The sequence below is a fragment of the Microbispora sp. NPDC004025 genome, from assembly GCF_053604425.1.
Map to the genome: position 1 here is coordinate 30,471 of NZ_JBSGHN010000018.1, position 114,246 is coordinate 144,716.

Annotated in this window: 97 protein-coding genes and 1 pseudogene (1 of these 98 cut by a window edge); 59 read left to right on the top strand and 39 right to left on the bottom strand. The window is 72.3% G+C overall.

The genetic code is table 11. The features are described 5' to 3' along the window. Positions 1-4,135 (top strand): HAMP domain-containing protein (locus ACWEQG_RS33580; RefSeq protein WP_452290973.1); only part of this gene is annotated, 4,135 nt, incomplete at its 5' end. Positions 4,136-4,145: 10 nt separating this feature from the next. Here the strand turns inward: ACWEQG_RS33580 and ACWEQG_RS33585 are convergent. After that, the gene (locus tag ACWEQG_RS33585; RefSeq protein ID WP_452290975.1) at positions 4,146-5,447 is read right to left on the bottom strand and encodes an NAD(P)/FAD-dependent oxidoreductase; all 1,302 of its coding nucleotides are present in this window, start codon (positions 5,445-5,447) and stop codon (positions 4,146-4,148) included. Between the two features lie 524 nt (positions 5,448-5,971). Here ACWEQG_RS33585 and ACWEQG_RS33590 point away from each other — a divergent pair. The 3 genes from ACWEQG_RS33590 (at position 5,972) to ACWEQG_RS33600 (ending at position 11,885) form a co-directional block, all read left to right on the top strand. After that, positions 5,972-8,281, top strand: a complete 2,310-nt coding sequence (locus ACWEQG_RS33590; RefSeq protein ID WP_452290976.1) for a rhamnogalacturonan lyase family protein — start codon at positions 5,972-5,974, stop codon at positions 8,279-8,281. A 153-nt stretch (positions 8,282-8,434) separates the two neighbouring features. Further along, complete coding sequence (locus ACWEQG_RS33595) at positions 8,435-9,433, top strand: LacI family DNA-binding transcriptional regulator (protein WP_452290978.1); 999 nt, start codon at positions 8,435-8,437, stop codon at positions 9,431-9,433. Between the two features lie 208 nt (positions 9,434-9,641). Next, on the top strand, positions 9,642-11,885 hold the full coding sequence (locus ACWEQG_RS33600) for a rhamnogalacturonan lyase family protein (RefSeq protein ID WP_452290980.1): 2,244 nt from the start codon (positions 9,642-9,644) through the stop codon (positions 11,883-11,885). A gap of 109 nt (positions 11,886-11,994) precedes the next feature. Here ACWEQG_RS33600 and ACWEQG_RS33605 read toward each other — a convergent pair whose 3' ends face one another. After that, on the bottom strand, positions 11,995-12,429 hold the full coding sequence (locus ACWEQG_RS33605; RefSeq protein ID WP_452290982.1) for an ester cyclase: 435 nt from the start codon (positions 12,427-12,429) through the stop codon (positions 11,995-11,997). 246 nt (positions 12,430-12,675) lie between these two features. On the opposite strand from ACWEQG_RS33605, the gene ACWEQG_RS33610 reads away from it, so the two are divergent. After that, positions 12,676-13,953, top strand: coding sequence for a site-2 protease family protein (locus ACWEQG_RS33610; RefSeq protein WP_452290984.1), 1,278 nt, complete (start codon positions 12,676-12,678; stop codon positions 13,951-13,953). Between the two features lie 12 nt (positions 13,954-13,965). On the opposite strand, the gene ACWEQG_RS33615 is transcribed toward ACWEQG_RS33610, so the two are convergent. Then, on the bottom strand, positions 13,966-14,133 hold the full coding sequence (locus tag ACWEQG_RS33615; RefSeq protein WP_452290985.1) for a hypothetical protein: 168 nt from the start codon (positions 14,131-14,133) through the stop codon (positions 13,966-13,968). Between the two features lie 204 nt (positions 14,134-14,337). Between ACWEQG_RS33615 and ACWEQG_RS33620 the strand changes: the two genes are divergently transcribed. Next, positions 14,338-14,967, top strand: a complete 630-nt coding sequence (locus tag ACWEQG_RS33620; RefSeq protein ID WP_452290987.1) for a sigma-70 family RNA polymerase sigma factor — start codon at positions 14,338-14,340, stop codon at positions 14,965-14,967. A gap of 6 nt (positions 14,968-14,973) precedes the next feature. On the opposite strand, the gene ACWEQG_RS33625 is transcribed toward ACWEQG_RS33620, so the two are convergent. Beyond that, a complete protein-coding gene (locus tag ACWEQG_RS33625) occupies positions 14,974-15,342 on the bottom strand; it encodes a hypothetical protein (protein ID WP_452290989.1) in 369 nt (122 codons plus the stop codon). Between the two features lie 55 nt (positions 15,343-15,397). After that, positions 15,398-16,396 carry a DNA polymerase ligase N-terminal domain-containing protein gene (locus ACWEQG_RS33630; RefSeq protein ID WP_452290991.1) on the bottom strand — a complete coding sequence of 333 codons (999 nt, stop codon included), beginning with the start codon at positions 16,394-16,396 and terminating at the stop codon, positions 15,398-15,400. 121 nt (positions 16,397-16,517) lie between these two features. Here ACWEQG_RS33630 and ACWEQG_RS33635 point away from each other — a divergent pair, with 121 nt between their 5' ends. From ACWEQG_RS33635 to ACWEQG_RS33665, 7 genes are all read left to right on the top strand, one after another. Next, positions 16,518-18,284 carry a bifunctional metallophosphatase/5'-nucleotidase gene (locus ACWEQG_RS33635; protein WP_452290993.1) on the top strand — a complete coding sequence of 589 codons (1,767 nt, stop codon included), beginning with the start codon at positions 16,518-16,520 and terminating at the stop codon, positions 18,282-18,284. A 144-nt stretch (positions 18,285-18,428) separates the two neighbouring features. Beyond that, positions 18,429-19,172: a hypothetical protein gene (locus tag ACWEQG_RS33640; protein WP_452290995.1), complete on the top strand. Its 744-nt coding sequence runs from the start codon at positions 18,429-18,431 to the stop codon at positions 19,170-19,172. 57 nt (positions 19,173-19,229) lie between these two features. After that, on the top strand, positions 19,230-19,724 hold the full coding sequence (locus ACWEQG_RS33645) for an RNA polymerase sigma factor (protein ID WP_363467880.1): 495 nt from the start codon (positions 19,230-19,232) through the stop codon (positions 19,722-19,724). Beyond that, a complete protein-coding gene (locus ACWEQG_RS33650; RefSeq protein ID WP_452290997.1) occupies positions 19,721-20,719 on the top strand; it encodes a CU044_5270 family protein in 999 nt (332 codons plus the stop codon). Before ACWEQG_RS33645 ends, ACWEQG_RS33650 begins: the two co-directional genes overlap by 4 nt. Before the next feature lie 269 nt (positions 20,720-20,988). Next, positions 20,989-22,092: an endonuclease domain-containing protein gene (locus tag ACWEQG_RS33655; RefSeq protein WP_452290999.1), complete on the top strand. Its 1,104-nt coding sequence runs from the start codon at positions 20,989-20,991 to the stop codon at positions 22,090-22,092. Then, entirely contained in the window at positions 22,085-22,810 is a 726-nt protein-coding gene (locus ACWEQG_RS33660; RefSeq protein WP_452291001.1) for a hypothetical protein, read from the top strand. The genes ACWEQG_RS33655 and ACWEQG_RS33660 overlap by 8 nt, the downstream gene beginning before the upstream one ends. Further along, the gene (locus ACWEQG_RS33665) at positions 22,807-26,355 is read left to right on the top strand and encodes a helicase HerA domain-containing protein (RefSeq protein WP_452291003.1); all 3,549 of its coding nucleotides are present in this window, start codon (positions 22,807-22,809) and stop codon (positions 26,353-26,355) included. Before ACWEQG_RS33660 ends, ACWEQG_RS33665 begins: the two co-directional genes overlap by 4 nt. Before the next feature lie 19 nt (positions 26,356-26,374). Here ACWEQG_RS33665 and ACWEQG_RS33670 read toward each other — a convergent pair whose 3' ends face one another. After that, on the bottom strand, positions 26,375-27,082 hold the full coding sequence (locus ACWEQG_RS33670; RefSeq protein WP_452291004.1) for a hypothetical protein: 708 nt from the start codon (positions 27,080-27,082) through the stop codon (positions 26,375-26,377). A 1-nt stretch (position 27,083) separates the two neighbouring features. Continuing rightward, the gene (locus ACWEQG_RS33675; RefSeq protein WP_452291006.1) at positions 27,084-27,851 is read right to left on the bottom strand and encodes a bestrophin-like domain; all 768 of its coding nucleotides are present in this window, start codon (positions 27,849-27,851) and stop codon (positions 27,084-27,086) included. 148 nt (positions 27,852-27,999) lie between these two features. On the opposite strand from ACWEQG_RS33675, the gene ACWEQG_RS33680 reads away from it, so the two are divergent. The 6 genes from ACWEQG_RS33680 to ACWEQG_RS33705 all read left to right on the top strand — a co-directional run bounded on the left by ACWEQG_RS33680 (position 28,000) and on the right by ACWEQG_RS33705 (position 34,775). Then, positions 28,000-28,662 carry an SDR family oxidoreductase gene (locus ACWEQG_RS33680; protein ID WP_452291008.1) on the top strand — a complete coding sequence of 221 codons (663 nt, stop codon included), beginning with the start codon at positions 28,000-28,002 and terminating at the stop codon, positions 28,660-28,662. Between the two features lie 220 nt (positions 28,663-28,882). Beyond that, on the top strand, positions 28,883-31,618 hold the full coding sequence (locus ACWEQG_RS33685) for a M14 family metallopeptidase (protein ID WP_452291010.1): 2,736 nt from the start codon (positions 28,883-28,885) through the stop codon (positions 31,616-31,618). Between the two features lie 115 nt (positions 31,619-31,733). Continuing rightward, on the top strand, positions 31,734-32,369 hold the full coding sequence (locus ACWEQG_RS33690; protein ID WP_452291012.1) for a hypothetical protein: 636 nt from the start codon (positions 31,734-31,736) through the stop codon (positions 32,367-32,369). A gap of 204 nt (positions 32,370-32,573) precedes the next feature. Continuing rightward, positions 32,574-32,918: an SPW repeat domain-containing protein gene (locus ACWEQG_RS33695; RefSeq protein ID WP_363468534.1), complete on the top strand. Its 345-nt coding sequence runs from the start codon at positions 32,574-32,576 to the stop codon at positions 32,916-32,918. Between the two features lie 326 nt (positions 32,919-33,244). Next, entirely contained in the window at positions 33,245-33,592 is a 348-nt protein-coding gene (locus ACWEQG_RS33700) for a bifunctional 3-phenylpropionate/cinnamic acid dioxygenase ferredoxin subunit (protein ID WP_452291013.1), read from the top strand. Between the two features lie 16 nt (positions 33,593-33,608). Then, positions 33,609-34,775, top strand: coding sequence for an NAD(P)/FAD-dependent oxidoreductase (locus tag ACWEQG_RS33705; protein ID WP_452291014.1), 1,167 nt, complete (start codon positions 33,609-33,611; stop codon positions 34,773-34,775). Between the two features lie 24 nt (positions 34,776-34,799). Here the strand turns inward: ACWEQG_RS33705 and ACWEQG_RS33710 are convergent, their stop codons facing one another. Continuing rightward, positions 34,800-35,630, bottom strand: coding sequence for an IclR family transcriptional regulator (locus ACWEQG_RS33710; protein ID WP_452291016.1), 831 nt, complete (start codon positions 35,628-35,630; stop codon positions 34,800-34,802). Between the two features lie 41 nt (positions 35,631-35,671). Between ACWEQG_RS33710 and betA the strand changes: the two genes are divergently transcribed. Then, complete coding sequence (gene betA / locus ACWEQG_RS33715; protein WP_452291017.1) at positions 35,672-37,306, top strand: choline dehydrogenase; 1,635 nt, start codon at positions 35,672-35,674, stop codon at positions 37,304-37,306. A gap of 1 nt (position 37,307) precedes the next feature. Next, the gene (locus tag ACWEQG_RS33720; RefSeq protein ID WP_452291019.1) at positions 37,308-38,765 is read left to right on the top strand and encodes an aldehyde dehydrogenase family protein; all 1,458 of its coding nucleotides are present in this window, start codon (positions 37,308-37,310) and stop codon (positions 38,763-38,765) included. Position 38,766: 1 nt separating this feature from the next. Here the strand turns inward: ACWEQG_RS33720 and ACWEQG_RS33725 are convergent, their stop codons facing one another. Beyond that, on the bottom strand, positions 38,767-39,666 hold the full coding sequence (locus tag ACWEQG_RS33725) for an alpha/beta fold hydrolase (protein ID WP_452291021.1): 900 nt from the start codon (positions 39,664-39,666) through the stop codon (positions 38,767-38,769). A 62-nt stretch (positions 39,667-39,728) separates the two neighbouring features. On the opposite strand from ACWEQG_RS33725, the gene ACWEQG_RS33730 reads away from it, so the two are divergent. From ACWEQG_RS33730 to ACWEQG_RS33745, 4 genes are all read left to right on the top strand, one after another. Continuing rightward, positions 39,729-40,187 carry a MarR family transcriptional regulator gene (locus ACWEQG_RS33730; protein ID WP_452291022.1) on the top strand — a complete coding sequence of 153 codons (459 nt, stop codon included), beginning with the start codon at positions 39,729-39,731 and terminating at the stop codon, positions 40,185-40,187. Between the two features lie 27 nt (positions 40,188-40,214). Beyond that, complete coding sequence (locus tag ACWEQG_RS33735; protein WP_452291024.1) at positions 40,215-40,925, top strand: Mut7-C RNAse domain-containing protein; 711 nt, start codon at positions 40,215-40,217, stop codon at positions 40,923-40,925. A gap of 74 nt (positions 40,926-40,999) precedes the next feature. Then, entirely contained in the window at positions 41,000-41,965 is a 966-nt protein-coding gene (locus ACWEQG_RS33740) for a pirin family protein (protein ID WP_363468520.1), read from the top strand. 41 nt (positions 41,966-42,006) lie between these two features. Then, the gene (locus ACWEQG_RS33745; protein ID WP_452291026.1) at positions 42,007-42,933 is read left to right on the top strand and encodes a MerR family transcriptional regulator; all 927 of its coding nucleotides are present in this window, start codon (positions 42,007-42,009) and stop codon (positions 42,931-42,933) included. Positions 42,934-42,969: 36 nt separating this feature from the next. On the opposite strand, the gene ACWEQG_RS33750 is transcribed toward ACWEQG_RS33745, so the two are convergent. Both ACWEQG_RS33750 and ACWEQG_RS33755 read right to left on the bottom strand, forming a co-directional pair. Next, on the bottom strand, positions 42,970-44,076 hold the full coding sequence (locus tag ACWEQG_RS33750; protein WP_452291028.1) for a DUF6461 domain-containing protein: 1,107 nt from the start codon (positions 44,074-44,076) through the stop codon (positions 42,970-42,972). Positions 44,077-44,163: 87 nt separating this feature from the next. Then, positions 44,164-44,688, bottom strand: coding sequence for a hypothetical protein (locus tag ACWEQG_RS33755; RefSeq protein ID WP_452291030.1), 525 nt, complete (start codon positions 44,686-44,688; stop codon positions 44,164-44,166). A 202-nt stretch (positions 44,689-44,890) separates the two neighbouring features. On the opposite strand from ACWEQG_RS33755, the gene ACWEQG_RS33760 reads away from it, so the two are divergent. The 3 genes from ACWEQG_RS33760 to ACWEQG_RS33770 all read left to right on the top strand — a co-directional run bounded on the left by ACWEQG_RS33760 (position 44,891) and on the right by ACWEQG_RS33770 (position 46,890). Next, entirely contained in the window at positions 44,891-45,142 is a 252-nt protein-coding gene (locus ACWEQG_RS33760) for a hypothetical protein (protein WP_452291032.1), read from the top strand. Positions 45,143-45,214: 72 nt separating this feature from the next. Then, entirely contained in the window at positions 45,215-46,105 is an 891-nt protein-coding gene (locus ACWEQG_RS33765; protein ID WP_452291033.1) for a hypothetical protein, read from the top strand. A 146-nt stretch (positions 46,106-46,251) separates the two neighbouring features. Then, complete coding sequence (locus ACWEQG_RS33770; protein WP_452291035.1) at positions 46,252-46,890, top strand: DUF6461 domain-containing protein; 639 nt, start codon at positions 46,252-46,254, stop codon at positions 46,888-46,890. Positions 46,891-46,999: 109 nt separating this feature from the next. On the opposite strand, the gene ACWEQG_RS33775 is transcribed toward ACWEQG_RS33770, so the two are convergent. Next, positions 47,000-47,605, bottom strand: coding sequence for a carboxymuconolactone decarboxylase family protein (locus ACWEQG_RS33775; protein WP_452291037.1), 606 nt, complete (start codon positions 47,603-47,605; stop codon positions 47,000-47,002). Between the two features lie 144 nt (positions 47,606-47,749). Between ACWEQG_RS33775 and ACWEQG_RS33780 the strand changes: the two genes are divergently transcribed. Then, positions 47,750-50,290: an ATP-binding protein gene (locus ACWEQG_RS33780; protein ID WP_452291038.1), complete on the top strand. Its 2,541-nt coding sequence runs from the start codon at positions 47,750-47,752 to the stop codon at positions 50,288-50,290. On the opposite strand, the gene ACWEQG_RS33785 is transcribed toward ACWEQG_RS33780, so the two are convergent. Genes ACWEQG_RS33785 through ACWEQG_RS33825 form a run of 9 tightly spaced genes read right to left on the bottom strand, consistent with a single transcriptional unit; the run spans position 50,272 to position 59,726 of the window. After that, positions 50,272-51,231: a UDP-glucuronic acid decarboxylase family protein gene (locus ACWEQG_RS33785; protein WP_452291040.1), complete on the bottom strand. Its 960-nt coding sequence runs from the start codon at positions 51,229-51,231 to the stop codon at positions 50,272-50,274. The genes ACWEQG_RS33780 and ACWEQG_RS33785 overlap by 19 nt on opposite strands. Further along, positions 51,228-52,175: a glycosyltransferase family 9 protein gene (locus ACWEQG_RS33790; RefSeq protein ID WP_452291042.1), complete on the bottom strand. Its 948-nt coding sequence runs from the start codon at positions 52,173-52,175 to the stop codon at positions 51,228-51,230. The genes ACWEQG_RS33785 and ACWEQG_RS33790 overlap by 4 nt, the downstream gene beginning before the upstream one ends. Continuing rightward, complete coding sequence (locus ACWEQG_RS33795) at positions 52,166-52,846, bottom strand: SDR family oxidoreductase (RefSeq protein ID WP_452291044.1); 681 nt, start codon at positions 52,844-52,846, stop codon at positions 52,166-52,168. The genes ACWEQG_RS33790 and ACWEQG_RS33795 overlap by 10 nt, the downstream gene beginning before the upstream one ends. 32 nt (positions 52,847-52,878) lie before the next feature. Continuing rightward, the gene (gene rfaE2 / locus ACWEQG_RS33800; protein WP_452291045.1) at positions 52,879-54,261 is read right to left on the bottom strand and encodes a D-glycero-beta-D-manno-heptose 1-phosphate adenylyltransferase; all 1,383 of its coding nucleotides are present in this window, start codon (positions 54,259-54,261) and stop codon (positions 52,879-52,881) included. Beyond that, positions 54,258-54,809, bottom strand: coding sequence for a D-sedoheptulose-7-phosphate isomerase (locus tag ACWEQG_RS33805; protein WP_346228990.1), 552 nt, complete (start codon positions 54,807-54,809; stop codon positions 54,258-54,260). Before ACWEQG_RS33805 ends, rfaE2 begins: the two co-directional genes overlap by 4 nt. Positions 54,810-54,812: 3 nt before the next feature. Next, entirely contained in the window at positions 54,813-56,006 is a 1,194-nt protein-coding gene (locus tag ACWEQG_RS33810) for a glycosyltransferase (RefSeq protein ID WP_363468505.1), read from the bottom strand. Next, positions 56,003-57,055: a glycosyltransferase family 9 protein gene (locus ACWEQG_RS33815; protein WP_452291047.1), complete on the bottom strand. Its 1,053-nt coding sequence runs from the start codon at positions 57,053-57,055 to the stop codon at positions 56,003-56,005. The genes ACWEQG_RS33810 and ACWEQG_RS33815 overlap by 4 nt, the downstream gene beginning before the upstream one ends. After that, positions 57,052-58,089 carry a glycosyltransferase family 2 protein gene (locus tag ACWEQG_RS33820; protein ID WP_452291049.1) on the bottom strand — a complete coding sequence of 346 codons (1,038 nt, stop codon included), beginning with the start codon at positions 58,087-58,089 and terminating at the stop codon, positions 57,052-57,054. The genes ACWEQG_RS33815 and ACWEQG_RS33820 overlap by 4 nt, the downstream gene beginning before the upstream one ends. Then, positions 58,086-59,726 carry a carbamoyltransferase family protein gene (locus ACWEQG_RS33825; protein ID WP_363472715.1) on the bottom strand — a complete coding sequence of 547 codons (1,641 nt, stop codon included), beginning with the start codon at positions 59,724-59,726 and terminating at the stop codon, positions 58,086-58,088. Before ACWEQG_RS33825 ends, ACWEQG_RS33820 begins: the two co-directional genes overlap by 4 nt. A gap of 186 nt (positions 59,727-59,912) precedes the next feature. Here ACWEQG_RS33825 and ACWEQG_RS33830 point away from each other — a divergent pair, with 186 nt between their 5' ends. The 4 genes from ACWEQG_RS33830 to ACWEQG_RS33845 all read left to right on the top strand — a co-directional run bounded on the left by ACWEQG_RS33830 (position 59,913) and on the right by ACWEQG_RS33845 (position 62,785). After that, positions 59,913-60,491 carry a D-glycero-alpha-D-manno-heptose-1,7-bisphosphate 7-phosphatase gene (locus tag ACWEQG_RS33830; protein WP_452291051.1) on the top strand — a complete coding sequence of 193 codons (579 nt, stop codon included), beginning with the start codon at positions 59,913-59,915 and terminating at the stop codon, positions 60,489-60,491. 60 nt (positions 60,492-60,551) lie between these two features. Further along, positions 60,552-61,505 carry a glycosyltransferase gene (locus ACWEQG_RS33835; protein WP_452291053.1) on the top strand — a complete coding sequence of 318 codons (954 nt, stop codon included), beginning with the start codon at positions 60,552-60,554 and terminating at the stop codon, positions 61,503-61,505. 113 nt (positions 61,506-61,618) lie between these two features. Beyond that, positions 61,619-62,161 carry a nuclear transport factor 2 family protein gene (locus ACWEQG_RS33840; protein WP_452291055.1) on the top strand — a complete coding sequence of 181 codons (543 nt, stop codon included), beginning with the start codon at positions 61,619-61,621 and terminating at the stop codon, positions 62,159-62,161. Between the two features lie 99 nt (positions 62,162-62,260). Further along, complete coding sequence (locus tag ACWEQG_RS33845; RefSeq protein WP_363472707.1) at positions 62,261-62,785, top strand: DUF6789 family protein; 525 nt, start codon at positions 62,261-62,263, stop codon at positions 62,783-62,785. A 20-nt stretch (positions 62,786-62,805) separates the two neighbouring features. Here ACWEQG_RS33845 and ACWEQG_RS33850 read toward each other — a convergent pair whose 3' ends face one another. Next, positions 62,806-63,630 (bottom strand): alpha/beta hydrolase family protein, encoded by an 825-nt coding sequence (locus tag ACWEQG_RS33850; RefSeq protein ID WP_452291175.1) that lies wholly within the window; start codon positions 63,628-63,630, stop codon positions 62,806-62,808. Between the two features lie 390 nt (positions 63,631-64,020). Here ACWEQG_RS33850 and ACWEQG_RS33855 point away from each other — a divergent pair, with 390 nt between their 5' ends. The 3 genes from ACWEQG_RS33855 (at position 64,021) to ACWEQG_RS33865 (ending at position 66,637) form a co-directional block, all read left to right on the top strand. Continuing rightward, a complete protein-coding gene (locus ACWEQG_RS33855) occupies positions 64,021-65,142 on the top strand; it encodes a sensor histidine kinase (RefSeq protein WP_452291057.1) in 1,122 nt (373 codons plus the stop codon). After that, complete coding sequence (locus tag ACWEQG_RS33860) at positions 65,139-65,786, top strand: response regulator (protein ID WP_452291059.1); 648 nt, start codon at positions 65,139-65,141, stop codon at positions 65,784-65,786. The genes ACWEQG_RS33855 and ACWEQG_RS33860 overlap by 4 nt, the downstream gene beginning before the upstream one ends. Before the next feature lie 233 nt (positions 65,787-66,019). Next, a complete protein-coding gene (locus tag ACWEQG_RS33865) occupies positions 66,020-66,637 on the top strand; it encodes a DedA family protein (protein ID WP_363472702.1) in 618 nt (205 codons plus the stop codon). Positions 66,638-66,676: 39 nt separating this feature from the next. Here the strand turns inward: ACWEQG_RS33865 and ACWEQG_RS33870 are convergent, their stop codons facing one another. Both ACWEQG_RS33870 and ACWEQG_RS33875 read right to left on the bottom strand, forming a co-directional pair. Continuing rightward, complete coding sequence (locus tag ACWEQG_RS33870; protein WP_452291061.1) at positions 66,677-67,324, bottom strand: response regulator; 648 nt, start codon at positions 67,322-67,324, stop codon at positions 66,677-66,679. Then, on the bottom strand, positions 67,312-68,559 hold the full coding sequence (locus ACWEQG_RS33875; protein ID WP_452291063.1) for a sensor histidine kinase: 1,248 nt from the start codon (positions 68,557-68,559) through the stop codon (positions 67,312-67,314). Before ACWEQG_RS33875 ends, ACWEQG_RS33870 begins: the two co-directional genes overlap by 13 nt. A gap of 185 nt (positions 68,560-68,744) precedes the next feature. Here ACWEQG_RS33875 and ACWEQG_RS33880 point away from each other — a divergent pair, with 185 nt between their 5' ends. The 3 genes from ACWEQG_RS33880 to ACWEQG_RS33890 all read left to right on the top strand — a co-directional run bounded on the left by ACWEQG_RS33880 (position 68,745) and on the right by ACWEQG_RS33890 (position 73,478). Then, positions 68,745-69,518 (top strand): ABC transporter ATP-binding protein, encoded by a 774-nt coding sequence (locus ACWEQG_RS33880; protein ID WP_452291177.1) that lies wholly within the window; start codon positions 68,745-68,747, stop codon positions 69,516-69,518. Further along, positions 69,512-71,962 (top strand): FtsX-like permease family protein, encoded by a 2,451-nt coding sequence (locus tag ACWEQG_RS33885; RefSeq protein WP_452291065.1) that lies wholly within the window; start codon positions 69,512-69,514, stop codon positions 71,960-71,962. Before ACWEQG_RS33880 ends, ACWEQG_RS33885 begins: the two co-directional genes overlap by 7 nt. Positions 71,963-72,116: 154 nt before the next feature. Then, positions 72,117-73,478, top strand: coding sequence for a sensor histidine kinase (locus tag ACWEQG_RS33890; protein WP_452291067.1), 1,362 nt, complete (start codon positions 72,117-72,119; stop codon positions 73,476-73,478). Between the two features lie 31 nt (positions 73,479-73,509). Here the strand turns inward: ACWEQG_RS33890 and egtD are convergent, their stop codons facing one another. The 5 genes from egtD to ACWEQG_RS33915 all read right to left on the bottom strand — a co-directional run bounded on the left by egtD (position 73,510) and on the right by ACWEQG_RS33915 (position 78,398). Beyond that, positions 73,510-74,490 carry an L-histidine N(alpha)-methyltransferase gene (gene egtD, locus ACWEQG_RS33895; protein WP_452291068.1) on the bottom strand — a complete coding sequence of 327 codons (981 nt, stop codon included), beginning with the start codon at positions 74,488-74,490 and terminating at the stop codon, positions 73,510-73,512. 9 nt (positions 74,491-74,499) lie between these two features. Then, complete coding sequence (gene egtC, locus ACWEQG_RS33900; protein WP_452291070.1) at positions 74,500-75,201, bottom strand: ergothioneine biosynthesis protein EgtC; 702 nt, start codon at positions 75,199-75,201, stop codon at positions 74,500-74,502. 4 nt (positions 75,202-75,205) lie between these two features. Next, positions 75,206-76,516: an ergothioneine biosynthesis protein EgtB gene (gene egtB, locus ACWEQG_RS33905; RefSeq protein ID WP_452291072.1), complete on the bottom strand. Its 1,311-nt coding sequence runs from the start codon at positions 76,514-76,516 to the stop codon at positions 75,206-75,208. Then, the gene (egtA, locus tag ACWEQG_RS33910; RefSeq protein ID WP_452291073.1) at positions 76,513-77,637 is read right to left on the bottom strand and encodes an ergothioneine biosynthesis glutamate--cysteine ligase EgtA; all 1,125 of its coding nucleotides are present in this window, start codon (positions 77,635-77,637) and stop codon (positions 76,513-76,515) included. Before egtA ends, egtB begins: the two co-directional genes overlap by 4 nt. Positions 77,638-77,744: 107 nt before the next feature. Next, positions 77,745-78,398 (bottom strand): hypothetical protein, encoded by a 654-nt coding sequence (locus tag ACWEQG_RS33915; RefSeq protein WP_452291074.1) that lies wholly within the window; start codon positions 78,396-78,398, stop codon positions 77,745-77,747. A 118-nt stretch (positions 78,399-78,516) separates the two neighbouring features. On the opposite strand from ACWEQG_RS33915, the gene ACWEQG_RS33920 reads away from it, so the two are divergent. The 4 genes from ACWEQG_RS33920 (at position 78,517) to ACWEQG_RS33935 (ending at position 81,581) form a co-directional block, all read left to right on the top strand. Next, positions 78,517-79,665: a sensor histidine kinase gene (locus tag ACWEQG_RS33920; RefSeq protein WP_452291076.1), complete on the top strand. Its 1,149-nt coding sequence runs from the start codon at positions 78,517-78,519 to the stop codon at positions 79,663-79,665. Further along, positions 79,662-80,324, top strand: a complete 663-nt coding sequence (locus tag ACWEQG_RS33925) for a response regulator (RefSeq protein WP_452291078.1) — start codon at positions 79,662-79,664, stop codon at positions 80,322-80,324. The genes ACWEQG_RS33920 and ACWEQG_RS33925 overlap by 4 nt, the downstream gene beginning before the upstream one ends. A 19-nt stretch (positions 80,325-80,343) precedes the next feature. Beyond that, a complete protein-coding gene (gene dapD / locus ACWEQG_RS33930; RefSeq protein WP_452291080.1) occupies positions 80,344-81,312 on the top strand; it encodes a 2,3,4,5-tetrahydropyridine-2,6-dicarboxylate N-succinyltransferase in 969 nt (322 codons plus the stop codon). Positions 81,313-81,404: 92 nt separating this feature from the next. Further along, positions 81,405-81,581 carry a hypothetical protein gene (locus ACWEQG_RS33935; RefSeq protein ID WP_346229018.1) on the top strand — a complete coding sequence of 59 codons (177 nt, stop codon included), beginning with the start codon at positions 81,405-81,407 and terminating at the stop codon, positions 81,579-81,581. A gap of 78 nt (positions 81,582-81,659) precedes the next feature. Here the strand turns inward: ACWEQG_RS33935 and ACWEQG_RS33940 are convergent, their stop codons facing one another. Then, positions 81,660-83,519 carry a glycoside hydrolase family 6 protein gene (locus tag ACWEQG_RS33940; protein ID WP_452291081.1) on the bottom strand — a complete coding sequence of 620 codons (1,860 nt, stop codon included), beginning with the start codon at positions 83,517-83,519 and terminating at the stop codon, positions 81,660-81,662. A gap of 298 nt (positions 83,520-83,817) precedes the next feature. Between ACWEQG_RS33940 and ACWEQG_RS33945 the strand changes: the two genes are divergently transcribed. Both ACWEQG_RS33945 and ACWEQG_RS33950 read left to right on the top strand, forming a co-directional pair. Then, positions 83,818-84,798: a malate dehydrogenase gene (locus tag ACWEQG_RS33945; protein ID WP_363463152.1), complete on the top strand. Its 981-nt coding sequence runs from the start codon at positions 83,818-83,820 to the stop codon at positions 84,796-84,798. A gap of 94 nt (positions 84,799-84,892) precedes the next feature. Continuing rightward, positions 84,893-86,269 carry a dihydrolipoyl dehydrogenase family protein gene (locus tag ACWEQG_RS33950; protein ID WP_452291084.1) on the top strand — a complete coding sequence of 459 codons (1,377 nt, stop codon included), beginning with the start codon at positions 84,893-84,895 and terminating at the stop codon, positions 86,267-86,269. An 81-nt stretch (positions 86,270-86,350) separates the two neighbouring features. Here the strand turns inward: ACWEQG_RS33950 and ACWEQG_RS33955 are convergent. From ACWEQG_RS33955 to ACWEQG_RS33975, 5 genes and pseudogenes are all read right to left on the bottom strand, one after another. Then, positions 86,351-86,836: pseudogene (locus tag ACWEQG_RS33955) on the bottom strand (DUF998 domain-containing protein); the annotation flags it as partial. 72 nt (positions 86,837-86,908) lie between these two features. Next, complete coding sequence (locus ACWEQG_RS33960) at positions 86,909-88,591, bottom strand: alpha-amylase family protein (protein ID WP_452291086.1); 1,683 nt, start codon at positions 88,589-88,591, stop codon at positions 86,909-86,911. A 124-nt stretch (positions 88,592-88,715) separates the two neighbouring features. After that, positions 88,716-88,919 (bottom strand): cold-shock protein, encoded by a 204-nt coding sequence (locus ACWEQG_RS33965; protein ID WP_030511616.1) that lies wholly within the window; start codon positions 88,917-88,919, stop codon positions 88,716-88,718. A 211-nt stretch (positions 88,920-89,130) separates the two neighbouring features. Beyond that, positions 89,131-90,054, bottom strand: a complete 924-nt coding sequence (locus ACWEQG_RS33970; protein ID WP_452291088.1) for a phosphotransferase enzyme family protein — start codon at positions 90,052-90,054, stop codon at positions 89,131-89,133. A 7-nt stretch (positions 90,055-90,061) separates the two neighbouring features. Continuing rightward, positions 90,062-91,540: a helix-turn-helix domain-containing protein gene (locus ACWEQG_RS33975; RefSeq protein ID WP_452291090.1), complete on the bottom strand. Its 1,479-nt coding sequence runs from the start codon at positions 91,538-91,540 to the stop codon at positions 90,062-90,064. 241 nt (positions 91,541-91,781) lie between these two features. On the opposite strand from ACWEQG_RS33975, the gene ACWEQG_RS33980 reads away from it, so the two are divergent. Continuing rightward, positions 91,782-92,069, top strand: coding sequence for a hypothetical protein (locus tag ACWEQG_RS33980; RefSeq protein WP_079315904.1), 288 nt, complete (start codon positions 91,782-91,784; stop codon positions 92,067-92,069). Between the two features lie 15 nt (positions 92,070-92,084). On the opposite strand, the gene ACWEQG_RS33985 is transcribed toward ACWEQG_RS33980, so the two are convergent. Beyond that, entirely contained in the window at positions 92,085-92,828 is a 744-nt protein-coding gene (locus ACWEQG_RS33985; protein WP_452291092.1) for a DUF427 domain-containing protein, read from the bottom strand. Positions 92,829-92,954: 126 nt separating this feature from the next. On the opposite strand from ACWEQG_RS33985, the gene cysS reads away from it, so the two are divergent. Together cysS and ACWEQG_RS33995 are read left to right on the top strand one after the other, a co-directional pair. Continuing rightward, positions 92,955-94,310 carry a cysteine--tRNA ligase gene (cysS, locus tag ACWEQG_RS33990; RefSeq protein WP_452291179.1) on the top strand — a complete coding sequence of 452 codons (1,356 nt, stop codon included), beginning with the start codon at positions 92,955-92,957 and terminating at the stop codon, positions 94,308-94,310. Between the two features lie 162 nt (positions 94,311-94,472). Next, the gene (locus ACWEQG_RS33995) at positions 94,473-95,270 is read left to right on the top strand and encodes a calcium-binding protein (protein ID WP_452291094.1); all 798 of its coding nucleotides are present in this window, start codon (positions 94,473-94,475) and stop codon (positions 95,268-95,270) included. A 256-nt stretch (positions 95,271-95,526) separates the two neighbouring features. Here ACWEQG_RS33995 and ACWEQG_RS34000 read toward each other — a convergent pair whose 3' ends face one another. After that, on the bottom strand, positions 95,527-96,636 hold the full coding sequence (locus ACWEQG_RS34000) for a glycosyltransferase family 4 protein (RefSeq protein ID WP_452291096.1): 1,110 nt from the start codon (positions 96,634-96,636) through the stop codon (positions 95,527-95,529). Positions 96,637-96,810: 174 nt separating this feature from the next. On the opposite strand from ACWEQG_RS34000, the gene ACWEQG_RS34005 reads away from it, so the two are divergent. The 5 genes from ACWEQG_RS34005 to ACWEQG_RS34025 all read left to right on the top strand — a co-directional run bounded on the left by ACWEQG_RS34005 (position 96,811) and on the right by ACWEQG_RS34025 (position 103,958). Continuing rightward, positions 96,811-97,608 (top strand): PIG-L deacetylase family protein, encoded by a 798-nt coding sequence (locus tag ACWEQG_RS34005; protein ID WP_452291098.1) that lies wholly within the window; start codon positions 96,811-96,813, stop codon positions 97,606-97,608. An 88-nt stretch (positions 97,609-97,696) separates the two neighbouring features. After that, positions 97,697-98,776, top strand: a complete 1,080-nt coding sequence (locus ACWEQG_RS34010) for a lysylphosphatidylglycerol synthase domain-containing protein (RefSeq protein ID WP_452291099.1) — start codon at positions 97,697-97,699, stop codon at positions 98,774-98,776. A 190-nt stretch (positions 98,777-98,966) separates the two neighbouring features. After that, positions 98,967-102,332 carry a BTAD domain-containing putative transcriptional regulator gene (locus ACWEQG_RS34015; RefSeq protein ID WP_452291101.1) on the top strand — a complete coding sequence of 1,122 codons (3,366 nt, stop codon included), beginning with the start codon at positions 98,967-98,969 and terminating at the stop codon, positions 102,330-102,332. A 194-nt stretch (positions 102,333-102,526) separates the two neighbouring features. Next, positions 102,527-103,054: a DedA family protein gene (locus ACWEQG_RS34020; protein ID WP_452291103.1), complete on the top strand. Its 528-nt coding sequence runs from the start codon at positions 102,527-102,529 to the stop codon at positions 103,052-103,054. Positions 103,055-103,058: 4 nt separating this feature from the next. Beyond that, positions 103,059-103,958, top strand: coding sequence for a D-alanyl-D-alanine carboxypeptidase family protein (locus ACWEQG_RS34025; protein ID WP_452291105.1), 900 nt, complete (start codon positions 103,059-103,061; stop codon positions 103,956-103,958). On the opposite strand, the gene ACWEQG_RS34030 is transcribed toward ACWEQG_RS34025, so the two are convergent. Continuing rightward, complete coding sequence (locus ACWEQG_RS34030) at positions 103,945-104,754, bottom strand: TrmH family RNA methyltransferase (RefSeq protein ID WP_452291107.1); 810 nt, start codon at positions 104,752-104,754, stop codon at positions 103,945-103,947. The two genes, ACWEQG_RS34025 and ACWEQG_RS34030, sit on opposite strands and share 14 nt — an antisense overlap. 111 nt (positions 104,755-104,865) lie before the next feature. On the opposite strand from ACWEQG_RS34030, the gene ACWEQG_RS34035 reads away from it, so the two are divergent. The 3 genes from ACWEQG_RS34035 to ACWEQG_RS34045 all read left to right on the top strand — a co-directional run bounded on the left by ACWEQG_RS34035 (position 104,866) and on the right by ACWEQG_RS34045 (position 109,165). Further along, positions 104,866-106,641, top strand: a complete 1,776-nt coding sequence (locus tag ACWEQG_RS34035; protein WP_452291109.1) for a substrate-binding and VWA domain-containing protein — start codon at positions 104,866-104,868, stop codon at positions 106,639-106,641. A gap of 143 nt (positions 106,642-106,784) precedes the next feature. Further along, positions 106,785-108,428: a sigma factor-like helix-turn-helix DNA-binding protein gene (locus ACWEQG_RS34040; protein ID WP_452291111.1), complete on the top strand. Its 1,644-nt coding sequence runs from the start codon at positions 106,785-106,787 to the stop codon at positions 108,426-108,428. Positions 108,429-108,625: 197 nt separating this feature from the next. Further along, the gene (locus ACWEQG_RS34045; protein WP_363463136.1) at positions 108,626-109,165 is read left to right on the top strand and encodes a hypothetical protein; all 540 of its coding nucleotides are present in this window, start codon (positions 108,626-108,628) and stop codon (positions 109,163-109,165) included. Here the strand turns inward: ACWEQG_RS34045 and pdxR are convergent. Then, the gene (gene pdxR / locus ACWEQG_RS34050) at positions 109,143-110,528 is read right to left on the bottom strand and encodes a MocR-like pyridoxine biosynthesis transcription factor PdxR (protein WP_452291113.1); all 1,386 of its coding nucleotides are present in this window, start codon (positions 110,526-110,528) and stop codon (positions 109,143-109,145) included. The two genes, ACWEQG_RS34045 and pdxR, sit on opposite strands and share 23 nt — an antisense overlap. 67 nt (positions 110,529-110,595) lie before the next feature. Here pdxR and ACWEQG_RS34055 point away from each other — a divergent pair, with 67 nt between their 5' ends. The 3 genes from ACWEQG_RS34055 to ACWEQG_RS34065 all read left to right on the top strand — a co-directional run. Then, on the top strand, positions 110,596-111,231 hold the full coding sequence (locus ACWEQG_RS34055) for a pyridoxamine 5'-phosphate oxidase family protein (protein WP_452291114.1): 636 nt from the start codon (positions 110,596-110,598) through the stop codon (positions 111,229-111,231). 71 nt (positions 111,232-111,302) lie between these two features. After that, a complete protein-coding gene (locus ACWEQG_RS34060; RefSeq protein ID WP_452291116.1) occupies positions 111,303-113,561 on the top strand; it encodes a protein kinase domain-containing protein in 2,259 nt (752 codons plus the stop codon). Between the two features lie 122 nt (positions 113,562-113,683). Further along, positions 113,684-114,246, top strand: the 5' end (the start) of a protein-coding gene (locus tag ACWEQG_RS34065; RefSeq protein ID WP_452291118.1) for a protein kinase domain-containing protein. Its footprint extends 943 nt past the window's final position; the window shows 563 of its 1,506 coding nt (coding positions 1-563); the start codon lies at positions 113,684-113,686; its stop codon lies off the right edge, out of view.

The window sequence follows — 114,246 nt, forward strand, 5'->3', positions numbered from 1 at the left end:
CCTCGAACTCAAGAACACCGTCAACACCATGGTCGACCAGCTGTCCTCCTTCGCCGACGAGGTCACCCGCGTCGCCCGCGAAGTCGGCACCGAGGGACGGCTGGGCGGCCAGGCGCAGGTCCCCGGCGTCGCCGGAACCTGGCGCGACCTCACCGACTCCGTCAACTTCATGGCCGGCAACCTCACCAGCCAGGTCCGCTCCATCGCCCAGGTGACCACCGCCGTCGCCAAGGGCGACCTCTCCCAGAAGATCACCGTCGACGCCCGCGGCGAGATCCTCGAACTCAAGAACACCGTCAACACCATGGTCGACCAGCTGTCCTCCTTCGCCGACGAGGTCACCCGCGTCGCCCGCGAAGTCGGCACCGAGGGCCAGCTCGGCGGACAGGCCGACGTCAAGGGCGTGTCGGGCACGTGGCGCGACCTCACCGACTCTGTCAACTTCATGGCCGGCAACCTCACCAGCCAGGTGCGCAACATCTCCCAGGTCGCCACGGCGGTCGCCAAGGGCGACCTGTCGCAGAAGATCACCGTCGAGGCCAAGGGCGAGGTCGCCGCGCTCGCCCAGACCATCAACACCATGGTCGACACGCTGAGCGCGTTCGCCGACGAGGTCACCCGCGTCGCCCGCGAGGTCGGCACCGAGGGACGACTGGGCGGCCAGGCCGACGTCAAGGGCGTGTCCGGCACCTGGAAGGCGCTGACCGAGTCGGTGAACGTCATGGCCGACAACCTCACCGACCAGGTGCGCAGCATCGCCGAGGTGACCACGGCCGTCGCCCGGGGCGACCTGTCGCAGAAGATCCGCGTCGACGCCCGGGGCGAGATCCTGGAGCTGAAGGAGACCATCAACACGATGGTCGACCAGCTGTCCTCCTTCGCCGACGAGGTCACCCGCGTCGCCCGCGAGGTCGGCACCGAGGGACGGCTGGGCGGCCAGGCGACCGTACGCGGAGTGTCGGGCACGTGGAAGGACCTGACCGACTCCGTCAACGTGATGGCGTCCAACCTCACCAGCCAGGTCCGCTCGATCGCCCAGGTCGCCACGGCGGTCGCCAAGGGCGACCTGTCGCAGAAGATCACCGTCGAGGCCAAGGGCGAGGTCGCCGCGCTCGCCCAGACCATCAACACCATGGTCGACACGCTGAGCGCGTTCGCCGACGAGGTCACCCGCGTCGCCCGCGAGGTCGGCACCGAGGGCCAGCTCGGCGGCCAGGCCCGGGTGCCCAACGTGGCGGGAACCTGGAAGGACCTCACCGACAACGTCAACTCGATGGCCGACAACCTGACCAACCAGGTGCGTTCGATCGCCCAGGTCACCACGGCCGTCGCGCGAGGCGACCTGACCAGGAAGATCGACGTCGTCGCCCGCGGCGAGATCCTGGAGCTGAAGACGACCATCAACACGATGGTCGACCAGCTGTCCTCGTTCGCCGCCGAGGTCACCCGCGTCGCCCGCGAGGTCGGCACCGAGGGACGGCTGGGCGGCCAGGCCGAGGTCGAGGGCGTGTCCGGCACCTGGAAGCGGCTGACCGAGAGCGTCAACGAGCTGGCCGGCAACCTCACCCGGCAGGTCCGCGCGATCGCCGAGGTGACCAGCGCGGTGACCTCCGGCGACCTGACCCGGTCCATCACCGTGGACGCCGAGGGCGAGCTGGCCGACCTCAAGGACAACGTCAACTCCATGGTGGAGTCCCTGCGCGAGTCGACCAGGGCCAACCAGGAGCAGGACTGGCTCAAGACCAACCTCGCCCGCGTCTCCGGGCTCATGCAGGGCCACCGCGACCTGTCGGCGGTCGCCGAGCTGGTCATGAACGAGCTGGCGCCGCTGGTCAACGCCCAGCACGGCACGTTCCTGCTGGCCGAGGAGGCCCCGGCGGGCGCGGAGCTGCGGGTCGTCGGCTGCTACGGCCACCGCGAGACCTCGCGCCGGTACGCCTTCGGCGACTCGCTGGTCGGCCAGGCCGCTCAGGCCAGGCGGACGATCCTGGTGGAGGACATCCCGCCGGGCTACCTGACGGTGTCGTCCAGCCTCGGGCAGGCCGGGCCCGTCAACCTCATCGTGCTGCCGATCGTGGTCGAGGACCAGGTGCTCGGCGTGATCGAGCTGGCCAGCCTCGGACGGTTCGCCAAGATCCACCGGGACTTCCTGGAGCAGCTCGTCGAGACGATCGGCGTCAACGTCAACACGATCGTGGCCAACGCCCGCACCGACGCGCTGCTGGTCGAGTCGCAGCGGCTCGCCACCGAGCTCCAGGTGCGGCAGGAGGAGCTGCAGCGCTCGAACGCCGAGCTGGAGGAGAAGGCGGAACTGCTGGCCCAGCAGAACCGCGACATCGAGACGAAGAACAGCGAGATCGAGCAGGCCCGTCAGGAGCTGGAGGACCGGGCCCAGCAGCTCGCCCTGGCGTCCAAGTACAAGAGCGAGTTCCTCGCCAACATGAGCCACGAGCTGCGCACCCCGCTCAACTCGCTGCTCATCCTGGCGCAGTTGCTCGCCCAGAACCCCACCCGCAACCTGACGCCCAAGCAGGTGGAGTACGCCAACGTCATCCACTCGGCCGGCACCGACCTGCTCCAGCTCATCAACGACATCCTCGACCTGTCCAAGATCGAGGCCGGCAAGATGGACATCACGCCGGAGCCGGTCAGCCTGCGTCAGCTGCTCGACTACGTGGACGCCAACTTCCGCCCGCTCACCACGCAGAAGGGCCTGCGGTTCGAGGTGACGGTGGCCTCCGACGTGCCGGCCGAGCTGCTGACCGACGAGCAGCGGCTGCGGCAGGTGCTGCGCAACCTGCTGTCGAACGCGGTCAAGTTCACCGAGGCGGGCTCGGTGGAGCTGCGCATCGAACGGGCGGCCGGTGTGGCCCTGCCGGACGCCGGCGACCAGGAGATCCTGGCCATCCACGTGGCGGACACCGGCATCGGCATCGCCGCCGAGAACCTCTCGCAGATCTTCGACGCCTTCCAGCAGGCCGACGGCACCACCAGCCGCAAGTACGGCGGCACCGGCCTCGGTCTGTCGATCAGCCGGGAGATCGCGACCCTGCTCGGCGGCGAGATCCGCGCGGCCAGCACGCTGGGCGAGGGCAGCACGTTCACGCTCTACCTCCCGCTGGCCCGCGTCGACGACGCCGAGAGGGGCGAACCGGAGGCGCGGGAGGCGCGGCCGCGGCTGACCGCCCCGCAGCCGGCGCCCGCGGCGGCGCGGACCTCGGGTGGCAGGGTTCAGGACGACGGCAGGGATTACGGCAGGGACGACGGCAGCGCGCGGCGCCGCCTGCTGGTCGTCGAGGCCAGGCCCGGCGGCCTGCTGTCCATGCTGGCCCAGAGCGTCGCGGCCGACCTGCACGACACCCACGGCCCGGTCCAGGTGTCGACCGCGAGCGACGCCCAGTCCGCGCTGTCGACGCTGTGGCAGGAGAGCGTCCATTGCGTGGTGCTCGACCTCGGCATGCCGCAGGACGCCGCGGCCGACTTCCTCAAGGGCCTCGACTCCGATCCGGCGCTGCGCGCCCTCCCGGTCCTCGCGCACCACTCGCGCAAGCTGTCGCGCCCGCAGGAGGACCTGCTGCAGGTGCGCTCCCGCAACCAGCCGCTGGAGCTCCTGCCCAGCCTCGACGAGCTGCGTGAGCGGATCACGCTGCACCTGTCCGCCGACGAGCCCGGCGACGTCCTGCCGCTCGTGCAGCCGGCGTCGGAGGAGGGGGCGCAGGAGCTCGGGAAGCTCGACAGCGCGCTCGTGGGCCGCAAGGTGCTGGTCGTGGACGACGACGTGCGCAACGTCTTCGCGCTCACCACGATCCTCGAACTGCACGGCATGCAGGTGCTGTACGCGGAGAACGGCCGCAAGGGCATCGAGGTGCTGATGCGCAACGACGACGTCGACCTGGTGCTGATGGACATCATGATGCCGGAGATGGACGGTTACGCCGCCACCACCGCCATCCGGTCCATGCCGCGCTTCGCCCAGCTCCCGATCATCGCGGTCACCGCCAAGGCCATGCACGGCGACCGGGAGAAGACCCTGACGTCCGGCGCCAGCGACTACGTCACCAAGCCGGTGGACGCCGAGGAGCTCATCGTCTGCATGCAGCGCTGGCTGGACCTGCCCGGCAACGGCGACAGGTAGGCCCGGCCCATCAGGGCTGCGGGGTCGCCGCGGGGACGGAGCGGCGGCCCCGGACCCGCGCCGCCCGGTGCAGGTCCTCGAGCACCGCCCGGGCGGCCCGCCGTCCGGAGACCAGCGCCCCCTGGTGGGAGCCGGTGTCCCGGTGGTCGCCGCACACGTAGCGCCGGGCGCCGAGTCCCACCGCTTCCAAGCGGACAGGGCGGCGCAGCGGCATCGGGGGCGGCATCGCGGGCAGGGCCGCCTCGATCGCGTACGTCGCGATGTGCTCCCACGACGAGGTGTCGCCGTAGATCTCGGTGAGCCTGGCCCGCACCCGGGGCTCGTCCCGGTCACCGTGGACGCCGAGGACCGAGGTGGAGATCAGGGCCCGGCCGTCGGCGGAGTATTCGGGCGCCGCGTCGGTGATCACGATCGTGTCGGTGATCGCTCCCTTCGTGTCCACGATCAGCGTGGGCTCGCCGAGGGGCGAGGCCGGGGCGGCGTGGTAGAAGGTCGTGACCGGCCGCATCGCGGGCACCGGCAGGCCGGGCACCAGCCGCCCGGCCGTGGGCGGATCCACCGCCACCACCACGGCCGCGCCCGGGACCTCGCCCCCGCCGGCGAGGGCCACGCCGCCGGGGGTCAGCGCGCGCACCGGCGTCTCCAGCGAGATCGTGCCCTCCGGCAGGCGGGCGGCGAGCTGCGCGGGAATCCGCTCCATGCCGAGGGCCGGCACGCCGATCCTGCCGCGGGAGAACGACCGCCACAGGAGGTGGAAGATCCGGCTGGAGGTCTCCAGCTCCCGTTCGAGCACGACTCCCGCGAGGAGGGGGCGGAACAGGTTCTCGACGATCTCGGGGGACGCGCCCCAGCGCCGCAACTCGGCCAGCGTGGTGCGCTCCGCCCGGCCGCGCCGCCGTACGAGGGAGCCGGGGAGCAGCAGGTCGCGAGCGGTCACCGCGGCGAGGACCGCTTTGTCCACCGGTGTGCCGACACGCGCGAGCAGGCCGCTGAGCGCGTGCCGGGGATGCCGCCACGGCAGCGCGACCCGCTCGCGCCGGCCGTTCCGGAAGATCATCGCTCCGTTGGTGAACCGTCGCAGGTCCAGCGCGCCGATGTCGAGGACCCGGGCGGCCTCGGGATAGCTGGTGTTGAAGATCTGGAAGCCCCGGTCGAGGCGGAAGCCGTCCACCAGGTCGCTGCGGACCCTGCCGCCCACGCCGTCGGACGCCTCCAGGACCCGGACCGTCACACCCGCTTCGTGCAGGTGCCAGGCGCAGGCCAGGCCCGCGAGTCCGGCGCCGACGACGATCACCTCGGCTGGCTGTGGCATCAGCGTTCCCCCCTTCCGGCCGCCGTACGGCTCCTTCAGGGACTTCGCACCGCGCCGTGGCCACGGATGCAGCGGCGCCGCGGCGGAGGCCGGAGAGCCGGAGTGAGAGATCAGACCTGTGATCGTTCACAGGTCGGCAGGACATGCGGGGACTGAAAGTTTCAGTGATCGTCGGAGCGGACGCCCCTCGCAGGTGAGCCGCCGGTACCCGGCCCTACCAGCCGGAGATCCGCTCAGCCGGACGCATCCGATGATTGCGTTCACATCGCTGAACCGGAGCTGATTGACCACACCGCCGGTTTCGCGTTGTTATGGCGCACTCAGGCACGCCGCATGACCCTGTATGACCCTGTATGACCCCCGGCGCACGCACCCGGCACATCCTGTCGCACCGTCCGCCCCGGCTCGGCCCGCCCCCGGAGGTATCGCCTCGGACAAGCCCGACCACGCGTCCCCGCGCCGCGCGTCGCGAGCGCGGTCACGGCTCCGCCGTCGGTCCCCATCGGCACCCCCTTGGAGTTTGGATGACCACACGACGAAGATCCGCTCTGCTCACCGCCGTGGCCTCGGCCGCCGCGCTCGCGGGAGCAGCGGTCCTGCCCGCCCTGCCGGCCTCGGCGGCGGCGGGCTGCCGGGTGGACTACCAGGTGAGCAACCAGTGGCAGGACGGCTTCGGCGCCGCCGTCGTGATCACCAACCTCGGCGACGCGGTGAACGGCTGGACCCTCACCTGGTCGTACGCCGCGGGCCAGACCGTGACGCAGGCGTGGAACGCCACGGTCACCCAGAGCGGCGCGCAGGTCAGCGCGAAGGACGCCGGTTACAACGCGGCCATCCCCACCGGCGGCACGGCGTCGTTCGGCTTCAACGCCTCGTGGAACAACTCGTCCAATCCCGTGCCCGCGAGCTTCGCGCTCAACGGCACCACGTGCACGGGCGGGGTCACGAGCAGTCCCAGCGCGTCCCCCAGCACCTCTCCCAGCGCGTCCCCCAGCGCCTCTCCCAGCGCCTCTCCCAGCGCGAGCCCGACACCGTCGCCGAGCCCGTCGCCCAGCCCGTCGGCGAGCCCCACGAGCATCCCGGCGGGCGCGCGGCAGATGGAGGACCTCGACCGTGGCCTGATCAGCGTGCGGTCGGGCAGCGGCAATCTGGTCTCCTGGCGGCTGCTCGGCACCGAGAGCATCGGCACGGGGTTCAACGTCTACCGGGGGTCCACGAAGCTCAACTCCTCACCGATCACCACCTCCACGAACTACTTCGACTCCGGGGCCGCCGCCGACGCCGCGTACACCGTGCGGGCCGTGGTGAACGGCGCCGAGCAGGCGGCGTCGCAGACGTCGCTGCGTTTGGCCAACGGCTACCTGGACGTGCCGATCCAGCCGCCGTCCGGCGGCACCACGCCCGACGGGGTGGCCTACACCTACAGCGCGAACGACGCGAGCGTGGGCGACCTGGACGGCGACGGGCAGTACGAGTTCGTGCTGAAGTGGGATCCGTCCAACGCCAAGGACAACTCCCAGTCGGGCTACACGGGCAACGTGTTCGTGGACGCGTACAAGCTCAACGGCTCCCGCATGTGGCGGATCGACCTCGGCCGCAACATCCGCGCGGGCGCGCACTACACGCAGTTCCAGGTGTACGACTACGACGGCGACGGCAGGGCCGAGGTGGCGATGAAGACCGCCGACGGCACCAGGGACGGCACCGGCGTCGTCATCGGCAGTTCCTCGGCCGACTACCGCAACTCCTCCGGCTACGTCCTGTCCGGTCCCGAGTATCTGACGATGTTCAACGGCCAGACCGGCAAGGCGATGTCCACCGTGAACTACGACCCGCCGCGCGGGACGGTCTCCTCCTGGGGTGACAACTACGGCAACCGCGTGGACCGCTTCCTCGCCGCCACCGCCTACCTCGACGGCGCCCGCCCGTCGCTGATCATGTCGCGCGGCTACTACACCCGTACGGTCATCGCGGCGTGGGACTTCCGCAACGGCTCGCTGAGCAAGCGGTGGACGTTCGACTCCAACTCCGCCGGCAGCCAGTACACCGGCCAGGGCAACCACAACCTGGCCGTCGCCGACGTCGACGCGGACGGCAAGGACGAGATCGTCTTCGGTGCGATGGCGATCAACGAGAACGGCTCGGCACTGTGGAACACCCGCAACGGCCACGGCGACGCGCTGCACGTCGGCGACCTCGACCCGTCGCGCGCGGGGCTGGAGGTGTTCAAGGTCGACGAGGACACCAGCAAGCCCGCGGCGTGGATGGCCGACGCCCGCACCGGCTCGATCATCTGGAGCAACGCCTCCTGCGGCTGCGACAACGGGCGCGGCGTATCAGACGACATCTGGGCCGGCAGTCCGGGCGCCGAGTCGTGGTCGTCCGCCGTCAGCGGCGTCTACAACACGAAGGGGCAGAACGTCGGGCGCAAGCCGGGCTCGGCGAACTTCCTCGCGTGGTGGGACGCCGACCCGGTCCGGGAACTGCTCGACGGCACCCACATCGACAAGTACGGCACCGGCTCCGACACGAGGCTGCTGACGGCGAGCGGGGTGCACTCCAACAACGGCACCAAGTCCACCCCCTCGCTGTCGGCCGACCTGTTCGGCGACTGGCGCGAGGAGGTCGTCTGGCCGACCAGTGACAACACCGCCCTGCGGATCTACAGCACGACCGCGACGGCGACCCGGCAGATCTACACGCTGATGCACGACCCGGTGTACCGGCTCGCGATCGCCTGGCAGAACACCGCCTACAACCAGCCGCCCCACACCGGCTTCTTCCTCGGGGACGGCATGGCCACCCCAGCCAGGCCGAACATCTATCTGAGGTGATCCCCCGGCGGCGGCCGCGGACGTACCTGGCGAGCGTCCGCGGCCGCCGCCGCCGCGCGCATCCCCGCCGAGGTCTTGACCCGGCCTCGGGCTGGATATGGTGCTTTTGTGCATGGGGATACCCCGGAGGTCTCCGCGCCGCGCCGCCGCGGTATGCGCTCTGTCGCGCAGATAGCGGGCGTCTCGCCGTCGACGGTGAGCAACGTCCTGAACAATCCCGAACTGGTCGCCGAGGAGACCCGCCGGCGCGTCCTGTCGGCGATGGAGCAGGTCGGGTACGTGCCCAACAACGTGGCCAGACGGCTGCGCGGGGTGCCGAGCCCGCTGGTCGGCGCGGTGGTGCTCGACCTGGCCAACGCGTTCTTCACGGAGGTGTGCCGGGGTGTGGAGGACCGGCTGCTGCAGGACGGGTGCATGCTGATGACCTGCAGCACCGACGTGCAGCCGGGCCGTGAGCAGCATTACCTGGGGGAGCTGGAGAAGCAGGGGGTGCGCGGCGTGCTGATCACGCCGGTCGCGACCGGCCTGGAACCGCTGGTCGCCCTGGCCGAGCGCGGCGTCCCGGTGGTGCTGCTGGATCACCTGGGCGACGGTCGGCTGTGCTCGGTGTCGGTCGACAACGTGTCGGGCGGTGAGCAGGCCGCCGCCCACCTGATCTCCCTGGGGCACCGGCGGGTCGTCATGCTCACCGGCTCGGTGGAGGTCCAGCAGAGCACCGACCGGCACACGGGGGTGCGCAAGGCGTTCCGGGAGGCGGGGCTGGATCCCGACCGCGCGGTGCTGGAGGTGCGGATACCTCCGCCGGACGTCGCCGCGACCGCCGAGGCCGCGCTGGACCACATCCTGCGGCTGCCCGAACGGCCGACCGCGATCGTCTGCGTCAACGACCTCGCGGCGCTGGGGGTGATCGGCGGCCTGCGGGACCGGGGGATCGACGTCCCCCGGCAGATGTCGGTGGTGGGGTACGACGACGTGGTGTTCGCCTCGCAGCTCGCTCCGCCGCTCACCACCGTGTGGCAGCCCAAACGGGAGCTGGGGCGGACCGCCGCCGCGATGCTGCTGGACGAGTCTCGCCCGGGCCACCGGCACCAGAACCTGGTCTACCGGCCGCGGCTGGTCGTCCGCGCGTCCACGGCGCCCGCCGGCCGGTGACCGGCGTCGCCGCTCTCCGATTCCGAAAGTTTCAGAGCGCGGGACGCGCTCCGCTGAGGGCCCTCCCTCTGCTGACCTGAAACGAAACAATTTCGCCTTGCCGTCACTCCCACCGGGAGTCAGGGGATGTTTGACGCCTCTACGTCCGTGTTTCTAGCGTCTCGTGGCGACCACCATCGACCAAACCCCCCACCAGATTGGACGATCGATGAAACGTCTAATCCCACCCCCCGCCCGGTTGGCCGCGGCCGCCGCGACCGTCTGCGTGGCGATCACCGGCGCGGTCGCCGCGCAGACTCCCGCCTCCGCCGCGGTGGCCTGCCGAGTCAGCTACGAGATCACCAACCAGTGGCAGGGCGGCTTCGGCGCCAGCGTGACGATCGACAACCTGGGTGACGCCGTCAACGGCTGGCGGCTGACCTGGGCCTTCGGCGCCGGTCAGCGGATCGACCAGCTGTGGAACGGCGCCGTCAGTCAAAGCGGCGCGAACGTCACCGTCGCGGACGCCGGCTACAACGCCGCCATCCCCTCGGGAGGCAGCGCCGCCTTCGGGTTCAACGGCTCCTGGAACGGCTCCAACCCGGTCCCCGCGTCCTTCTCCCTCAACGGGACGGTGTGCGACGGCACCACCCACTCCTCGCCCTCGCCCAGCCCGAGCCGGCCGGCGAGCCCGAGTCCGTCGGCCAGCACCTCGCCCAGCCCTTCGGCGAGCCCGAGCAGCAGCCCTTCCCCCGTGCCCGGCGGGGCCAAGCAGGCCGAAGACCTCAACCGGGGTTTGATCAGCGTGCGGTCCGGCAGCGGCAACCTGGTGTCCTGGCGGCTGCTCGGCACCGAGTCCCGCGACACCTCCTTCAACGTCTACCGGGGCGGCACCCGCATCGCCACCGTCACCAACTCCACCAACTACCTGGACTCCGGCGCGGCGGGCGACGCCTCCTACACGGTGCGCCCGGTCAACGGCGGCACCGAGGGAGCTGCCTCGGAGACTTCGCTGGGCTTCGCCAACGGCTACCTGGACGTGCCGATCAGCCCGCCGGGAAGCTCCTACAGCGCCAACGACGCGTCCGTCGGCGACCTGGACGGCGACGGCCGGCTGGACCTTGTGCTGAAGTGGGACCCGTCCAACGCCAAGGACAACTCTCAGGCCGGGGTCACCGACCCGGTGTACGTCGACGGGATCCGGCTGGACGGCACCCGGTTGTGGCGGATCAACCTGGGCCGCAACATCCGCGCCGGCGCGCACTACACGCAGTTCCAGGTGTACGACTACGACGGCGACGGCAGGGCCGAGGTGGCGATGAAGACCGCCGACGGCACCGTCGACGGCGCCGGCAAGGTCATCGGCATCGCCTCCGCCGACTACCGCAACTCCGACGGCTACGTCCTGTCCGGCCCGGAGTATCTGACGATGTTCAACGGTCAGACCGGCGCCGCGATGTCCACGGTCAACTACGACCCGCCGCGCGGGACGGTCTCCTCCTGGGGTGACAACTACGGCAACCGGGTCGACCGCTTCCTCGCCGCCACCGCCTATCTCGACGGCGTCCGCCCGTCGCTGATCATGTCGCGCGGCTACTACACCCGTACGGTCATCGCGGCGTGGGACTTCCGCAACGGCTCGCTGACCAAGCGGTGGACGTTCGACTCCAACTCCAACACCGCCTACGCCGGCCAGGGCAACCACAACCTGTCGATCGCCGACGTCGACGCCGACGGCAAGGACGAGATCGTCTTCGGTTCCATGGCGGTCAATGACAACGGATCGCCGCTGTGGAACACCCGCAACGGCCACGGCGACGCCATGCACGTCGGCGACCTCGATCCCTCCCGGTCCGGACTGGAGGTGTTCAAGGTCGACGAGGACTCCTCCAAGCCCGGCTCCTGGTTCGCCGACGCCCGCACCGGCCAGGTGCTGTGGTCCACCGCCTCCGGCGGCGACAACGGCCGCGGCGTGTCGGCCGACATCTGGGCCGGCAGCCCCGGCGCCGAGTCCTGGTCGGCCCGGGACGGCTCCCTGCGCAGCCCCGGCGGCGCCACCCTGGGCCGCAAGCCGTCCTCCATGAACTTCCTCGCCTGGTGGGACGCCGACCCGGTCCGCGAACTGCTCGACGGCACCCACATCGACAAGTACGGCACCGGCGGCGACACACGGCTGCTGACCGCCAGTGGCGTCCACTCCAACAACGGCACCAAGTCCACCCCGTCCCTGTCGGGGGACATCCTCGGCGACTGGCGCGAAGAGGTCGTCTGGCCCACCACCGACAACCGGGCTCTGCGGATCTACTCCACCCCCACAGTCACCACCACCAAGATCCACACCCTGCTGCACGACCCGCAGTACCGGGCCGCCCTGGCCTGGCAGAACACCGCCTACAACCAGCCGCCCCACCCGAGTTTCTTCATTGGCAACGGCATGGCCACCCCGGCCCAGCCCAAGGTCTACCTGCGCTGATCCGTCTGTCCCCGTGATCAGCGGCGGCGGCCGTGGACCTGTCCGCGAGGTCCGCGGCCGCCGCGCCGAGCACCCCCGAAGTATCGGCCCCCAATCTCAGCCCGGGACCTCAGCCCGGGGCCTCCGTGAGGCACAGACCGAGCTGGGCGTACAGCTCCAGCTGGTCGAAGTACTCCCGGTGGGTCTTGATCTTGCCGTCCTCCACGAAGGACGCGCAGGTGCCGCGGAAGGTGACCGGGCGACCGGTCCCCTCCAGTTCGCGCCCGTTCGGCAGCAGGACAGGCCCGAGGTGCGTGCCCGTGGCCGTCCACTCCACCATCAAGGGCGCCTCGCAGCTGACGGCCTCGTACCACACGATCAGCTGGAAGTCGGGAAAGCTCTTGAAGACCTGCTCGTACATCCACGCGATCTGCTCATGTCCCTCCGCCACGCCGAAGGGCGAGACGAGGACGGCGTCCGGACTGAAGGTCTCGAGCACGCCCTCCAGGTCGTGTTCGTTGAGCGCGTCGGCGAGCCGGCGTTTCACAGCCCATGAATCGGACATGACGACAGTCCTTCGACGGTCGGTATGTAACGCAGGGCAACAACCTTAGCCAGTGGCCGGTCAGGCCCTGCCCACGATTACGTCGTCGGAGCACCACGAGCGGGTTCCGGTTTTACACGGTCAGGCGGTTTCCTCACGGAGGTTCCGGTGGCGGCCGTGGACCTGCCCGCGGAGTCCGCGGCCGCCGCGTGACCTGCGCCTTTGTGGGTAGGCCAGTCACTGCGGAGGGCCCGAGGGGGTGGCAGGATGCGATCGTCGATCAGTCTCGGCCGCGTGGGCGGGGTCCCGGTCGGGCTCAATATCAGCGTCCTCGTGATCGTCGTGATCCTGGTGGTCGGGCTGGCCTTCGGCCGCTTCCCCATCGCCTTCCCCGGCCTGCCGGTCGCGGCGTACGTGCTGGCCGCGCTGGTGTCGGCGCTGCTCTTCCTGGCCTCGTTGCTCGCGCACGAGCTGGCCCACGCGTTCGTGGCCAGGCGGCACGGCGTCGAGGTGTCGGGGATCACGCTCTGGCTGCTCGGCGGGGTCGCCGAACTGCGCGGGGAGCCCCGGTCCCCCGGCGCCGACCTCAAGATCGCCGGAGTGGGGCCGCTGACCAGCGTCGTGCTCGCCGGTGTCTTCGCCCTCCTGTCCTGGGCGGTGTCCGCCGTCGGGGCACCACCGCTGGTCAGCGGGATGTTCGGCTACCTGGCCGCGGTGAACGTGCTGCTGGCCGTGTTCAACCTGGTGCCCGCCGCGCCGCTGGACGGCGGCCGGGTGCTGCGCGCCTTCCTGTGGGCCCGCTGGGGCGACCGCATGCGGGCCGCCATCGCCGCCGCCCGGGCCGGCCGCGTCTTCGGGTACGCGCTGATCGCGCTGGGCTTCCTCAACCTCGTCTCCGGGCTCGGCCTCCAGGGCTTCTGGCTGGCCCTGATCGGGTTGTTCCTGGTGAACGCGGCGACCGCGGAGGAGCAGCAGACGCAGATCGACGCGGCCCTCCACGGGATCACGGTGGGCGAGGTCATGTCGCGCGACCCCGTCGTCGCCCATCCGGACGAGACGGTGGCCGGCCTGGTCGACCGGCTCGTGCTTCGCCACCACCTGTCCACCTATCCGCTGGTGGACGACGCGGGCCGGTTCACGGGGCTGGTGACGCTGGGGCGCGTCCGGCGCGTGCCACCGGACGACCGGGCGACCACCAGGCTGCGGGACATCGCCTGCCCACCGGCGGACGTGCCCGCCGCGCACCCCGGCGACCAGCTCACCGAGTTGCTGCAGCGGATGAGCGGCAGCACGGACGGCCGGGCCGTGGTGCTCGGCGACGACGGCCGCCTCGTCGGCCTGGTCACCCCGACCGACATCAGCCGGACCATCCAGACGGTGGATCTGCGGGCACGCGAGCCGTACCGGACGCCGCGCGGCGCCGACCTCGCCCCGCCGTCTCCCGGAGGCCCCGCTCCCCGAGGCCCCGCCCCCAGAGGTCCCGCTCCCGGAAGCCCCGCCCCCGGTGGCGCGCCCCCGCCGGCCGGCCGCCGCGACGCCGCCTGAACGCCCGCGGGGTCAGTCGTCGGCGGGTTCCTCGACGTCGTCGGGCGAGTCGGCGCCCGCGACGTGCCAGTCTCCGGACCCTCCTCCGGGCTCGGCCCCGGGCTCGGCGTCGGGTGACTGCGCCAGCGGGGGCAGCCGCTCCGGGATCAGGTCTTCCGGCCTCGCGTTGTCGTTCGGCATGGCGTCCTCCTCGGGCCGCGCCCATCCAAGTCGGCCTACCCCCCGGTGACGCGGGCATTCGGTCATGTCGCGGGGAGGGCCGCGGTAGCCGAAAACAAACCCGCGAGCCGTGTTGAAAGGGAGACCAGGGGTAGGCGAACCGTGCGGCCGGACCGGACAAAGCGGTCGTAACTGATAGAGGCAGGCTCTCAAGGAGGTGGGGGTATGACGATCGTCGACGACACGGCGGTCGAGCGACGGCGGCTGCGATTCGAACGGGACGCGCTGCCATACATCGACCAGATCTACGCCGGCGCCCTACGGCTCGCCCGCAACCCCACCGACGCCGAAGACCTGGTGCAGGACGTGTTCATGCGGGCCTTCAGCAACTTCCACCAGTTCCGCGAGGGCACGAACCTGCGGGCCTGGCTGTACCGCATCCTGACCAACACCTACATCAACACCTACCGCAGGCAGCAGCGGCAGCCGCAGCGGGCCGCGACCGAGGACGTGGAGGACTGGCAGCTCGCCGAGGCGGCCTCGCACACCTCGACGGGGCTCAAGTCCGCCGAGGTGGAGGCCCTGGACGGGCTGCCCGACTCCCGGGTGAAGCAGGCGCTGCAGGAGCTGCCCGAGGACTTCCGGATGGCGGTCTACCTCGCCGACGTGGAGGGATTCGCCTACAAGGAGATCGCGCAGATCATGGGCGTGCCCATCGGCACGGTCATGTCGAGGCTGCACCGGGGACGCCGGCAGCTGCGGGCCAAGCTGGAGGACTACGCCGCCGAGCTCGGCCTGCTCCGGTCGGCGAGCACGACGGCGAGCACGGCGGCGCGGGACGGCGGGACGATCTGAAGGGATTCAGGCGTCCTCGCGCTCGGGGTTCTCCAGCCGGAAGAAATTGCTCGGGCTGCCGTCCCTGCGGTGCTCCTGGTAGATGAAGTTGAGCTTGCGTTCCTCGAACGTCGTGAACCACTCGTCCCAGGAGATCTCCTTCAGGTCGTCGCCGCCGTAGCCCGGGAAGTCGAAGCGGAGGACCCCCGGACGGCCCTCGTGCTCGGTGCCGGGGACGGTGGCGGGTTTGGCGCCCCGCTCCTCGGCCCACCCCTTGATGACGTCGTGGTCGGTCGTGATCAGGCTGCGGCCCGGGCGTTCCTCGTGCTCGTCCGGGGTGCCGATCTCCTGCTCGTACTTGTGCTCGCCGGTGACCGGGTGGTGCTGCTCGGACATGTCGACACCTCCCCTCGTCCTCCCTACCCCCCGCCACCCGCCTTACCCTGCGGCCTTACCGTGCGGCCTTTGTCGGCAGACGCACCCAGGCGGGGGACTCCTCTCCCGGCGCGTACGCCGAGTCGAGGCGCTTGCCCACCACGCCGGGCAGGCCCTGCTCGTCCGCCGCCCGCCGTACGGCGTGGACCTCTCCGGGCCACGACGGCGCCGTCTGCCAGCGCGGCCCGTTCACCTCGAGGGTCTCCAGGCCCGCGCGGCGGCGTCCGAACGGCTCGTCCAGCAGCGACCGGCCGTCGTCGTAGAGCAGGTCGTAGGCGACGTAGACGGGGGTGCCCGCGAACGTGACGACCTCGCCGTCGAGGACGGCGGCCCTGCTGCCGAACGACTCGGCCATCGGGCGCAGCCAGCGGTGCTCCCCCGTGACGTCCGCGCCGCGCGCGTCGCGCAGGGTGAGCCTGCCGCCCTCCACGTACGCGAGCGCCCGCGCGCCGCCCCACCAGAACTCCCAGGCGTACGCCCCGGGATCGCGCGGCGCGCGGGCCCGTGCCACCGGCGTCATCGGTGCGAGCGGGGCGGGCGGGGGCTGCCACCGCCCGCTGGGCGGGTCCATCCGGTGGATCATCCAGTTGCGGCCGCGGGTCCGGAACAGCACGTAGCGGCCCGCGACCCGGGAGCCGCTCAGCACGATCTTGACCTCGCGGTCGCTCCACTTCTCGGTCGCGTAGTGCCCGCGGTCCCAGATGGTCATCGTGCCGCCGCCGTACTCGCCCTTGGGGATCTCGCCCTCGAACCGGGCGTACTCCATGGGGTGGTCCTCGGTGTGGACGGCGAGGTGGTTGGTCGCGGGGTCGGGTGGCAGGCCCTTGGGGATCGCCCAGGAGACCAGCACTCCGCCCCGCTCCAGGCGCAGGTCCCAGTGCAGGGACCGGGCATGGTGCTCCTGGATGACGAACGTGTCGTCCTCGCCCCGCGGGAGCGGCCCTTCGGCGGGGATCGGCTCGCTGGTGCGCGTCACGTCGCGCTTGGCCCGGTAGGTCTCGAGTTTGTCCGCCATCCCATTCGTCCTACCCAGCGCACTGCGGACTGTGAGTGACAAGCGTGTCACCTTGTAGCGACATGTCCGGTTAAGGACTTCGTGACCACCCGGTAACTACGCCTCACTATCGTCATCCACCATGAGTTCAGCGATCAGGTTGACCGCGGGCGCCGGCGTCGTGGCCCTCGGTCTCCTCCTGTCCGGCACGCCCGCCACAGCGGCCCCGAGCCACCCGGTCACGATCACCATCATGGCCAGCTCCGACATCCACGGAAACGCGCTCAACTGGGACTACTACAAGAACGCGGAGTACGACGACAGCGCGCACAACGACGTGGGCCTGGCGAAGATCTCGACGATGGTGTCGCGGATCCGGGCCGACCGCGGCGCCGGCCACACCCTGCTGTTCGACTCCGGTGACACCCTCCAGGGCACGCCGCTAGACTACTACTACGCGAAGATCGAGCCGATCACCTCGACCGGCGAGATCCACCCCATGGCGAAGGCCATGAACGCCATCGGGTACGACGCGGTGACGCTCGGCAACCACGAGTTCAACTACGGCCTGCCGCTGCTGGGCGCGTGGGTCAAGCAGATGAAGGCGCCGGTCCTCGGCGCGAACGCCGTCTCGGCCAAGACCGGCCTGCCGGCCTACCAGCCGTTCGTCCTCAAGACGATGAAGGTGAAGGGCGAAAAGCCGATCAAGGTGGGTGTCCTCGGCCTCACCAATCCCGGTGTCGCGATCTGGGACAAGGCGAACGTCGACGGCAAGCTGAAGTTCCTCGACCTCGTCGAGACCGCCAAGAAGTGGGTGCCGGTCATCCGCGGACTCGGCGCCGACGTGGTCCTGGTCACCGCCCACGCGGGAGACAACGGCCTGTCGTCGTACGGCTCGGACCTGCCGGTGGAGAACGCCGCCGCCATGGTCGCCGAGCAGGTGCCCGGCATCGACGCCGTCCTGTTCGGCCACGCTCACAACGACGTGCCGCAGCGCTTCGTCACCAACAAGGTCACCGGGCAGCAGGTGCTGCTGACCGAGCCGAGCAGGTGGGGCCAGCGCCTCAGCGTCGTCGACTTCACGCTCGACAAGCAGCGCGGCAAGTGGGCGGTCACCGGCAAGTCGTCCACCACGCTCAACACCAACACCGTGGCCGACGACCCGAAGATCGTCGCACTCATGAAGACGCAGCACGACAAGACCGTCGGCTATGTCAACAAGGTCATCGCGCAGTCCACCCAGGAGCTGTCGGCGGCCGAGTCGCCGTACAAGGACACGCCGATCCTCGACTACATCCAGAAGGTCCAGACCGACCTGGTGAGCAAGGCCATCGCCGGCACCGCCGACGCCTCGCTGCCGGTGCTGTCGATCGCCGCGCCGTTCAGCCGCACCGCCGTCTTCCCGGCCGGGCCGGTGAGCGTCCGCGACATGGCCGGACTGTACGTCTACGACAACACGCTGCTCGGCATCAAGCTGACCGGCGCCCAGATCAAGGACTTCCTGGAGTATTCGGCGAAGTACTTCGCCCAGGTCGCCCCGGGCGCGCCGATCGACCTCGCGACGCTCACCAACGCCGGCGGCACACCCGACTACAACTACGACCAGCTCTCCGGTGTCACGTACGACATCGACATCTCCAAGCCGGTCGGCCAGCGCATCTCCGGCCTGTCCTACCAGGGCACGCCGGTCACCCCCGACCAGCAGTTCGTCGTCGCCATCAACAACTACCGCCAGTCGGGCGGCGGCGGCTTCCCGCACGTCTCGACCGCTCCCGTGGTCTACAACGCCCAGGTGGAGATCCGCCAGGCGCTGATCGAGTACGCCACCGCGACCGGCACGATCGACCCGGCGACGTTCGCCGAGCCGAACTGGAAGCTCGTCCGCGACGGGACCCCCGTCTTCGACTGACCGGTGGGGGGTGGTCCGCGTCCCGGGCTACCCCCTTGTCCGTTGAGCGGTCGTACTCACCCCGATCCGGGTCATCGCACTCATGCCCGCGCCCCGATCCGGCGGCGACACTGACGTGTCACGACGCCGACGGAAAGGATGACCGTGAGCAGAAGCGGGATCGTCTTTCTCACGATCGTCACCACGATCGCGGGGATCGTCCTCGTCTACGTGGTGGACGTGCCACTGCCGGTGGTCGTCTCGCTGGGCTTCGGGGCGCTGTGCCTGCTCTGGCTGATCGTGCTCCTGACGGTGCCGTGGAACCTGTACTTCCAGGCCCACTCCCTGATCCACGAGATACACGTCAGCCGCGAGCGCGGCGTCGCGGTCTCGCCGGAACGCGAGGCGGAGGCCCGCCGCATCGCGGTGCGCATGCGCCGGGCCGCCGTCGCCGCCCACCTGGTGTCGGCCGCCCTGCTCGCACTGATCACCTACTTCTCCGGCGAGACCGTCGGCTACTACTTCGCCGTCTTCTACCTGCTCGGCACGGTCTTCCGGCCGGCCGGAGCCTGGTTCTCCCACCTGCGCAGCCGGATGACCACGATGCTGGAAGAGGTCCGTTATCCCCGCGAGGACGTCGTCACGCTGGCCGCACGCGTCGAAGCGCTGGAGACGCGGGCCGAGGAGTCCGAGGCCCGGACCACCGAGCTGGCCGAGTGCCTCGACTCCCTCACGGCGGAGACGCGCGCCGGGTTCCAGACGGCCACGGCCCGGGGGGACGCTCTCGACCGCCGGCTCGACGCCATGGGCAGGACGTTCGAGGACTCCCTCAGCCGCCTCACCGACAACCAGGAGGTCCTGTCGGGCATCAAGGCGTTCCTCCGCCTGATCAGATCCGAGACGGCGTAGTTCGCGAGATTTCGCGCGGCCCCTGTAATCGGGGACCTCGAACCGGGACTACTGGGTATGGACGACCCCGAAGAACGCTTCACCGAGCTGTACGACCGGCATTACCGGAACGTGCTCGGCTACGCGCTGCTCCGCGCCGAACGGCAGTCGGCCGAGGACATCGCGAGCGAGACGTTCCTGATCGCTTGGCGCCGGCTCGCGCAGGTGCCGGAGCACCCTCTGCCGTGGCTCCTCGCCGTCGCCCGCAACCTGCTGCGCAAGCAACGCCACCTGGACATGCGGCGGCTGCGGCTCACCGCTTCTGCCCCGGAGGGGGACGTGGCCGACCAGGTCAGCGAGCGGCAGACGGCGATCGACGCTCTCGCCCGGCTCTCCGGCGCCGACGCGGAGGCCCTGATCCTCGCGAGCTGGTACGGCCTCGGCCCGGCCGAGGCCGCGAAGGTCGTCGGATGCTCGGCGCGCACGTTCGCCGTCCGGCTCCACCGTGCCCGCCGGCGTCTGGCGGACATACTCAACGCCCCTCAGACGGTCCTTCAGGAGCAGCTGCGATGAACACCGACGAACTGATCCGTGCCCTGCGGCCCGACGACCTGCTCGACGACGCCTACCACCGCCGCCGCGAGGCCGACCTCGCGCGGATCCTCGCCGGCCCTCCCTCCCGCCGCCCCGCATCCGTACGGACCCGGCTGGTGCTCGCGGGCGCGGCGGCAGCGGTGTCCGCCGCACTGGCGGTCCCGGCCCTCATGCCCGGTGCCACGACGCCCGGCGGCGTGGGCGAACCGGCAGGCGGCGGCGTCGCGTCCGCCCCGGCGAACCGGGCGGTCGTGACGCTCGACGCGCGGTCGTTCCTCCTGGCGGGAGCCGACAACGCCGCCCGCGCGGACGTGGAGACGGGCCGGTATTGGTACAGCCGCGAGCGGCTCTACGAGCCGCAGCCGCCGGGCACGGTGCTCATCTCCTCCACCGAGAGCTGGTACGACGGCGAGACCGGCCGAGGACGGACCACGAGCGGCCTGGACGCCGAGGTCGTCACGGGCGGGGCCACCGCGAAGGCGACGCCCACGCCCCGCACGCGCGACTTCCGGATCACGCTGCTGACCGCCATCGGCGGCGAGAGCCTGTCCCAGGACGACTTCCGGCGGCTGCCCCGCGGGGTCGAAGGCCTGCGCCGCTGGCTGGAGGCCCATCGGCGGGGCGAGCCCTCAGCGGAGTTCACGTTCCGGATGGCGAGGTTGGTGCTGTCCGGCCCGACCACTCCGGCCACCCGGGCCGCGATGCTGCGGATCCTCGCCGACGAGCCGGGCCTGAGGCTGGAACGAGGGGTCACCGACCCGGTCGGCCGCTCCGGCGCCGCGGTGGTGTCCGCCGACGGCGCCATCCGGCTGATCATCGACGAGTCGGGCGCGCGCCTGCTGGCGGAGGAGTACAACGGCCCGGACAGGAAGGCTGAGCGGGTCGGGCGAAGCGTCCGCGTCGGTGCTCGCAGGGGCGAGAAGACCGTGTACGAATCCTCCGGCTGGGTCGAGAAGATCGGCGATCGGCCGTAGCCACGACGACGGGCCCGTGCCGTCCGACCGAGGGCGCGGGCCGCGTCACGCCCTTCGCCGCACGGTCCGGGGGCCGTGCGGCTCGTTCCGCCTGACGCGAGCCTCGGGACCGCCGCTCCCGCCATCCGCCGAGCCACGGACACGCGGTGTGGGCCGAGGACACAGGAGACAGAACCGGAAATTCCCGATTCTGTGGACGGTCCTGTCACTGCCCGATACCCTCTGCCGGGTCAAGATTGTCGGATCTTCAACGACAGGGCGGGGACGGCGTGGCGCGCTCGTGGCGGGAGCTTCCCACGGGCCGGGTCGTACATCTGCACGCAGGGCAGGACATGCACCTGCACGGCGACCCGGACACCGTCGCCCTGGCGATCGACCCACTGCCCGATGACGCGCCCGCGCTGGTGACATACGTCCCCCGCCCGGCGGGGACCCCCGCGGCTGTGGTCGCCGACGTGCTGAGGGAGCTGGAGTCCGCCGCGCTGGCGATGTTCCCCGCCTGGCTGCCCGAGGCGGACGGCATCACCGGAACCGGCGGGGCGGCGGTTCCGGCCGTCCGTGCCCACGCCCTGCGCGCGGGCTCCGCCACCCGGCACTTCGCGCCCTTCCTCGCCCACCTCGCCGAGCGGGCCCTGCACGAGCGGGCGAGGGGGGTCACGGCCGGCAGCGGCACGGCGGGCCGCGCCGGGAGGTTCCCGCCCGAGATCCGCGCCGCGGGGTTGGCCCGGGTGCTGTGCTCGGGCTACCGGCGGGCCGAGGCCGCGATCCTCGTACCGATGCCGCCCGATCTCGCTCCGTCCGCGGAGGAGGTGCTGGTCGCGGCGTGCGAATGGCTGGCCCACCACGGCGGGTTCGGCGTCTGGCTCATCGGACCTCCACTGCGTTCGGTCGACCGGATCGAGACCGTGACGGCCCCGATCCCCGAAGGGGTGGCGGCGCTCGTCCGCGAGGTCGAGCCCGGCGGCGGCGAGGAGTTTCCGCCGCCGCTCACCTTTCCGCCTCTCGCCGGGTCGCCGCACCCGGGCAGCGCCGCCGAGCGGCGGCTGGAGGCGGCGCTGTCGCCGTGCGCCTGGGCGGCGGGCCGCGAGTGGAACCAGCTCCACGCCTCCGGACCGCTCAGCAACCCGATCCGCGTCGACCTGATCTGGCGTGCCGAACGGTGCGTGGTCGAGATCGACGGCCCCGAGCATCTGAGCCCGCGCCGCCTCGCCGCGGACGGACAGCGCGACCTGCGCCTGCGCCGGGACGGCTACGCCGTCCGCCGCTTCACCAACGAGCAGGTGCTGGAACGTCTCGGCACCGTGCTCGCCGAGTTGGAACGCTTCCTCCACCAGTGCCGCCGTGGAACGTTCGAAGGGTCACTCCATGCCTGACACGTCGCTATCCCAGCGCGAGACCGCCATCCTCCTGCTGCTCATGGCCGAGGCCCGCGAGTTCACCAACCCCGAGCTTGATGAGCAGTTCGGCTGCAAGATCGACAAAAAGGAACGCGAGCACCTGCAGCGGCTCAAGCTGATCGAGGTCGGGAAGAAAGGCCAGGCGTTCACCTACGCGCTGAGCGACGACGGCTGGGCCAGGGCGGCCGCGATCTTCCGTACGGGCATCCCCAGGTCCAGCCGCCTCGCCGCACGGGCGCTCGAAGCGGTCGTCCGGGCCATGGTCTCCGGCCTCCAGCGGCACCTGGATCGGAGCGGCGCCCCGCTCGCCGAGATCTTCGGCCGGGAGGAGGACCTCGTCCCGGTGAGCACCGAGGCGCCGCTCGCTGAACCGCCCGTCGCCCGGGCGGCGGAACCGGTCGCGCACGCGCCGGCCGAGAACGTGCCCACGATCGAGGACATCGAGACGCTGATCCGCAAGGCGTACGCGCAGCTCGCCGACAAGGCGAACGCCTGGGTAAGCCTGACGAGCCTGCGCCCGCTGCTGGGCGACGCCCCCAGGCACGAGGTCGACGCCACCCTCCGCCAGATGATTCGCCGGCCCGACGTGCGTCTCGTGCCGTGGGAAAGCCAGAAGAGCCTGTCCCAGGAGGATCGGGACGCCGCAGTCGTCATCGGGGACCAGCCCAAGCACCGCATTCTGATCGGAGCATGATGACCGGTAAGGAACGCGACGCTCTCGCGGCGCTCAGGTTCAACTACGCGAAGGTCGCGGACGACGTGTGGCGACCGCTGCCGTTCCACGTCGGGACTCTGCACCGGGCATCCGCGCAAAGCATCCTCGACGGGTTCATCGAGGCCGAGGAGAGCGACGACGCGAGCCCCATCGGCATCGTGCTCCAAGGGCAGCGCGGCGCGGGGAAGACGCACCTCCTCGGCTGGGTCAGGCAGAAGGTGCACGAGGAGGACGGCTACTTCTTCCTGGTGAGCCTGCTCGACGCCAGGAGCTTCTGGGAGAGCGTGCTGCTCTCGATGCTGGACAGCCTCTCCCGGCCGATACCGGGATCGGGCACCCAGCTCAAGGAGCTTCTCTGGCGGCTCTGCCTGCTGGCCGAGGTGCCGGAAGACGCTCGGCAGTCCGTGACCGGTGAGACCCCTCTCTCCCGACAGGACCTGGACGTCTTGGTGCGTGCTCTTCGCCGATACGACCGGCACGTCGGTGGCGACGCCCAAGATGTGGCGAGGGCGCTCGTCCTGCGCGCGTCCAGCGACCTGTCCGCGCAGGACGTCGGAGACGCCTACCTCTCGTGCGCAGCGGAAGGAGAGCCGGGCGAACGGGCCGGCTGGGGTTTCACCACGATCGCGAAATCAGCGCAAGAGATCGTCCGGGACCTGTCCCGTCTGGTGGCGCTCACGGGGCCTTCCGTCATCGCCGTGGACCAGATGGACGTCCTGCTCGCGCAGTCGTCCATCTCCATGACGGGGGACACCAGGGATTCCTGGCAGGAAGCACTGATGCTCGACCAGATCGCGGGTGGCCTGATGGCCCTGCGTGAGGTGACCCGCCGCACGCTGACCGTGCTCTCGTGCCTTCCCACGACCTGGACCCTGATCGAAACGAAGGCCATCGACACCGTCCAGGACCGCTTCCGGGTGACCACACCGCTCGACACCATCCCTGATGCGAGAACGGCCGTCGAGCTGGTCGAGAAGCGGTTCCGTGCGCAGTACGGCGCGGCGGGGTTCACGCCGCCGTATCCGACGTGGCCGGTGAAGCCGGAGGCGTTCGAGGAGGCGCCTGAGTACACGCCTCGTCAGTTGCTCATCCGCATCGACAAGCACGTGCGGTCGTGCCTGGCGAGCGGGCAGATCACGGAGCTGGAACGGCTGACCGGCTCCACTCCGATCAAGGTCGTTCCCGACCCGCAGCCGTCCAAGAGGGAACCCGACTTCGGCGAGCTGGACAGGCGGTTCGCGGAGTTGCGGGAGCGGGCGGACGTGGCGGAGGCGCTGGACCCGATCACGGAGGACGCCGTGATGCCGCGCCTGCTGTCGGCCGGACTGTCCGCCTGGATCACCGAGCAGGGCGAGGACGGACGCCTGTTCGCCCAGGACCCGCCGCCGAGCACGAAGCCGCCCCTGCACGCCCGGCTGCGCAGAACGCTGGACGAGGCGACGGAGAACGAGGCCCACTGGTGCTTCCGCGCCATCTCGGCGTCCCATCACATCGCCGCGCTGAACCGGCTGAAGGCCGCGTCCACGGCAGCCGGTCTCGACGAGCGGATACCCGCGCGCAGACTGTTCGTGCTCAGGAACCAGAGCTGGGCGAAGGGACCGGTGACGCAGGAGGCGCTCACGGCCTTCGAGCAGGCGGGCGGCCGTGTGCTCCAGATCGAGGAGGACGACCTCCGGATCTTCGCGGCGCTCCGCGACCTGCTGGCCGAGAACCCGCCGGAGCTCCAGGCCTGGCTCGTCTCCCGTAGGCCGACGAGCGAGGTGAAGCTGTTCGCCGAGGCGCTCAGCGACGCGGCCGTTCCGCGCGTGTCCGGTGCCGAAAGCGAGAAATCCTCGCGGGCGCCCCGGTCTCTGGGCCGCACCCGTCGTATCGCCAATCCCGATCGGCAGTTGCTCCAGTGGGATGCCGTGCCACGGCTGACGTCACGACCGGCGACCGGCGCGCCATCCCCCGTCTCCGGCACCGCACCGTCACAGGGCCCCGTCCCCGCGCCGTCTCCGGCTCTTGACGATGCGCTGTCTCCGGCCCCAGACACCACGCCGTCACCGGCCTCTGGAGGGACGCCGGAGCCGGCCGGCCCGAGCGTCACGATTCCCGGAGGCACCGGCACGGCCGGTCCCGATCTGCAGGTCTGGCCGCCCCTGCCCTTCTCCGAGGCATCGCCGGTCGAGGCGCCGCCCGCAGAGGTACCGGCCGCGGAGACGCCGGTCGATGTGCCCTTCGCGGAGATGCCGATGGTGGAGGTGGTGGTCGAGCCCCGCCCGTACGCGCCGTCGCGGGCGGACGAGGCCACGACGGCTCCGTACCTGACGATCGGGGCGGCGACCTCGGACAACCGGCCGGTACGGATCCCGCTGGAGACCCTGCGCAAGCACACGGCGATCTTCGCCGGCTCGGGCTCCGGCAAGACGGTGCTGATCCGCCGTTTCGTGGAGGAGTGCGCCCTTCAGGGGGTCTCGGCGATCGTCCTCGACGCGAACAACGACCTCGCTCGGCTCGGCGACCGGTGGCCGGAGCCGCCGGCGGAGTGGGGCGAGGGCGACGCGGCCAAGGCCGACGACTACCTGGCGAACACCGACGTGGTGATCTGGACGCCGCGCAAGGAGTCGGGACGCCCGCTGAGCTTCCAGCCGCTACCCGACTTCGCGAGCGTCGCCGACGACGCGGACGAGTTCGGCGAGGCGGTGGACGCCGCGGTCGCCGCGCTGGTGCCCCGGGCGAAGCTGGAGACGAGGGCGGCCAAGGCGCACCTCGGCCGGGCGGTGCTTCGCGAGGCCGTCGCCCACTACGGACGGCGCGGCGGCACGGGGCTGGGCGGCCTGATCGCTCTGCTCGACGACCTGCCGGACGGCGTGAGCAGTCTCGAAGGCGCGGCCAGGCTCGCGACCGAGATGGCCCAGCATCTGAGGGCGGAGACGATCAGCGATCCCCTGTTCGCGGGGACCGGGACGCCCGTCGATCCCGGTGTCCTGCTGACGCCGCCGGAGGGGAAGCGGGCCCGCGTGTCGGTGATCAGCCTCACCGGCATGGCCTCCGACGCGCAGCGGCAGGGCTTCGTCAACCAGCTGCAGATGGCGCTGTTCTCCTGGATCAAACGGCATCCCGCCGGAGACCGCCCGCTCGGCGGGCTGTTCGTGATGGACGAGGCCCAGACGTTCGCCCCGTCGGGGACGGCGACCGTGTGCACGCAGAGCACGCTCGCCCTCGCCGCCCAGGCCCGCAAGTACGGCCTCGGCCTGGTGTTCGCCACCCAGGCGCCGAAGGGCCTGCACAACCGGATCACGGGCAACGCCGCCACCCAGTTCTTCGGCCTGCTCAACGCGCCGGCCCAGATCACGGCGGCGCGGGAGCTGGCCAGAGCCAAGGGCGGCGACGTCCTCGACGTGTCGCGGCTGCGGTCCGGCCAGTTCTACGCGGCGTTCGAAGGCGGGTCCTTCACGAAGGTCCGTACGCCGCTGTGCCTGAGCCACCACCCGAGCAGCCCTCTGACGAGCGAGGAGGTCGTGGCACGGGCGAACCGGTGAGGCGCCGCCACCCGTTTTCCTACCGGCGGAAGGCGGCGGCGCCGGCGGCGGCGATCGCCACCGACAGGACCACGACGACCGTGAGAGTCCCCAGAGGGTTGCGGTGCCGTACGGGAGCGATCGCGCGCATGGCCGCCGGCACGCGGGCAGCCGGTGAGCTCGACGGCGACGGGGTGGGCCGCGGCGTCGCGCGAGGGCGGGAGGACGGCACCGACGCGGGCGGCCGGGGCGCGGCCGCCACCCGATGCGGGGAGTGCCGCGGCGCCGGTGCCGGCTTCTCGGGAGCCGGCTTCGGCGGCTCCGGGGCGGGCGCGGGCGGCGGTTCCGGAACGGGCGCGGGCGGCGGCACGGGCGTCGGCGGGGTGCAGCCCGGCCCTCCGATGCCGACCTCGGCGTGCAGGTCGACGATCACGTCCACGTCGAGGCAGACCCCGACCCGCAAACCGAGTCCGTCCGGATCGTCCGCCCTGAGGGACACACCTGCGGCTGCCCGCACGATCCCCCTGGCTTCCGGCCGTTCCGGTCCCGCCATCCGGGTGACCGTACTGCCGGCCGTGCTGCCGGCCGTGCTGCCGGCCGTGCTGCCGGCCGTGCTGCCTGACGTGCCCGCCCCCTGCCGCTCGGCCCGCACCGGCGTGGGAGTCGCGGCCGTCAGCGTGGCGCAGGTCAGCGCGGCGCAGGCGGAGACGACCGCGACGGCCGCGCGCGGGCCCGCCGTCCTGCCCATGTCAGCGGCCCTCGGGGATCCGCTGGAACTCGTGCAGGGCGCTCACGAACGCGTCGGGCTTGACCGCCAGGCCACCGCTGAACGGGTGGGAGATGTTCCAGGCGAGGTAGACGCCGACGCCGAGCAGGACCGCCATCGCCGTCACCGGCACGAGCGTGAGCCCCCGGGGCCGGGCTCCGGCCAGGAACGGGAAGACGATGACGAGGACGCCCGTGAGGACCGTCAGCAGCATGACGCCGGGGGGCGGCTCGGTGCCGGCGTCGGCGGCGCGCTGCCTGCGGGCGGCGAACATGTCCGTCATCCGCTCCAGCACGGCGTCCCTGGCGTCGCGCGCCTCGTCGGTCGTGAGCGGCAGTTCGGTCACGCGGGCGCGCAGCGCCTCCAGGCGCGCCGTCCCCTCGGTGCCGAGGCGTCCGGCCGCCATCTGCGGCCACTCGTCCTCGACGACGTACCGCGCGTACTCCCGCAGCCCCTCTCGCACCTGGGCGGAGTCGGGGGCGGGTAACGGCGCGGCGGCCCAGTAGGCCTCCACGAGGGCCTGGGTCTCCGAGTAGGTGTTCTGCCGCGCCGAGTCGGCCGAGGTCCACGGAACCACGATCGCGATGGCGAACACGAGCAGGAACAACGAGGAGAGCATCGACCCGGCGTGCCCGGCGGACGCGCCGCCGGGATCGCGATCGTCGGTGCCCCGGCCCGTCGCCCGGAACAGAAGGGCCGCCACGGCCACCAGTCCGACGGCCGCCGCGACGGTCAGTACGCCTATGAGCATGGCATCTCCACAGACACTTTGCTGATTACATGTAGTGAGATGACTATCACAACAAGTAACCATTGACCAGCGAAGGCGGGAAAGCGACGGCGCGGCCTGCCCCGGTCGCCGGGGCAGGCCGTGGCAGGATCGGCGCGGAGGTGATCGCATGCGGGTGGTGATCGCGGGCGGACACGGAAAGATCGCCCTTCGGCTGGCACGTCTGCTGAGCGAGCGGGGCGACGCCCCGGTGGGGCTGATCCGCAATCCGGACCAGGTCGCGGACGTGGCGGCGACCGGCGCCGAGGCGGTGGTGTGCGACCTGGAGCGGGCCGCGCCCGAGGAGGTGGCCGAGACGCTCCTCGGCGCGGGCGCGGTGGTCTTCGCCGCGGGGGCGGGACCCGGTAGCGGCGCGGCACGCAAGTTCACGGTGGACCAGGGCGCCTCGGTGCTGCTCGCCGAAGCGGCGGAACGAGCCGGGGTGTCCCGCTTCATCCAGATCTCCACCATGGGCGCGGGAGCGCCGCCCGCCCCTGGCCGCGACGAGGTATGGGCGGCCTACATCACGGCGAAGACGGCGGCGGAGGAGGATCTGCGCGCTCGGACGCTCGACTGGACGATCCTGCGGCCGGGGCGGCTCACCGACGAGCCGGGGAGCGGTTTGGTGACGCTGGCCGACCCGCCGCTGCCTCCCGGCGCGGTGCCGCGTGACGACGTCGCCGCCGTGATCGCCGCGCTGCTCGACGCGCCGCGGACGCGGCACCGCGTCCTCGAACTCATCGGCGGAGCCGTGCCCGTCGCCGAGGCCGTACGCCTCGCGCTGATGCGGTGACGAATGGAGCGCTCCAGACCGCTACTCATGCCGTCCCGTAAGGCAAGAGGCGCTAAATACCCAATCGAGCACTAACTCATCTCATTACGGAAAAATCCCAGATTTGGGGTGTTCGTGCGCCTTGACGCCGTTTGCGCGGTGGCAAAGACTTCCCTCGACCTCGCGTGATCACTCCGGGCTGACCCCCCTCCCCGGAAGGCACGCCAGACGGAGGAACTCGATGAGTAGCTCTCCCCGGAGGGCGCGTCGCTACGTCGCCGCGCTCGCACTCCCCCTGGCGATCACTCTGAACGCCCTTCCGGCGCTCGCCGATCCCTCTCCCGATCCGGTCCCGCCCGACCGCGCCTCCAGCACCGCGCAGAACGGCGTCGCGCTGATGCGCGTCGTCGTCGCCGACCAGTCGGCCGTGGACAGGCTGGTCGCCCTGGGTGTCGACCTGGCCGAATACAGCAAGCCCGTCGACGGCGGCATCGAGGTGCACGCCGTGCTCAGCCCCGAAGAGGCGCGGAGCCTGCGCGACCAGGGCTTCGACGTCCGCGACTCCATCTCCGACCAGAGCGACTACGCCGCGAACCTGGCCGAACGCCGGCAGGCCCTCGCGGCCGCGGCGGCCGACGCGGCCGCGACCGACACTCTGACCCCGCTGCGCGCCGAGTGGTTCACCAGCCTCGACAACCAGCGTTTCCTGTCGGTGGAGGTGAAGACGAGCGCGACCGACGCCCAGACGGTGCTCACCGCCACCTGGGACAGCGGCCCCGGCACGGCTCCCGACTCCGGCGGCTCGACGACGATGTCCCGCTTCACCGACGCGGGGCAGTACATGTACCACCGGTTCAGCTCGCCGCTGCCGATCACCGAGGCCCCCACCCAGGTCACGATCACCAGCAACCGGGGCGGCTCGGTCACCGTGCCGGTGACCAAGTGGCTGGGCGCGCCGCGCAAGGCGCCGAACAAGCACTACGTGCGGGACTTCATCGACCACTACATGGACCCCACCGAGGTCACCAGCCGGATCACGTGGCTGTCCAAGCAGTTCCCGAAGATCTCGGAGATCGTCGATCTCCCGTACAAGACGAACGGCTACCGCCGCCAGGCGCAGGCGCAGTTCGGCACGGGCTCGGGGAACGCGCTGGCGAGCACGTTCTACGTGACGTCCAAGGCGTACGGCAGCGAGGGCGGCAACGACGTCAGCGTCGCGCTGGCGAACCCCGGAACCGCCTCGGCCCCGCTTTCCGTCGCCGTCAACGGCAAGGACGTCGTGGTCAACCTGGGTACGGACGCCTCCGGCGCGGTCACCAGCACGGCCGCCCAGGTCGTGAACGCCGTCAACGGCGACTCGGCGGCGTCGGCGCTGCTGACCGCCAGCCTCTACCGGAACGGCGACGGCTCCGGTGTGGTGGCCGCGGCTCCGGCGACGAAGCTGACCGACAACCTGAAGGCGCCGGCGACCGTCTCGCGTCAGCCGTTCCAGATGAAGGCGCTGCGCATCGGCAAGAGCCGGGACGGCTCGAAGACGGGGGTGTTCCTCTACTGCCAGGAGCACGCCCGCGAGTGGGTGACCCCGCTCACCTGTGTGGAGACCGCCGAGCGGCTGCTGCGCAACTACGCCCTCGACGCGGACACCAAGAAACTGGTGAACAACCTCGACATCTTCATCGTGCCGACGATCAACCCCGACGGCGCCCACTACTCGATGTACGACTTCAACATGCAGCGCAGGAACATGGTCAACCACTGCGCCGCCGACGGATCGGACCCGGGGCGGCGCAACTCCTGGGGCGTCGACCTCAACCGCAACTTCTCGGTGGGCAGCGTCTACGACGGGTTCAACGGCGGCTCGACCACCTGCACCAGCGACACCTACGCCGGGCCCGTGGAGCTGTCGGAGCCGGAGACGCGCAACGAGGTGTGGCTCACGGAGAAGTTCCCGAACATCAAGTTCGCGATGAACACCCACTCCTACGGCGGCTACTTCATGTGGCCCCCGGGGGCGTACAAGACCGCCGGACGGGAGACGCTGCCGCGCCCGGACCTGGGCACGGAGGAGTACTTCTGGAACGCCTCCACCCACATCCTGTCCGCCGTCCAGGGCTGGCGCGGCACGGCGATCTGGCCGGGGCGCACCGGCCCGGTGATCGACGTGCTCTACTCGGCGGCCGGCAACAGCGCCGACGAGTTCTGGTACAACAAGGGCATCATCGGCTGGGACTTCGAGGTCGGCGCCGACGTCTACGACCCGGCGACCAAGAGGTACACCGCGGTCGGCTTCCAGCCTCCGTTCGAGGAGGGCCACGAGGAGGCGATGGAGTTCTCCAACGGCCAGATCGGCATCCTCGAGGTCGCCCAGATGTACCAGAAGGACAAGCAGAAGCCCGAGTCGAAGCTCGTGGTGACCGACAGGGCCGACGGCTCGGCGACGTTCACCTTCACGGTGAACGAGCCGGCGAACGTCTACTACACCCTCGACGGCAGCCGGCCGACGCTCAGCTCGCCCAAGCTGACCTCTTCGGGCATGCGTGAGGGCGCGGCGAAGATCTCGATCGACAAGACCACCGAAGTGCACTGGTTCGCCATGGACCTCGCGGGCAACGTCGAGAAGAACTACAAGCCGGACGGCAACGGCAAGAACTACAACACGGAGACCGTCACGGTCGACAAGGCTCCGGTGCTCCCGCTGACCGTGACGGCCTCGTCCCGCTGCATCGGCACCTCGGCATACGTCGCGGTGACGGCCGTCAACGACTCCGACGCACCGGCCACGATCGAGCTGACCACCCCGTACGGCACCAAGACGGTGGCCGACGTGGCTCCGGGCAAGCAGGCCTACCAGTCCTTCAACACCCGGGCCGGGCAGATCGACGCCGGCAAGGTCACGGTCATCGGCACCGGGACGATCGGCGGCAAGCAGGTCACCTCGACCTACGACGCGGCCTACACCGCGGCCGGTTGCCGCTGAGCCGCTCACACCGCGGTCACCTGCCGCTGACCGCACCAGGAGCGTCAGACACGCAGCACAGCCCGGGGCCGGCCGACCAGCCGGCCGGCCCCGCCCCCCTTCACGGAGCGATCACATGAGAATCACCAGGACCACTCAGATATTCGCCGCGTCGGTGCTCGGCCTGTCCCTGGCCGGTGCCGGCCTGGCCGGTCCCGCGCTGGCCGACGACGAGCCCGGCAGCGGCATCGACGTGTCGGTGAACATCCAGCCCACCACCACCCCCGGTCAGCTGTCGATGACCGTGGCCGACAACAACGGGGTGTCCCTGCAGGAGAACGGCTCCGACGCCGCCGCCCGTCAGTTCACCGGCACCCTGCCGACGGTCACGGTGACCGACACCCGCACCCCCGAGGAGATCCCCGACGGGGAGTACTGGGCGGTCGTGGGCCAGGCCAGCCAGTTCGTCGCGGCCGACGACCCGGCCAAGACCATCGGCCCGCAGTACCTGGGCTGGAAGCCGCGCCTGCTGAGCGACTCCTCCACCGGTGCGGTCTCGGCCGGTGAGCCGGTCTCCAGTGTCATCTCCGACGGCACCGGGGCTCCCCAGGTGGGTCTGGAGGGCCAGGAGCTGCTGGTCTCGACCGCCGACTCCGCCGACGAGATCGGCACCTCGAAGGTCAACGCCGACCTCGCCCTGCGCACCCCCGTCGACGTCGCCGCCGGCGAATACCACTCCACCCTGACCCTTTCGCTGTTCAACCAGTCCTGAACCGAGGACGCCGTCGCCCGCTGTGGACGTCCGGGACGTGTGCGAGTCCGGCACACGACCCGGACGTCCGTGAAGGCCGAACCCGCCCTGTTCAGGACGAGGTGACACAGGGTTAGGAAATCCTGACGTAGCGGATTGTTGACCGGGCGGTCAATCAGGCACACCGTCGGGTGATAGGTCACCTCTCCCCGTACGGAGGCACGGATGGATCTCACGAGATCGTTGTCCGACATCGTCGCCCTCGTCGCCGGGCTGGTCGCGGTGCTCGCGCCGTTCTTCTGGGCCGACGCCCAGGCCGCCGCGCAGCCGCTACTCATCCTCGGCGCCCTGCTCGTCGTCTCCGCCCTGTGGTCCATCCTGGGCGCGGGCGGCGCCAGTTCCTGGGTCACCGCCGCGTTCGGCGCCCTGCTGTTCGTCTCCCCCTGGGCGTTCGGCTTCGACGGCGACACCGCCTCGGCGTGGACCGCCTGGATCACCGGCGCCGTCACCGTCGTCGTCGGCCTGCTCACCGTCCTGCAGGTGCGCGGCCGCACGACCGTCACCACCTGACCCGACCGGTTCCTCCCCCGGCCGGACCCCGGTCCGGCCCCGATGCCCCGCTCCCCCGTAACGGCCCCGTCGCCCGTCGCCCTCCCCGCGACCGGCGGCGGGGCCGCACGTATTCACACGGACGTCTTCACACGGACGTCTTCACACGGGACGCCATCGCACGGGCGCATTCACGCAGGTCCTCACCTGGTACGGAACAGCCGGACACCGGAGTCGCGCTTATCACCCTTCAAGGGATATGTCGCCCCTTGACTTTGGCGCGAACTCCACTCAGTCTGTTGCGCATAGCGCTTCCTGTTCCACTTTACGAAACTGGGACCTCCGCAATGATTCCTGCGTGCCCCCTCGCCGCCCTGCCCCGGGGCGAGGCCCTTCGAATCGAGACAGATCCCCCGATCGCCGTTTTCCACACCGAGGACGGTGAACTGTACGCGGTGGACGACACCTGTACGCACCAGGACGCCTCGCTCGCGGACGGGTGGCTGGAAGGGTGCGAGGTGGAGTGTCCCCTGCACGCGTCGCGCTTCGATCTGCGCACGGGCCAGGTGGACGCTCCTCCCGCGAAGCTGCCGGTGCGCACCCACCAGGTGCTGGTCCGGGACGAGACCGTCTACGTCGTCCCGTCGGACCTGCCGCCCAACCTCCCGCCCGGCGTCCGTACCGGGTCGGCCTGAGACGCGTGAGGGTGCCGTGAATTCCGTCGCTATCGTCGGCGCGTCGCTCGCGGGGCTGTCGGCCGCCCGCGCGCTGCGCGCCCAGGGCTTCGGCGGGCGCCTGACGATCGTCGGGGCCGAACCCCACCGCCCCTACGACCGGCCCCCGCTGTCCAAGGAGTTCCTCGCCGGCCAGATGACGACGACGGACCTCGCTCTGGAAGCCGACGGCGAGGAACTCGACGCCGAGTGGCGCCTGGGCGTCGCCGCCACCGGGCTGCGGCAGGGCGAGCCACTGCGGATCACGCTCGCCGACGGCTCCGCCGTCGAGGCCGACGGCGTGGTGATCGCCACCGGCGCGGTCGCCCGCACCCTCGGAGGGGACCTCGCCGGGGTGCACACGCTGCGCACGGTCGAGGACGCGGCGGCCCTGCGGGCCGATCTCGACGGCGCGCGGCGGCTCGTGGTGATCGGAGCGGGCTTCATCGGCGCCGAGGTCGCCTGCGTCGCCCGCACGCTCGGGCTCGACGTGACGATCGTCGAGGCGGCGCCCACGCCGTTCGCCCGCGCGCTCGGGCCCGAGATGGGCACCGCGCTCGCCGGGCTGCACGAGGACCATGGAGTGCGCCTGATCTGCGGCGCCGCCGTAAGGGGCCTGTCCGGCCAGGGCCGCGTCGACGGCGTGCTGCTGGAGGACGGGCGCCGCCTGGACGCCGACGTGGTGCTCGCCGGGATCGGCGCGCGGCCGGCGGTGGAGTGGCTCGACGGCAGCGGGGTGGAAGTCGGCGACGGCGTCGTCTGCGACGCGGGTGGCGCGACGAGCGTGCCGGGAGTCGTCGCGGTCGGCGACTGCGCCGCCTGGTTCGACCCCGCCCTCGGCGTCCACCTGCGCGTGGAGCACTGGACCGGCGCGGCGCGGCGTCCCGCCACGGCGGTCCAGACGCTGCTGTCCGGCGGAGCCGTCGTGCCCGACGCCCTCGCGCCGCCCTACCTGTGGTCCGACCAGTACGGCCTGCGCGTGCAGTTCGCCGGGCACACGCTGCCGGGAGACGAGGTGAGCGTGGAGGAGGGCGACCTCGCGTCCCGCCGGTTCCTGGCCGTCTACCGGCGGGAGGGCCGCACGGTCGCGGTGCTCGGCGTCGACCAGCCCCGCTCGTTCACCCGGTGGCGCCGCCGCGTGAACGAGCCCGCCGGGGCGCGATGAGCGCCGGGGCGTCCCATGCCCGCGTCACCCCGCGTGGCCGAGACGGTGACTGATGTCGCCGGCGCCCGCCACGAGCACGGGCGCGAGCTCCCGCATGCGCTCCTCGCTGAACCGGTAGGCCGGGCCCGAGGCGCTGACGGCGGCCACCACCTCGCCCTCGTGGGAGCGGATGGGCGCGGCGATGGCGTTCAGCCCGATCTCGTACTCCTCCACGGTGACCGCGTAGCCCCGCCGCACCGCCTCGTCGAGCTGCCGCCGCAACTCGGCGGCGTCGGTCACCGTGGCCGGCGTGAAGCGCTCCAGCCCGGCCGCGGCGATGAGCCGCTCGCGGTTCCGCTCGTCGAGGTGGGCGAGCAGGATCTTGCCGCTCGACGTGGCGTGCAGGGGGGTGGGCTGACCGACCCAGTTGTGCGCGGTCACGGCCGCGGACCCGCGCACCTGGTCGAGGTTGATGGCGTAGTGGGACCGCGCGACGGCGATGTTGACGGTCTCGCCGATCTCCTCGGCGAGCCGCCGGCACACCGGCCTGCTCTGCTGGACGAGATCGAGCCGTGCGGCCACCCCGGCGGCGAGCCGGACGACGCCGAAGCCGAGACGATACTTGCCGCGGTCCTCCGCCTGCTCCGCCAGGCCGCGCGCCTCCAGGGCGCCGAGCAGCCGGAACGCGGTGGACTTATGGACGCCGATCTCCGCGGCGACCTCGCTCACGCCGGCCTCGCCGCGCTGGGAGAGGATCTCCAGGATCGTCACGGCCCGGTCCACCGACTGGACGCCGCCGCTCCCCTCGGGCCGCGCGGCGGCCTCGTCGGTCCCCTCGGCTTCGGGGTCCGACCCATGACGTTGCGAATGCTGCACTCTATTGCGCATATCAATATCATCCTGCCCGGGAGGCGGACATGTATGACTTTGTCATCGTCGGTGGTGGATCAGCGGGGAGCGCGCTCGCGAACCGGCTGTCGGCCGACCCCTCCAACCGCGTCCTCGTGCTGGAGGCGGGCCGTCCCGACTACCTGTGGGACGTGTTCATCCACATGCCGGCCGCGCTGATGTTCCCCATCGGCAGCCGGTTCTACGACTGGAAGTACGAGTCCGAGCCCGAGCCGCACATGCACGGCCGGCGGATCTACCACGCCCGGGGGAAGGTGCTCGGCGGGTCGAGCAGCATCAACGGCATGATCTTCCAGCGCGGCAACCCGCTGGACTACGAGCGCTGGGGTGCCGACCCGGGCATGGAGACCTGGGACTTCGCGCACTGCCTGCCGTACTTCAAGCGGATGGAGAACTGCCTGGCGGCCGACGACGCCGACCCCATGCGCGGCCACGACGGTCCACTGGTGCTGGAGCGCGGCCCGGCCAGGAACCCGCTGTTCAAGGCGTTCTTCGACGCCGTGCAGCAGGCGGGCTACCCGCTGACCGACGACGTGAACGGCTACCGCCAGGAGGGCTTCGCGCCGTTCGACCGCAACCTGCGGCGCGGGCGCCGCCTGTCGGCCGCCCGGGCCTACCTCCACCCGGTGATGAAGCGGCCGAACCTCACGGTGAAGACCGGGGCGTTCGTCACGAAGGTCCTGTTCGAGGGCAAGCGCGCGGTCGGCGTGGAGTTCGACGGCAAGCGGGTGCGGGCCGGGGAGGTCATCCTCTGCGGCGGCGCCATCAACTCCCCGCAGCTCCTGCAGCTGTCCGGCGTGGGCGACGCCGACCACCTGAAGGCGCACGGCGTCGACGTGGTCCACGACCTGCCCGGCGTCGGCGCGAACCTCCAGGACCACCTGGAGGTCTACATCCAGTACGCCTGCAAGCAGCCGGTCTCGATGCAGCCCGCGATGAAGTGGCGCAACCGGCCGTGGGTCGGCGCGCAGTGGCTGTTCCTGCGCAAGGGCCCCGGCGCGACCAACCACTTCGAGGCCGGCGGCTTCGTCCGCGGCAACGACGACGTCGACTACCCCAACCTGATGTTCCACTTCCTGCCCGTCGCCGTGCGCTACGACGGCAGCGCGCCGGCCGGCGGGCACGGCTACCAGGTGCACATCGGGCCGATGTACTCCGACGCCCGCGGCTCGGTGAAGATCAAGAGTGCCGACCCCCGGGTGAAGCCCGCGCTGCGGTTCAACTACCTGTCCACCGAGCAGGACCGCCGCGAGTGGGTCGAGGCCGTACGGGTGGCCCGTGACATCCTGAACCAGCCCGCCATGGACGGGTTCAACGGCGGCGAGCTGTCCCCGGGCCTGGAGGTCGAGACCGACGAGCAGATCCTCGACTGGGTGGCCAGGGACGGCGAGACCGCCCTGCACCCCTCCTGCACCGCCAAGATGGGCGTGGACGAGATGTCCGTGGTCGACCCGCTGACGATGGGGGTGCACGGCCTGGAGGGCCTGCGCGTCGTGGACGCCTCGGTCATGCCGTACGTCACGAACGGCAACATCTACGCCCCCGTGATGATGGTCGCGGAGAAGGCGGCCGACCTGATCCTCGGGAACACTCCCCTGGCCCCCGAGCCGGTGGAGTTCTACCGGCACCGTAAGGACGCCTGAGATGAAGGACCTGTACATCGGCGGGCAGTGGCGCGACGCCGCCGAGGGCGGCCGGCGGGAGATCCGCTGCCCGGCCGACGAGGAGCACGTGGCCACCGTGGCGGAGGCCACCCGTGCCGACACGGAGGCGGCGATCGCGGCCGCCCGGCGGGCCTTCGACGAGGGGCCGTGGCCGCGTACGCCCGAGCGCGAGCGCGGCGCGCTGCTGCTGCGGGTGGCCGGTCTGCTGGAGCGGGACAAGGCCGAGATCGCGCGGGCGGAGTCGCTGGACACCGGCAAACGCCTGGTGGAGAGCGAGTACGACGTCGACGACGTGATCGCGTGCTTCCGCTACTTCGGCGGGATCGCGGGCACCGACGCCGGGCGGGTGATCGACACCGGCCGCGCCGACGCGGTCAGCCGGGTGGTCTACGAGCCGGTCGGCGTGTGCGGGCTGATCACGCCGTGGAACTACCCGCTGCTGCAGACCTCGTGGAAGGTGGCTCCCGCGCTGGCGGCCGGGAACACCTTCGTGCTCAAACCGAGCGAGCTGACCCCGTCCACGGCGATCCTGCTCATGCGGCGGCTGGAGGAGGCGGGGCTGCCGCCGGGCGTCGGCAACCTGGTGCTCGGGGCCGGCGCGGAGGCGGGCGCGCCGCTGGCCGAGCATCCGGACGTCGACCTGGTGTCGTTCACCGGCGGGCTGTCGACCGGGCGGTGGATCATGGCGACCGCCGCGCGGACGGTCAAGCGCGTCGCCCTGGAGCTGGGCGGCAAGAACCCCAACATCGTGTTCGCCGACGCCGACTTCGACACCGCCGTCGACTTCGCGCTGACGGCCGTCTTCCTGCACTCGGGCCAGGTCTGCTCGGCCGGCGCCCGGCTGCTGGTGGAGGACTCCATCCACGACGCGTTCGTCGACGAGGTCGTACGGCGGGCCGAGCGCATCAGGCTGGGCGGGCCGTTCGACCCCGAGGCCGAGACCGGGCCGCTCGTCTCCGCCGCACACCTGGCCAAGGTGGAGGCGTACGTCGAGGCGGGCGTCGCCGAGGGAGCGAAGCTGCGCTGCGGCGGCCGGCGGGTGGAGGGGAAGGGCTACTTCTACCGGCCGACCGTGCTGGACGAGTGCCACCGCGGCATGCGGGTGGTCCGCGAGGAGTCGTTCGGCCCGGTGCTGACGGTGGAGCGGTTCTCCGGTGAGGACGAGGCCGTCGCGCTGGGCAACGACACCGACTACGGCCTCGCCGGGGCGGTGTGGACGGCGGACGCGGGCAGGGCGCAGCGGGTGGCCGCCCGGCTGCGGCACGGCACGGTGTGGATCAACGACTACCACCCCTATGTGCCGCAGGCGGAGTGGGGCGGGTTCAAGCAGTCCGGCGTCGGGCGGGAGCTCGGCCCGACCGGCCTGAACGAGTACCGCGAGATCAAGCACATCTGGCAGAACACCGACCCCCGTCCCCAGCACTGGTTCCGTCCCTGAGTCAGTCGTCCCGCCCGTGCGCGGCGAGGAACTCCTCGATGAGCGCGTCCATCTCGGGCGGCGCCGCGAGGGGAAGGGTGTGATGGGTGGCCCCGGGCAGCACGGCCGTCTCCACGCGGGGCAGGAGCGCCGCCGCGGAGGCGGCCACCCGGCCGATGTCGTGCGCTCTGCTGTGCTCGGCCAGGAGGAGCAGCACCGGGAGCCGCAGCGCGCGCAGCGTCTCAGGGGCGGGACGCGGCCCGGTCAGGGGGCGGGCGGCGGGGAAATCGGCGGCGCGGTCGTAGAGGCGGAGCCACGTCTCGTCCAGGGCCGCGCCCCGGGTCTCCCAGTCGAGGAACGCGCGGCGCCGCCGTACGGTCGGGCGTAGCAGCATCGGCGTGGCCCGCAGCAGGTAGCGGAGGGAGAAGCCGGTGAAGCAGTTGGTCGGGTCGGCCAGCACCAGCGCACGCACCCGGCCGGGCGCGTGCGCCGCGTAGTGCAGCGCGCTCCACGCCCCGTAGGAATGGCCGCACAGGGACACCGAGGGGGACACCGAGGGGGACACCGAGGGGGACACCGCCGAGGCGGCGATCCCGTCGAGCACGGCGTCGAGCCAGGCCGTCATGTCGTCGAGCGTGCGGATGGCGTGTCCGCCCGCGACGCTGCGGCCCGCCTCGCCGACGATGTCGACCGCGTGCACCCGGTAGGCCCCGCCGAGCGCCGTCGCCGTGGCGAACCACACGGTCGAGGTGGTCCCGCCGCCGTGCAGGAGGACGACCGGCGGCGCGTCGGCGGGCCCGACGGAGTTGACGTGGGTCGTGCCGTAGGGCGTGCGGATCGCGGCCGTCTCCGTGGAGGCGGGCCAGCGCGCCGCCAGGACGGCGTCGTAGGCCGCGAGAAACCCGTCGTCGGTGCTCTCCATGACCGCCTCCAAAAATAGCTCGCTGAGCGATAATCTCGTTCAACGAGATAATAGGAGGTTCCATGACGCGCGGGCACGAGGGGCCGGAGATGGAGATCTTCCATCTGCTCCGGGCGGTCGCGGTGGAGTACGGCCTGCGCCAGGCCGACTTCGCGGCCGAACATGGCATGCACGTCACCGACGTGCGGGCGCTCATCTGCCTGCTGGACGCGGAGCGGGCCGGCACCGGCGCCACCGCCGGTTTCCTCGGCGCGGGCCTGGGCCTGAACTCGGCCGGCACCACCGCCGTGATCGACCGCCTCGAACGGCTCGGCCTGGTCAGCCGGGTCCGCGACGTCAGGGACCGGCGCCGGGTCCTGCTGAAGGTCGAGGAGCGCGCCAAGGAACTGGGATGGAGTCACTTCGGCCCGCTCATCGACGGGGCGGTCGCGGTCCTGTCCGGTTTCGACGAACGGCAGACGGCCGCCGTGCGGCTCTTCCTCCGGACGACGCTGGACGCGTTGACGGCGCGGGGCCGATGAGCCGACGCGGGGGGCATGCTGGAGGGCATGCGGGTGCCCGCGCGCTTCTCGCCCGAGCTGTGGATCTTCCTCGCGCCGCGTAACCGGCGGCCCGAGGTGCTCCTGCCGTACGACGGGACGTCCTCGCTCGGCCACCTGATCGAGTCGGCCGGCGTCCCGCTGACCGAGGTCGGCACGCTGCTGACCGGCGGCCGCCCGGTCGGCCCGTCGTACCGGCCCGGCGCGGACGAGGTGGTGGAGGTGCCGGCCGTCCGCAGGCCGCAGGCCGTGCCGGACTGCCGGTTCGTCCTCGACGTCCACCTCGGCACGCTGGCACGGCGGCTGCGCCTGGTCGGCCTGGACACGGCGTACCGCAACGACATGGACGACGACGCCCTCATCGAGCAGGCTGGCGCCGAGGACCGGGTGCTGCTCACCCAGGACCGGGGCATCCTGCGGCGGCGGTCGCTGCGGTACGGCGCGTACGTGCGGGGGGCCAGGCCGGACGACCAGTTGCTCGACGTGCTCGACCGCTTCCGGCCGCCGCTGGCCCCGTGGACCCGCTGCACGGCCTGCAACGGAGGGCTCGCGCCGGTCGGCAAGGCCGAGGTGGAGACCTCGCTGGAGCCCGGCACGCGGCGCAGCTACGACGAGTTCGCCCGCTGCGTCGCCTGCGGCCGGATCTACTGGCGCGGCGCCCACAGCGGCAGCCTGGCGGCGGTCGTCGACCGCGCCCTCCACGCCGTCTCGGGCACCTGAGCCGGACCGGGAATGTCCGGCGGCGGTGGATGGTTCCAGAGCGACAGAAGTTGAACTTTCAATTAGGAGGGGTCATGCCCGCCGTCACCGCCGACACCCTGACGCTGCCGCGCGTCGCCATACCGGACCCGGCCGTCGCCGGACCACGCCCCGTCCGGTCGGTGACGACCGCGCCCAGCGGCTTCGAGGGCGAAGGCTTCCCCGTACGGCGTGCCTTCGCCGGCGTGCCGCAGTCCCTGCTGGACCCGTTCATCCACATGGACCAGATGGGCGAGGTCGAGTACGCCCCGGGCGAGCCGAAGGGCACCCCCTGGCACCCGCACCGCGGCTTCGAGACCGTCACCTACATCATCGACGGCGTCTTCGAGCACCAGGACTCCAACGGAGGCGGCGGCACCATCACCAACGGCGACACCCAGTGGATGACCGCCGGGTCCGGCCTGCTGCACATCGAGAAGCCCCCGGAGCACCTGGTGGTCTCGGGCGGGCTCTTCCACGGCATCCAGCTGTGGGTCAACCTCCCCCGCGCGCACAAGTTCCACCTGCCGCGCTACCAGGACATCCGGGGGCGGGAGGCGGCGCTGCTCGCCTCGGCCGACGGCGGCGCGCTGCTGCGGGTGATCGCCGGTGAGCTGGACGGGCACGCCGGCCCGGGTGTCACGTTCACCCCGATCACGATGGTGCACGCCACCGTCAGCCCGGGCGCCCGGCTGGACGTGCCGTGGAACCCGGACTTCAACGCCCTCGCCTACGTCCTGGCCGGTCAGGGCACCGTGGGCGCCGAGCGGCGGCCGGTGCGGAAGGGGCAGCTCGCCCTCTTCGGCCCCGGCGGGTCGCTGACCCTCGCGGCGGACACCGCCCAGCCCCAGGCCGAGCCCGATCTGGAGGTGCTGCTGCTCGGCGGACAGCCGATCCGCGAGCCGGTCGTGCACTACGGCCCGTTCGTGATGAACACCCGCGCCGAGATCATCCAGGCCATGGAGGACTACCAGGCGGGGCGCCTCGGCGTGATCCCCGCCGAGCGGGTCCCCCACACCTGAGGGTTGAGTCTCCCGTAGGAGGAGACGCGAAGGTGGGGGGCATGGACGGCGGCACGCTCTACTCGATCGGGGAACTGGCCCGGCGGACCGGACTGACGGTCAAGGCCGTGCGGTTCTACTCCGACTGCGGGATCGTGCCGCCCACCGGCCGCAGCCCGGCCGGCTACCGCCTCTACGACACCGGCGCCGTCGCCCGCCTCGGCCTCGTACGCACGCTGCGCGACCTGGGGCTCGGCCTGCCCACGATCCGGAGGGTCGTGGACGGGGAGCTCTCCCTGGACCAGGTCGCGGCGGCGCACGCCGAGGCTCTGGCGGTGCAGATCCGGGTGCTGCGCCTGCGGCATGCGGTGGTGACGGCGGTGGCACGGCGCGGTTCGACCCCCGAGGAGATGGATCTCATGCACAGACTGGCCAGGCTTTCCGAGGACGAGCGACGGCGGCTGACCGGCGACTTCCTCGACTCCGTCTTCGGCGGACTGGACGTCGACCTGACGGGAGTCAGGCGCTCGATGACCCCAGAACTGCCGGACGACCCGGAGGACGAGCAGATCGAGGCCTGGATCGAGCTGGCCGAGCTGGTCCGCGACCCGGAGTTCGGCGCGCTCATGCGGCGGCTCGCGGAGCAGCATCTGGCCGACCACGCCCGTGCGGACCTCCCGCGCCCGCACGCCGTCGCGATCGTCCGCGACGAGGTCGCCCCCGCACTGGCCGCGGACGTCGACAGCGCCTCGCCGCGGGCCGACGCGATCGTCGCCGCCGTCACCGCGCGGTACGCCGCCCTCGTCGGTTCGCCGGACGACACCGCCCTCCGACTCCGGCTGCTCACCGTGTTGGAGACCGCCGCCGACCCGCGCCGCCAGACGTACCTCCGGCTGCTCGCCGTGGTCAACGGCTGGCCGCCCCCCGACGACCCGGCCCCCGCCCTCACCTGGTTCGCCGGCGCCCTGCGCACACGGACGCCGGACTGACGACGATCGAGGACTCAGGGCCGCAGCGAGCAGAGGTCAACCTCGGATGGCGTTTTCTCCGTTGGCCATATGGAAACTGATTATCTTCAGTACGCGGAGAAGCCGGTAGGTGTCGTCTGATCTCCGCCGGCCCGCGGTCACCGATTTGGCGTACTCCAGACTCGGCAGGAGACCGAAGTAGCCCTCTTCGTGGAGTAAGGCCATCAGGGAATTCACGGCGTAGTGTTTCATGTACAGCCGTCCCCATTGCGTGTCCGGAGTGGGGAGGAGAACGTCGGCGCCTTCTTCCAGGACGGCGTCGGCCGCGGTGCGGAACTCCGCCGCCATGACAGCGAGATCGTCTTGCAGCCCTCGCGTGCTCGATCCCCACAGGCCTTCGGCGATCGCGCCGAGAGCCCTGCCGATCAGGGGATTTTCCAGTCCGGCGGCGCGTATCACCAGCTCGGCTGTGACCGCGCTGACCTCCTCTATGCGCTCCGGAGAAGGATCGGCTGCGATGGCCGCTATGCGCGGGTGGCGGGAGATCAGTTCCCACATCTCTGGTTTCAGGATCAAGCCGGGCCGGGGCCGGTTCTCCTCGTCCTGAAATTCGTAGCAGACCCGCAGGACAAGGTGATTCCGTTCTTTCCAGCTCTGGTCGATCCGGATGCCGGAGATCCGTTCGGCCAGGGTGAACGCGGCTGCCAGCCAGTCCTGTTCCCAGTATTCGGCGGTGACGCCGTAGCCGCTCGCCCATTCCAGGGCATCCGGGTCGGCCGAACGGTCTCTCAGGCTGAAGGGGGCGAACCGGCGAGACAGGTCGCCGCCGACGGCGTAAGCGAACCTCGACACGCCGTTCCACGCCAGGCCCAGCGCCTCGCCCGGCTTCGACAATTCTTCAAGGCGTCTGATTCCCAGATACCTGGTCGCCTCCACGGTGAGCGTCCAGTCGCCCACCTGAGAGATGAGGACCACGCCCTCATCGGGCTCCATCTCGTAGGCCTCGAAGATGTCGTTGAATTCTCCCCGGCTCAGCCCTTGTTCGTTCCCGCCGAAACGCCGGACGACGGCGCCGACGTCCGCCCCCCTGATCCAGGTGACGCACGCGGGCTCATCGAACAGCGCACGAATCGCGTTGTTGTACAGGTCGAAAGCTGGCCTCATATCAACTTTTCCCGATTGGTTGGCATCTGGTCGCACGGGAGACAATCTCCCCGTGCGACCAAATCGGTCCTGTCCTACGTTGGGACGTCACTTCACATTGCGCCAGTAGGTGAGCGTGCGACTCGTGCTCTTGACTACTTTGGGGATGGACTCATTTTGTGGCCAGATCTGCAGCAGATAACGATCGATGACGGCATCCGTCGAGCAGTCCGCTTCTGTGGCCCGGTCCATGTGGACGGCGTGATACCGCAACCGGTACCAGCCCGGGCCCGACGACAAGTCGGGTAGCTTATGAAATCCCTCACCTCCCCACTCGATAAGGAAGATGCGTCCTGTTTGGGTGTGGAAGCTGATTTCCACGATGTCCTCGTACTCGTTGACGTCCGGCTCTGGATCGCGGTCCGACACGGTCACCGAGAAGCCGACCGTCCCCGTGTGCAGGCCCGTGACCAGGAGACCTTTACCGTCCATTACCCGAATGACGCCCACAGGGTGCTCGGGATGGTCATCGGGGAAGCTTTCCGGAGCCCACATGTCGTCGGCGAGGTCGGCGAGGTAGATCTGACGGTAGCTGACGTGGACATCGAACGACACGGTCCGATCGGTAGTCATGGTCGGGGATTCTACGGCTATGGATGGGAATTTCCGTCGACTGAAGGACCCGCGTCGCATCACGGAGAGCCGGTGAGAATCCGTGCCGTCGTCACCTGACGCGACACGTCAATTACGGGATCGCCCGTTGACCACCGTTTTGTCGTTGAGTAATCATGCCTGCGGGTGCGAGGGCCTGCGACGACATACGACGGGGGTACGTATGGGAAGTCTGGAATGGGACACCAGGGGTCTGTCCGCTCAGGATCGTTTCCCCTTCTGGCACGAGACGATGTCGCAGATGCTCGTGAGCACCTGGGCGACGTCGGACGACCCTGACGGCTTCCACGCCGCCGACCCGCGCCGCCAGACGTACCTCCGGCTGCTCACCGTGGTCAACGGCCGGCCTCCCCCGGACGACCCCACCCCCGCCCTCACCTGGTCAGACGACGCCCCGTGCGCTCGCTTTTCATGAGACGCGCCCCGGTTCATTCTGCGAAGATCACTCTGACCTGTCCCCGCGCGTTCCGGAGAAATCATGGTGGGCATGCGCCGTCTGCGCTGGTGGGTCGCGGCGGGGATGACCGTGCTCCTGCTCGCCCTGGCCATGCCGTGGTTGCGAGCCGCCGAGCCGCTGCCGGAGTCCGAACAGCGGCATGACTGCCCCATCGGCCTGGGCCTCAATGGACCGCCGGGAGCCGTGGCGGTCGCGCCGGAGGACAGGCAGCGGATGTACCTGTGCTTCGCGTATCAGCAGTTCGGCGACCTGCCGGACGAGGAGCTGCTCGCGCGCGGCGGCGCCCTGTGCGACTCCGACGTCCGCGACGAGGAGCTGACGCGGCTGCTCGAACTGCGCTGCCCCGGACTGTACGAGCGCAACCAGCAGATCTACCTGGCCGAACGGAAGGCCGAAGAGTCCGAGGCCAAGCGGCGGCTGGCGGCGGCGAAGGCCGGATGTCCGCGCAGGAAGCCGGTCGCCGAGCCGGTACGGCAGGTGCGGGCCGCCATGTGGGTGGACACGGGCGGCATCCAGGCGTGGGAGAGGGGCTACAGCGGCCTCGACTACACGGGCGGGTTCCTCGCCAAGGGCAAGGGCACCGTGTATCTCACGTGGGGAGGACAGGAGAGGGGGCCGGTCTGCGTCACCGGGGAGGTCTACCGGCAGCGGCCGCCGCACGCGAGGGGCTGGCAGCGGTCGGGAGAGGTGAGCTATCACAGCCCGACCGGTGTGCTGAGGTTCTTCGGCGACGACGGCGACGTGCTCGGCGACGTGACCGTCGCGGGAGCAGGCTCCTACCGGATCCGCGCCTACGTCCGCGGAGCCGGGCGCGCCCCGGACCTGGCCCGGGCGAAGGCCGTCAGGGAGGTGCTGATCGTCGTCTTCCCCGCATCAGCGCGCGCCATGCCGACGGGCCGGTGGACGAGGCGAATCGGATAGACGAGCCCGCCAGGTCCGGCCGTGCTCGCTCTGCGGACCGGGACGATGCGGAGCCGATGGTGGATGCTGTGGCTCCGTCCACGCGCCCCGGTTCCTTCTGCGAAGATCACTCCGACATGTCCCCCGCGTGCTCCGGAGTGCCCGCCATGACCGATGGCCGCCCAACCCCCGCTGAGGTGTTCGCCCACTACCGGAAGCTGCTGCGCGAAGAGCCATGGCTGGAGACCGCCGTCTGCTGGACGGTCGTCGTCCCGCACGACCGCCGGCCGTTCTCAGTCGCCGACATCGGAGCCCGGGTGAGCGGCGGGAGCCCGCACGACGTGCACGAGGCCGCCCCGCTGGAGGAGCTCCCCTACTACGACGGGGTCCACCCGATGTCGGCGGCCCCTGCGGGCCCGGCTGTGACGCTGTTCGAGAACAACGGCTTCCTGGGCAGCCGGCCCGAGGCCCTGCGCCGGCTCAGTCGTGACGGGCGGGTGTGCGGCGTCTACTGGAACGTGGAGGGGGACAACAGGCTCAGTTACGCGGCCGACGGACGGGTGCTGGTCTCCCTCGACGCGATGTTCAGCGAGGAGTGGGACGACGACGACTTCGCAGGGCTGGAGCCGGAGCTGCGCGTCATGACCGGACTGCTGTCCGAGGACGAGGGCGACTGGCAGGCGGCCGCGATGACCGTGGTCGAGTTGGTGACGGGAGTGCGGCTCACCGGCGAATGGCTCGCCGGGGCGCATCCCTACCTCACCTTCCGGTGGCCCCTGGCGACGGAGCCGCCCTCGGCTGCGTGAGCGGCTCGTGGCGCCGCCGGCAAGGCCCTGGGCGACGACTGGCCGGCGGTCCGCGGAACCGGCCGCGAGGTCCTGTCCGGCGCGGACGCCTGAACGTGCCCGTCCGTGGCTACGCCTCGTCCTCGGTGTCGTCGATCGGGCGGCCGAAGGTGACCGCGTCACGTACGGCAGCCGGCGCGGTGGAGCGAAGAGGCGCGTCGGGGCGCAGCCCGAGCGCGTCGTTGACCGTCGAGAACGCCACGCGAAGAGCCACGAACGCGGTGATCGTGAAGATCTGCGGATCGCCGAAGCCCGCGTCGCGCAACTCCTGCACGTCCGCCGCGGTGGTGCCGTTGGGGTCGCGCGCCACCTTACGGGCCCACGCGGCCATGGCCCGCTCGCTGTCGCTCAAGCCGTCGTCGACGCCCTTCAGCACGCCGGCGGCGGTCTCCTCGTCGCTCGCCCGGGCCAGCCTGCTTCCCCACATGAGCGAGCAGTAGGAGTCGCCGAAGGCCGACGCGCATGCGGTGACGAGGACGGCACGCTGACGCAGGCTGAGGTGCTCCCCGGCGTTCACCTGCCGCAGCAGATCGAACAGCCCGGCCATCGTCGCCGGCTGGTAGGCCCACAGGCGTGAGGTGCCCATCACGTAACCCAACTCGGCGATGTCCTCGTCGAAGACCTGCCGGGCCTCGTCGGTGACGTCGGGGACGCCGAGAAAACCGATCCTGTCCATGGTCTCTTCTCCACCGCTCGCCGGGCATGTCCGCGCCACCAGCGTCGCCGTTCGCCGCCGCCGGCGCATCCGTGCGATGCACGGAATCCCGTACGGACGCGGTCCGCGTACCGATGGGCGCCCCTGCCGAAGGACAATGCACGCATGAGGCACCATGAGGCCGGCCTGCCCGACCGGCTGGCTCGCGCCGGCGTCACCCGGCGCGAGGCCGAGGTTCTCTGGGCGGTCGCCGCGCGGCTGCGCAACCGCGAGATCGCCGCGCGGCTCCACGTCTCGGTCCGCACGGTGGAAAGCCACATCGCCGCCCTGCTGCGTAAGCTCGAAGCCCCGGACCGGGCGGCACTGGCCGAGGCGGCCCTACGGCTGCGACGTGCCGGTTCCGCTCTTCCCTCGCCCCTGACCAGCCTCGTCGGCCGGGACCGCGAGACGCGTGAACTCGTCGCGCTGCTCGGCTCCCACCGCCTGGTCACGCTCGTCGGCCCGGGCGGGGTGGGCAAGACCCGCCTCGCGCTGCATGTGGCCGCGGCCCTCGCCGACCGCTTCCCCGGCGGCGTGCGGCCCGCCGATCTCGCTCCGGTGGAGCCGGACTCGGTCGGCGGCACCTTCGCGCGGGCGCTGGGCGTGGTGCAGGAGCCGGGCTGGCCGTTACGCGACATCCTGCGGGAGGTCGCCGCGGAGACGGGCTGCCTGCTGCTCGCGGACAACTGTGAGCACGTCGTCGCGGAGGCCGCCGAAACCGTGGCCGATCTGCTCGGCGGCGGCGGCCCGCTGCGGGTGCTCGCCACGAGCCGCGAACCGCTCGGCGTCCCCGGCGAGGTCGCCTACGAGGTGCGGACGCTGGACCTCCCCGCCCCGCACGCGCCCGAGCGCGCCGAGAGCATCGCGCCCTACGACGCCGTACGCCTGTTCGTCGACCGGGCGACGGCAGCGTCGCCCGGCTTCACCCTCGACGACGCGGTCGCCCCGGCCGTCGCGGCGCTGTGCCGGCGCCTCGACGGGCTGCCCCTGGCCATCGAACTGGCCGCGTCCCGGCTGCGCACCTTCGGGCCGGTCGAGCTCGTGGAGCACCTCGACTGTCGCTTCGAGCTGCTGTCCGCCGGAGCCCGTACCGCCCCGCCGCGGCATCGCGCCCTGCGCAGCACCATCGACTGGAGTTACCGGCTGCTGGACGACGACGAGCGGGCCATGTTCGAGCGGCTCGGCGTGTTCCCCGCCGACTTCGACCTGACGGCCGTGGCGTCGGCATGCGCGGACCTCGGTGCCGACGCCGTGACGACGCTGCTGCCCAGACTGGTGGACAAGTCGCTCGTCTCCCCCATCGGGCGCGGCACCCGGCGTTACCGGCTGCTCGAGACGATCCGGGCCTACGCCGCTCTGCGGCTGGCGGACTCCGGCGGTGAGGCCGCCGCCAGGCACCGCCACGCCGCCCACTACCTCGCCCTCGCGGAAGAGGCGGCCGAGCGGCTGCGCACCTCCCACCAGCGCGACTGGCTCGACCGCATGACCGCGGAGCAGCCGAACCTGCGGGCCGCGCTGGCCCACAGCACCGGCACCGGCGACGTCGAGTCCGCCTGGCGGTTGATCGCCGCGCTGCGACGGTTCTGGGATGTCACCGGCCGGCGCCGCGAGGCGCACCGGTGGATCCGGCAGGCGCTGGCCGTCGCCGAGCCGCCCGCCACACCCGCCGTCGTCGCCGGGCTCACCGAGGCCGTCGCGATCCTGGATTCCCGGGACTCCCGGGCCGCGTTCGGCCTCGCCCGCGAGGCGGCGAGACTGGCGGCCGGCCTCGACGGTCTCACCCGCGCCAGGGCGGCGCGCGCGGTGGGGACGACCGCGATGTGGGTGCGGCCGGAGCTGGCCGTGCCGGCGCTGGAGGAGGCGCTGGCCGGGTTCGGCGACGAGCACCCGTGGGACAGCGCGCTGACGATGCAGGGGCTCACGACCGGCACCGGCGACCTGTCCCGGGCGCTCCGGTGGGGGCGGCAGAGCGTGGCGTCGTTCCGCGCGGCCGGCGATCACATGTACGCCGCCAACACCCTGTTCATCATGGCGCAACGGTCGATGTCCGCCGGTGTCGCCGACGACGAGGTGCACGGGTGGCTCACCGAGAGCCGCGCCCTCGCCGAGACCGCCGGCAGCGAGGCGGACCTGGCGCACGCGACCGTCGGCTTCGGGCAACTGGCGTGGCTGCGCGGCGACCACGAGCGCGCCGCCGGACTCATGGGCGAGTGCCTGCCCACCCTGCGCCGCCTGGGCGACCGCCGCTGCACCGGCCGGGCGCTGTACATCCTCGGCGAGCGGGCGTACGAGAAGCGGGAGCGGGCCCGCGCCGAGGAGCTGCTACGCGCCGGCGTCGAGGCCGTCGCGCTCGCGGGTCAGTCGTCGGTGCTCGTCTCGGCGCTGGAAGCCCTGGCGGCGGTGTACGCCGCGCAGGACCGCCCCCGGAGCGCGGCCGTGCTTCTCGGCACCGCGCACGGCGTGCGCGAGGCGGCCGGAGCGCACATGCGGCCCGTCCGGCCGCCCCGCCAGGAGTTGCGCGACGCCCTTGTACGGGCCCTGGGCGCCGAGTCCTTCGCCCGCGCTCACGACCAGGGCCGGTGCCTGACGCCCGCCGAGGCGCTGCGGCTCCTCCCGCCCGGCGAACCCGGCCCGATGGACGGCGGACGTCAGGAGGCGACGGAGTAGGAGGTCAGCTCCTTTTCGAACCAGTCGATCGTGCGGCGCAGGCCGGTGACCGGGTCGACGCGGGGACGCCAGCCGAGCCGCTCCTCGGCGAGCGAGGTGTCGGGACGACGGACGGCGGGGTCGTCGACGGGCCGTTCGACGAACCGGATCTGGGAGGACGAGCCCGCCAGGTCGCGGATCGTCTCCGCCAGCTCGGCCATCGACATCTCGGCCGGGTTGCCGATGTTCACCGGCCCGGCGAAGTCGCTCTCGGCGAGCGCGAGCACGCCGTCGACCGTGTCGTCCACGTAGCAGATCGACCGCGTCTGGCTGCCGTCGCCGGTCACGGTGATCGGCTCGCCGAGCAGCGCCTGACGGATGAACGTGGGGATCGCCCGGCCGTCGTGGGGCCGCATCCGCGGGCCGTACGTGTTGAAGATCCGCACGATCGCGGTGTCGGTCCCGCGCGAGTTGCGGTAAGCCGTGGTCAGCGACTCGGCGAAGCGCTTGGCCTCGTCGTACACGCTGCGCGGGCCGACGGGGTTGACGTTGCCCCAGTACGTCTCCTTCTGCGGGTGTTCCAGCGGGTCGCCGTACACCTCACTGGTGGAGGCGAGGACGAGCCGCGCGCCCTTCTCCGCGGCGAGGCCGAGGGCGTGCAGCGTGCCCATGCTGCCGACCTTCAGCGTCTCGATCGGGTGGCGCAGGTAGTCGGCGGGCGACGCGGCCGAGGCGAAGTGGAGCACCAGGTCGACCTGCCCCGGCACGTGGACGAACCCGGTGAGGTCGCACTCCACGAGCCGGAACGCCGGCCGCCCGATCAGGTGCTCCACGTTGCGCGGCGACCCGGTGAGGAAGTTGTCCAGGCAGACGACCGCCGCGCCGCGTTCCATCAACCGTTCGCACAGGTAGGAGCCGAGAAACCCGGCTCCGCCCGTGACCACTACACGAGACCCCTTCACCGCACTCCCACTCCCCGCAACCTCCTGACCGCGTCGAGCACCTCGGGCACTCCGATTTCGAGCAGGCCATCCGACGGCCTGTCGCCGTGCGGGTCGCCCCTGCGTCCGGCCCACAGCGCGATGTGCGGGCCTCCCGGCGGCGGCCCCCACAGCGCGGGCGGCACCGGGCCGTACAGGATGACCGAGGGCGTGCCCGCGGCGACGGCCAGGTGCGACATGCCCGTGTCGCCGCAGACGACCAGCGCGGCGTGCGCGGTCAGCGCGGCCAGCTCGGCCAGGTTCGTACGGCCCGCGAGCACCGACTCCTCCGGCAGGCCGGCGAGCTGGGCGACGTGCCGGGCGAGCGCGATCTCGGTCACGCCGCCGGTGACGACGACCCGGCGGCCCTGGCCGGCCAGTTCGGCCGCCACCTGGGCGAAGCGGTCCGGCGGCCACTGCCTGGCCCGGAACGCCGCCCCCGGATGGATGATCACCTCGCCGCCGGCGAGCGGGCTCGGCCCCGGGTCGCCCAGCGCGAGGTCCCCGGGGTCGGCCGGGATGCCGTACCACTCCAGCAGCGAGCACCACCGCTGCCTCTCGTGCGTCTCCGTCTCCCAGGGCGGCCCGTCCGAGCCCGGCACCAGGTGGTGGGTGTGCGTGAGCAGGCGGCCCGGCCGGGTGCGGCGCAGCGCCTGGATGCTCTCCGGGCCGCTGCCGTGCAGATTGACCGCGACGTCGGGCGACTCGTACGGCACCGGCCCCGGGCCGGACACGTCGAGCACCTCGTCGACGCCGCCGATCAGCGGGAGCAGCCCGCCGAGGTAGGCCGGGGTGGCCAGCACGAAGTGGTGCCCGGGATACGCCCGCCGCAGCGCGCGGAGCGCGGGCACCGAGGCCAGCAGGTCGCCGAGCCCGAGCCCGCGCAGGGCGAGCAGCACCGGTCTTCGCGGATCTCCTACGGCCATGACGTCTCCGTGGAGGCGGCGACGACCAGCTCCCTGACCTCGCAGCCCTGCGGCTGGCCGAGCGCGAACACGATCGCCGAGGCGACGTCCTCCGGCTGGTTCAGCCGGGCGTCGGGGCCGGGCTTGTACTGGTCGGGACGGTCGTTGAAGAAGTTCGTCCGCATGCCGCCGGGAATCAGCAGGGTCACCCCGACCTGCCCGGCCAGCTCGGCCGCCAGGGCCCGGGTGAAGCCCACGACGCCGAACTTGGAGGCGCAGTAGGCCGTCGCGTCGCTGAGCGCGCGCACCCCGAGCGTGGAGGCGACGGTGACGACCTTGCCGCCGGTGGTGCGCAGGTACGGCAGGGCCGTCCTGACCACCGCCGCGGTCCCGAGCAGGTTGACCGCGATCACCCGTTCCCACTGCTCGGCGGCCACGTCCTCCAGCCGGCCGCAGGCGTCGATGCCCGCGGCCGTCACGACGCCGTCGAGCCCGCCCGCCCGCTCGGCGAGCTCGTGTACGGCCCGCTCGGCCTGCTCCCGGTCGGCCAGGTCGGCGCGTACGTGGTCGAACCCGCCGTCCGGTTCGTCGATGTCGACGAGCAGCGGCCGGCCGCCGGCCTTGGCGACCGCCGTGGCGGTGGCCCGGCCCAGGCCGGACGCGCCCCCGGTGATCAGTACGTTTCCCACCATTGACGTCAATCCCTTTCGATAAGCGGCCGATGTCACGAAGCGGCCTGGGCGGCGGCGATGAGGCCGGTGGTGGAGTAGCCGGGCACGGTCGGCAGGATGACGACCTCCCCGCCGGTCCGGCGCACGGCCTCGGCCTCGGGCATCGACCGCTCGTCGTAGTCGCCGCCCTTCACCCACACGTCCGGGCACAGCCGCTCGATGACCTGCGACGGCGTCTCCTCGTCGAAGACCGTCACGGCGTCCACGCAGCCGAGCGCGCGCAGCACCTCGACCCGGTCGCGTTCGCTCACCAGCGGCCTGCTCGGGCCCTTGAGCCGCCGGATCGAGTCGTCGGAGTTCACGCAGACCACCAGGGCGTCGCCTAACGCCCGGGCCCGCCGCAACAGGCTCACATGCCCGGCGTGCAGCAGGTCGAAACACCCGCCGGTCGCGATCAGGCGCCCCCCGGCGGCGCGTACGGCGGCGGCCACCTCGAAGGCGGACGCGCCGGGCGCGAACGGCGCCGGCGACTCGGCGGCCGGGCGCGGCAGGCGCAGCGCGGCGGCCCCGCCCTCCTCCACGAACCTGGTGGCCTCGCCGACCGCGCGGGCGACGGCGTCCTCGGTGGACGCGCCGTCCGCGAGGGCGAGCGCCGCGGCCGCGGCGAAGCGATCGCCCGCGCCGCAGGCGTCCGTCCCGGCCGCGACGTGCGGCACCGGGACCGGTCCGAACCTGCCGCCGCGGCGGGCCAGCATCGCGCCGCGCTCCCCCAGGGTGATCGCGACGGCCTCGGCGTCGAGATCGCGCACCAGCCTGCGGGCGGTGCGCTCGGGCGAGACGTACGGCTCCTGGCACATGCCACGGGCCTCCGCCTCGCTGGGCGTGACCAGCGCGCATCCCGGCACGGGCAGCGACCCGCGCGGGTGGGGATCCCACACCAGCGGCACGTCGAGACCGCGCAGCGGCTCGCGCAGCAGGTCGGCCACGCCCCGCCCGTAGTCGGCGACCAGGACCGCGCTCGCCGTGGCGAGGGCGTCGGCCGCGCGGGCGAACGCGGAGGCGGAGGCCACCTGGCCGGGCCGTCCCATCGCCCGCCCGTCGCCGGTGTCGATCCTGACCAGCGTCTGCCCGCGGGCGCGGACCCGCGTCTTGCGCACGGTCGTGCCCCGCAGCGGCAGCCGCACGATCTCGACGGTGGGCGACAGCAGGCCCTCCAGGCATCGGCCGGAGGGGTCGTCGCCCATGGCGGTGATCAGCACCACTTGGGTGCCGTCACGGGCTGCCAGCAGCGCCGCGAGGCCCGCCCCGCCCGGCCGGTGGTGCTCCGCCTGCCCCTCCACGACCGGGACGGGAGCGTCGGGGCACAGCCGGTCGGCCGTCCCCTCGACGTCGACGTCGAGCAGGGAGTCTCCGACGATGACGAGTGGTCCGCTCACACGACCGCCTTCTCGATCACGTCACAGAGCATGTGGATCACCGTGAGGTGCACCTCCTGGATGGTCGCGGTGTCGTCCGCGGGCACGGTCAGGGCCTCGTCGCACAACTCGGCCAGCGGGTTCGGGCCGGGGCCGGTCAGCGCCCAGGTCGTCAGGCCGCACTGGCGTCCGGCTTCGGCCGCCTCGGTCACGTTGCGGCTCGTCCCGCTGGTCGACAGGCACATGAGCACGTCGCCGGGGCGGCCGTGCGCCCGCACCTGCCGCGCGTACAGCTCGGCCATGCCGAAGTCGTTGCCGATCGCGGTCAGCGACGAGGTGTCGGCGTGCAGCGGGATCGCGGCGTACGGCCGGCGGTCGGCGCGGTAGCGTCCCACCAGTTCCGCGGTGAGGTGCTGCGCCTCGGCGGCGGAGCCGCCGTTGCCGCACGCGAGCAGCCGCCCGCCGCCGCTGAGCACGGCCGCGAGCTTGTAACCCCACGCGTGGATCTTGGGCGTTTCCGGGTCCACCGCCGTCAGCGCGGTGCTCAGCCGGGCCAGATGAGGATGCATCGCTCAGCCTCCCGCGGCGGCGAGGGTGCGAAGGCACCCGCCGGCCAGGTTTCGGTAGACGGACTCGGTCTGCTCGGCGATCCTGGGCCAGCCGTAGCGGGCCCGGGCCCGCCGGGGCCCGGCGGCCGACAGCGCCGCCCGCAGATCGGGCCGGGCCAGCAGGTCGCCGAGCGCGCGGGACAGCGCACGCGGCCGCCGGGGCGGCACGAGCACTCCGCATCCCGCGACGGTGTCGAGGTGACCGCCGACCGCCGAGGCGATCACCGGAACCCCGCAGGCCAGGGCCTCCAGGGGCACCATGCCGAACGGCTCGTACCAGGGCACGGTGACCAGGACATCGGCCGAGCGCATGAGACCGGGCACCTCGGCCCGGCTCACGCTGCCGATCAGCCGCACCCGGTCGCCGAGGCCGAGACCGCCGGCCAGCGTGCGCAGCCGCGCGCTCTCCTCGTCGCCCGGGTCGCCGCCCGCGATGACGAGCTCGGCGTCCGGCACGTGGCGCAGGGCCCGGACGACGGTGTCCACCCCCTTGCGCGGCACCATGCGGCCGATGCTCAGCACTCTCGGCCGGTCGCCGCGCAGGAAGACGGCGCCGTCGGGGCGGAACAGGCCGAGGTCGACGCCGCACGGCACGACCGCGATCCGGTCGCGAGGCACGCCCATCGCGACGAGTTCGCGCACCTCGTCGGAGCAGGTGGCGACGACCGCGACCGCCCGGCGCCCGATGTCGCGCTCGATCGCGATCCGGCTCGGCGGGCTGGTGTCGGCCTCGCCCTGCCAGCGCCGCTTCACCGTGCCGAGCGCGTGATAGGTCTGCACGACCGGGATCCCGAGCGGCTCCGCCGCCGTCAGCGTGGCGAGGCCGCTCATCCAGAAGTGCGCGTGCGCGACGTCGGGCGGCTCGGCCTTCCACCTGCGGGCCAGGTGCGCCCCGAACTCCGGCATGTACGGCAGCAGCTCGTCCTTGGGCAGCGGCTCGGCCGGCCCGGCCGGCACGTGCTCGACGGTGACGCCGGGAGCCATGGGCACGGCGTCCGGCTGGTCGGGGGAGGTGCGCCGCGTGAGCACGACGACCTCGTTGCCCCGTTCCGCCAGGGCCAGGGCCAGCGCCGCGACGTGCACGTTCTGCCCACCGGCGTCCACGCCGCCGAGGGTCGCCAGCGGGCTCGCGTGCTCCGACACCAGGGCGATCCTCATGACACCCCCTCCTTCACCGCCTCGCCCAGCGTCACCTCCGCCGTGACCAGGCGGCGGACGGCGTCGACGACGTGCTCGCCGCAGACCGCGGTCAGGCACGGATGACCGGGCACGGGGCAGATCCGCGCCCTGCTCCCCCGGCAGGGCGCGTCCTGGTCGCCGAGGACCACCGCCGGCACGCCGTACGGTGCCCATCGGGCGGCGGGCACGACCGGCGCGAACAGGCTGACCACGGGCGTGCCGACCGCCGCCGCGAGGTGGGCGGGGCCGGTGTTGGCGGCCACCACCGCCGACGCCCCCGCCAGCACGGCGGCGAGCTCGGCGAACGTGGTCGCCCCGCCGAGGTCCAGGGCGGGGCCGGAGACCAGCGCGGTCAGCGCCCGTTCCCCCGGGCTGCCGGTGACGACGACCCGCTCTCCGGCGGCCAGCAGCGCCTCGACCGCCTCCGCCCATCGCTCGGCGGGCCAGGCCCGGGCCGGTGCGGTCGTGCCGGGATGCACGACCACGTAGCCGGGCGGGCCGGTGAGGTGCTCCACGTCCGGCAGCGGCCCGCGTACGGCGAGCCGCCCGTCGTCGCCCGGCGGCAGGTCGAAGCCGGCGGCGCGGGCGAGGCCGAGCATCCGCTCCGGCTCGGGGACGTCCACGCCCTCGTCCACGACATGACGCACGTCGAGCAGGGAGCCGGGGTAGTCCTCGCTGATCGCGGCGATCCGCGGCACCCCGGCCAGCCGCAGCAGCAGGGCCGTCGGCAGCGCCGACTGGTGGAAGGACGTGAAGATCACGGCCGCGTCCGGGCCGACGGCGCGGACCTGCTCCACCAGGCGGGCCGCGTGCTCGGAGGTCATCGGCACCCGGTCGGGGTCGATCCACGGCGCGCGCCACTCCAGGACCCGGTCGACGCCGGGCAGCAGCTCCGCCGCGGCCCGGCCGTACGGGCCGGCGAGCATGACGACCTCCCGCGCCCCGGCGGCGACGGCGCGCACGGCGGGCCCCGCGAGCAGGACGTCGCCCGCGTTGTCGGGCCGCACCACCAGAGCGGTCCCGATCACGAGCGCCTCCCCGTCCGCACCCTCACTTCACCGGTGATCCGGTGCGCGCAGGCCACCGGAGGGATGACCACGCTGGTCACGGCCATGCGCGCGACCTCCTCCGGCGTACGCGGGCCCGGGGCGATGCGGGCCCAGGCGAACTCGGCGGTGAGGCCGAGCCACGCGAGCCCGGCGGCGGCGGCGAGCCGCCTCCGGCGGCCCCCGGCGGCCGCCAGCGTGAGCGCGAGCAGGCCCATGCCGGTGGTGAGGGCGTGCCGCTTTAGCCTGCCCGGGTGGCCGCCGCTGATCACCCGCCAGTCACTGCCGTGCACGTGGCGCATGAGCGCGTCCGACGCGTTGCCTCGCTGGAAGCGCACGCTGGACCAGAAGCCGTCGTCGCGCACCGGGTGGCGGGTCAGCCGCTCCCCCTTGACCAGCGAGAACCCCGCGTTCTCGACCCGCAGCGCGAGGTCGGCGTCCTCGCGGTACGCCCCCGGGAAGCGCTCGTCGAACCCGCCGGTCGCCTCCAGGGCGGTCCTGCGATACGCCATGTCGGCGGTGATCCAGTGCGCGCCGGCCAGGCCGGCGGTGTTGCGCTCGGCGTCGGTCGGGCGGCGGTCCGCCGGCAGCGGCACCTCCAGCCGTCCCTGGCTCCCGCCGACGTTCTCGGGCAGGCGGGCGAGGTCCTCCGTCAGCGCGCGCAGCCAGCCGGGGCCGGGCACGACGTCGTCGTCGAGGAACACCACCCACGGCGTCGTCGCCGCCCGCCACCCGGCGTTGCGCGCGGTGGCCGGGCCCCGCCCGCCCGACCTGAGCACGCGTACGCGATCGGGCACGGGCAGCGGCTCCGGGCTCTCCCCCGGCCGGTCGTCCACCACGATCACCTCGGGTCCGCGACCATGAACGGGTCCGAGGGCGGCGAGTGTGGCGGCCAGGCTCGGCCGGCCGATCGTCGGGATCACGATCGTGACCGCCGGCCCCGTCTGTCCGCGCGGATCCGTGTGCGGCTCGCTCGCGGACGCCGTGTTCGTCCCCCGGGTCATCTCTGTCGTCATCCGGCGAACACCGCCCCCCTGCGCACGACGTACGGACCGAGGACGAGCACGTCCACCGGGGCGGAGCCGAAGCACTCCAGCGCGTCGCGGGGGTCGTCGACCATCGGGCGGCCGGCCGTGTTGAGGCTCGTGTTGACCACCACCGGCAGCCCGGTGCGGGCCTCGAACTCCTCCAGCAGCCGGGCCAGCAGCGGGTCGCGCCCGCGTTCGACGGTCTGGATCCGGGCCGTGCCGTCGACGTGGACGACCGCGGGGATGCGGTCGCGCCACTCCGGCCGCACGTCGTGGACGAACAGCATGTAAGGGCTCGGCATCGGGCCTCTGCCGAAGATCGTGGAGGCGCGTTCCGCCAGCACCATCGGGGCGATGGGGCGGAACTGCTCGCGGCCCTTGACGTCGTTGAGCCGCTCGGTGTTGCGGGGGTTGCCGGGGTGTGCCAGCAGGGACCGGCGGCCGAGCGCCCGGGGCCCGTACTCGGCGCGTCCCTGGAACCAGGCGATCACGCGGTCGGCGGCGAGCTCGGCGGCCACGGTCGCGGCGAGGTCGGCGGGACGCTCGTACGGCACCCGCGCCACGTCGAGCCAGGCGCCCAGTTCCTCGTCGCTCCAACCCCGGCCCAGGTCGGCGCCGGGCATCGGGGTGACCGGGTCCCCGCTCGCCTGGGCGAGGTGCAGCGCTCCTCCGAGCGCGGTGCCCGAGTCGCCCGCCGCGGGCTGCACCCACACCTCCTCGAACGGGCCCTCCGCGAACAGCCGGGTGTTGGCCACGCAGTTGAGCGCCACTCCCCCGGCCATCGTGAGACAACGGGCGCCGGTCCGCTCGTGCAGCCATTTCGCGAGGTCGAGCAGCACCTCCTCCAGGCGGATCTGGACGCTCGCCGCGAGGTCGGCGTGGTCGGCCGTCCACTTCTCGCCCTTGCCGAGCGCCTTGGCGTAGACGCTCCAGTCGATCGGCTCGACCCGGAAGCCCCCGTCGCCCGTCGGGTGGATCAGCTCGCGCATCTCGCGCAGGAAGCGCGGCTCCCCGTAGGAGGCGAGGGCCATCACCTTGTACTCGTCGCTCGACCGGAGGAAGCCGAGGTGCTCGGTGAGGTCCTCGTACATGAGCCCGAGGGAGTGCGGCAGCGCCTGGCTCGCGAGGACGGTCAGCTCGCCGTCCCGGTAGTGCCCGGCGAGGTGCGAGACGGCCTCACCCCGGCCGTCGCAGACCAGCACCGCCGACTCGCGGTACGGCGCGGCCAGCCCGGCCGACGCGGCGTGCGCGATGTGGTGGGGGACGAACCGCACCTGGGCGGCGTCGAGACCCGGCAGCGCGGTGGCCAGGAAGTTGGGCGCGCGGCGGGCGTAGGCGGTGCGCAGGTCCTCCCAGCGCTCGTCCTGTCCGGGCCCCCCGGGCACCACGAGGGCGGGGTCGTAGGAGTAGGCGACGCCGTCGAGGTCCTCGGGCCGCAGACCGGCCTGTTCGAGGCACCACGCGGCGGCCAGCTCGGGCAGCTCCCAGGCGGAGAAAGGGACCGGGCGCTTGCCGTGCTTGCGCCGGCTGAAGCGCTCTTCTTCCGCTGCGGCGATCACCTCACCATCCACGACCAGCGCGGCGGCTGGATCATGAAAGATCGCGTTTATCCCCAAGAACCGCATCGGTTTCCCTCCGTTGCGCAGTGGAGGTCTGGTTACCGAGAGAAGCGCTACTAAACACTCCTTTGTAGAGAAGTCGACGTCTGTGGGTGATGCACTCAATAACTGCTACTCTGCGTAACTATCGACCGGTGTTTGCCGCTTTGTCCCTCGGGTAGCCCGGCGGGCGATTCGCGCAGGAGGTCGCTCGTGCAAGTTCCCGCCCACCGGCCCGCCGCGGTGCTCTTCGACCGTGACGGAACGCTTATTCACGACGTCCCTTACAACTCCGACCCTGATCGCGTCGAGCCCGTCGCAGGGGCCAGGGAGGCGCTCGCCCGACTTCGCGCGGAGAGCATCCCGGTGGGGATCGTGACCAACCAGTCCGGGGTGGCCAAGGGCCTCATCGCGCCGGAGGCCCTCCGGGCCGTGAACGACCGGGTGGACACCCTGCTCGGCCCGTTCGACGTGTGGGAGATCTGCCCGCACGACGACGGCGACCGCTGCGACTGCCGCAAACCCGCGCCCGGTCTCGTGCTGCGCGCGGCCCGGCGGCTCGGCGTCCCTCCGGAGGGCTGCGTGGTGATCGGCGACATCGGCCGGGACGTGGAGGCGGCCCGCGCCGCCGGCGCGAGGGGCATCCTCGTGCCGACCCCGGTGACGCTGGCGGAGGAGGTGGCGGCCGCCCCCGAGGTGGCGCCCGACCTCGCCGCGGCGATCGATCTGGTGCTCGCGGGGATTCAGCTCACAGCTGAGGATGAGGAGGGCGGGACCAGGGCAGGTGGGTGAGGCAGCGACAGGAGGCACGGTGTTCCGTGGCCTGCAGGACGACGGACGGGGAGCGATGCGATGAAGATCATGGTCTGGCACGTCCACGGTTCGTGGACCACCTCCTTCGTGCACGGGGCGCACGAGTATCTGGTCCCGCTCACCCCCGACCGCGGTCCCGACGGGCGGGGCCGGGCCGACACCTATCCCTGGCCCGGCAGCGTGCGGGAGGTCCCGTACGACCGGTTCGCCGCCGAGGACGTCGACGTGGTCGTCTACCAGCGGCCGCACGAGATCGACCTGGCCCGCGAGTGGCTGGGTCGCGACGTGCCCGGCGTCTACGTGGAGCACAACACCCCGGCGGGGGACGTGCCCAAGAGCCGCCACCCGCTGGCCGACCGGGACGACATCCCGCTCGTCCACGTCACCCACTTCAACGACCTGTTCTGGGACTCCGGGCGTGCCCCGACCCATGTCATCGAGCACGGCGTGGTCGACCCCGGCTACCTCTACACCGGCGAGCTGGCCCGCGCCGGCGTGGTCGTCAACGAGCCGATCCGGCGCTGGCGGGTCGCGGGGACCGACCTGCTGCCCACGTTCGCCGCGACGGCCCCGCTCGACGTGTTCGGCATGAAGGTGACGAACCTGCCGTCCAAGCTCGGCCTGGACAGGGAGATGGAGGCGTTCGAGGACCTCCCGCAGGCCGCCATGCACGCCGAGCTGGCCCGGCGTCGGGTCTACCTGCACCCCTACCGCTGGACCTCGCTCGGCCTGTCGCTCATCGAGGCCATGATGATCGGCATGCCGATCGTCGCGCTCGCCACCACCGAGGCCGTGGAGGCGGTGCCGCCGGAGGCCGGGGTCGTCTCGACCAAGCTGCCCACCCTGCTGCGCGCCCTCGACCGGTTCGCCAACGAGCCCGAACTCGCCGTCCAGGCCGGCAAGGCGGCCCGCGCGGCCGCGCTGGCGCACTACAGCCTCGACCGCTTCCTCGCCGACTGGGACAGGTTGCTCACCTCGATCGTCCCGGCATGATCCGTCGATGGGCCGGCCCCATCGCCTATGGCGTTCCTGGAGAAGGCCTTACCCCCGGATGAGGCCGGCCTGTCTTCCCCCGGACGTACGCTGCAGGGTGGCAAGGGGGAGCCATGCCCGATTCCCGGGAGATCCATGACGCGTTCGCGGAGGCACTCCGCACGCACGACAACAGGCGCCTCCTGGACTGTTTCCACCCGGACGCCGTTCTCGTGACCCCCGCCGGCATGGTCGAGGGGCACGAACAGATCGAGTGGTATTTCGGCCAGTTCTTCTCCACCGTGCCCGACCTGACGACCGAGGTCACCACGACGCAGGTCCGCGGTGACACCATCGCCGTCGAATGGGTCACGTCGGGGAGCCAGGCGGGCGGGATGCTGCTCCCGGACGGCACCGAGATCCCCGGCACCGGCCACCCCGTCCGCTGGACCGGATGCGGGATGTGGACGGTGGAAGACGGCAGATTCGTCACCGGGCGCATCTACTACGACCAGCTGGCTCCTTACATGTCGTTGGGCTGCCGGCTCGTACAGACCGAGCCCGGTCCCGGTCCGGTCCACGTGGACGCCCCTGATCCGGGGACCGGACCCGCGCCCACCGCCGAGTCGCGCTCCGGCGCCATCCGCCGCCTTCTCCGCAGGCTCTCCGGCCGGTGACCATCCCTGCGGGCAGGCCACTGCGGGGATCTTGAAGGTTTACCGAAGACGGGGCACCGCGAGGGCAGGTGATCCATCCGGGGTGGGAAGAGGCTCCTCATGATGCGCAACCTGGTGAACGGCGCCGTCGGCGGCGCGCTCGCGACGGCCGTGTACAGCGCGATGCTGATGGCGGCGGACAAGGCCGGCGTGCTGGAGGAGCCGCCGCCGCGGCGGTTCGCGCGGCTGACCCTTCCCGGGCGCGACAAGCCCAAGAGGGGCGAGAACGTGCTCGGGACGATCGCGCACTTCGCGTTCGGTTCCTCCTGTGGCTCCGTGCTCGGCCTGCTGTCGGCCGGTCAGCGGGTGCCCGTCCCGATCGGCACGGCGTACGGGTTGCTGGTGTGGTATTTCGGCTACCAGGGCCTCGCGCCGAGCATCGGCGCGTACCCGCCCGTGCCCAAGGACCGCGTGGGACGCCAGGCCGCGCTGCTGGCGGGGCACCTGCTGTGGGGCACCGCGCTGGCCCTCGCGCTCAACCGGGTGCGGACCGAGAAGGCGCCGCTGACCGCCGAGATCGCTCCCCGCGTGCGCGAGCAGGTCCGGCGCGTGATGCCCACCCCCCAGCCCGTCTCCGCACGCTGATCCGGCCCGCACCCGTCCGGCTACCAGAAGCCGACTTCCGGATACTTCGCCGACGGCCCGTCCAGCAGCGGCCGCCGCTCGCCTTTCAGGTGGATGTCGAGAAAGGCGGTGACGTAGTCCCGGGTGATCCGGAGGGAACGCTCACCGTTCATCGGGGAGACCCGCATGCCGAGCTGCGGCCCGAGCACCGCGTAGTCGACGAAGCTCACGTGCTCGGCACCGGTGACGGTGAGCCAGCGCTTCCACGCGCCGGTGACATGGGGCCAGAACAGGTCCCACGACTTCGGCTCTCCGCCGGTGACCGGCTGCTGCCGAGGGTTGCCGATCATCATGAACGGCTTGGTGATCGGCTTGGCGGGGGTCGCGGGGTTGTAGGAGCCGTCCAGGTTGACCGCGGCCGTGATGCGGTCGCTCACGGCGAGCAGGTGGGCGGCGCTCTGGCCGCCGACCGAGTGCCCGACCATCGCGATCCTGCGCTCGTCGATCAGCCGGTTCCAGCGCCTCGTCCGCTCCAGCCGGTCCAGCACGAAGGTCGTGTCGGCCGCCCGCACCCGGGCGACCTTCTCCCCCAGCTCCGGGGTCTGACCACCCGCACCGGCCTCGAACGTGACGGTCCTGCCGTCGGGGAACGTGGTGGCGACCGACTCGTGGGTGTGCTCGATGCCCGCGACCACGTAACCCCGGCTCGCGAACTCCTCGGCCAGCGAGGTCAGCGTGGCCCGTGGCATGGTCATCCCGGGCGACATGACCACCAGCGGCCATCCGCCTCTCTTCGTGAGCGCGGGCGCGTCGGCTCGGGAGTGCGTCTTCGTCTTCGTGAGCGTGCCCGGCGGGAGGTCCTTCAGCTGGGGGGAATCCCCCGAGGATCAGCGCTGACTCCTGCGGGGTGACATACGGCGCGGCCGTGCCCTTCGCCCTCACGGCCGGATACCAGAGGGAGACCATCAGCTCTCGTGGCCTGCCGTCCACCCAGGGGTCGGGCCGGCGGGAGTCGACCAGGTGGACGTCGGACCGTCCGACCGCGTAGCGCCCGGTCGGAGCGGGCAGGGCGGGCTCGGGAGCGGCGGAGGCGCCGCTGGTGAGGGGCGACAGGGCGATCGTGCCGGCGATGAGGAGGTTCTTCATGCCCGTCACCCTGCAAGGTGGTGCCGCCGTACCGTCCCCGGCGAAGGTCACGCGACGTGTGCGACTTTCGTAGGGGGTCGCTCCGCCGGACGCACCAATAGCCTCTGACCGTGAACATCCTGGATCGGGCCCTGCCGTGGGCGCTCGGCGGCGTGGTGTTCCTGCTCTGCGCGGGCTCCGCGTACGGCTGGGCCGGTGTCGCGACGACGCTGCCCGCCCCGGTGGCCCTGGCGATCGCCGCTGCCGCGGCGGCGGCCGCCGTCGTCGCCAGGCGTTCGGTGTGGCCGGTGACCGTGGTGGCGGCCGTCGCCTACATCTGGCCGGCCATGTGGCCGCCGGCGGTGGTGGCCTCCTACTACGCGGGCCTGCACCTGGGGCGCCGTCGGACCCTGTGGCTCTACGCGGCCGGTGCGTCCGCCGTGTGGGCGCTGGGCGGAGTCGTTTCCTGCCTGAGCGGCGGCCACCGGGCGCTGACGATGGGCTCCTCGCCCAACGTGCTCATCCTGGGTGGTGCGCTGGTCGGGCTTCCGCTGGTGGCCGGCCTATGGAGCCACGCCAGGCGGCAGGTGCTCGTGGCCATGCGCGAACAAGCCGAACAGCTGGTGCGGGAACAGGTCCTGCGCGCGGATCAGGCACGCGCCCAGGAACGCGCCCGCATCGCGCGGGAGATGCACGACGTGGTCGCGCACCGGGTGTCGCTGATGGTCCTGCACGCCGGTGCCTTGGAGGTCGGCGCGCCGGACGAGCGTACGGCCCGGGCGGCCGCCCTGATCGGCGACGTCGGCAGGGAGGCTTTGGGCAACCTGCGCGAGGTGCTCGGCGTGCTGCGCGCGCAGGGCACCTCCCGCGACCCGCAGCCCACACTGGCCGACCTCGACCGGCTGCTCGCGCAGTCCCGCGCTCTCGGCCTCGTGGTCAACCGGCGCGACGAGGGCCCGGCCCGCCCGCTCGGGCAGTCCGCGGAACGCACCGCCTACCGGGTAGTGCAGGAGGCGCTGACCAACGCGCACAAGCACGCCGGCGGCGCCGAGACCGACGTGCTCGTCCGGTACCTGCCCGCCGGACTGGAGGTCGTCGTCCGCAACGCGCCGTCCGCCGCGAGCCAGGTGCTTCCCGGGTCCGGCTGGGGCCTGGTCGGCCTGCGCGAACGTGTCGAACTGCTCGGGGGCAGCCTGGAAGCCGGCCCGCACGAAGGCGGTTTCCGGGTGCTGGCGAGGATCCCCGCCACATGATCCGCGTACTGATCGCCGACGACGAGGCGCTGGTCAGGTCGGGACTGCGGATGATCCTGGAATCGGCGGGCGACGTGGTGGTCGTCGGCGAGGCACGCGACGGCGAGGAGGCGATCGGCGCGGCCGCCCGGCTCAGGCCCGAGGTCGTGCTCATGGACGTCCGGATGCCCGGCATGGACGGCCTCACCGCCGCGGGACGGCTCCTGCGCGGCGCCGGCGCCCCGAAGGTGGTCATGCTGACCACCTTCGACCTGGACGAGTACGTCCACGAGGCGCTGCGCCTCGGCGCCGTGGGGTTCCTGCTCAAGGACACCCCGCCACGTGAACTGATCGCCGCGGTCCACACGGTCGCCGAGGGCAACGCGATGCTCTCCCCCGCCGTGCTGAAGAGGCTTCTCGGCTCGTTCGTGCGCAGGGCGCCCTCGCGCGCCGAGGTCGCACGCGAGCGGCTCGCCGCGCTCACGGCGAGGGAGGAGGACGTGGTCAGGGCGCTGGCACGCGGCCTGTCCAACGCCGAGATCGGCCGGGAGCTGAAGCTGTCGGAACCGACCGTGAAGGCGCACGTGAGCCGGCTGCTCGCCAAGCTGGGCCTGGCCAACAGGGTGCAGTTGGCGATCCTCGTGCACGACGCCGACCTCGCCTGACGCCGGCGTCCGCCGCCCGGCCCGGGCTTCGCCATACGAAAGTGGGGGTGCCGCCCGCCGATCGTCCGATGTGCCGTGACCTGCGGAGTGCCTAACTTCATGGGGTGTCGGCCCTGACCCTCGGCCCTGATCTCTGTAGGGGATGGGCCCGCGTCCTATCCGGGATCTCCCGGATGTCCCCGGTGCTCCCTGGCCGACACGGTGTATGGGTCCCAACGATCGGAGTCACGCTGATGTCGCACGCCCTCCTCGACCTGGTGCAGCAGGTGATGTCGTCGCCCTGGTTATATGTGGCGCTTTTCGCCCTGGCGCTGCTCGACGGGTTCTTCCCTGTCGTGCCGGCCGAGACCTCGGTGATCACCGCCGCGGTGTTCGCCGCGTCGGGCGAGACCAACCTGGCCCTGGTCATCCTGGTCGCGGCTCTCGGGGCCTTCGCCGGTGACCACATCTCCTATCTGATCGGAAACAGGTCGGGGGGCAGGTTGCGGGAGAAGAAGGCGTTCGTCTGGGCGCGGAACGCGCTGGCCGAGCGGGGCGGTCTCGTCCTGGTCGTGGCCAGGTACATCCCCGGCGGGCGCACCGCGACCACGCTCACCATGGGCGCCGTACGGCACCCGTTGCGCTCGTTCACGCTCTTCGACGCGATCGCGGCGGGCTCGTGGGGGGTGTACTCCGGTCTGATCGGCTTCTTCGGCGGGATGGCGTTCGAGAACGACCCGATCAAGGGCCTGCTCCTCGGTCTCGGCATCGCGCTGTCGATCGCCATGGTCGTCGAGCTGGTGAGGTGGCTCAGGAAACGACGCGCCGTCCGGCTCTCCCCGGAGCGTCTTCCCGCGGGCACGTCCGCCTGACCCTGTCGTCACGGCTCACACCCGGGCACCGGCCCCCGCTCACACGGCGGCGCGCAGGTAGGCGAGGACGGCGAGCACCCGGCGGTGGTCGTCGGCGTCCGGGGGGAGGTCGAGCTTGGCCAGGATGCTCGCGATGTGCTTGGCGACGGCCGCCTCGGAGACGAACAGCGCGCGGGCGGTCGCGGCGTTGGAGCGGCCCTCCGCGACCAGGGCGAGCACCTCCCGCTCGCGCGCAGTGAGCCGGGCGAGCGGGTCGGCGCGCCCGCGCAGCAGCTGCCTGACCACCTCCGGGTCGATAACGGTGCCGCCGCCCGCGACCGTCGTCACCGCGCCGGCGAACTGCGCGACGTCGCCGATCCGGTCCTTGAGCAGGTAGCCGACGCCCCCGGCGCCCGCCTCGTCGAGCAGCTCGGCCGCGTAGGTCTGCTCGACGTACTGGCTGAGCACGAGCACCGGTAGGGACGGCCGCGCCGCCCGTAGCTCCAGCACGGCCCGCAGCCCTTCGTCGCTGAAGCCGGGGGGCATGCGCACATCCGCGATCACGACGTCCGGGTCCCGCTCGGCGACGGCCGCGATCAGCGCGGGCGCGTCGCCCACCGCGGCCACGACGTCGTGCCCGAAGCGCTCCAGCAGACCGGCCAGGCCCTCCCGGAGCAGTACCGAGTCTTCGGCGATCACCACGCGCACGGGATCTCCGCCCTGACCGTGGTCGGGCCGCCGTGTGGGCTCTCGACGCCGAGCGTGCCCTCGACGGCCGCCACCCGGTCGGCGAGCCCGGTCAGGCCCGTGCCGCGCGCGGGGTCCGCTCCCCCGCGCCCGTCGTCGGCGACCTCCAGCACGAGCACGCCCCGGCGCAGCCGGCCGCGCACCGTGCAGGAACCCGCGCCGCTGTGCTTGGCCACGTTCGCCAGCGTCTCGCAGACGACGTAGTAGGCCGCCGCCTCCACCCTGGCGGGCAGCCGCCCGTCCAGCGCGATGTCCACGCGGACGGGCACCGGCGATCTTCCGGCGACGTCGCGCACGGCGGCCGGCAGCCCGCGGTCGGCGAGCACCTGCGGATGGACCCCGCGGATCAGCTCGCGCAGCTCCGCGAGCGCCTGTCCCGCCAGCTCGCGGGCCTCCTCCAGCCGCAGGGCCGCGGGCGAGCCCGGCGGAAGGTCGAGCCCGGCCAGGCCCAGCTTCATCGACAGGGCCACCAGCCGCTGCTGCGCGCCGTCGTGCAGGTCGCGCTCGATGCGGCGGCGCTCGGCCTCGAAGGCGTCCACGAGGCGTGCCCGGGACCGCGCGACCTCGCGCGTCTCGGCCCCTTCCGGCACCAGCATGGCCCGCGCCATCGCCGCCCGGGCGCCCGCCCAGGCGCTGACCGTGTACGCGGCCACGGGCACCAGCAGCAGTCCGGCCGCCGAGCCGATGAAGGTCTCCCCCAGCGTGGCCTCACCCTCGGGGCTGATCGGCTGCACGACCGGGGAAAGGATCAGCACGGCCGGTCCGGCGATCGCGACCACCGCCACCAGCAGGTCCACCCAGCCGAGCACGACCAGCGCCACGAGGGCGTGCCCCGCCTCCCGCCACCCCGGCCACAGGCCACCCGGCAGCCCGCGCACCGGCTGCCGGTCCGCGAGCCGCAGCCGCCACCGCTCGAACCAGGCCACGGGCACCAGCAGCGCGGCGGCCACCAGGACGGCCACCAGCACGGCGGTCATCGCGCCCGCGGCGCCGTCCACCGCCCGCGCCGACGACAGCACGGTGGCGAACGCGAACCCCGGAACGGCACCGGTCAGCAGGTACGCCAGGGAGCGCCAGGGCCAGACGGAGGTCAGGAAGCGGCCCGGCGGCCCGGCGAGCGCCTCCAGAGCGGTCCGGGGCGCGAGGGCTGCGGGGGCGACGGCGGGAGCGGCGGAAACGAGGATGGGGGCGGCCACGGCACCGACGTTAACCGCTCGACGCGCCGGTGTCGGTAGTGCTGGGAATACCTCCGGTTCTCGCCCCAGCGCCAATGCCCGGCGGGTCCGCCGCCGGTTGGCTGAGCGACATGACACCACCCGACATGACACCGTCCGACATGACACCGTCCGACACGACACCGCCCGACACGACACCGCCCGGCATGACACCATCCGGCACGACACGGACGACCGGGCACGTGGTCCTGCTCGACTCGGTCCGCATGGTTCACGGCACCGGGCCGGGCGCGGTGACCGCTCTCGACGGCGTGACCCTCGGCTTCGGCCGGGGGACCTTCACGGCCGTGATGGGGCCGTCGGGCTCCGGCAAGTCCACGCTGCTGCACTGCGCCGCCGGGCTCGACCGTCCGGCGGCCGGGACCGTGCTGATCGACGGCACCGACCTCGGTTCGCTGGACGAGAGGGCGCTCACCCTGCTGCGCCGGGACCGGGTCGGCTTCGTCTTCCAGGAGTACAACCTGGTCGACGCGCTCACGGCCGAGGAGAACGTGGCGCTGCCCCTGCGCCTGGCCGGCCGCCGCCCCGCCCCCGCCTCGGTGCGCGCCGCGCTGGGTGAGGTCGGCCTGGCCCACCGGGCCGGGCATCGGCCCGCCGAGCTGTCCGGCGGCGAGCGGCAGCGGGTCGCGATCGCCCGCACGCTGATCGCCCGGTCGCAGGGAACAGAGCCCGTCGTGCTCTTCGCCGACGAGCCGACCGGCGCGCTCGACAGCGCCGCGTCGCGTGCGGTCATGGAACTCCTGCGCGGGCTCGTGGACACCCGCGGGCAGACCGTCGTCATGGTCACCCACGACCCCGCCGCCGCGGCGTACGCGGACCGGGTCGTGCTGCTGGCGGACGGCAGGCTCGCCGGGGAGCTGGGCCGGTCGAGCGCCGCCGAGATCGCCGCGCGCACGACCCTGCTGGAGGAGGCGTGCTGAGCCTCGACCTGCTGCGCTCCCTGCTGCGTGGCCGGTGGACGGGGCTCGTCGGCAGTCTCGTCGCGCTGTGCCTCGGCACCGTGATCCTCTCCGCGACCACGCTGCTGCTGGCCTCCGCCGGCCCGCGCGTGCCCGAGCGGTACGCCGCCGCGCCCCTGCTCGTCCGCGTTCCCGGCACGCCCGGCGAGGAGAACGCCTTCAGGGAGAGCCGGCCCTGGTCCCCCGAGACCGCCGGGTCGCTGGTCCGCGCGCTGACGTCCGTGCCCGGCGTCGCGGCGGCCGTGCCCGACCGCGCCTTCTACGCCCAGGCCGTCGTCGGCGGCAGGCCGGCGGGCGGGCACGAGGCCCGGAGCTGGAGCGTCGCCGCGCTGGCGCCGTACCGGCTGGTGACCGGCCGGGCGCCGGTCCACGCCGGAGAGGTGGTGCTCGACCGCGCGCTCGGGCTCGCACCGGGCTCGCCCGTCACGCTGCTGACGGCGCGCGGACCGGCGCCGTACACGGTCACGGGCCTCACCGACGGCCCCGGGCCGTACGTGTCGGAGGGCGAGGCCGAACGGCTCGGGGGCGGTGTCCGGGTCGTCGGGCTGCTCGTCCGGCCGGGGGCCGATCTCGCCGTGGTGCGGAGCGCCGTGTCGCGTGCCGTACGCGGGGTCGCCGGCGAATCCGGCCAGGTGCTCGCGGGACCGGGCCGGGCGGCGGCCGAACCCGCCGCCGACGCCCGGACGCGCTGGATCGGCATGCAGGTGCTCACCGCGATGGCGGTGCTCGGCGGCTTCGTGTCCGTGTTCCTGGTGGCGTCCACCTTCGCGTTCCGGGTGAACCAGCGGCGCCGTGAGTTCGGTCTGCTGCGGGCGGCCGGCGCGACCCCGCGTCAGATCCGCCTGGTCGTGTACGGCGAGGCGCTCGCCGTCGGCGTGGTCGCGGCCACGGCCGGGACCCTGCTGGGCGCGGCCGTCGCGCCCGCGGTGGGCGGGATGCTCGTCACGGCGGGCGTCGAGCCCCCCTCGTTCGACGTGCGGTTCACGCCGTGGCCGCCCGCGGGGGCGGTCGCGGCCGGGATCGCGGCGGCCCTGCTCGGCGCGTGGTCGGCGGCACGCCGGGCCGCCCGGGTCCGGCCCCTGGAGGCGCTGCGCGAGCACGCGGCGGGGGGCGGGCCGATGACGCGGACGCGGTGGATCGCGGGGACGGTGGCCGTGGCCGGGGGCCTGGCCATGGCGGTGGCGAGCGGTTCCGCCCGGGAGGACGCGCTGGTGAACGACGTCCTGCTCGCCGCGATGGCGTTGATCGCCGGGCTCACGCTGCTCGCGCCGGTCGTCCTCCCGCCGCTCGTGCGGGCCCTGGCGTGGCCGATGGCCAGGTCGGCGGTGGGCATGCTGGCGGGGCGCGGCGCGGCGACGGCCGTGCGGCGCACCGCCGCCACCGCGGCCCCGGTGCTGCTGACGGTCGGCTTCGCCGTGCTCGTCACCGGCATGGTGCGCACGACCGCCGCGGCGTACACCGTGGAGGGGGCCGCGGGCGGCGGTGCGACGGCGGTGCTCGTGCCCGACGCCGCTCCGGGCCTCCCGGACGCGGCGCTGCGGGCCGCCTCGGCCGCCTCGGCCCCGCTTCCCGCCACCGTGTGGGGCGACAGGCCGCTCGCCGCGCTCGGCGGCGCTGATCTGCGCGGCCTTGATCTGGGCGGCCTTGATCTGGGCGGCGACCTCGGTGGCCTCGACGGCGACGTGATGGCGGTCGCCGGGTGGGCCGCGCGGGAGCACGGCTGGCGGGCGGGAGACCGCGTGCCGATCACCTTCGAGGACGGCCGGACCGTGCGCCTGCGGGTCGCGGCGGTCCTGGCCGAAGCTCCGGCGGAGGTGCTGGTCTCGCGGGACACGGTCCGCGCCCACGACCCGTCGGCGCTGACTCCCGAGGCGTACGTGTCCGGGCCGCCCGGGCGCACCTTCCCCGGCCTGGGGGCGAAGACGGTGAGCGTCGCCGACCGCGCGGCCGGCGAGCAGGCGGAGGAGGACCGGCTCGTCTGGCTGTTCACGCTCCTGCTGGTCGGGGTCTCGGCCGGCTACGCCGGTCTCGCGATCGTCAACACGCAGGTCATGGCGGCGTCGGCGCGGGTCCGCGACGTCGTGGTCCTGCGCCTGACCGGCGCGACACGACGGCAGGCGATCGCGGCGACCGCCGCCGAGGCGGCTCTGGTCACGGGGACGGGCACCGTGCTCGGCTTCGCGGTGGCCTTTCCCGCACTGCTGGGAATGCGCGCCGGACTGGCGGAGATGGCCGGGGGCGAGGTTCCCCTGGTCGTCCCCTGGCCGGCCGTGGCGGCGATCGTCGCCCTATGTCTCATCTTGGCGACCACATCCAGCACAATTTTCACATTTAGCACTTATGCCACTAAACGTAAAACGCAGGCAAGAGCGGATCAAAGGCCGTCTACCAGGGAAGACGCATGATCAGGCAAAGAGACCGTCAACCCTTCACCGTGAAATCGCAAGGGTTGTGATCCAAAGCGCCTGGGCGACTCTAATTCCGGACATCGCTTATTAACCTTTTTTTCCTGAGCATTGCATTACGGTCGACAAGGGAGGGTTCATGGCGGGCGGGCGCATGCCCAACTTTTTACGCCCGCGCTCGATCCAGGCGCGGACCGCCCTGATGAGCGCGATCGTCTCCCTGGTCGTCCTGACGGTGATCGGGACCGGTCTGGACATCGCCATCCGGAACCGGATCCACAGCCACCTCTTCATGGACACGCAGCGGGTGGCCACCGACTGGATCGCCTCGATGGGTCCCAACGGCATCCCCGCGCCGTCGGCGACGCGCGACGATCTCGTCCAGCTCGTCGACTCCGGCAACCGGGTGATCACCGCCAGCCGGGCGGCGAGTGGCAGGCCCCCGCTGACCTCCCCCTTCCCCACAGGGGAGGACCGCCTGCAGTACCGCATCGAGTGCCCGGACAAGGGGCGGTGCGTCGCGCTCACCGCCGTGCGGGTTCTGCCGGTGCAGTCCCGGCTGTTCTGGAACGGCGAGCCGCACGCCGTGTACGCGGGCAGGGCCGAGCCCGGTCTCCTGGCCACGCGGCGGCTGGAACTGTTCACCGCGATCGGAGTGCTGTTGATGACCGCCGGATGGACCTGGGCGAGCTGGCGTGCCGCGGGGCGCACGCTGCGCCCGGTCAGAGAGATTCGCGAGAAGGTGACGGAAATCAGCGTGCGCGACCTCAGCCTGCGGGTCCCCCAGCCGCCCGGGCGTGACGAGATCGCCGAGCTCGCCCGGGCCTCCAACAACTTCCTCGAACGCCTCGACACCTCCGTGCGCCAGCAGCGGCACTTCGCCTCGATGGTCTCCCACGAGCTGCGGACGCCGCTCGCCGGGCTGCGCACGCAGCTGGAGGAGGCCCTGCTCTACCGCGAGGAGACCGATCCGTACGAGACGATCCGGACGGCGGTGCGGACCACCGAGCGGTGCCAGGCAATCATCGACGAGATGCTCACGGTCGCCCGCGTCCGCACGGCCGCGACCGCCGAACCCGAGCCGATCGACCTCGGGACGCTCGTGCGGGAGGAGGCCGCCGCCCGCACCGGCGGCGTGCCCGTGCGGACCGAGGTCAAGGACGAGGTGACCGTGCTCGGCAACCGGGTCCAGCTGTGCGGCGTGCTGACCAACCTGCTGGTCAACGCCCAGCGGCACGCGTACAGCGAGGTGGCGGTCACGGTCGAGCGGGCCGGCGACGAGGCGGTCGTCACCGTGCTCGACGACGGCGACGGCATCGCGCCGGAGGACCGCGAGCGGGTCTTCGAACCGTTCGTCCGGCTGAAGGACGGGCGCCGCCGCGACCCGAAGGGCACCGGGCTGGGCCTCGCCCTGTGCCGCGTCACGGCGGACGCCCATCACGGGACGCTGCGGGTCGAGGACTCCCCGCGCGGCGCCCGCTTCGTCCTGCGCCTGCCGCTGCCCGCGGGCTCCTGACCCGGCCCCCGGCCCGGCGGGCCGGGCGTCGTCAGCCGGCGAGCCTCCCCGGCACCGGCACGGCGGCGAGGGTCAGCGCGAAGTCGCCGGCGCTGTCGGTGTACCAGCGGCAGACCGTGAAACCGGCCCGGGACAGCTCGTCGAGCACTCCCTCCCTGCGGAACTTGGCGCTGATCTCCGTCCGCATCTCCTCGCCCTCGGCGAAGGCCACCGTGAGGCCGAGCGCCCTGATCGGGACCTCCATCGGCCGGGTGGCCCGCAGCCGCATCTCGATCCAGTCGTGGTCCTCGTCCCACAGCGCGACGTGCTCGAACGCCTCCGGCTCGAAGCCGGCGTCCAACTCCCGGTTGAGCACGTGCAGCACGTTGCGGTTGAAGGCGGCCGTCACTGCCTGAGGGTCGTCGTACGCCCTGACCAGGCGGACGGGGTCCTTCACCAGGTCGGTGCCGAGCAGCAGGGTGTCGCCCGGCCGCAGCGTGGCGCGCAGTTCCTTGAGGAACACCTCCCGCGCGGCGGGCGGGAGGTTGCCGATCGTGCCGCCGAGGAAGGCCACCAGCCGCCTGCCCGTCCTGGGCAGCAGCGCCAGGTGCTGCTCGAAGTCGGCGCGCACCGGCCGCACGTCCAGGCCCGGATAGCGTACGGCGAGCCGCTCGGCCGCGGCCGCCAGCGTGACGGCGTCGACGTCGACCGGCGTGTAGGCCCGCAGCGTCCCGGCGTTGGCCATCGCGTCGAGCAGGAGCACGGTCTTCTCGCTGGTGCCCGAACCCAGCTCGACGAGTGTGTCGGCGCGGCTGAGGCCCGCGACGTCGACCGCGCGGCGGCGCAGGATCTCCAGCTCCCGCCGGGTGGGGTAGTACTCCGCCAGCCGGGTGATCCGGGAGAACAGCTCGCTGCCCGCCTCGTCGTAGAACCACTTGGGGGGCAGCCACTTGGGTGACGAGGTGAGCCCGGCGCGTACGTCGTTCTCCAGAGCCTGGCGCAGGTAGTCGCCGCCGAGATGATCGGTAACCATGGTCGCCTCTCAATCGATGGGTGTCACCGAGACGCCGTCGGGGGACGCGAGCAGCAGGCTCCGGTCGGGCACGGCCCGCCAGCCCGGCCGATCGTCCAGCGGTTCGCTGGCGACGAGCACCCCCTGCTCCAGGTGCGTGAACAACGTGTCGCCCCACGCGACGGCGGCCAGGTGCGTACCTCCCGTGACGAGCAGGTTCAGCCGGGCCTCGCCGTCGCCCTCCGCCGCCGCGCGGACGACGTCGGCCAGGACGCCGGCGAGCGGCAGGCCGTCCCGCAACCGGGTGAACACGGCCGCGGCGAGCCACGCCGAGTCGCACACGCTCTCCGCGTCGGCCGCGAGGGGCCTGACCGCCTCGCGCCGGACCCGGCCGTTGTGGCTGAGCAGCCAGGGCCCGTCGGCGAACGGCGCGGTGGCGCTCTCCTCGATCGGCATGCCGGCCGTGGCGGACCTGACCGCCGCGATGAGGCAGGACGACCGCGCCACCGCGGCGAGGCCGGGCATGTTGGCGTCGGCCCAGATGGGCACCGTACGGCGGTACCGCACGGGCCGGGGGCCGTCGTACCAGCCGAAGCCGAACCCGTCGGCGTTCACCGTGCCGTACTTCTGCATGCGCGGCGCGTACGACTGGCGCAGCAGCCCGTGCCCGGGGTCGCTGATCAACGAGGTCACCGGCCGCACCGGGCCCAGCCACGCCGCGTGGCGGCACATTCCCTCAGTCCTCCGAGCGCGCGCAGCGGAACCCGGCGAAGATCTGCCGCCGGATCGGGTAGTCCCAGTTGCGGAAGGTCGTGCGCACGGCGGAGGGATGGGTGGCCCACGACCCGCCGCGCAGCACCCGGTAGGTCTCCCCGAAGAAGACCTTGCTGTACTCCTCGTAGGGGAAGCAGCGGTAGCCGGGATAGGGCTGGAACCAGGAGTCCGTCCACTCCCACACGTCCCCCACCAGCTGCTCCACGCCGTATGGACTCGCGCCGTCCGGGAACGCCCCGGCGGGCGCGGGCCGGGCGGCGCGGTGGCCGAGGTTGGCCCAGCGCCCGAGGTGGCCGGGGTCGGCCTCGCCCCAGGGGTACGTGCGGCCCCCGCACGCCTTCTCCCACTCGGCCTCGGTCGGCAGGCGCTTGCCCGCCCACCGGGCGTACGCGTCGGCCTCGTACCACGAGACGTGCTGCACCGGCTCGTCCGGCGGCACGGGCTCCTCCCGGCCGAAGCGGATCCGCCACCAGGTGTCCCCGTCCCGGGTCCAGAACAGCGGGGCCTCCACGCCGGTCCGCTCGACCCACTCCCAGCCCTGCGGCAGCCACCAGCGCGGGTCGCGGTAGCCGCCGTCCTCGACGAACTCCATGTACGCCCCGTTGGTGACGGGATGGCGGTCGATCCAGTAGCCCGGCAGGTAGATCCGGTGAGCCGGCCGCTCGTTGTCGTACGCCCAGGCCACGGTGTCGGTGCCCATCGTGAAGACCCCTGCGGGGATGTGCACCTCAGGGTCACCGGCCGGCCGGCCCGGCGGCAGTTCCCCGTCGCGGACCAGGCCGGGCCGCCGGGACAGCTGGAGCGTGGCGAGCATCGTCTCGTCGTGCTGGTGCTCGTGCTGGAGCACCAGCCCGAAGACGTAGCCGCCGGACCGCAACGGGGCGGGATCGGTCAGGTCCACCAGGTCGAGGACGTCGAGCACCCGGCCGCGTACGCCGGAGATGTACTTCCTGGCCTCGGCCGGGCCGAGCAGCGGCAGCGAGGGCCGGTCCTTGCGCGGGTACTTGAACGCGTCGTAGAGATGGTCGATCTCCGGGCGCAGCGGCTCGATGCCGCCCACCTCCCGCAGCACCCACAGCTCCTCGTAGTTCCCGACGTGCGCGAGGTCCCAGACCAGCGGTGACATCAGGGGCGAGTGCTGGCGCACGAGCATGTCGTCGTCGGTGTCGGTGTAGGCGAGCGACCGCTCGCGTACGGCCTCGAGCTCGGCCGCGATCCGCTCCTTCAGGCCGGTCGGGCCGGCGTCGCCCAGGACGGCGTCGAGATCGGTCACGCGTACATCTCCTCCATCTGGTCGGCGGCCGGTGATCGGCCGGATTCGATGTGCCGGGAGGCGAACGCACGGACCCGGGCGACCAGCCGGGGCTCGGCCCCGAGGCGGGGCAGGGCCTCGGCGGCGGCGCGGAAGCAGACGGAGGCGGACCGGCGCAGCTCCGGGTCGGCGAGACCGAGCCGGGCGGCCTCCATCCACCGGTGCGCCACCGGCCGGGCCGCTTCGAGAGCCGCGGTGGCGGCCCGGTCGTCGGTGACGAGCGCGTGGACGACGGCCACGCACACGGGCCACTCGGCGGCCCCCTGCGCGTCGAGGTAGCGCACCTCCAGCCAGCCCCGCGGGCGCACGGGCGGGAAGAGCGTGGTGGCGTGGTAGGCGAGATCGTCCTCACTGGGGGGACGCCCGGCCACGCGGGCGAAGTCGCGGAACACCGAGCCGTCGAGGACCGGCAGGAAGCCGCCGTCCCCACGGACCAGCATGAGCCGGGCGTCGAGGAGGTAACGCGCCCAGTCGTCCACCGGATCGCCTCCGCGCGGGACCGGCGCGGTCCTGCTCGGGTCGAGCCTGCTCCACACGGCCTGGCGGCCCGAGGCCCATCCGCCCGCGGGCGAGTTGGCGAAGGCCGCCACCAGCACCGGGCCGAGCACGTGGGCGCGTTCCCAGCGGACCCGGGGATCCTCGCCGAAGTCCAGGTTGATCTGGACGGACGCGGTCGAGCACATCATCGTGAGGCCGTGCGGGCGGCCGAGGAAGGCGGCCATCGCCTCATACCGGGGCTCTCGTAACTGGCGCAGGGGCGGGCGGAGCGTGTCCAGGCCCCGGCCGCCCAGCCGCAGCCCGGCCCGGGCGAGCGCGAGCCGTACGGCGCCGACGTCGGCGGTGAGCTTCGCGATCGCGGCGGGCAGGACGTCCGGCGGGGCGGACAGTTCGAGCTGCCCGCCCGGTTCGAACGTCACGCGGCTGCCGCCGGGGAGCATGGGGAGCGCGTCCGCGATCCGGGCGACGGGGACGTGGAGCGCGGGGTCAGCGGCGTCGAAAACCAGGAACTCCAGCTCGACGCCCAGCCGGTCGGAGGTGACTCCGCGGAAGCAGTCCCGGGCGTAGTTCTGCACGTCGGTCATTCGCCCCCCATCGGGCCGAGGTTTGCCGACTCGGTGATGCCGAGTCAACTTTCCCCGTAATCACCCCCTTCAACCTGAAACCCACTGAAACAGGGCGTTCACCCAGGTCACGCGGCCGTGGCCCAGTCCTCGTCACGCATCCGGATCATCGAGACGCCGACGACGCCGAAGACCACGAGCAGGATGACGGGGCCGCCGAGGCCCAGCACGAGGTTCCACGCGCTCGCGCCGAACAGCCAGACGAGGATGCCGACGAGCACGCCGGCCGGGAACCACCATCCGGCCCGGCCTCCCCACGCGTACGCGACGGCCACGAGCACGAGGCCGAGGAACGACCCGATCATCCCGGGCATCTGCCAGGCGATGATCATCGCGGGCTGCGCCGCGTCCTGCATGAGCTTCTCCGCCTGGTCGACCGGCAGCATCCGGAACGCCACGATGTCGAAGAAGTCCGAGATCATCAGTGCCGAGAAGTTGATGAGGCCGAGGATCGCGACCACGCCCGCGATGTTGGCGAGCACCACGCCCTTCTTGCGGACGAGGTGGACGAGGCCGATCACGCCGGGGACCCACAGGATCCACGCGTAGTGGAGGAGCGTCGCGCTGACGCCCACGGCGCCCGGGTTGTGCGCGTACACGAGAGGGTCCTCGACCCCGGGCTCGGACGGGTCGGCGGCCATGCCGAGGAGCAGGCAGAGCGGGGCGAGGATGAGGCTCGTGCCCGCCGCGACGCGGCGGAAGGAGTTCGCGTTGGCAATCATGCGGAGGACCGTACGGATCGGTCCCCCGCGGTGTCGTCAAAGCACGTTTTGACGACATGTCCACCTAGAGGAGGATTTACGGAACGGTACATTCCGGACAACCGTTACCCTCTGCGTCATGCTCCACCGCCGTCCCCCCACTCTCGTCGACTGGCTCGTCGCGGTGGCCGTGGGCCTGTTCGCGATCGCCGAGGAGATCGGCGGACGCTCCATGGGCCCCTCCCGCGAGGACCTCCCCATCTGGATCGCCGCCGGGGTCGTCACCGCCGCCGGCGTGCTGTTCCGGCGCCGCGTCCCCTTCGTGATCCTGTGCGTCTACTCCCTCGTCAACGTCCTGCTGTTCGCCCTCGCCCCCCAGATGGCGGCGGCCTGGCAGTTCTACACCGAGCTCGTGCTGCTGTTCACCCTGCTGTCGGAGGTGCGGCCGGACAGTGTGAAGGCCGTGACCGGCCTGGTCGCGAGTGGTGCGTACGTCGTCTCCATGCTGGCGGCCTCGTCCCCGCCGGCCGGGTGGGGCGACATCGCCGTGGCGGTGGTGATGTCCGCGATCGCGGCCGGAGCCGGTCTGGCCGTGCGGCGGCATCGCGCGCTCGCCGCGCAGGCCGCCGAACGCGGCGAACTGCTGGCCCGCGAGGCGGTGTCGGAGGAGCGCGCCCGCATCGCCCGCGAACTGCACGACATCGTCGCCCACAGCGTCAGCGTGATGACCATGCAGACCGGCGGCGTACGGCTCATGCTGCGCGAGGACCAGGAACGCGAGCGGCAGGTGCTCGCGTCGATCGAGGAGACGGGCCGCGGCGCGGTGGAGGAACTGCGCCGGATGCTCGGCCTGCTGCGCGGGCCGCAGGCGGACGCGGGCCACCAGGCCGGCCTCGACCGGCTGGACGACCTGCTCGACCAGGTCAGGGCGGCGGGGCTCGAGGTGGCCCTGGAGATGCGGGGAGACCCGGTGCCACTGCCCGCCGGGCTCGACCTCTCGGCCTACCGCATCGTGCAGGAGGCGCTGACCAACGCGCTCAAGCACGCGGGCCCGACCCGGGCGGCGGTCACGGTGGACTACCGCCCCGGGGAGCTGCACCTGGAGGTCGTCGACCACGGCCCGCGCCAGGGCAGGACGCGGGCGCGCGGCCCCAGGCAGGAAAGCGGGCCGGAGGGCGGGCACGGGCTGATCGGCATGCGGGAGCGTGCCGCGCTGTTCCACGGCACGCTCACCGCGGGACCGCTCGCCTCGGGCGGGTTCGGCGTCCGGGCGGTGCTGCCCCTGTGAGTCACATCGGCATTCTCATCGCCGACGACCAGGCGATGATCCGGGCCGGGCTGCGCCTGGTCATCGGCACCCAGCCGGACCTCGCCGTGCTGGGCGAGGCGTCCGACGGCGAACGCGCCGTGGAACTGGCCCGCAGCCTGCGGCCCGAGGTCGTGCTGCTCGACATCGCGATGCCCCGCCTCGACGGCCTGGAGGCGGCCCGGCGGATCCTGTCCGCGCCCGAGCCGCCGCGCGTGATCATGCTGACGACCTACGACACCGACGAGAACCTCGACCACGCCCTGCACGCCGGGGTCAGCGGCTTCCTGCTCAAGGTCTCGCCCCCCGAGCACCTGTTCGCGGCGATCCGCAGCGCCGCCCGCGGCGAGCTGCTGCTCGACCCCGCCGTCACGGGCAGGGTCGTGGACGCCTACCGCCGCGCACAGCCCGCCGCGCCACCGCCGGAGACCGGGCTGACGCCCCGGGAGGAGGAGGTGCTGCGCCTGGTCGCGCGAGGGCTGTCCAACGGCGAGATCGCCAGCACGCTGTCGATCAGCGAGGCGACGGTGAGCACGCACATGAACCGCCTGCTGGCCAAGCTCGGCCTGCGCGACCGCGCCCAGGCCGTCCGGTACGCCTACGAGTCGGGCGTCGTCCGCCCAGGAGACCCCTCGTCCTGAACCGGTAGCGTTGGTGCACATGACAGCTATCGACTCCACCACCTCGGGTGCGTACGGGATCGGCCTCGCCACGATCGCCGCGGACGGCACCGTGCTGGACACCTGGTTCCCCTTCCCGGCGCTGGGCGAGCCCCCGGCCGTGGGCACCGAGCCGATCGCGGGCGAGGACCTCGGCGAGGGCATGGCGGACCTGGTCGGCCCCGACCCCGCCCGGGGCGTCGAGGTCGTGGCCGTGCGCACCGGCATCGCCGACCTGTCGGCCCCGCCGGCCGACGCGCACGACGTGTACCTGCGGCTGCACCTGCTGTCCCACCGCCTGGTCCGGCCGCGTTCGATCAACCTCGACGGGATCTTCGGGCTGCTCGCCAACGTGGTGTGGACCAACCACGGCCCGTGCAGGGTGGAGGGCTTCGAGGAGGTGCGGCTGCGCCTGCGGGCCCGGGGCCCGGTGACCGTCTACGGCGTGGACAAGTTCCCCCGGATGGTCGACTACGTGCTGCCCTCCGGCGTGCGGGTCGCCGACGCCGACCGCGTACGGCTCGGCGCCCACCTCGCGAGCGGCACCACCGTCATGCACGAGGGCTTCGTCAACTACAACGCCGGCACGCTCGGCGCCTCGATGGTGGAGGGCCGCGTCTCCGCCGGGGTGATCGTGGGCGACGGGTCCGACGTGGGCGGCGGCGCCTCGATCATGGGCACGCTGTCCGGCGGCGGCAAGGAGGTCATCTCGATCGGCGAGCGCTGCCTGCTCGGGGCCAACGCCGGCGTCGGCATCTCGCTGGGCGACGACTGCGTGGTTGAGGCCGGGCTGTACGTCACGGCGGGCACCAAGGTCACGCTGCCGGACGGGACGGTCGTGAAGGCCAGGGAGCTTTCGGGTAAGTCGGGTCTGCTGCTGCGCCGCAACTCGACGACCGGCGCGGTCGAGGCGGTGTCCCGCGACAGCAGAGGCATCGAGCTCAACGCCGCTCTGCACGCCAACGACTAGGCCGCGACCAGACCCTGAATTGACCCTGAGTCTGCCCTGAACTTGGCCTTCGGCCCTGTGACCGGCGGGAGGGCGGCCCGTACGGTGAAGGCATGGGACGCATTCTCCTCATCGCCGCAGCCGTCATCGTCGGGTTCTTCCTTCTCGGTTCCGTCATCGGGCTCATCTTCGGCGCGCTGAAGTGGGTTCTGATCATCGGCGCGATCGCGCTGATCGTGTCGGTGGTGCTGAAGCTCACCCGGAGCAGCAGGTCCGGTCACTACAGCTGACCGGTCTCGTGACCGTACGGAAAAAGGGGCGGGCCCCGCCGCGGATGCGGCGGGGCCCGCTGTCACTCGCGCCTCGTGTTACGAGAGGGGCGGGTAGGCGTTCTGCATGAGCTGCTGGAACTGGGCCGAGAACCAGTGGCCCGAGACCGGGGCGCCGGCGAGAGCACCGGACGGGTTGTTGCCGTTCAGGTTGTTACCGCCGTAGGTCGGGTCACACATCCGGTCGAAGCCCTTGCCCTCGTCGTTCGGGATCTGAGAGCTGGAGCCGTCGGACTCACCCGGAGGCTTGATCCAGACGTAGGCGTCGAGACCGGCGGCGGGGGTGGCCCTCGGCCGCTCACCCATACCGGCGCCGGACTGGTTACACCAGTTGCCGGCGTGGATGCGGCGGTCGATACGGGACTGGTTGACGAACGTGTCCACGCTGGTGGACGTGCTCGGCCCGGTCGGCCGGGCCGAGCCGCCCCAGCCGTTGCGGGAGGTGTCGATCAGCATGCCCAGCGTGTTCGGGAAGCCCTTCGCCACCAGAGCGTTGCGGAGAGCGACCGCGAAGGACTGCTCGTCCACGTACCAGTTCCAGTCGACCCACTTGGACTGGCGCACCGACTGGCCGTTCACCTGGGTGTTGATGGTGAAGTACGGCTCGATCGTCGCGCCGAAGTTGGCGGTGTTCACGATGAAACCGTCGATGCTGTTCACGCCGGCGGTGGTGCCGGTGGCGACCTGGTGGAAGAGGTTCACCATCGGCTGGAAGTTGTTGTCCCAGCCGAGCCAGGCGTGGTGCGCCGCGTCCACGTAGGTGTAGACGTTCTTGATCGCGTGCAGCTTGTTCAGCGCGTACTGCACACCCTGGACGTAGGCGCCCGAGGACTCGGCCTCCTGACACGCCTGGAACGCGCTCACGTTGGTGATCAGGTTCGGCAGCGAGTCGGGCTCGATGATCGTCACGATGCGGAGGTTGGAGTACTTCGAGTCCGCCATGATCCCGGCGATCACGTCGATGTACTCGCTCTTGTACCGCGCGAGACCGTTCTGCGCGATCTTCAGCTCGCCGTTCGAGGCCAGCGCCGAGCAGTCGCGGTTCGGCAGGTCGTAGATGACGACCTGGATCGTGAGAGGCGTGTCGCCGTTGGCCGCGTCCTGCTTGACCGCCTCATCGAGGTGGTCACGCAGGCCCTTGCTGTTGTTGCCGGCCGAGCCGGAGGTGATCGCGGCGATGCGGTCCAGCCAGACCGCCGTGGAGATGTTGGCCACGCGCGAACCGCCCGGCTCGGACTTCGCGCTCGCCGACCAGTCGGGGTTCACGTACCCCGTGGCGCCGACGTACGGGTTGTCCACATGGGTCCCGGGCGGCGGCGGCGAGGTCGACGGAGAGGCCGACGGCGACACCTGCGGGCTCGGCGACACCTGCGGGGAGGGGGAGACCTGCGGGCTCGGCGACACCGGCGGAGAGGGGGAGACCGGCGGAGAGGGGGAGACCGGCGGAGTCGGCGACTGCTGGGTGCCGTTGCAGCTGACGCCGTTGATCTTGAAGTCGGTCGGCGTCGGGTTGCTGCTGGTCCAGGTGCCGTTGAAGCCGATGCTCGTCGAGCCGCCGCTGGACAGCTGCTTGTTCCAGTCCATCGGCGTCACCGTCACGGTGCTGCCCGACTGGGTCCAGTTGCCGGACCAGCCCTGGCCGACCTTCTGGCCGCTGTTGGGGAAGGTGAAGGTGAGCGTCCATCCGTTGAGCGCGTCGCCCAGGTTCTGGATGCTCAGGTTGGCGGACATGCCGCCCTGCCACTGACTGGCGGTGTAGTTGACCTTGCACGCGACCGCGGCACTCGCCGATGTGGCGGTGGCTACGGCCGCCGTGGAACCGAGGGCGAGCACGGCCGCCGCGACCAGGCCGCGGCGCACCGTGGAGCCCACGGCTCCCGGTCGGGGGGTGGATCTCATTGGGAAGGTCCTCCTGGCGATGATTGCTGCGCTTGGGAGCGCTCCCACGAACCATAGGCACCACCTCCGGCGCCGTACAGAGACCCGTCAAGGGCCGCCGGGCGGTGAGGTCGCGGCCCGATGTGTGCCCTACGTCCGAGCAGGGATTCCGTCACGGTGTTACATCTGAAGGCACTTGCGTGTTTCGTGAAAGTTTCACCATTTCGCAGGTGAAACGCATGGCCAGAGGGCCGATGCGAGGGGACGAGGGTCGACGGGTAGCATCCGTGAGTCACACATATCGCGAATGGGGAACGTCATGACCGTCAAAGTGACCGTCACCGGCGCGGCCGGCCAGATCGGTTACGCGCTGCTCTTCCGCGTCGCCTCGGGCCAGCTCCTCGGGGCCGACACCCCGGTGAAGCTCAGCCTTCTGGAGATCCCGCAGGCCGTGAAGGCCGCCGAGGGCACGGCGATGGAGCTCGACGACTGCGCGTTCCCGCTGCTGCGCGGCATCGAGATCTCCGACGACCCGGCCAAGGCCTTCGACGGCGCCAACATCGCGCTGCTCGTCGGCGCCCGCCCGCGTACGAAGGGCATGGAGCGCGGCGACCTCCTGGAGGCCAACGGCGGTATCTTCGGCCCGCAGGGCAAGGCCATCAACGACCACGCCGCCGACGACATCCGTGTGCTGGTCGTGGGCAACCCGGCCAACACCAACGCGCTCATCGCGCAGTCGGCGGCTCCCGACGTGCCGGCCGAGCGGTTCACCGCGATGACCCGGCTCGACCACAACCGCGCGCTCTCGCAGCTCGCGACCAAGCTGAACGTGCCGGTGGCCGAGGTCAAGAAGATGACGATCTGGGGCAACCACTCCGCCACGCAGTACCCGGACCTCTTCCACGCCGAGGTCGGCGGCAAGATCGCGGCCGAGCAGGTCGAGCAGGAGTGGCTGCGCGACACCTTCATCCCGACCGTCGCCAAGCGTGGCGCCGCCATCATCGAGGCGCGCGGCGCGTCCTCGGCCGCGTCCGCGGCCAACGCGGCGATCGACCACGTGTACGACTGGGTGAACGGCACGCCCGAGGGCGACTGGACCTCGGCCGCCATCCCCTCCGACGGCTCGTACGGCGTGCCGGAGGGCCTCATCTCCTCCTTCCCCGTGGTGTCCAGGAACGGCCGCTGGGAGATCGTCCAGGGCCTGGAGATCGACGCGTTCTCGCGCGAGCGGATCGACGCCTCGGTCGGCGAGCTGGTCGAAGAGCGGGACGCCGTGCGGGCGCTCGGCCTTATCCGGTAGCTGTCACGCGAGGGGCGGGCCGGTCACCGGCCCGCCCCTCGCGTTTTCCGCGGGTTTCCCGTGCGCCACGGCTCCGTCTGGGCAGTTGACGGGCATGGACGGGATGTACGACGTGGTGGTGCTCGGCCTGGGACCGGGCGGGGAGGGCGTCGCGGGACGGCTGGCGGAGGCCGGCCTCAGCGTGGCCGGGGTGGAGGCCCGCCTGATCGGGGGCGAATGCGCCTACTGGGGCTGCGTCCCCTCCAAGATGATGGTGCGGGCCGCGGGGCTGCTGGCCGAGGCACGCCGGGTGCCCGGCATGGCCGGTTCGGTCAGGGTGTCCCCGAAATGGGCTCCGGTGATCGACCGGATCACCGGTGAGGCCACGGACGGCTGGAGCGACGAGGCCAAGGCGGAGCACTTCGAGAGCGCGGGCGTCCACCTCGTCCGGGGCCGCGGCCGGATCACCGGGCCGCGCGAGGTGACCGTGGACGGCCGGGTGCTGCGGGCCCGGCGCGGGATCGTCCTCGCCACCGGGACCAGCCCCGACATCCCCCCGATCGAGGGCCTGGAGGGCACGCCGTACTGGACGAACCGCAACGCCGTCACCGCCCGGCAGGCGCCCGAGTCGCTGATCGTGCTGGGCGGCGGGGCGGTCGGCTGCGAACTCGCCCAGGTGTTCGCCCGGTTCGGCACGCGGGTGTCGGTCGTGGAGCCCGCCGACCGCCTGCTGCCGCAGGCGGAGCCCGAGGCGGGCGTGCTGCTGGCCAGGGTGTTCGCCGGTGAGGGCCTCGCGACCTACACCGGCGTCGGGGCCGAGAGGGTACGGCACGACGACGACGGCTTCACACTGACGCTGGAGGACGGCCGGACCCTCCGCGCCGCGCGTCTACTGGTCGCCACCGGCCGCAGAACCGACCTGGCCGCGATTGGCGCCGCGGAGGCCGGCCTCGACGAGAGCGCCCCTTTCGTCGCCGTGGACGATCGGATGCGCGCCGCCGACGGCGTGTGGGCGGTGGGCGACGTGACCGGCCGGGGAGCCTACACGCACGTCGCCGTCTACCAGGGCAGGATCGCGGCCCGCGACATCCTCGGGGAGGGCGGCCCCGCGGCCGACTACCGGGCGGTGCCCCGGGTCACGTTCACCGACCCGGAGGTGGGCTCGGTGGGCCTCACGGAGCGGGAGGCCCGGGAGGCCGGGCTCGACGTACGGGTGGGCTTCGCCCACGTCGACGAGTCGGCCCGCGGCTGGATCCACGGGGCCGGGCACGAGGGCTTCGTCAAGCTGGTCGAGGACGCGCGAAGCGGCGTGCTGGTCGGCGCCACGAGCGCCGGGCCGGCCGGCGGGGAGGTGCTCGGCGCGCTGGTGGTGGCCGTGCAGAACGAGATCCCCACGACGCGGCTGCGGCACATGATGTACGCCTATCCGACCTTCCACCGGGCCATCGAGGACGCGCTCGAGACGCTCGACGGCCAGGTGCCGGGCCTGTGAGCCCAGTGTCCCCGCCGCACTGGCCGCCATCGCCACCAGCGCCGCCACCTCGGAGACGACGGTCAGGCGCTGGGTGAGCCCGGCGGGCACCGTGCCGGGGTCGAGGTGCAGCATCCGGAAGGCGTACGGCAGGACCACGAGGAGCAGCGAGCCGAGCGCGACGGCGCACAGCACGCGCACCAGACGCGAGCGGGTGGCCCGGGCGACGAGCAGCCCGGCCACCGGCAAGCTCACAAAGGCCGCGAAGGCGGCATAGCGGTGGATGCCGCCGGACAGGGACAGCGACAGCCCCGGCCGGTCGGTCGGGAACCCGGCGACCAGCAGCAGGCAGGCGCCCCACACGCCCACCAGCAGCGCCGCCCGCCGGTCCAGCCGCGACAGCCGTACGGCGAGGACGGCCGAGCCCAGGGCGATCGCCGTCAGCGCGACCGGCAGCAGCCATCCGTGCGGCGCGAAGGCGTACTCGCTGATCATGTCGGTCAGCGGGTCGAGCCCCGCCACCAGATGTAACGCGAACATCGCCGCGGCGCCGATCGCCACCAGCACGTATCCCAAGACCATCCCCATGGCACTTCACTGTGGCCGCGGGGAGGGCGGCGGCCCATCGGAGATCCACCCGAGCCGCCCCTGAGGGAACCCCTAGGAGACGTCGGCGGAATCCGCGGGGGCCGTCTCGGGGGTGGAGGCGCGGAACCAGCGGCAGCCGTACCGGCCCATGGGGAAACGGGCCCGGCCGTCATCGGAGATCTCGACCGTGCCGTCCACCAGGAGGTCGGTCAGCACCTTGGACGAGTCGAGCCCGTCCAGCGTGATCTCCACCTCCGTCTCGGTCTCGCCGAGGTTGTGCACGGCCACGACCGTCTCGCCGTCGCAGTCGGCCCGGTGGGCGAACACGGCGGCCACGCCGGTGTCCAGCACCGTGTAGTCGCCCCACGCGAACTCCGGGCAGTCGCGGTAGTGCCGGATCAGCCGGGTGATCCAGGACAGCAGCGAGTCGGGGTCGCGCTCCTGCGCGCTGACGTTGACCTTCTCGGGGCCGAAGTCCCCGGTGGGCATGGGAATCCGCACCTTGGAGGGGTCGGCGTCGCTGAAGCCGCCGTTGCGATGGGGGGTCCACTGCATCGGCGTGCGGACGGACTGGCGGCCCTCCAGCTCCAGGTTCTCCCCCATGCCGATCTCCTCGCCGTAGAAGAGCACCGGGGTGCCCGGCAGGGAGAACAGCAGGCTGTAGACCATCTTGATCCGGTCGATGTCGCCGCCCAGCATCGTGGGCACGCGCCGGCGCAGCCCCCGGCCGAACAGCTGCATGTCCTTGTCGGGGCCGAAGGCCGCGAAGACCTCCTCGCGCTCGGCGTCGTTCAGCTTGTCGAGCGTGAGCTCGTCGTGGTTGCGGACGAACGTGGCCCACTGCGAGTCCTTGGGCGGGGCCGGCCGCTCCCGCAGGGCGGCGGCCAGCGGACCGGCGTCCTGGCGGGCCAGCGACAGGTACGTCCGCTGCATGGTGATGAAGTCGAAGCACATGGTGATCTCGTCGCCGAGATCGTTGCCGAAGTACCGCACCAGGTCGTCGTAGGGCAGGTTCACCTCGCCGAGGAGGATGGCGCTGCCGTCGCGGCGGCTGAGGAAGGCCCGCAGGCAGGCGAAGAACTCGTGCGGGTCGGGCAGGTCGTCGCTGTCGGTTACCTGCTCGACGAGGAACGGCACGGCGTCCACCCGGAAGCCCGACAGGCCCAGCTCCATCCAGAAGCCGAGGATCCGGGAGATCTCGTCCTGCACCTCGGGGTTGGCGGTGTTCAGGTCGGGCTGGAACCGGTAGAACCGGTGGAAGTAGTACTGCTCGGTCTTCTCGTCGTACTCCCAGAGGCTGTCCTCCTCGTCGGGGAACACGATGCCGTTGGGATCGTCGGGCTCCGGCTTGTCCGACCAGATGTACCAGTCCCGGTAGCGGGAGTCCCGGCTGGAGCGCGCGTCCTTGAACCAGGGATGCTGGTCGGAGGTGTGGTTGACCACGAGATCGGCGATGACCCTGATGCCGCGGTCCCGGGCGACGCGCATGAACTCGACGAAGTCGCCGAGCGTGCCCAGGCGCGGATCGACGCTGTAGAAGTCGGTGATGTCGTAGCCGTCGTCCTTGTCGGGCGTCGGGAAGAACGGCATGAGCCAGATGCATGTCACGCCCATCCGGTCCAGATGGTCGATGCGCTGGATCGCCCCTCTGAAGTCACCGATCCCGTCGCCGTTGCCGTCGGCGAAGGTCTCGATGTCGAGGCAGTACACGACCGCGTTCTTCCACCACAGGTCGGAGGTCATGCTCAATCTCATGACCGTTCCCGATGCCCGGTAAAGGAACGGCAAAACATCGGGCCCGCGCCGCCGCAGCGGCGCGGGCCGACGTGGTACCGCAGGCGCGGCCGGTCACGACCGCGATGTCACCATGAGTCACGTCTTAGAGCGGCGTGACCTGTTCGGCCTGCGGTCCCTTGTTGCCCTGAACGGTCACGTAGCTGACTCGCTGATTCTGGTCCAGCGTCCGGTAACCGTTCGAGGTGATCGCCGAATAATGAACGAACACGTCAGCGGTGCCGTCGTCCGGAGCGATGAAACCGAAGCCCTTTTCGGCGTTGAACCACTTGACAGTGCCTTCAGACAACTGCTTCTCCTTCTTGGAAGCCACACCATGTTCCCAGGTCGGGAGCATGAGGCTGCGTGGCGGAATCGTTGCGCGACCGCGTGAGACGCTGGAAACGCGCGCATATCCGCCGCCGGGCTGACCCGGGTGCGCTTTTTACAAACCATGTTTTCAGGAATTGTCCACTGCGACACTCGCAGCCTGTCGGGAGAGTACCCACGATTACCCGGAGCTATGCCGGTGCCGCCATATACCACCGCGCGTGCCCGTCACCGCGCGTGAGCGAGTCGAGCCGCCGGGGCAACTCCTGCCGGGAGAACGGGTCGCCGGAGGCGTTACGGATGTGGATGCCCACGGCGTACATGTCCCGCACCTCCATCAGCGTGCTGTAGCCGGGCCACAGCCGCAGGTCCGAGCCGTACGCGCGGGCGAACTCGTCCACGTCGGCCGTCGACAGGCCGAAGCGGCGCTGCCCGTGGTAGGTGTGCACCAGGTCCCACTCGCGCGGGCCGACGGCCACGCCGTCCCAGTCGCACAGCACGACATGCCCGTCCTGGCACCGCAGCAGGTTGTCGATCCAGGCGTCGCCGTGCAGCAGCACCGGCGAACCGGTGTCGAGGTCGCGCCAGCGTCCGGTGAGCTCCTCGATGCGGTCGCTCAGCCACGACCGCTGACCGGCGGTGAGCACCTCGGCCCGGTGCTCCACCGCGTGCCGCACCTCCGCGAGCGGATCGGTGAGCGTCCGCAGCCCCACCGGCGGCACCGGCTCCCGGTGCAGGCTGCGCAGCACCCGGCCGAGCTGCCGGGTCGTCGGGCGGCCGCGGGAGGGGACGTACCGCCAGAAGGTGACCGCCCGGCCGTCGTGGACGATCGGCTGGTGGGCGATCTCGTCGGCCGGCCGCACGGTGGGAAAGCCCCGGTCGGCGAGCCAGCGGGCGACCGCCACGACCACCGGCAGCCGGGTCAGCGCGTCCGGCGCGGTCGCGATCCGCACCACCATCTCCCCGCCGCGCGCGTCCGCGCGCAGCTTGAAGACCGCGTTGCTGCGCAGCCGCAGGAGCTGCGCGCCCCGCGCGTCCACCCCGATCGTCGCGCAGACCTCGCGCAGGACCCTGAACGCCTCCTCGGCCAGCGGCGCCGGCTCCATCGTCCTCATGGCGGCTTCACGCGTTCTCGGCGGCAGAGGAGTCCGTCGCGGGGAACAGCCCGCTGAGGGCGAGCGTGGGCACCGACTCCGCCAGCACCCGCCGCAGACGCCGTACGGCGGGCAACGCGGGGTCGGCGTCCGCCAGCAGGGCCCTGGCCCGCGTGACGACGATCGAGGTGCGGTGCTCGGCGGGGACCTGCCGCAGCGCGTCCTCGGCGATCCGGCAGGCCTCCTCGTGGTCGCCGTTCCTGGCCAGGTGGCTCGCCTGGTCGAGCAGGATCAGCGCCGGGTCGATGGTCTGGAAGCCCGGAGGGAACCCGTCGATGCCCTGCACCTGCTGGGCGTCCCCCAGCTCGATCAGCGTGCCGGTGCGGTAGAACTTCATCCGCTTTTCCGTGAAGACGAAGGCCAGGTCGTCCTGGCTCATGCCGCGCATGCGGGCGAAGATCTGCTCCGCCTCGGCGAGCGCGATCCTGGCGGCCTTGCCGTCCCCCATCCTGGCGAGCGCGCGGGCCTCGGCCGCCGCCGCCAGCGCCGCCGGCGAGCTGGGGGCCGATCCCGCCAGCATCCGCGCCTCGCGGGCCAGCCGCACGGTCTCGTTCAGGTCGCCGTAGTAGTACAGGAGCATGGTCTGCTGGGCCCGCACCAGCGCCCGCAGCCGCAGGTCGCCGACGTCGTCGGAGGCGGCGCGGGCGGTGCCGTACCACGCGTGGGCCTGGCGGGTGTCGCCCAGCTTCATCAGCGCGTCGGCGGCGAGCAGCGTGAGCATCGTGGTCGCGGTGAGCAGGCGGCGCTGCACCGAGGACGGCTGGCGGGCGGCGCTCAGCCGGCGCACGTCGGAGATCTCCAGCATGACCCGGCAGAGCATCGGCGTCGGCGGGGTCGTCATGTACTCCCTGCGGTAGCGCAGCACCTGCTCGTCCAGCCGGTCGAGCTGGTCCTCGCTCACCGTGCCCGTGGCCAGCGTGCGGTCGAGGTCGTGGCGCAGGCCCTCGACCTCCGCGAAGAACCTGCCGTTGGGCGTGCCCATCAGCATCGCCTGGTGGAACAGCGCCCGGCGCTCCGGGTCGTCGGGGACCGGGTCCTCGGCCCGGGCCTGCTCGCCGCCCTGACCGGGCCCGACAACGACGATCTTCTGTGCGCCCGCGTCCTCGCAGTAGTCGGCGGCCAGGCCGAGCCGTACGGCGTTGGCCCGGTAGAGCCGGGCCAGCAGGTCGATGGTCTGGGGACGCGGACGGGCCCGGTTGTTCTCCCAGGCGTTCAGCAGGTCGATGCTCGCCCGCGGGTGACCGAGGTCCTGCTGCTCACACAGGTGCTCCAGCTCCTCGATGGCCTGCCGGGCCGACCACCCGCGGCCGAGCCGGTGGGCCTTCAGCAGGCTGACGCCGCAGCACCCGTGGATCGCCTGGACGGTCTGCCAGAGCGTCCACTGCCGTGCCTGTGCCTGTTCGCGCCAGCGACGCGCGCAAGCGGGTGAGTGCTCTCCGCGGGCCATGTGCACGCCCTCCACTGGTGAAGCGGTCCCCGTTTACGGTTGTTTCCCCACGGTAAACGCGCAGGCACACAACCTCCCGCGACTGTTATGCCTTCGTGTTCGGGAACCCGTGTGTGTTCCACGGAATCCGGGTGAGTTCCCTGGTTATTGCACGATTTCGGGGAATGCACACGATTGCCGGTAGGTCGTTGCGGGTTCACCCTTTCCGGTGATAGGTCCTGACGTTCCCCGGAGGCTGAGGATGACGACGGTAGACCGCAGCGAGGCGATGGACCACCTGGAGCGGCTCGCCGCCCAACTCGAGGCCCACTCCTTCCAGGTGCGCCTGACGGCGCCGGCCGGCCTCTATCCGCGACTGCGTGTCATCAACCCCATGGAACCCACGATGGCCGAGGACGTGCTGGCGTCCAACGCCAGCGACGGCGAGTGGTGGTACTGGCTGTCGTGGGCCGGCCGGATCGGGCACGCCTCCGACGTGGTCACCGCCGCCGAGCGCATCGCCAGCGTCCTCCACGTCATCCGCCGCTGACCGTCGCGGCGAGGGTCAGGCGAACTTCGACCTCGGGCGGTCCTGGAGGACGCCGTCGACGTACACGTCCACCTTCTCGTCGTAGAAGGCGACCAGTCCGGCGATCTTCTGGGACTCCGCGAGCGGCGTGGGATAGGACCAGACCAAGTCCCTGCCGGACTCGTCCTCGCCGACCGACCAGTACACCGCGCGGCCCTTGTACGGGCAGTGGGTCACGGTCTCGGACGGGCGCAGCAGGTCGAGCCGCACATCGGTCTTGGGCAGGTAGTAGCGCGGCGGCAGGCCGGTCTCGAACAGGATGCGCGGGCCGCGCGAGTCGGCGACGGTGACGCCGTCCACCTCCACCCGGACGTGGCGCGAACTGGCCAGGACGTCCACGCGGGTGTACGGGTCGCGGGCGTGGACGAAGACCTCCTCGTCCTCCTCGAACCAGTTGTCCATCGCGTTCCAGTCGAAGCGGACGTGGCCCCGGATCTCCTCCAGCGGGGCGTCGTCCCCGTACACCAGGGCCGCGCCGGGCCGGCCGGCCACGTCGTGGACCACCGCGTCTCCCCTGCTGGGCGAGTGCCGCGTCTCTCCGGTGGCCTTCAGCTCCTCCACGCGGACGTCGTCCGCCGGGAAGTAGTACGTCGGGTAGTAGGGCGCCTCCCAGACCAGCAGGGCCCGGGTGGTGTCGGCCACCGGGCGGCCCTCGGCGTAGACACGCACGCGCTTGGCCGTCGTCTCCACCCGGACGCGGCCCCGTTTCGTCGGCTCCATGCCTGCGCCAACCAAGGGGCGGATCGTCCTTATTCCCCGGCCTCACAATCGCCATTTCCGGGTGTGCGGGCCCGGGTCGGCCCACGCTATCGACAGCGAGCGAACAGGTCGCTTACCCTCGGCTGGGTGGGTCTTCGCCTTTACGATACGCATCGCCGCGCCGTCCGCGATTTCGTCCCTCGAATTCCCGGAATGGTGTCGATTTATCTCTGCGGTCCCACCGTCGTCGTGCCGCCCCATGTGGGACAGCTCAGATCGCAGGTCAATTTCGACATCCTGCACCGCTGGCTGAAATGCAGCGGATATGAGGTCCTGCTCTGCCGGAACGTCACCGACATCGAGGACAAGATAATTCACAGGTCCATCGCCGAGGGGGTCCCCTGGTGGCGGATCACCGATCCCGTCCACCGCGCCTTCGTCCGTACGTACACCGCTCTGGGATGCCTTCCGCCCAGCGTGGAGCCGCGGGCGACGGGACACATCCCCGAGATGATCGAGATGGTCGAGCAGCTCGTCGCGTCCGGGCACGCCTACGAGTCCGACGGCGACGTGTATTTCTCGGTCGGCTCCTACCCGAACTACGGGTCCCTTTCCCGGCAGCAGGCCGAGCGCCTGCGGACGGCCGAGGAGAACGAGCGGGGAAAACGGGACCCGCGCGATTTCGCACTGTGGAAGAGCGCGAAATCCGGCGAGCCGGTGTGGCACTCACCCTGGGGCGAGGGGCGCCCGGGGTGGCATCTGGAATGTTCCGCGATGGCTCGCAGATATCTGGGCACGGAATTCGACATCCACGGCGGCGGAGCCAATCTCATATTTCCGCACCACGAGAACGAGATGGCGCAGTCGCGAGCCGCCGGGGATTCCTTCGCGCGTTTCTGGCTGCACAACGGGCCGGTCACGCACCGGGGCGAGAAGATACGCAAACACCCGCGCAACCCGCTGGCCGTCCCGGCCCTGCTCGACCGCGTACGGCCGGTCGAACTCCGCTATTACCTGGCGGCGGCCCATTACCGGTCGCCGATGGAATTCAGCCCGGACGCCCTGGACGAGGCGGCGGCGGCCTACCGGCGCGTCGAGCGGTTCGTGCTGCGGGTGGGCTCCGACGCCGCCGCACCCCTCCCCCCGCAGTTCAGCGAGGCGATGGACAACGACCTGAACGTGCCGCAGGCCCTGGCGGCCGTCCACGGCTCGGTGGCCGAGGGCAACGCCGCGCTGGCAGCCGGAGATCGCGAACGGGCGGCCGGCAAATGCCGGTCGGTCCGGGCCATGCTGAATGTCCTCGGCCTCGATCCGCTCAGCGATACCTGGCACCGGGAAACACATCTGCAGGAGGTCGCGGGGGCCGTACTCCGGGTGGTCCGTAATCTCGCCGCCGCCAGCGCCCGGCAGGGGGATCACGAGCGCGCACGGGTCATGGAGCAGCACATTGAGATGGCGCTCGCCAAACGACGCCAAATCGAGCACCCCGCGCTTATCAGATAGATCTTGATGGCCCGGCCGGCGGGTGAGCGCTCACATCCCGGCCGGGCCCGGCCCTCGCGGCTTGGACCGTTCCCCTTCCCCTCGTGCCGTCTATTGACCCGTCTCACGATGCGTACAACCCTGGGGCTCACTTTGCCCCGGTTCGTGTGAAGGGACTCTCCGATGACCAACCATCTGTTCGCACGCCGACGTCTGCTCGTGGCGCCGGCGGCCGTGCTGGCGCTCGCATTTCCCCCGGCCGGCGCCGCGGCGGCCGAGCCCGCCTACGCCGGCACGTGCACGGTCTCCCAGACGACGCTCGTCTACACGGCGACGCCGGGGGTGGCCAACGAGGTGACCGTCCAGGCGCCCGGGCTCACCGGCTACTCCCTGGGGGTCCGGGACGAGGCGGGCCCGATCAAGGGCTGCAGCCCCGATCCCCGCGACGGCGAGGCCGTCCTGGTGGGCAACGTGATCAAGAAGATCAAGGTCGTGGCCGGCGACGGGGACGACGTCGTCGTCATCGCGGCGGACATAAACGTCCCCCTGCCCACCGTGGTGTACGGCGGCGACGGCGACGACGAGCTCAGGGGCGGGCGCGGCAGGGACGACCTGCGCGGGGGCACGGGCGACGACGACCTGCGCGGCGGGGACGGCAACGACCGCCTGCGCGGCGAGGCCGGCGACGACGTGTTGCGCGGCGGAAACAACGACGACACCCTCGACGGCGGCAAGGGCGCCGACGATGTACGCGGCGACGCCGGAACCGACGAGGTCGACGGCGGCCCCGGAGACGACGAACTGCGCGGGGGCACGGGCGACGACGAGCTCAACGGCGGCGCCGGCGCCGACGACCTGAGCGGCAACGCCGGCAACGACGAGCTGAACGGGGGCAGCGGCGGCGACGACCTCGACGGCGGGGCGGGCACCGACGACTGCAACGGCGGCCCCGGCGCGGACAGGACCACGGCCTGCGAGTAGCTCCCACGGCCGCCTGCGACGCACGGGTGACCGAGAAGCGCACGTTACAAGAACAAGAACTGACGTCCGGAGGATAATTCTGGCCAATTCGTGGGAATCATGACGGCACCAGCTGACGGACACCGCCGAAAGGAGGGCCCCGATGAAGAAGGTGCAGATCGTGCCGCGACCGCGGCCACCGAGAACTCCCGCCCCGATCGACCTGCGCACCCCCTCGGGAAGGGTCCTCCCCTACTAGTCCGCCGGTGTCCCCGGGTCAGCTCCCGGCCAGCTCGTAGCAGCGGGCGAAGCCCTCCAGCACCGCGGGCCAGGAGCACCGGACCGGCTCGGTCTCCCGGTTGTGCTCGGCGATCGACTGACGCAGGCCGGAATCCCGGGCCAGCCGTACGACCGAGGCGACGAGGTCGTCGAACGTGCGGCCCAGCAGGCCCTCCTTGCCCGGCCTGACGAAGTCGGCCACGCCGCTCTGCGCCCGCGCGACCACCGGCACCCCGGCCGCGCGGGCCTCCAGCGCGGCCAGGCCGAACGACTCGCGCGGCGCCGGGGCCACGAACACGTCGGCCTCGGCCAGCAAGTCCTTGATCTGCTCCCGGCTGTACCTGCCGGGCAGTGACACCCAGCCCATCCGGTGCGCCCGCAGGTAGCGCTCCATGCGCCCGCGGGCCGGGCCGTCGCCCACGATCGTCGCGCGCATCGCGACGTTGCCCGGCACCCTGTCGCGCGCCGTCTCCAGCAGCTTGAGCAGGCGCAACGGCTGCTTGCGCGGCGCCAGCCTGCCCACCGCCACCACGTGCACCGTCTTTTTCGCCGGCTCGTCATGGGCGTCCCGTACGGCGCCGGGCTCGGGCCGCCACGAGGCCACGTCCAGCCCGTTGGAGACGACCTGCACCGGCACGCGCGGCCCGGCCACGGCGCGGATGGGGCGCGCGGCGGCCTCGCTCACGGCGGTGAGGACCAGGCCCCAGCGCCGCCACTCGAAGGCCGCCTGCAGCGCCCGGTACACCCCCCGCGTGACCGGATCCCACATGCTGTGCACGGTCGCGACCACCGGGAGCCCGGCCCGGACCGCCGCGCGCACCCCCATCCACGCGAACGGCGAGACCGCCCCCGTGTGGACGTGCACCACGTCGAACCGCCCGCTCGTCATGAGCCGGAGCAGGTGGGCCGTGCCGCGCGGGTGGACCGGCAGGTCGAACGGGAGGTTCGCGACCACGCGGTGCACGCCGGGCAGCCGCTCCCCCGGCGTCGCCGTCACCACCTCGACCGTGTGGCCCGCCTCGCGCTGGGCCCTGACGAGGTCGGCGACCTGCACCTCGATTCCCCCGAGCCGCGGCAGGTAGCAGTCGCTGACGTGAAGAATCCTCACCGGGCCAGCCTGGCAGAGTGCGCCACGCCCATCAAACCGCTCACGGGGAGGGCGGCGCGGTCCGGGCCGGGCCACGTGGGATCATGTCGGGAACTGGCCGCTACGGCAGCCGCGGTGGCAGCCGCGACGGCACGGACGAGTGGAGCACGCGATGACGACGTTCCGTGGGGCGCGATGAGGACGGCGGTGTTCTTCCACGCCCATCCCGACGACGAGGCGCTGCTGACCGCCGGGACCATGGCGATGCTGGCGAACGAGGGGCACCGCGTGGTGCTCGTCGTCGCCACGGCCGGCGAGCGCGGCCTCGCCGAGCTCCCCCACGGCGAGGAACTGGGCAGAGCCCGGACGGAGGAACTGCACCGCTCGGCCGCCGCCCTGGGCTGCGCCCGGGTCGTGCTGCTCGGCTACGGCGACTCCGGCCTGGCGATCGACGGCGGCGTCGCCGACGACCGCCCGGACAACGCGTTCATCGACGCCGACATCGAGGAGGCGGCCCAGCGGCTGGCCTCGGTGCTCAAGGAGGAGACGGCCGACCTGCTCACCATCTACGACCCGGCGGGCGGCTACGGCCACCCCGACCACGTACAGGTCTACCGGGTCGGCAGCCGGGCCGCCGAGATCGCCGGGACGCCCATCGTGCTGGAGGCGACGGTCGACCGCGACCTGCTGCTCAAGGGCGTACGGCTGGCCTCCCGGTTCTACCCGGCGATCGACGTCCGGAGCTTCGAAAGGGCCTACTCGCCCCGGGACGCGATCACCCACCGGGTGAACGTGCGCGGACACGCCAAGGCCAAGCGGGCGGCGATGGCGGCCCACGCCAGCCAGGCCACCGGCGGCGACGGAGACCGCACGCTGGGCGCGATGCTGAGGATCCCCGGATTCGCCTACCGCTACGTCTTCGGCACCGAGTGGTACGTGCGCCGCGGCCTGCCCAGGGGCACCCGCCTGCGGCACCCGTTCGACAACCCCTAAGGGTGGTGATCCTCCGTCAGGAGGAGCCGACCGCCCGCACGGACCGGCAGACTGGGAAGGACCGACACCGGACTGGGGGCATACGCGGGTGAACAGGAAGTGGCTGCAGATCGCGCTGTCCGCGGTGTCGCTCGGGCTGGCCGGGGCGCTGGTGCTCTATCTCCCGCAGATCGTGCACACGCTGACCGGCGCCACCGTGAGCTGGCGGGAGATCGGCCACCAGTTCGGCGGTCTCGGATGGCAGACGATCGCGCTGATGAGCGCCTTGTGGCTGGCGAGCCTGTGGGCGTACACGTTCGTGATGACCTCCGCGCTGCCCGGCCTGACGCACACTCAGGCGCTCACGCTCAACGCGGCCGGGAGCGCGGTCAGCAACCTGCTGCCGTTCGGCGGGGCGGCGGGCGTGGCCCTGACGTTCGGCATGACCCGCGGCTGGGGTTTCGCCAACCGGCCGATCGTCGTCTACACGCTGGTCACCGGTATCTGGAACTCGCTGTTCCGCTTCATCCTGCCCGCCGTGGGGATCCTGGGCCTGCTGATCGCGGGCAAGGCCACCAACCCCACGGTCGCCAAGGCGGGCTGGGCCGGCGCGGTGTCGATCCTCGCGCTGGTGGCCGTGGTGGCCGCCGCCCTCTACTGGGACCGCGCCGCCGCCGTGCTCGGCCGCGCCCTGGACGGGCTCGTACGGCTCGCGCCCCGGCGGTTCCGCCCGGCGGAGCACGCCGCGTCGGCGGCGATCGAACGGCTGCGCCGGGACACGGCCGACATCATCCACAGCCGGTGGGCGGGCCTGTCGCTCGGGATGGTCGCCTTCCTCGTCCTCCAGTGCCTGATCATGGCCGCCTGCCTGGTGGCCACCGGCTCGTACCCGGGACCCGCCGAGACCGTCGCCGTCTTCGCGCTGAGCCGCGTCCTCACCACCGCCCTCGTCACGCCCAGCGGGGCGGGGATCATGGAGGGCGGCGTCGCCACGCTGCTGATCGGGGCGTTCGGCCAGCCCGCCGGCGGGGCCACCGCCGCGGCGGTGCTGTTCGGCTTCTGGACCTACACCATCGAGATCCCGTGGGGCGGGCTCGCGCTCGGCGGATGGGCGCTGCTGCGCCGGCGGGACGCCCGCACCGAGGGTGCCGGACCGGCGCCCTCTGCGCGCCGCACGCGCGTCCCCTGACTGTCTGCGGATCCCCCTCGTGATCTCCTAAACTCACGGGCGGAAGGTGAGGGTGTCCGGGTCGGTTAAAACCTTGTGCCCGCTTCGCGGACGCGCATACGGTGGCGCCTGACATGCGACGGCAACCCGAGACACGACGGCAACCTGCGGCGGCCTGCGGGCACGGCGCACGACAGCGGAGGAGCGCCCGATGAGCCCGGTGACGTTCCGGGTCCTCGGGCCGGTGGGGGCGCACGACGACACCGACGAGCTCGACCTCGGCGGGCTGCGGCAGCGTGCGGTGCTGGCCCGCCTGCTCGTGGCGCGTGGTCAGGTCGTGCCCGTGGACACCCTGCTTTTCGACCTGTGGGACGACGACGCCGGCAAGGGCGCCCAGTCGGGGTTACAGGTCTACATCTCCCGGCTGCGCCGGGTGCTGGAGCCGAACCGCCCGCGCGGCGGGCCCAACCGGCTGCTCGTGACCGTCGCGTCGGGGTACGCCCTGCGCGCCGCTCCCGAACAGGTGGACGCGCTGAGCTTCGAGGCCATGGTCCGCTCGGCCGGCGAGCGGCTGGACGAGAGCCCCCAGGCCGCCCGGGCCCGGCTGGACGCGGCGCTCGCGCTGTGGCACGGCACGCCCTACTCGGACTTCGCCGACCAGCACTGGGCGGAGGCGGAGGTGGCGCGGCTCAGCGAGCTGCGCCTGGTCGCCAGGGAGCGGCACGCCGACGCCGGGCTGCGGATGGGCCTGCACGCCGAGACCGTGCCCGACCTCGAGGCGCTGACCACCGAGCACGCCCTGCGCGAGGAGGGCTGGCGGCTGCTCGCCCTCGGCCTGTACCGGTGCGGGCGGCAGGGCGACGCGCTCGCCGCGCTGCGCCGCGCCCGCACGATCCTGTCCGACGAGCTCGGCATCGACCCCGGTCCGGCACTGCGCAAGCTGGAGTCGGACATCCTCGCCCAGGACCCCGGGCTCGACCTCGTGCTCCCCGCGCCCCGGCGGCCCGTCGAGATCAGCGCCACCTGGCCGCCGAGACCGGTCGCGACCGGCGACGCGCCGCCGCTGGAGCCCGAGCCGTTCGTCGGCCGCGACGCCGAACTGGCCGCGCTCGCCGCCGCCGCGCCGCGCGCCCAGGGGGGCCGGTTCACCGTCGCCGTCATCAGCGGCGATCCCGGCGCGGGGAAGACGACGCTGGTGCGGCGGCTGTTCGAACGGCTGGAGCGCGAGGGCTGGATCGGGGCGACCGGCGGCTGCCCCGACAGCACGGCGACCCCGCCCGGCTGGGCCTGGGTCGAGGTGCTGCGCGCCCTCGTGGCCCGCAGGGGCGCGGGCGAGTACGCCGCGCTGCTGGCGCCGCTGCTCGACGACGCCGCCCCCGACACCGCCGACGACGAGGCGTCGGGCGGCTTCCGGCTGCACCGGGCCGTCGGCGGCTACCTGTCGGCCGTGGCGCGCGAGGCCCCGCTGCTGATCCTCGTCGAGGACCTGCACTGGGCCGACGACCAGACGCTGGCGCTGCTGCGCGCGCTGCCGAGCCTGCTCGCGGCCAGCCGCGTGCTGGTCGTGGTGACCTGCCGGGACGGCGAGCTGAACGACCAGCAGCAGGACGTGCTGGCCGCACTGGCCCGCCTCGACCCCGTACGCGTCGGGCTCGGCGGCCTCGACGACGCCGCGGTGGCGGAGCTCGTCCGGGCGACCTGCGTGCGCGAGGTCGACGACGAGGTCGTCACCACGATCGTCGAGCGGGCCGGGGGCAACCCGTTCTTCGTGAAGGAGACGGCCCGCCTGTTCGAGGCCGAGGCCGACATCTCCGAGGTGCCCTCGGGCGTGCGCGACGTGTTGCGGCGGCGGATCGCCCGGCTGCCGGAGCGGGCCCAGCAGGTGCTGCTGCAGGCCGCCGTGATCGGCCGGGACGTGGACGTCGACGTGCTGGTCGACGTGTCCGGCGACGAGGACGCCGTGGTGGACGCGGTGGAGGCGGCGCTGCTGGCCGGGCTGGTGACCGAGCCGGGGCCCGGCCTGCTGAGGTTCGACCACGACCTGGTCAGGGACACGCTCTACTCCGACGCCTCACGGCTGCGCCGTTCGCGCCTGCACGCGGCGGTGGCCTCGGTGATCGAGCAGCGCAGCCCGAACGACGTGGCCGCGCTGGCCCACCACTACGACGCGGCGGGCACGGTGGAGACGGCGGCGAAAGCCGTACGGTACGCGGGGCTGGCGGCCGAGCAGGCCGAGCGCAGGTTCGCCCACCGCGAGGCCGCCACGCTCTGGCAGCAGGCCATCGCCGCCTTCGACCGTGCTCACACGAACCGTGCTCACACAGGCCGTGCTTCCGCGGACCGGGGGCCGGTACGCGACCGGCTGGAGCTTCAGCTGCGGCTGATCAGGGCGCTGGCGCTGTGCGGGGACATGACCGCCGCGCGCGCGCACCGGGGCGAGGCGATGTCGGTCGCGCTGCCGCTCGGCGACCTGGAGCTGACCGCCCGGGTCGCGGCGGCGCTCGCGGTGCCGCACAAGGGCATCGCCCGCGACTTCACGCGCACGGCCTGGGAGATCGTCGACGTCACCGAGAAGGCGCTCGTCGAGCTGCCGGAGGGCGAGCAGTCCCTGCGGGCCAGCCTGCTCGCCACGCTGGCCCTCGAACTGGAGGGGTCGGCCACCGAGCGTGGTTACCAGGCGTCGCTGGAGGCGGAGGAGCTGGCCAGGGCGAGCGGCGACCCCGCCCTGCTGGCGATGGCGCTGAGCGGCCGGCTGCGGCAGTCGTACACGCTGACGCAGGTCGACGAGCGCGAGATCATCGGCCGTGAGCTGCTGCGGGTCGGGACGGAGTCGGGCCAGATCGCGGTGCAGACGCTGGCGCACCTCGTGCTGCTGGAATGCTCGGCGGCCCGCGGCGACTTCGCCGAGGCCGACGAGCACCTCGCCCAGGCCGAGAGCCTCGGCCGGCGGTACGACCTGCCCGCTCCCGCGGCCGTCGGCGCGTGGTACGCCGGGCAGCGCCTGATGATCACCGGTGACTACGCGGGGGCCGAGCGGGCCTACCGGAACGCCGCGCGGCTGACCGCGCGGGCCGGCATGCTCGAAGGCCGCCAGGACCTGCCGCTGATCGCCACGTTCTGCCTGCACCTGGTGGACGGCCGGGCCGCCGAGATGACCGAGCCGCTGGGCGAGGCCCATCAGCGCGGCGCCAAGTGGACCCTCGACGCCTACGCCGTGGCGCTCGCCTCGGCCGGCCACGTCCGGGACGCGCGGGTGGTGGCCGCGAGCAGGGAACCGGTCCGCACCGACTTCCTCTACGAGCTCGCCCTCATCTGGCGGGCCCTCGCCGGGATGCTCCTGGACGACGAGGACCGGATGCGGGAGGCGTACGAGAAGCTGGCGCCGTTCCGCGACCGGATCGCCGGGGCCGGCACCGGCGTGGTCGCCCTGTGGCCGGTGGCCAGGACGCTCGGCGACCTCGCCGTACGGCTCGGTCTGCCGGCCCGCGACCACTACGAGAAGGCGCTGGCGGTGGCCGAACGGGTCGGTGTCCCCCGCTGGGTCGCCGAGGCCCGCGAGGCTCTCGCCGGCGTGTGACGAATGGGAGGCCGTGTGATCAAGAGGCAGAGTCCGCGAAGGCCCCTGTAGCATCGCGAACCCGTCGCCTCTCGTCCCCTCTTATGTACGGCGGACGGATTGACCACCGGTTGACATCCGCTTGCAAATGGCGCGGTCGGGCGCGTTAAGGTGAGGCTTGCCTAATCGATGGCGACGACCGGGGGTGAGAGCACGTGCGGATCCCTGACCCTACGGCGGCCTCCGTGTTCGGCCTGCCTCTGTGGCTGGTCGTCACGGTCGGCGCGGTCGCCCTCTTCGGCGCGTTCCAGGTGTACTACTGGGTCGGCCGCAGGCTCGGCGAGGCGCTCTACCGCTCGCGCGTCGGCCGCAGGATCGGCCGGGAGCGGATCGAGCGCGTGGAGAACGTGGTGCGCCGGTGGGGCGCGCTCGCCGTGTACGGCTGCTTCTGGGTGCCGGGCCTGCGGCACACGCTGCCGTGGGTGGCCGGGGCCCTGCGGGTGGACTACCGCTGGTACCTGGTGGCGAGCGCCCTCGGCTGCCTGACCTGGGTGCCGGTGACCTCGTTCGGCCTCTACTCGCTCCTGTGGGCCTGGCTGTCGCTGGCGGCCCGGTCCCCCGCGCTGGCCGCCGCCGTCGCCGCCGTCGTGGCCGTGGCCGTCGCCCTCCTCCTCCTGCGGCGCCGCCGCAGGAGGGGCCGGAGCGGTGACGCACCCGCCGCGTCCGAAGCCGTGCGATCATGACGGGATGCGTAACGGGGTACTGATCGCGCTGGCCGCCGCCCTCGTCACGGCAGGGACCGCCACCGCCACCGCCGCGCCCGCGCGCGCCGCGACGGCCGCCGCGTCCGGCCGGGGGCCCTCGGTCACGGCCCGGGAGGCCTACCTGGTGGACACCACGGACGGAACGGTCCAGTTCGCCAAGCGCGAGACGCGCCGGGTGCCGGTCGCGAGCCTGACCAAGGTCATGACCGCCTACGTGGTCCGGCGGCAGGCCCGGCTGGACGACGTAGTGACAATCACCAAGGCCGACGTGAAGCACGCGCTGTCCGGCGGGGCCGCGACGGCGGGGCTGCGGGCGGGCGAGCGGCTCACGGTGCGCGACCTGCTCTACGGGCTCATGCTCCCCTCAGGGGCGGACGCCGCCCACGCCCTCGCCGAGCGGTACGGCCCGGGGACGGCGAAGTTCGTCGCCAAGATGAACGACGCGGCACGCCGCCTCGGCCTGCGCGACACCCGCTACGCCAACCCCGACGGGCTGCCGTCGAAGGGATACTCCACGGCCCGCGACCAGGCGGCGCTGACCATGGCCGCGCTGCGCGACCCCGTGATCGCGACCGTCGCCAGGACGCCCAGGCGGGTGGTCCGCAAGTCCGCCCTCCACCGCGGGCACGTGTGGCGCAACACCAACGACCTGCTCGACGACGGCGCGGTGGGGCTGAAGACCGGCTTCACCGACCAGGCGGGCTACTGCCTGTCGTTCGCCGCCGTCCGGGACGGGCGCACGTACGTGGGGGTCGTGCTGGGCGAGCGCAGCGACAAGGCCAGGTTCGCCACCGCGCGCAAGCTGCTCGACTGGGCCACCGGAGGAGCCGGCGGGGGAGCCGGCGACGAAGCGGTCGCGGGGGCGGGGGTCACGCTCCCCTGAGCAGGCCGTGGCAGGCGATGGCCGCGGCGGCCACCACGTTCAGGGAGTCGACGCCGAGGTCCATCGCCCGCGTGCTCATCGGGATGCACACGGGCTGGTCGGCCTCGTGCAGCCAGTGGGACGACAGCCCGTCGCCCTCCGAACCGAGTATCAGCGCGACCCGGCCGGACAGCGGGGCCTTGTCCAGCGGCACGGCCGACTGGTCCGGCGTCAGCGCCAGCAGGCGGAACCCTGCCGTCCTGAGCTCCGCCAGGCCGCCGTGCCAGTCGGTCATCCGGGCGTACGGGATCGCGAACACCGCCCCCATCGACACCTTGACGGCCCTGCGGTAGAGGGGGTCGGCGCAGCGCGGCGACAGCACGATGGCGCCGACGCCGAGCGCCGCCGCGCAACGGAAGATCGCCCCGACGTTGCCGTGGTCGACGAGGTCCTCCAGGACGAGGATCCGCGGCCCCGCGTCCGCGAGGAGCTCACCGACCGGCGGAAGCGGGGTGCGCTCCATCGCGGCGAGCGCGCCCCGGTGGACCTGGAAACCGGTGACTCCCTCCATCACCTCGTCGGTGACCAGGTAGACGGTGGCCTCCCCGATGACGTCGGCGAGCACGTCGAGCCACTTGGCCGTGGTCAGCACCGAGCGCACCGGATGGCCCGCGCCGATCGCCCGCCTGATGACCTTCTCGCCTTCGGCGACGAACAGACCGCGCTCGCTCTCGACGCTCTTGCGCAGATCGACGTCGCGCAGCCGCACGTAGTCCGCCAGGCGCGGATCGGCGGCGTCCTCGACCGGGATGACCACGGGCCAAGGGTACGGCCTGCGCCGGACCCTCCCGCACCTACCAGGCGCATGTTGTGACTTTTGCCAGTATCGTTCCGTAAACCTGTTACGGCCAGAAACCTGTTACGGCCAGTGGACACCGGAGAGGGCACCGTGGGCGGACGGCACCGCACAGACGAACTCGATGGCGGCTCAGACCCCCAGTTCGAGCCCCCGCCGCGGCGGCGGGCCGGGCGGGGGACGGTGCTCGTCCCGCTGGCCGGCGCGGTCGCCCTGGCCGTGCTCCTCGGCGTCGCGGCGTACGTGGTGGTGAACAAGGGCCCGGGCTGCGCGGGTGAGAGGGTCAAACTCTCCGTCGTCGCCTCCCCCGACATCCACCCGGCCGTCCAGAAGATCGCCACCAGGTTCGGCAAGTCGGGCCGGGCCGTCGACGGCAAGTGCGTCGCCGTCACGGTCAAGGCCGCCGAGCCCGCCGACGTCGCCAACGCGATGGCGGGCACCGGCCCCACCAGCGGCAAGCTGGACCCCGACCTGTGGATCCCCGACTCCAGCCTGTGGCTGAGCGGCGTCAAGAACGCGCCCGAGCCCGCCGGCAACGCCGCCAGCACGCCCGTCGTGCTGGCCGCGTCCAAAGCCGGCGCGGACAAGCTCCAGTCGGCCTTCAGCCCGAGCTGGACCGGCCTGATGAGCGCGGCGAACGCCGCCAACCCCGACGGCCTGGCGCGGAAGGTGCGCGTGCTCGCGCTCGACCCCACGCAGAACGCCGCCGGCCTCGGCGCGCTGCTGGCCGGGGCCGCCGTGCTCAAGCAGGGAGGCGGCGGCGAGGAGACGCTCGTCGGCGTGCTGCGCCGGCTGTCGGAGTCGACCGTGTCCACGCCCGACAGCATGTTCGCCACGCTGACCAAGGCCGCCGCCCGCATCCCGGTGGGCGTGACGTCCGAGCAGGCCGTGTGGTCGTACAACACGACGACGACCCCCTCGAACCCGGCGGTCGCGCTGTATCCCGCCGAGGGCACGATCAGCCTCGACTACCCGATCATCGTCACGGCGAAGGACTCCGCGACGCGCAAGGCCGCCCAGGCCCTGGCGACCGAGATGACCTCGCCCAGCGGCAGGAAGACGGTCCAGGACTACGGCTTCCGCGCGCCCGACGGCACGGGCGGCGGCCTGCTGAAGCCCGACAACGGCGTGAACGCCAAGAAGCCGGCGGCGATCCCGCTGCCGGACGCCGCGACCGTCACCCGCCTGTCCCAGGCGTGGCACCAGATCAAGCTCGGCACCAGGCTGCTCTCCCTCATCGACATCTCCGGGACCATGGCGCTGCCCGCCGACAAGACCGGCGTCACCCGGATGCGCGCCATCAGCGACCTCACCGTCGAGGGCCTGAAGCTCTTCCCGGACAAGGCCGAGATGGGCCTGTGGACCTTCTCCGACAACCTGCGCGGCCCGGGCGTCGACTGGAAGCCCGTCGTGCAGATCGGGCCGCTGGCCCAGCAGATCAACGGGGTGACCCGTCGCGAGACGATCGCTCAGGCGCTGCGGCAGGTGAAGGCCATCCCCACGGGCAACACCGGCCTCAACGACACCCTGTGGGCCGCGTACCAGAAGATGACCAAGGAGTACGAGCCCGACAAGGTCAACACGATCCTGCTGTTCACCGACGGGGTCGGCAACGACGACCCGAACGGCGGCCTGTCCAACAGCGAGATCCTGCAGAAGCTGAAGGGCGCCTACGACCCGAAGCGGCCGGTGAGCCTCCTGATCATCTCGTTCAACACGCAGAAGGACGAGGACCGGACGCAGATGACCTCCATCGCGAAGGCGACCGGCGGCGCCGCCTACTTCCCGCAGACGGTCCTGGAGATCCGCAACATCTTCCTCAAGGGCATCGCCCGGCGACTCCAGTAGCAGGAGTCGCTCAGGCACCTGTTTTCGCAGGTCATGCCCGTTGGGCATGACCGCGCGGCCCGTAAACGACGCCAGCGGGGACGGCGTCCCACTCGTGTGGGGACCGGCGAGACCAGGTTCCGTCACACGGGGAGGAATGTTCGTTGCCCGTATGGCCCGGCGTCGGGCGAGCCGACGACCACCGACTGCTGGAGGCGCTGCGGCGCGGGGGCGGCACCGACGCCCAGGCCCCGGCCGCGCTGTACGACGCGTACGCCGACCGGCTGAGCGACTACGCGTACGCGCTGCTGGGCGACCTGGACGCCGCGGCCCGGGCGGTGCACGACGCGCTGGTCGCCGCCTCCTGCTCCGCGGACCGGTTGAAGGAGCCGGCCCGGCTGCGGGCGTGGCTGTACGCGCTGGCCCGGTTTCACAGCGCCACCCGCAGAGGGGCCACCCGTAGAGGAAAAGGCGGCACCGGACCGGTCGTCACCGTGGAGGAGTCCGCGGATCCCCCGCTCGCCGCGCTGGTCGTGGAGGCGCTGGGGGAGCTCGGCGACCACGAGCGCGAGGCGCTCGAACTCGCCCTGCGGCACGGCCTGACGGCGGCCGAGATCGGTTCGGTCCTCGGGCTCGCCGCCCGGCAGGTGTCGGCCCGGCTCACCCGGGCCCGCGACCACCTGGAGAACGCCGCCGCGGCCCTCGTGCTGGCCAGGACCGGCCGGGCCCACTGCCCCGGGCTGTCCGCCCTGGTCGACCACGGCGTGGGCGCCAGCTGGCAGGACGGCCCCCTCCCCGCTCCCCTGCGCAAGCGCCTGAGCAGGCACATCGCGGGCTGCGAGATCTGCCGCGAGGGCCGGGGCAGGCACGTGGCGGCCGGGCGGCTGCTCGACATGATCCCCGTCGCCTTCCCCCCGCTCTCGCTGCGCAACCGGGTGATCGAGTCCGCGCTCCGCGCCGACCCGCGCGACGGCGCCACCGCTGTCCTCGACCGGCGTGGCTTTCCCGCGGCCGCGCAGCCGCCGACGCGGGCACGGCGCGGACGGGCCCGCTCCCGTCCGCTGCGGACCGCGCCCGTCATGCTCGCCGCCGTCTGCGTGTTCGGCACGGCGGGCGGGCTCGCGCTGGTCTCCGGGCAGGCGCCGGCCGAGCGCCTGGAGGCGATACGCGTACCCCCGACGGCGGCCCCCGGGAACCTGACCCCCGGCGATCCGGCCCCCGGCGACCTGGTGCTCGGTCCCGAGGAGAGCGATCCGCCCCCCGACGGCCAGGCCACCCCGGCGCCCTCCGACGACATGACGGCCCCACAGGACGATCCCCCCCGATCGGCCGCGACCGCCCCGCCCCACACCACCGCACCCTCGGGGCGGTCGCGGCCGTCTCCCACCCGTACGCCGCGCGCGCCCAGGCCGGCCCTGACGGCGCTGTGCCCCGGAGACCTGGGCACGGCCGCGGGCACGTCGATCACGCTGGCCGCGCACAACGCCGTGATCGAATGGACGGCCGGCGCCTCGGGCGGGATCGCGGTCTCGCCCCGGCACGGCAGGCTCCGCGCGGGGGCGAGCGGCCGGGTCGTGCTCACCGTCGCCGATCCGGGGGTCGCGGGCACGGGCGTGGTGACCTTCCAGTCCTCGGCGGGCCGGCCCTCCTGCCGGATCACCTGGGACGGCCAGGAGGGGACCGGCGAGGCCGACCCGGTGCCCGACCCGACCTCGGGCCCCCCTACCGGTCCCACGGCCGACCCACCGGGCAGGTCCGACGGCAGCCCGCCTCCGGCGGTCGACACCGCGGCGAGCCCTTCACCGTGACGCATCCGTCACAGGGTCACCACTTGTTACACCTTTGATGGAAGATTGGCACCCGCCAGTAACAATCCGGAGTAGCCAGGTGTCAGCGGAAGTTCGAAAGGGGAAAAACGACGCGACCGAGGATTTGAGGGGGCACTGTGGCCCAAGCATGGCTGCCCGGCGCAAGCCGACTTCCCTCCCCCGGGGACTCCGGAGCGATGCTCGGAGGAGCCCCGAGGACCGTCTGGTTCATCTGGCCCGCCGATCCCCAAGGGGTCTCGGCCAGGTCCGTCGCCCAGCGGCTGATCCAGCTCCACCGGCCCTCCCACCTGGTGTGGAACCCGGTGACCGGGGAGATCGTCCAGTCGTTGCCGCCCACCAGGGCGGCCGGCGGGCTCACCGCGGACCGCGGCAGGAACGGACGGGTCTGCGTGCAGATCCAAGTCATCGGCTCGGCGAGGGAACCGTTCACCGACACAAAGCTCGACGGCCTGGACGACATCCTGGCCTGGCTCGACTCCTGGGAGGTGCCGCGCCGCTGGCCGGCCGGGCCTCCGCTGCCCTACCCGCACTCCGTGGCCGCCGAGCGCAGCAAGCGGCTGTGGGCGCGGGGCGGGCACTTCGGCCACTCCCAGGTGCCCGGCAGCAGGGAGGGCGACCCGGGGTCGATCGACATCGCCCGCATCATCGGCGAGGAGGCGCTCAACCTGGAAGTCCCCCTGCCCGCACGCGAGTTCAGGCTCCTTCAGGAGGTATGAGCTCCCGTATCACCGCGCACCCGCGCCGCACGTCGGCGCGGGAGGCCGAGCCGTAGCCCAGCACGAGGCCGTGCACCCGAGGCGGCCCGTGGTGGTGCGGTTCGGTCGTGTCCAGGAGCACGCCGCGTTCCCCGGCCCGCCGCACGAGGCCGGGGACCACGCCGGAGGGCAGGGCGACCATGACGTGGAGCCCGGCCGTGTCACCCCGCACGTACGGCCCGAGCGCCTCGACGATGGCCGCCCTCCTGCGGGCGTACTCCAGCCGCATCCTGCGCAGGTGCCGGTCGAGGTCGCCGCGTTCCAGCAGGGTCGCCACGGCCCGCTGCACCGGCCCGGACGTGCGGTCGGCCAGGCGCACCCGGCGTTCGGCGACGGCGTCGAGCAGGCCGGCGGGGGCGACCAGCCAGCCGAGCCCGACGTCGGGCCCGAGCGACTTCGACAGCGTGCCGAGCAGCACCACCCGCCCGGGGTCGAGCCCGTAGAGCGCGGGCAGCGGCGCGACGTCGTAGCGGAACTCGGCGTCGTAGTCGTCCTCGACGACGACCGCGCCGGTCCTGCGCGCCCAGGCGAGCAGCTTCTCCCTGCGCGGGATCGGCAGCCTGCCGCCCACCGGGAACTGGTGCGCGGGCGTGGTGTAGAGCACGCGCAGGTCGTCGGGGAGCGCCTCGACGATCACGCCCTGCTCGTCCACGGGGCAGGGCACGACCTCGGCGCCCCGGGAGGCGAAGATCCGCCGGGCCGCCCGCCAGCCGGGCTCCTCCACTCCGGCCCGGGTCCCCGGGCCGAGCAGCGTGGCCGCGATCAGGTCCAGGCCGTTGCCGGTGCCCCTGGTGACCATGACGTTCCCGGCGCCCACCGGCACGGCCCTGGCCCTGCGCAGGTGCTCGGCCAGCAGCTCGCGCAGCTCCGGATGGCCGTAAGGGTCGGGGAACGCGTTCAACGGGAGCTCGCCCGCCGAGCGCCACGCCCGCCGCCAGGCCGCCGTGTCGTACCCCAGCACCCACGGCCGCCCCGGCCGCAGGTCCACCACCCCCGGTGGCGCCTCCTCCCGGTGGGCGCCCCGGCCCGCGTCGACGGCCCGGCCCTCGGCCTTCTCGTACGGCAGCGCCTCGTCGGCCACGTACGTGCCCGAGCCGTGCCGCCCGTCCAGCCATCCCTCGGCGTACAACTGCTGGTACGCGTCGGTGACGACGGTCCTGCTGACACCGAGCAGGGTGGCGAGCCCCCGGGTCGACGGCAGCCGCTCCCCCGCCCTGAGCCCGCCGGTGCGCATCGCCTCCCGCAACTGGGCGGCCACCTGGACGGCGAGCGGCACCCCGGAGTCGCGGTCCACCGTCAGCGGCACGTCGATTGTCGGACGCAAGTGGTCTCCCCGTATGGGTCGTGAGTGGACGTGTTCCGCCAGTCCACTTCGCCCTAACGTAACGGACATGCTCTCCACAACCGCCCGTACCACCCTCAACCGCTCGAAGGAACGGGCGCGGACCGACCGCGCCGACCTGTACGCGATCCTGGACGCCGGCCTGATCTGTCACTTCGGCGTGCTGGCCGGCGGGTCCCCGATGGTCGTCCCCACCGGCTACGGGCGGATCGGCGACACGCTCTACCTCCACGGCTCCACCGGCGCGACCTCGCTGCGCGCCGCGCTCGGCAGCCCGGTCTGCGTGACCGTGACCCACCTCGACGGCATCGTGCTGGCGCGCTCCGCGTTCCATCACTCGGTGAACTACCGCTCCGCCATGGTCTACGGCCTCGCCCGGCTGGTGGACGACCCCGAGGAGCAACTCGCCGGCCTGCGGGCCATCACCGAGCAGCTCGCGCCCGGACAGTGGGACGCCGTACGCCTGCCGGACCGCAAGGAGATGGCCGCCACCGCCGTCGTCGCCCTGTCGCTGGAGGAGGCGTCGGTGAAGGTGCGCCAGGGACCGCCGAAGGACGACGAGGAGGACTACGACCTGCCGGTCTGGGCGGGCGTGCTGCCGCTCACCGTGACCTGGGGCGCCCCGGAGCCCGACCCGCGCCTCGCCCCCGGCATCCCCGTTCCCGCTCACGTCCTAGACCGATAAGCCGCATTTGTAAGCGGATTGCAAGCGGTTTCAACGAGACTGTGGCCGACCTTATCGATCTGGGAGGCCTCATGAGTTCCGCCGAGCACTGGAATGTGCCCGGTTACAGGGTGACGCGGGAGCTGGGCGCGGGAGGCGGCGGCCGCGTCGTCCTCGCCGTTCACGAGCAGTCGGGCGCGACGGTCGCGATCAAGTACCTGTCGGAGGACCTGCGCCGGGACGAGGGGTTCGTCGCCCGCTTCCGGCAGGAGGCCCGCCTGCTCGTCGAGCTGGACGACCCGCACGTGGTGCGGCTCTACGAATACCTGGAGACCGGGCAGGGCGCCGCCATCGTCATGGAACTGGTCGAGGGCCCCACCCTGCGCGCGCTGCTGCGCGAGCAGGGCCCGACCGGTCCCGAGGCCGCGCTCGCCGTCCTCAAGGGCTCCCTTCTCGGCCTGGCCGCCGCGCACGGGACCGGCGTCGTCCACCGCGACTACAAGCCCGAGAACGTGCTGGTCGCCACCGACGGGACGAGCAAGCTCGCCGACTTCGGCATCGCCGTGCGGGCCGGCGGGGCCCCCGCCCCCGCCGGCACCCCGCCGTACATGGCCCCCGAGCAGTGGACGGGCGCGGCCGCCTCACCGGCGTCCGACGTGTACGCCGCCACAGCGGTCTTCTTCGAGTGCCTGACCGGGCACCGGCCGTACCGGGCGACCGAGCACGTCGTGCTGCGGCACATGCACATGACCGCGCCCGTGCCGGTCGAGGAGATCCCCGAGCCGCTGCGGCAGCTGGTCGCGCGCGGCATGGCGAAGGACCCCGCGCTGCGGCCGGAGAGCGCCGCCGCGTTCGTCGCCGAGCTGGAGGAGGCCGCCACGGAGACGTACGGCCCGGCGTGGGAGGAGCGTGGCCGCCGCAGGCTCGCCGCGCTCGCCGCCGCCCTGGCCGCGGCGTTCCCGCTGAACCGGGTACGGTCCACCGAGACCGGCACCTCGCTGTTCACCACGGCGCTGCGGTCGGTGCGGAGCAGGGGCGTCCTGCTCACCGCCGGGGCCGTGCTCATGGTGGTCGCGGCCGGCGGCATCGGCGCGTACGCCCTCGGCTCGGCCGGGACCCGCACCGTCGCGGCGTCGCAGGACACGGGCCCGGGGGACACGGGCGTGCCCGCCGGGGCGTCCGCGTCGCCGGTCGCCCCGCAGGAGAGCCCTTCCGAGGCTCCCTCCGCGGCGCCGGAGGAGACGCCGCAGGAGAGCCCGGACGAGACCTCTTCGGAGTCCCCCTCGCAATCCCCGTCGGCGGCGCCCGAGCAGGCGACTACGCAGACGCCCTCGGCCAAGCCGTCTCCCCTGGCGTCTCCCAAGACCTCGCCGAAGCCGTCTCCGGCCCCCTCGCCCAAACCGTCACCCAAGCCGTCGCCCTCTCCCGCGCCGCTCAAGGTCTCGGACCTGGACGTCGGCGGGCTCTCGTACAAGGCCGGGGCCGGCAAGGACGAGGCGACCGGCACCGGAACGGTCACCGTCAGGACCAGCGGACCGGGCAAGGTGACGCTGACCGTGCGCTTCACCGCGAACGGCACGGTGACCGCCACCCGCACGCTCACCCTCAGCGGCGCGACCTCCTACACCCGCACCGTCTCCGGCGACCTCGGCCGCGTCTGCTCGGGTACCTGGGGCATGAGCGTGACCACCGGCCCGGCCGCGCCGGGCGGCGCCCAGGTCGCCACGGCCAAGGCGCCGGCGTGCCCGACCTCCGTCACCTCGGTGAAGGTCGGCACACCGGCCGTGTCCTCGGCCGGGGTCGCGACGGCGACCGTGACGGTCGCCACCGACGGCACCGGCCCGGTCGACCTCACCGGCCGGTTCTCCGCGCCCTCGGCGGGCGGCGGCACGACGACGGTCCACCTGTCCGGAGCGAGGACCTACACGCGGACGCTTTCGTACACCTTCTCCCGCCGCCCCTGCGGTGAGAAGGTCACCTTCGGCGCCTCGACCGACCCAGCGGCCCCGAACGGCGCGGCGTCGAGTTCGGTCACGGTGACCTGCCCCGCCTCGGTCAGCCAGGTACGTGTGCAGAGCCTGTCCATCAGCGGGACGACGGCCACGGCCACCATCGCCGTCACCACGGGCAACACCTCCGCCGTACGGCTGGACGTCGCCTGGATGACGGGCGGCTCCAGGGCGGCCACCACGACCTACAGCCTCTCGGGCAAGACCAGCTACACGGTCACCGCCTTGTACACCTACTCCCGCTGGCCCTGCGACTCCTACGCGGTCACCGCGTCGACCTCACCGGCCGCGGCGGGCGGCGCCTCCACGCTCACCAGGAACACGGATTCCTGCATCAAATGACGCGGACAATCCTGACAATCCCCTCTGACTAAATAGTGACTTTTCATCGTAATCGTGAGGTCATCACTAAGCTACGGTCTCGTCATTCGGCGGGGGCCCAGGCGATGAGGAGACAGACCGTGATGCACGGCCAGACGGGCGCCTGGCGCGTCCCCGGCTACACGGAGATTCGTGAGCTCGGCACGGGGGGCGCCGGGCGCGTGGTGCTCGCGCGGCACGATGCCGACGACCTCCCGGTGGCGATCAAGTACCTGTCCGACGAGATGATGGCGGACCTCCACTTCGTCGCCCGGTTCCGGCACGAGGCGCGGCTGCTCGCGGCGATGGACCCCCACCCGCACGCGGTGCGCTTCTACGAGTACGTCGAGACCGCGCGCGGGGCGGCCATCGTCATGGAACTCGTCGACGGCGTCTCGCTGCGCGCGATGCTCCGCTCGGAGGGCCCGACCGGTCCCGAGGCCGCGCTCACCGTGCTGAAGGGCTCGCTGCTCGCCCTGGCCGCGGCGCACTCCATCGGCATCGTCCACCGGGACTACAAGCCCGAGAACGTCATGGTCGAGGCCGACGGCATCAGCAAGCTCGTCGACTTCGGCATCGCGGCGCAGGCCGGCGAAGGGGTCAGGGCGGCGGGGACGCCGCCGTACATGGCCCCGGAGCAGTGGGCGGGCGGAAAGGCCGGACCGGC

Bases quoted from the DNA above. Each gene is read 5' to 3' on its own strand.
- ACWEQG_RS33660 (WP_452291001.1), top strand. From the start codon at position 22,085: ATGCCTGACACGTCGCTATCCCAGCGCGAGACCGCCATCCTCCTGCTG.
- ACWEQG_RS33700 (WP_452291013.1), top strand. From the start codon at position 33,245: ATGATTCCTGCGTGCCCCCTCGCCGCCCTGCCCCGGGGCGAGGCCCTT.
- ACWEQG_RS33670 (WP_452291004.1), bottom strand. From the start codon at position 27,082: ATGGGCAGGACGGCGGGCCCGCGCGCGGCCGTCGCGGTCGTCTCCGCC.
- ACWEQG_RS33690 (WP_452291012.1), top strand. From the start codon at position 31,734: ATGAGAATCACCAGGACCACTCAGATATTCGCCGCGTCGGTGCTCGGC.
- ACWEQG_RS33890 (WP_452291067.1), top strand. From the start codon at position 72,117: ATGCCCAACTTTTTACGCCCGCGCTCGATCCAGGCGCGGACCGCCCTG.
- ACWEQG_RS33625 (WP_452290989.1), bottom strand. From the start codon at position 15,342: ATGTCCGAGCAGCACCACCCGGTCACCGGCGAGCACAAGTACGAGCAG.
- ACWEQG_RS33780 (WP_452291038.1), top strand. From the start codon at position 47,750: ATGAGGCACCATGAGGCCGGCCTGCCCGACCGGCTGGCTCGCGCCGGC.
- ACWEQG_RS33755 (WP_452291030.1), bottom strand. From the start codon at position 44,688: ATGACTACCGATCGGACCGTGTCGTTCGATGTCCACGTCAGCTACCGT.
- ACWEQG_RS33820 (WP_452291049.1), bottom strand. From the start codon at position 58,089: ATGACGACAGAGATGACCCGGGGGACGAACACGGCGTCCGCGAGCGAG.
- ACWEQG_RS33770 (WP_452291035.1), top strand. From the start codon at position 46,252: ATGACCGATGGCCGCCCAACCCCCGCTGAGGTGTTCGCCCACTACCGG.
- egtA (WP_452291073.1), bottom strand. From the start codon at position 77,637: ATGACCGACGTGCAGAACTACGCCCGGGACTGCTTCCGCGGAGTCACC.
- ACWEQG_RS33745 (WP_452291026.1), top strand. From the start codon at position 42,007: ATGGACGGCGGCACGCTCTACTCGATCGGGGAACTGGCCCGGCGGACC.
- ACWEQG_RS33725 (WP_452291021.1), bottom strand. From the start codon at position 39,666: ATGGAGAGCACCGACGACGGGTTTCTCGCGGCCTACGACGCCGTCCTG.
- ACWEQG_RS33675 (WP_452291006.1), bottom strand. From the start codon at position 27,851: ATGCTCATAGGCGTACTGACCGTCGCGGCGGCCGTCGGACTGGTGGCC.
- ACWEQG_RS33995 (WP_452291094.1), top strand. From the start codon at position 94,473: ATGACCAACCATCTGTTCGCACGCCGACGTCTGCTCGTGGCGCCGGCG.
- ACWEQG_RS33590 (WP_452290976.1), top strand. From the start codon at position 5,972: ATGACCACACGACGAAGATCCGCTCTGCTCACCGCCGTGGCCTCGGCC.
- ACWEQG_RS33610 (WP_452290984.1), top strand. From the start codon at position 12,676: ATGCGATCGTCGATCAGTCTCGGCCGCGTGGGCGGGGTCCCGGTCGGG.
- ACWEQG_RS33835 (WP_452291053.1), top strand. From the start codon at position 60,552: ATGAAGATCATGGTCTGGCACGTCCACGGTTCGTGGACCACCTCCTTC.
- dapD (WP_452291080.1), top strand. From the start codon at position 80,344: ATGACAGCTATCGACTCCACCACCTCGGGTGCGTACGGGATCGGCCTC.
- ACWEQG_RS33840 (WP_452291055.1), top strand. From the start codon at position 61,619: ATGCCCGATTCCCGGGAGATCCATGACGCGTTCGCGGAGGCACTCCGC.
- ACWEQG_RS33790 (WP_452291042.1), bottom strand. From the start codon at position 52,175: ATGGCCGTAGGAGATCCGCGAAGACCGGTGCTGCTCGCCCTGCGCGGG.
- ACWEQG_RS33970 (WP_452291088.1), bottom strand. From the start codon at position 90,054: ATGAGGACGATGGAGCCGGCGCCGCTGGCCGAGGAGGCGTTCAGGGTC.
- ACWEQG_RS33685 (WP_452291010.1), top strand. From the start codon at position 28,883: ATGAGTAGCTCTCCCCGGAGGGCGCGTCGCTACGTCGCCGCGCTCGCA.
- ACWEQG_RS33805 (WP_346228990.1), bottom strand. From the start codon at position 54,809: ATGCATCCTCATCTGGCCCGGCTGAGCACCGCGCTGACGGCGGTGGAC.
- ACWEQG_RS33975 (WP_452291090.1), bottom strand. From the start codon at position 91,540: ATGGCCCGCGGAGAGCACTCACCCGCTTGCGCGCGTCGCTGGCGCGAA.
- ACWEQG_RS33950 (WP_452291084.1), top strand. From the start codon at position 84,893: ATGGACGGGATGTACGACGTGGTGGTGCTCGGCCTGGGACCGGGCGGG.
- ACWEQG_RS34005 (WP_452291098.1), top strand. From the start codon at position 96,811: ATGAGGACGGCGGTGTTCTTCCACGCCCATCCCGACGACGAGGCGCTG.
- ACWEQG_RS33605 (WP_452290982.1), bottom strand. From the start codon at position 12,429: ATGTCCGATTCATGGGCTGTGAAACGCCGGCTCGCCGACGCGCTCAAC.
- ACWEQG_RS33940 (WP_452291081.1), bottom strand. From the start codon at position 83,519: ATGAGATCCACCCCCCGACCGGGAGCCGTGGGCTCCACGGTGCGCCGC.
- ACWEQG_RS34060 (WP_452291116.1), top strand. From the start codon at position 111,303: ATGAGTTCCGCCGAGCACTGGAATGTGCCCGGTTACAGGGTGACGCGG.
- ACWEQG_RS33860 (WP_452291059.1), top strand. From the start codon at position 65,139: ATGATCCGCGTACTGATCGCCGACGACGAGGCGCTGGTCAGGTCGGGA.
- ACWEQG_RS33880 (WP_452291177.1), top strand. From the start codon at position 68,745: ATGACACCATCCGGCACGACACGGACGACCGGGCACGTGGTCCTGCTC.
- ACWEQG_RS33795 (WP_452291044.1), bottom strand. From the start codon at position 52,846: ATGGTGGGAAACGTACTGATCACCGGGGGCGCGTCCGGCCTGGGCCGG.
- ACWEQG_RS33695 (WP_363468534.1), top strand. From the start codon at position 32,574: ATGGATCTCACGAGATCGTTGTCCGACATCGTCGCCCTCGTCGCCGGG.
- ACWEQG_RS34015 (WP_452291101.1), top strand. From the start codon at position 98,967: ATGAGCCCGGTGACGTTCCGGGTCCTCGGGCCGGTGGGGGCGCACGAC.
- ACWEQG_RS33935 (WP_346229018.1), top strand. From the start codon at position 81,405: ATGGGACGCATTCTCCTCATCGCCGCAGCCGTCATCGTCGGGTTCTTC.
- ACWEQG_RS33600 (WP_452290980.1), top strand. From the start codon at position 9,642: ATGAAACGTCTAATCCCACCCCCCGCCCGGTTGGCCGCGGCCGCCGCG.
- ACWEQG_RS33585 (WP_452290975.1), bottom strand. From the start codon at position 5,447: ATGCCACAGCCAGCCGAGGTGATCGTCGTCGGCGCCGGACTCGCGGGC.
- ACWEQG_RS33615 (WP_452290985.1), bottom strand. From the start codon at position 14,133: ATGCCGAACGACAACGCGAGGCCGGAAGACCTGATCCCGGAGCGGCTG.
- ACWEQG_RS33915 (WP_452291074.1), bottom strand. From the start codon at position 78,398: ATGATTGCCAACGCGAACTCCTTCCGCCGCGTCGCGGCGGGCACGAGC.
- ACWEQG_RS33845 (WP_363472707.1), top strand. From the start codon at position 62,261: ATGATGCGCAACCTGGTGAACGGCGCCGTCGGCGGCGCGCTCGCGACG.
- egtD (WP_452291068.1), bottom strand. From the start codon at position 74,490: ATGGTTACCGATCATCTCGGCGGCGACTACCTGCGCCAGGCTCTGGAG.
- ACWEQG_RS33825 (WP_363472715.1), bottom strand. From the start codon at position 59,726: ATGCGGTTCTTGGGGATAAACGCGATCTTTCATGATCCAGCCGCCGCG.
- ACWEQG_RS34055 (WP_452291114.1), top strand. From the start codon at position 110,596: ATGCTCTCCACAACCGCCCGTACCACCCTCAACCGCTCGAAGGAACGG.
- ACWEQG_RS33680 (WP_452291008.1), top strand. From the start codon at position 28,000: ATGCGGGTGGTGATCGCGGGCGGACACGGAAAGATCGCCCTTCGGCTG.
- ACWEQG_RS33650 (WP_452290997.1), top strand. From the start codon at position 19,721: ATGAACACCGACGAACTGATCCGTGCCCTGCGGCCCGACGACCTGCTC.
- ACWEQG_RS33775 (WP_452291037.1), bottom strand. From the start codon at position 47,605: ATGGACAGGATCGGTTTTCTCGGCGTCCCCGACGTCACCGACGAGGCC.
- ACWEQG_RS33735 (WP_452291024.1), top strand. From the start codon at position 40,215: ATGCGGGTGCCCGCGCGCTTCTCGCCCGAGCTGTGGATCTTCCTCGCG.
- ACWEQG_RS33620 (WP_452290987.1), top strand. From the start codon at position 14,338: ATGACGATCGTCGACGACACGGCGGTCGAGCGACGGCGGCTGCGATTC.
- ACWEQG_RS33730 (WP_452291022.1), top strand. From the start codon at position 39,729: ATGACGCGCGGGCACGAGGGGCCGGAGATGGAGATCTTCCATCTGCTC.
- ACWEQG_RS33645 (WP_363467880.1), top strand. From the start codon at position 19,230: ATGGACGACCCCGAAGAACGCTTCACCGAGCTGTACGACCGGCATTAC.
- ACWEQG_RS33945 (WP_363463152.1), top strand. From the start codon at position 83,818: ATGACCGTCAAAGTGACCGTCACCGGCGCGGCCGGCCAGATCGGTTAC.
- ACWEQG_RS33960 (WP_452291086.1), bottom strand. From the start codon at position 88,591: ATGAGATTGAGCATGACCTCCGACCTGTGGTGGAAGAACGCGGTCGTG.
- ACWEQG_RS33920 (WP_452291076.1), top strand. From the start codon at position 78,517: ATGCTCCACCGCCGTCCCCCCACTCTCGTCGACTGGCTCGTCGCGGTG.
- ACWEQG_RS33750 (WP_452291028.1), bottom strand. From the start codon at position 44,076: ATGAGGCCAGCTTTCGACCTGTACAACAACGCGATTCGTGCGCTGTTC.
- ACWEQG_RS33595 (WP_452290978.1), top strand. From the start codon at position 8,435: ATGCGCTCTGTCGCGCAGATAGCGGGCGTCTCGCCGTCGACGGTGAGC.
- betA (WP_452291017.1), top strand. From the start codon at position 35,672: ATGTATGACTTTGTCATCGTCGGTGGTGGATCAGCGGGGAGCGCGCTC.
- ACWEQG_RS34025 (WP_452291105.1), top strand. From the start codon at position 103,059: ATGCGTAACGGGGTACTGATCGCGCTGGCCGCCGCCCTCGTCACGGCA.
- ACWEQG_RS33665 (WP_452291003.1), top strand. From the start codon at position 22,807: ATGATGACCGGTAAGGAACGCGACGCTCTCGCGGCGCTCAGGTTCAAC.
- ACWEQG_RS33765 (WP_452291033.1), top strand. From the start codon at position 45,215: ATGCGCCGTCTGCGCTGGTGGGTCGCGGCGGGGATGACCGTGCTCCTG.
- ACWEQG_RS33980 (WP_079315904.1), top strand. From the start codon at position 91,782: ATGACGACGGTAGACCGCAGCGAGGCGATGGACCACCTGGAGCGGCTC.
- ACWEQG_RS33630 (WP_452290991.1), bottom strand. From the start codon at position 16,396: ATGGCGGACAAACTCGAGACCTACCGGGCCAAGCGCGACGTGACGCGC.
- ACWEQG_RS33635 (WP_452290993.1), top strand. From the start codon at position 16,518: ATGAGTTCAGCGATCAGGTTGACCGCGGGCGCCGGCGTCGTGGCCCTC.
- ACWEQG_RS33865 (WP_363472702.1), top strand. From the start codon at position 66,020: ATGTCGCACGCCCTCCTCGACCTGGTGCAGCAGGTGATGTCGTCGCCC.
- ACWEQG_RS34045 (WP_363463136.1), top strand. From the start codon at position 108,626: ATGCTCGGAGGAGCCCCGAGGACCGTCTGGTTCATCTGGCCCGCCGAT.
- ACWEQG_RS33810 (WP_363468505.1), bottom strand. From the start codon at position 56,006: ATGAGGATCGCCCTGGTGTCGGAGCACGCGAGCCCGCTGGCGACCCTC.
- ACWEQG_RS33720 (WP_452291019.1), top strand. From the start codon at position 37,308: ATGAAGGACCTGTACATCGGCGGGCAGTGGCGCGACGCCGCCGAGGGC.
- egtC (WP_452291070.1), bottom strand. From the start codon at position 75,201: ATGTGCCGCCACGCGGCGTGGCTGGGCCCGGTGCGGCCGGTGACCTCG.
- ACWEQG_RS33740 (WP_363468520.1), top strand. From the start codon at position 41,000: ATGCCCGCCGTCACCGCCGACACCCTGACGCTGCCGCGCGTCGCCATA.
- ACWEQG_RS33985 (WP_452291092.1), bottom strand. From the start codon at position 92,828: ATGGAGCCGACGAAACGGGGCCGCGTCCGGGTGGAGACGACGGCCAAG.
- ACWEQG_RS33760 (WP_452291032.1), top strand. From the start codon at position 44,891: ATGGGAAGTCTGGAATGGGACACCAGGGGTCTGTCCGCTCAGGATCGT.